Below are 115343 nucleotides of genomic sequence, written 5' to 3'. Positions count from 1 at the left end.
GATGGATCGGGTAGTGAAGGACTTCGCGTACTTCATGGGCGACGGCGTTCCGGCAGTCGTGGAGGAACTCGAGAGGATCAACTGTCACCACAACTTCACCCAGAAGGAATTCCACATGGGTCGCGGTGTGTGGTTGAGCAGGAAGGGTGCAATCAAGGCCGACGTTGGCGTGCCAGGACTCATCCCCGGGTCGATGGGAACGGCCAGCTACGTCGTGGTCGGCAAGGGCAATGTGCCATCGTTCAAGTCCAGCCCGCACGGCGCCGGTCGTGTCTACGCCAGGAACAAGGCAAGGCGGACGTTCACGATCGACGATCTCGACAAGGCCATGGTCGGCATCGAGTACAAGCGTTCGAAGGCGTTTCTCGACGAGATTCCGGGAGCGTACAAAGACATCGACGTCGTGATGGACGACGCCAAGGACTTGGTCGAAATCCGTCACACGCTGCGTCAGATCGTCAATGTGAAGGGCGACTGACCCGAATAAACAACAATGACGGCCGCGCCGAAATCGGCGAGGCCGTCATTGTTTGTAAAGGTCAGTCCGGCAGGCGCAGATCCGGCTTGTCCAGCTCTTCGATGTTGACATCCTTGAACGTCACGACGCGCACGTATTTCACGAATCGCGCCGGGCGGTACATATCCCACACCCACGCGTCGGACATCCGCAGTTCGAAGTAGATCTCGCCATCCGAATTATGGGGAAGCAACTCGACCGTGTTGGCGAGATAAAAACGTCGTTCGGTCTCCACGACGTAGGAGAACTGTCCGACGATGTCCCGGTATTCGCGGTAGAGCGACAGCTCCATCTCGGTTTCGTACTTCTCGAGATCCTCGGCACTCATCGGTTTAGCCAGTCCTCCCAGTTCGTCTGAACCTTCATCATCCCGTATGCCCCGCGCGCTGCTCCACCCGGAGTCCCGCAGCAACAACATTGGCGTAAGTCATCCGGTGCTCCGGGCACGGACCCAGCTCGTCGAGCGCGTCCATGTGCACGGGTGTGCTGTATCCCTTGTGGATCGCAAAGCCGTATCCGGGATGGGTGCCGTCCATCTCTTCCATCACGTGATCACGTGTCACTTTGGCGAGCACACTGGCGGCCGCGATGCACGCGGCTGCGGCATCACCACCGATGACTGGCAGCGACGGCGCAGGCAATCCGGGAACTCGAAACCCGTCGGTGAGCACATATCCGGGTGGAGTCTCGAGGCCGGCAACAGCGCGTCGCATCCCTTCGATGTTGGCGACATGGATGCCGATCCGATCAATTTCCTCGGCTTCGACAGAAATGACACTCCAGGACAATGCCAACCGCTTGATCTCCGGAAAAAGTTCTTCGCGGGCACGTTCGGTGAGCTTCTTCGAATCGTCGAGACGAGCAAGGGCCACATGCGGTTTCGGCGCCAGAACACACGCCGCGATGACCAGTGGGCCGGCGCACGCACCGCGTCCGGCTTCATCGACACCGGCGACCGGACCCATCCCCGTTCGATACAGCGCAGACTCCATCGTTCGCAAACCTGTTGATCTGCGAATGACCACTCGGGGTGGCCAAGTACTCGAACTACTCACGGTCGTCTGCGCTCAATTACTTTGGGGATCAGGTGAACTGATGCTACCCATCCGTGAGGGCGGGAGAACGATGAAGCGTGCCTGCCCGATGATGTTGTCGAGCGGGATCGTCCCCTGCAACTCGTCCTGCACATGGGCGCGCGAATCGGCGGAATTGCTCCGGTTGTCGCCCATCACCCACACGTGTCCCTCGGGAACGGTGACGGGAGCAAAGCATCTACCGGATTGAACAGCGGTTTGGCAATCCTGAACGCCGGGAGTGAACGGGTAGTCCATCTTGACGTACGGCTCGTCGAGCGGTTTGCCGTCCACGAGGACTCGGCCCTGTTCGTCGCAGCACTCGACGGTCTGTCCGCCGGTGGCGATGACGCGCTTGACCAAGTCGTTCTCGTCGGGCGGAACCAGGCCGACCCACGAGCCGACCTCTTGAACGCCGCGGACCAAGACATTGTCGGACCGAGTGGACGTGTAGTGGGTATTCCATGAATCAGGGCCCTTGAAGACGACTACGTCGCCGGGCTGCGGATCGCCGAAGCGGTATCCGATCTTTTCCACCACGATGCGGTCACCGGTGCATCCTGCACAGCCGTGCAGGGTCGGTTCCATCGACTCGGACGGAATGAGGAAAACGCGAAAGACGAATGCTTGTAAAACGATGCTGAGGACCAGCGCCACCCCGATCAGTATCGGGAGTTCCCGGAAGAACGATCGTTGTTTCTTGGGTGAGCGGTGTGATGTCTGTGGTCGAGGAGTGTTCTGTTCCTCGGGACTACCTGTTCCATCCTGATTCTCGGGTCCGGACGACAATGCCTGCTCCTTCGAAGAATCTGCCACAGAAACAGATTAGCCCGACACCGCGCGTACGCGGTGCCGGGCCAATAAGAAAGATCAGCGCTTTTCCTTGATCTTTGCCTTCTTGCCGCGCAGCTCGCGCAGGTAGTACAGCTTCGCGCGACGAACGTCACCGCGGGTCAGGATCTCGATGGAGGCCAGCGTGGGGCTGTGAACCGGGAACGTACGCTCGACACCGACGCCGAAGGAAACCTTGCGGACGGTGAAGGTTTCGCGAACGCCGCCACCCTGACGACGAATAACGACGCCCTTGAAGACCTGCACGCGCTCCTTCGAGCCTTCGATAACCTTGACGTTCACGTTGAGCGTGTCGCCGGGGCGGAAGTCAGGAATGTCGTCGCGCAGCGACTTCTTATCCAGGAAGTCCAAAGTGTTCATGTGTCATCCTTGCATTTCGCAGGAGCAGAGGAACCGAGCGGCGACGCTTCGGTAAGCCCGATACGACGCTCGACTGGTTCGTGCCCAGATCAAGTACTGCTGCCTGGTCCAGGCAACCCGTCCATTGTGCCAGACGCGGACAGCAAGGGCGAAACCGGAGGTGGCGGAGCCGGTTGAATCGTGTGGTCGAGTTCCTCCTCCGCCGCGGCCATCGCATGTTCGACGCTCGGCGACCCGGCGATCAGATCCTGGACGTAGATCTTGGCCCGGATGACTGGTCGTCGCCATTTTCGTTCACGTTCGAGCGCCCGTTTCATTCGTTTCGGTTTGCGGGTGTACCGCCACCGCGCCCACGGCGCACCGGGCCGACTGAGCCTGAGCGCTCCGACGATCAGCAGCGGGAGGATGAACAGCCCGACGAGGCCCGTCCAGATCTTGCCTTTGAGAATCACTATCGCGGCCAGGCCGAAGTTGATCAGCGCGACGAACACGAAAACCAATCTGATCCACGGGTTTTTCTCTTCGCGGAAGCCGGCCAAGTCCAGCAGCTCGAGCGGACGGAAGCCGAGTAGAACGAGGCCCGTCACCGCGATGGCGACAAAAACCGCGTCGACCGACGTCCTGCCCTGCTCCGACCAGTAGACGTCCTTCAAATAGAAGATGAGCGCAAATTCGTCGAGCACCAGTGCGGCGCCCATCCCGAAGATTGCAGCGAGGACCGCTCCCGTGGTTTGGGAACCGTCCACGTAAACCGCGATCAGTGCGCCACCCGACGCGATCATGGCGACGACGCCGAAGACCACGTGGTGAACGTGCTGACCACCCGGGGTGATGTTGCCCGGCCACCACTTCACCTGCGCGCGGATCATTCGCACGCTGATCCGGATGAACAGGAACGCAGCGAGAAATCCGAGAAGAAAGAACAACAGCGGCAATCGGCCGTGGGCGACTATCTCGCGGTCGAGCCACTCGCCCATTACTGCCCTCGCTCCACAAATTCCCCGACCCGGTCTGCTCAATTGTGGCAAACCGGGCGGGGTGAATCATTCGAACCCTCTTATTTGCCGAATCCCGCATTGCGCAAGGCATCGGCCATCGAACCGGATGCCGGTGCACGGTTGTCGGGGCGCTTGTCCCGACCGCCCTGCTGCTGGCCTCCGCCCCGGCGCTGCTGCTGCCCGCCTTGACCCTGACGTGGGTTCTGCCCACCGCGGGGACCGTCGGACTTTCGCGGCGGCGCACCCACTTCGTCGTCGAGTCGCAGTGTCAGCGCGATGCGTTGGCGGGCTTCGTCGACCTCGAGCACCTTGACCTTGACGACATCACCCGACTTCACCACTTCCCGCGGGTCCTTGACGAAGCTGTGCGACATCGCGGAGACGTGCACCAATCCGTCCTGGTGTACTCCCACGTCGACAAAGGCGCCGAAAGCCGCGACGTTGGTGACCACGCCTTCGAGCACCATTCCGGGCTTGAGGTGTGCGACCTTCTCGATGCCGGCGGCAAAGGTGGCTGTCTTGAACTCCGGACGCGGATCACGGCCCGGCTTCTCGAGTTCGGTGATGATGTCGGTGACGGTGGGGAGGCCGAAGCGGTCGTCGACGAAATCTGCGGCCCGCACCGAGCGCAATGCCGTCGCGTTGCCGATGACACTGCTGACATCACCACCGGTGCTCGCGACGATCTTGCGGACGACGGGATACGCCTCGGGGTGCACACTCGACGCGTCGAGCGGGTCGTCGCCGTCGGCGATGCGGAGGAAGCCCGCACACTGCTCGAACGCCTTGGGTCCCAACCGCGAGACATCCTTGAGTGCCTTGCGCGTTCGGAACGGCCCGTTCTGATCTCGATGCGAGACAATGCTTTCCGCCAGTGACCCGGCGATACCCGAGACACGGGCCAGCAGCGGCACCGACGCCGTGTTCACGTCGACGCCCACCGAGTTCACAGCATCCTCGACCACGGCGTTGAGTGAACGCGAGAGAAGCGATTCTGTGATGTCGTGCTGGTACTGGCCGACGCCGATGGACTTCGGGTCGATCTTCACCAGTTCGGCGAGGGGATCCTGGAGGCGACGCGCGATGGAGACGGCTCCGCGGATGGACACGTCGAGGTCCGGCAGTTCCGCAGATGCGTACGCCGACGCAGAGTACACGGACGCACCGGCTTCGGAGACAACGATCTTGGTGAGGTTGGTGGCGCCGGACTTGGTGATCAGATCGGCGGCCAACGTATCGGTCTCGCGTGACGCGGTGCCGTTGCCGATGGCGATCAATTCGACGCCGTGCTTGGCAACCAAGCTCGCCAGTGTGGCCAGGGCGGCGTCCCGCTTGTTGTGAGGCTGATGCGGATAGATGGTCTCGTACGCAACCACCTTGCCCGTACCGTCGACGACGGCAACCTTTGTGCCCGTTCGGAATCCGGGGTCGAGACCCATGGTCGGACGAGCGCCGGCGGGCGCCGCCAGGAGAAGGTCTTTGAGGTTGGTCGCGAACACGTCGACGGCATCCTTCTCCGCAGACTGGCGCAGGCGCATCCGGACGTCGACGCCGAGGGTGACGGCAAACTTGGTCCGCCACGCCCATCGAACGGTGTCGAGGAGCCAGCCGTCTGCCGCGCGTCCACGATCCGCGATGTCGAATCGGGTGGCGATGCGGCCTTCGTATACCGTCCGCTCCCCCGGTGCGAGTTCCGCAGTATCGGGGGCCATCGTCACCGACAGCACTTCTTCCTTCTCTCCGCGCAGTACCGCGAGGATTCGGTGGGACGGAAGTTTCGCGAAGGGTTCGGAGAACTCGAAGTAGTCAGCAAACTTCGAGCCATCGGTTTCCTTGCCCTTGCGAACCGCGGAGACAACCTGTCCGCGGGTCCACATCAGCTCACGCAATTCACCGACGAGGTCCGCGTCTTCGGCAAAACGCTCGACCAGGATCGATCGCGCACCGTCGAGTTGTTCCTCCGAATACTGCGCAGGATCGGTGGTGGGATCCCCGATGAGCGCATCCGCCACGGGCTCGTGGCCGGCCTCGCGAGCGATCTGCGCCTTGGTGCGGCGCTTCTTCTTGAACGGCAGGTAAATGTCTTCTAGCCGCGCTTTTGTGTCGGCAAGCATGATCTGACCACGCAAGGCGTCGTCGAGTTTTCCTTGAGATTCGATCTCGACGAGAACCGAGTCGCGCCGCTCGTCGAGTTCCCGAAGGTAGCGCAGCCGCTCCTCGAGAAGTCTCAATTGAGCGTCGTCGAGGGTGCCGGTGACTTCTTTTCGATACCGGGCGATAAAGGGCACGGTGGCCCCGCCGTCCAACAGGTCTACGGCCGCAGCCACCTGCCCTTCGCGGACGTCGAGTTCCTCGGCAATGCGCTGGTTCACGGTCTTGAGAATCACGAGAACCGAGCCTACCGCTATCCTGGAACAAGAAGACCGGCAGACAGCGCCGTGTCCGGAGTCCGGGGGAAATTGATGACTGCGCGGTTCGTCCGGGTTATCGCAATGATTGGCGCAGTTACTTGTGCGGCATCATGCAGCGCGGCCGCGAACCAGGCAGCGTCCACCGAGACCTCCCCTTTCCCCGATACCAACGTGCCGATCGCGCAGGCCCTGGACGTGCGACTCGAACAGGCCCGCACTGCAGCACTCGATCGCGGTGCAGAGGCGTCGATTGCCGTATTCGACCGGACCACGAACAACTATCTCGAGGTAGGCGGCGATCAACAGATCGAAACAGCCTCGGTAGCAAAGCTTTTCATCGCCGAAGATCTGCTCTACCAAGATTCGCGTGGCGAACGCCCACTCGGCGAGGACGACCGCACCCTCATGGTTGCCATGCTCGAATCTTCCGATGACACGGCCGCCAATCTCCTATGGGACACTGCCGGAGGATCCGACCTCGTGAACCGGGTCGCGCAGCGCTACTCGTTGACCTCCACCACCGCGCCATACGACGGTTTGTGGTGGAACACCGAAACTACGGCGCGCGACTTGATCACGTTCTACGACGGAGTTCTCGACGACGCCGCTGGGCTGGGGGCGGATCGGATCAATCTGATCGTCGACCACCTCCGCGAATCCACGGCGACTGCCGCCGACGGCTACGACCAACGCTTCGGCCTCCCGGACGCTCTCTTCAACGAACCGGTGCTTGCCGTCAAACAGGGATGGATGTGTTGCATCAGCGACCAGTGGGTCCATCTGACCACCGGCATCGTCGGCGAGGACAACCGATTCATCGTGACCGTCACCACGCGCGAGGATATTCAGTATCAGGACGACGACAACTACGGACTCATACCGGATACCTCGATGACAGACGCCACCAATGACGAGAGTGCGCTCCACGCCCGCGACACCATCACGGGCGTAGCGCAGATCATTTTCCCCGACGGCACGGTGGACGAATGGTCACCCTCCACACCCACAACGGAAAAGCCCGTTCAGGAAGCGTCCGGGCCCTAGACCTACACGCGATACGACACCGCAGCATCTACGACGCGGCCCTGCTGGTCGGCTGTGAGCATCGGCCACAGTGGAAGTCGAAGAATCGTGGTCGAGAACTGCAGACTACGAACGCACGGCGCAGGCGTTCGGCCGTAGCGCAGTCCGGCCGCACTCGTGTCGAGGGGCACGTAGTGGAACGGTGCCACAACGCCGCGCTCGGCCATGTGCCGGATCATGGCGTCGCGACTGCCCTCGTTCGGCAACCGGAGATAGAACAGGTGCGCAGTGTGCTCACGATCCTCCGGAACAGTCATCAATTGCACGTCGTGATTCTTCGCCCAATCGGACAGGTTCTCGCTGTAGTCGTTCCAGACGCGATGACGGCCCGCATGAATCGCGTCGAATTCGGCTAGTTGAGCGTCGAGCACTGCCGCGTTGAGTTCACTGGGCAGATAGCTCGAGCCGATGTCCTGCCACGAGTATTTGTCGACCTGACCACGCAGGAATCGAGCACGGTTCGTGCCCTTCTCGCGGATGATCTCGGCGCGCTCCATCAATGCATCGTCGGAGAGCAACAGTGCGCCGCCCTCCCCGCAATGAATGTTCTTGGTATCGTGGAAACTTTGGGTGCCGACGGTGCCGATGGTGCCGAGTGCTCGGCCCCGCCACGTGCCGCCCAGTCCGTGCGCGTTGTCCTCGATCAACGCTAAGCCGTGTTCCTTCGCAAGTGCCAGCAGCGGTTCCATGTCGGCAGCCACACCGCCGTAGTGCATGACCAGCACGGCTTTGGTGCGCGGTGTGATCGCGTCGGCGACGGCGGCCGGATCGATGTTCCCGGTTTCCAGATCGATGTCGACGAACACGACGGTTGCCCCGCGCAGCGCGACCGCAGTCGCTGCGGAACTGAAGGCAAAACTCGGAACGATTACTTCGTCGCCCGGCCCGATTTCCAACAGAAGTGCACCGAGTTCGAGCGCGTGAGTGCACGAGGTTGTCAGCAGTGCATGCTTGGCACCGGTGATCGCCTTGATCTTTGCGGTGGACGAGGCGGTGAATGTGCCGTCGCCGTGAATGTGATCCGATTCCAGAACCGTTGCCAGATTGGTCAATTCATTCGCGGCGCGGTAGGGCCGACTGAAGATGATGCGGTCAGCGTTCACGGGTGACACCGTCCATTTCGGGTACGCCCGGACGTGGTGCGTCCACCTTGAGATACAGAGGTTTGCCCACCAGAATATGCAGGGCAACCCCGAGATATTCGGCAATGAGGCCGAGCGAGAACAGAATTGCACCCGAGCAGAGCAGCATCGCCACGATCATCGACGCCCAGCCTTCAGGATCGTTGTTGTCGCCGGTCACCGCTTGGACGAAAATCACCGCAGCCACGACCACTCCGGCGAGCGCGAGAGTCACGCCGAGCAGGCTGACCAACCGGAGACCCCGGGTTCCGCTGCACAACACCATCTTCCAGAACAGAGAGAACAACCGGCGGTAGTTGTAGCCGGATTCCTCTCGGCCCTCCGCCCGCAAGGTGACCGGAACTGTGGCGGTGTTACCCACTACCCAGGTCAGAGCGACGTCGAGGTACGCACCGTTTGCGGCGACCTCCGCCAGTTGTCTCGCGATGTCGCCACGAACAAGTCGGAAGCTCTCGAATTGCGCCGATGCCGGGAACGAAAAGACCGTCGCCAGAACCATCTTTGCGCCGCGCGACGTCACGTTCCGCAGGAATCCGTGGGGGCGGGTGTTGACCGGCTTCGAATAGACGAGGTCGGCACGTTCGCGCAGTGCGGAGTCGAGAAACGCGCTGATCGACGCCGGGTCGTGCTGCCCGTCCTCGTCCATCGTGACAATCCAGTCGCCGCGGGCAGCGGCCATACCCGCAATCGTTGCGGCGTCCTGGCCGTAGTTGCGGCTCAGCCAGATCACCCGCACATGGCCGAAACGGCGTTCCAACTCGAGCAGAACGACGTCGGAGCGATCTGGCCCGTTGTCGTGGACGAGGACGATCTCGTCGACCGAGAATTCGGCACCACCTGCGGTGACACAGGTACCGGTGAGAGTGTTCAGCTCGTCGACCAGCGCGGAAATCGTGCGTTCGCCCTGGTACACGGGCACCACGACGGAGATCGAGTGCACTCGCTTACTGCTCCCTTCGGGAACTCGACGAAGGGTCGAGTGATCAGTGCGACCGGACTCACACCGCCGCGAACTTTAACACGCGCGCATGTACGACTCTTGTACTTTGCCAACGGTTTACCTGCGCGCGTCACCGCCCGATTCCCCCATCCTGTTAAGGTCTGGAACTCGTGGTGGAAACTCGCATTCGCGCCAGAGCTGATGTGTACAAATGGGGTGCCGGTACCGCGGTCGGTGTGATCGCGGGATACGTCGCTGTCGTCCTGGCAAATGCCCGCCATTTCTACACCGATGACACCGAGTCCCAGTACGCCCCGTTGTGGGTGATGTTGGGCCGAAATCTGCGCGAGGGCCACCTACCAGTCCTGGTGCCGGAGAATTGGATGGCCGGGAACTACGCCATCGAGGAAGCCGGCCTTCTCAACCCACCACAACTGCTGATCGACCTGATAGCGCCGTCCTTCGACAACCTCGCGTTGTACGCAACGCTGGTCAAGCTGATCTTCGCGATCATCCTCGGCCTCGGTGTATTTCGGATCTGCCTCGAATACGGCTCCAAGCCAGCGTGGGCGGCCGTAGCCGGCGTCTCGATTCCCTTCACCGGTTTCCTGCTGTTCTTCGACGAGGCCAGTTGGATGACGGCCTTTACCGGCACCGCCTGGATGGTGCAGGCCTGGGCGTCGGCGATCCGGTACGCCCGCGGCAAGAGCGGTCCGATACCGACGTTTGTATTCCTGTATCTCGCGATGTCGGTCCAATATGTATTTCCCGCAGTCGAATCCGGCCTGATGATCGTTGCCGTGGCTATCGGCGAAGTGGTCTACCAACGACGCTGGCTGCCGTCCGTGCGACTCCTCGCCGTCTCCGCGTGTGCCGCACTGGCCGGTCTCGCAACCTACCTGCCGAGTCTGCTCACCGCCGACGTCACCTGGCGCGGCGCATCCGAGGTCAAGAACGACGCCTTCCTCGCCGTACCGTGGTCGGAATCCCTCAACGCCAGCCTGCCGAGCACGATGCCCGCATTCGTCTCGTGGTGGGGCTACATCCAGACCATGCCGATGGTCTACATCGCCTGGTTCCTGATTCCTGCGCTTGCGTTCATCGACTGGGGCAAAGCTCGCGGCGCCGCACGCGAACTGACGGCCGTCGGAATCTTCACGGTGGCCGTCCTCATGTGGACTGCCGGACCGAGCACCATCGGCCCCCTCCGCTGGCCCGCTCGGGTGCTCCCGATGGTGGCGATCGGACTGCTACTTCTGGTGTGCATCCTCCTCGGGCGCTACGCCACTACCGACAACTTGCGTCGCCGCGGCGCGGCCGCCGGAATCCTTGTCGGCTTACTCCTGATCCGCTCGGCGTCGGCTGCACCCAGCCTCCTGGAATGGCACGTGATCTCAGCCGTCGCCGTCGCTGCTCTCGGCGCCGCGATGGTCTGGCTCGGCCGCACTCGGGGAACGGCCGCTGCCTGCATCCTCGCTATTGCCGCCGTCTCCCCCATCGCCTACGCCCAGGTTCGCGCCGCGCAACCGACACCGATGAGCTGGAACCTGCCGGAGTCCCGTTCGGATATGAAAGAGGCCTTCCCCGAGTTCGACGGAACAACACTGCAACTCGCCGATCGCGCGCTCATCACCCCCGACCAACGCACCCTCGACGGCGCGTACGGCTCACTCGCCTTCGGCAATTATCCGAAGGATCTCGAACTCACCTATACCAGCGGTTACACCCCCAACGGGCACTACTACTTCGGCAATCTCCTGTGTATGCGATGGGACATGAGCGTGTGCCCCGACGCGTTCGCACGGGTCTTCGCCGTCGAACCCGAAACCGGCCGCACATTGGTCGATCTCATGAACGTCGACCGCGTGGTTCTGCAGAACGCGTTGTATCCCGATGCGCGTAGACAACCGGCCCCCGACGGCTGGAAATGGGTCGACTACCCCGGCCACGAGGACTACATCTCGGTACTCGAACGCGTTGATGGTCCGGTCTCCACCCGCAACGGCCGAATCTCGCACACCCAAGGGGTGGAAGCGACGTCGGTCGCGGAGACGAACATGTCGAGCACTCTTCGGGTCAGCTCGAACGCCGGCGGAAAGGTCGTCTTCGCCCGTCTCGGCTGGCCTGGCTACCGCGCCACCTTGAACGGCGAATCTGTTCCCATCGACGTTGTTGCGAAGTCCTTTGTCACCGTGGATGTTCCAGCCGGAACCCAGGACGCGGAGCTTGTTCTCACCTGGCGTCCGCCGGGATGGAAGATCGGCGGCGCGTCGATGGTCGCCGGAATTCTCGGTCTCGGCGTACTCGAATGGATGTATCTGCGTGGGCGTCGACGCGACCGGATCGACAACGCAGCGAACAACGTATCGTGAGCGAGGACACCGCCCCGGTAGCCGACCCGGGCCCGCTGCTGCGGATAGTGAAACATCAGCCCATCGCGTTTGCCGTTGTGGGAGTGGCCAATACAGCCATCGGATACGGGCTGTTCGTCATCTGGATGCTCGCATTGGGCAATGACAACCTCTACCCGGTCGCCCTGATCGGTTCCTACAGCATCAGCGTCCTGATCGCGTTTGTACTGCACCGGACTTTGGTCTTCCGCGTCCGGGGACACGTCGCCCGCGACCTCGGGGCGTTCATCGTCGTCAATTCCGGTGGGCTCGTACTGAATCTGATCCTGGGAACTTTTGCGGTGTCCGTCCTCCATGCACCACCGCTACCGGCACAGGCCGTGGTGATGCTGATTGTGGCCGGCGTGAGTTTTCTGGGGCATCGATACTTCTCGTTCCGGCGGAGCACCGACAACCACTGACCGGCTACCGATGTGGCGGCAACGCTCGATCCACAGCCGCCTCGACGACCGCACGAACGTCCTCCTGTCCGAAAAGATTCGGCAGGGTGAGCCGATCGAGAACCAGCCAGTTCAACGACATGTAGAGCAGTCGAACGGTCATCGCATCACCTGGCACTCCCGAGGCCAGGTGGTTGGCGACGTTGAGTTCGAAGTCTTCTCGGATGCGGTCCGTCAGAACCGCTCGAAGGTCCGGTCGACGCGTCGCCTCGAGACGCAACTCCATGAGCGCGAGGAACCCCGTTCCGAATGAGGTGACCCGTTCGACCACTTCGAGCATGAGCGTCACCAGTCGTTCACGATCGGTGCCGTTGACGGGATCGATCATCGCCTCGAGGTTGTCCGGTATCAGTCGCTCGTAGATCCGGCCACCGGTTTGAGTGAGCAGGTCGTCTCGATTTGCGAAGTAGTTCGACGCAGTCCCGTTCGGCACGGCCGCCTGCGTATCGACGGCTCGAAATGTCAAGCCTCTAGCGCCCTCTCGTGCCAGTACCTCGATTGCCGCATCGATCAGCGCCAGTCGGCGTTCCGGGTTCTTTCGCACTTGACACCGCTCCTGTCACGACCCTAAATTTAAACCACTACAAACAGAGTACTACGAACGGAGTTGTACATGCGCAAGCTTGTGTACTACGTCGGAACGACGCTGGACGGATACATCGCGGGCCCCGGAGGAGAGTTCGATTTCTTTCCGCTCTCCGATCAGATGACCGCGTCGATGAACGAGCGTTACCCGGAAACGGTACCCACGCACATCCGGCCACACGTCGGAATGGGCAACCCGCCGAACAGGGTTTTCGACACCGTCCTCATGGGCCGCGGTTCCTACGAGCCTGCACGAAGCGTCGGCGTGAGCAGTCCATACGCGCACCTTCGGCAATACGTCGTATCGACAACGCTCCCGGATATCGACGATCCGGCAGTCAACCTTGTGCGGACCGACCCGTCAGCGAAGATCCAGGAGCTCAAAACTGAAGAAGGGCAAGATATCTGGCTGTGCGGCGGCGGAATACTTGCCGGGGAACTGCTGCCGGAGATCGACGAATTGATCGTCAAGAGGTACCCAGTCATTGCGGGTGCGGGAATACCGATGATCGCCGGAACATTCGAGCCGATACTTTTCACGCCTACGGCCAATGAAGTGTTCGACAACGGCGCAAGCGTCACCTGGCTGAAGCGAAACAGCTAGGGCAGTAGATCCGGCCGACGTTCGGTGGTGCGCTGCAGCGACTGCTCATGGCGCCATGCCTTGATCTTCGCGTGATCGCCGGACAGCAGGACGGGAGGAACTTCGAGGTCGCGCCAGACCGCCGGACGGGTGTAGCTGGGCCCTTCGAGGAGACCGTCGGAGAACGAATCCTCTTGGTGCGACAGCTGATTGCCGAGTACACCGGGCATCAAGCGAACTACGGCTTCCACCATAACGAGGACAGCTGCCTCGCCGCCGATCAGGACGTAATCGCCGATGCTGACCTCTTCGACGCGCACCCGCTTGGCCGCGTCGTCGAAGACACGTTGGTCGATGCCTTCGTACCGACCGCACGCAAACACAAGATGGTGCGCCTTCGACCAGCGATGTGCTGTTGCCTGAGTGAAGGGAACACCGGCGGGAGTTGGCACCACCAGAATGGTGTCGGCATCATCCGGGCCGGAAGAATCGGAGCGTCCGAGGACGTCGTCGAGGGCGGGACCCCACACGGTGGGTTTCATGACCATGCCCGGTCCCCCGCCATACGGGGAATCGTCGACGGCCTTGTGTACGTCATGGGTCCACGAACGCAGATCGTGGACGTCGACCGAGATCAAGCCACGTTCGATTGCCTTGCCCAGTAAGGCGGCACGAAGCGGTTCGAGGTACTCGGGGAAAATGGTGACGACGTCGAGACGCATGAATCGATCAGTCGCTATCGGAGTTAGACTTGTCGCTGTCGCTGTCGCTGTTCGACTTGTCACCGAAATCAGGGTCCAGCAGACCCTCGGGAGGCGTGATCTCGACCAGACCGTCGGCAATCGACACCTTGGTCACGATGGCGGCGACAAACGGGATCAGCAACTCACCGGATGTCTCACCGGTGCGGCGAATGGAAAGCAATTCGCCTGCAGCGGAGTGCAATACCTCGATCACAGAACCCACCTCGGTACCGTCGGCCAGAACGACCTTCAGTCCTTCGAGTTCGTGATCGTAGAACTCGTCCGGATCGTCGGACGGTTCGAGTTCACTGCTGTCGATGACAAACAACGTGCCACGCAAGGCATCTGCCTCACCGCGATCGTTGACGCCTTCGAGACGCAGCAGGAGCCGCCCGGAATGATCCCGGGCGGCTTCTACTGTGTAGGACTTGCTAGTGGACTCGCGTGGCTTATGCCCACGCAGCACAGTTCCAACGGCAAAGCGCTCTTCAGGTTCGTCAGTACGAACCTCTACGACCAGTTCACCTTTGATGCCATGCGACTTCGCGACACGACCGACGACGAGTTCCACTCGAGTTACTGCCGTCTACTGATCGGTGTCGACGACGTCGACGCGAATGCCACGGCCACCGATACCGGAGACCAGGGTACGCAGAGCGGTCGCGGTGCGGCCGCCCCTGCCGATGACCTTGCCGAGATCGTCGGGGTGCACGTGCACCTCGACGGTACGTCCACGGCGTCCGGTCATCAGTTCGACGCGTACGTCGTCAGGATTGGCGACAATGCCGCGAACCAAATGCTCTACCGCATCAGCGACGACGGCACTCACTTGTCAGCAGCCTCGGCGTCTGCAGCGGGAGCCTCGGCGTCAGCTGCGGCGTCGTCTGCCTTGGCCTCGTCTGCCTTGGCAGCCTTCTTCTTCTTGGGGGTGATTGCTTCTGCAACCGGCTCGTTCTCGGCCTGCGCGAGTGCAGCCTGGAACAGTTCGAGCTTGGAGGGCTTGGCTTCCTTGACACGCAGGGTGCCTTCGGTGCCCGGGAGGCCCTTGAACTTCTGCCAGTCACCGGTGATCTTGAGGAGAGCCTCGACGGGCTCGGTGGGCTGGGCGCCCACGGACAGCCAGTACTGAGCGCGCTCGGAATCGATGTCGATCAGCGACGGCTCTTCCTTGGGGTGGTACTTGCCGATGGTCTCGATCGCACGGCCGTCACGACGGGTGCGGGAGTCGGCGATGACAACGCGGTACTGAGCGTTGCGGATCTTGCCGAGGCGGGTGAGCTTGATCTTGACAGCCATGGCTGCGGTACTCCTTCAGCGCGCACAACAGTGCGGCGCGTGTCACGTGCAATTCAGCAACCCCCACGAATTTGGGGGCCCGGTTTTGCCTCTAACCTGTGACCGTCGCAGCGGTACGTAACCGTTTGCGACGAACAGTCGTCCATTGTGCCAGATACCGACTTGTGGATGAAATCCAGGCAAGCGTTATCGGGCGATTACATTGCCGCGAAGCACGACGTGGGCGGGCTTCGCCAGTACAGCGGTGTTTCCCCGAGGATCTTCGTCGAATACCACCAGGTCAGCGGGCGCTCCCTCGACCAATCCGGATCCGCCCAGCCAGGTGCGGGCGTCCCAGCAGGCCGCACCGAGCGCGTCGTGTGACGACATACCGGCGATCTGCAGTTCAGCCACCTCGTCGGCGATCCGGCCGTGCAGGATCGATCCCCCGGCATCCGTGCCGGCGTAGATCGGGATACCTGCTTCGTGCGCCGCACCGATCGTCCGATGGCGCCGAGAGTGCAGATCGCGCATGTGGGCCGCGTAGATCGGGTACCGCGTCGCGGAGTCGGCGATGCCGGGGAACGTCGCGATGTTGATCAGCGTCGGCACCAGTGCGGTGCCGTGAGCAACCATCAACTCGATGGTCTCGTCGGTCAATCCGGTGCCGTGCTCGATGCAGTCGATACCGGCGTTGATCAGTCCGGGAAGTGCGTCCTCGGCAAAAACGTGGGCCGTGACCTTGGCGCCTTCGGCGTGAGCCGCCGCAATAGCTTCCACCAGGATCTTGTCGCTCCACAGCGGCGCGAGGTCGCCGACAGAGCGGTCGATCCAGTCGCCGACGAGCTTGACCCAGCCGTCACCGGCCCTGGCCTGCCGCACGACCTCGTCGGGCAACTGCGATTCGTCTTCGAGATCGACGGGCAACCCCGGGATGTACCGCTTGGGCGCAGCGATGTGCTGACCCGCGCGGATGATCCGGGGAAGATCGTCCCGACCGTCAATGAATCGGGTATCGACGGGTGATCCCGCGTCACGCAACAGCAGGACACCGGCGTCGCGCTCGGTCTCGGCCTGGGTGATCAAACCGTCGACGGTCTCGCCGCCGCCCCCGCCGAAGCGGATACCGACATGGCAATGTGCGTCGACAAGACCGGGAGTGATCCACCCCGCATCGACGATCGTCTCGGCGCCGGAGACCGGTTCGTAAGTGATCCGGCCGTCGACAACCCACAGTTCGATGGGCGCAGCATCGGGCAGACCGCTGCCCCGCAGATGGAGGGCGTTCACGCGTCTACTTCTTGGGCAGCTTGAGCTGCGACAGGTCGATGCCTTCGAGTCCTGGCGGCAACTGGTCGAGTCCCTTGGGCATGTTCGACAGGTCAGGCATTCCGGCAGGCATGCCGCCTGGCATACCCGGGAATCCGCCCATACCGGGGAACCCTCCGCGCATCTTGGGCTGCGTCGGACCCTTGCCGCCCTTCTTGCCCTTCTTGCCCTTCTTGCTGCGCACCTGCTTACGGGCGCCGGGCATGCCCATGCGACCGGCCATGGCGGCCATCATCTTTCGGGCCTCGAAGAACCGGTCGACCAACTGGTTGACGTCGGAGACCTTGACACCCGAACCGTTGGCGATGCGCAGACGACGCGACGCGTTGATGATCTTGGGGTCTTCACGCTCGGCGGGCGTCATACCGCGGATGATCGCCTGGATACGGTCGAGTTGCTTCTCGTCGACGTTGGCCAGAGCGTCCTTCATTCCGCCGGCGCCGGGCAGCATGCCGAGAAGGTTGCCGATCGGGCCCATCTTGCGGACAGCCATCATCTGGTCGAGGAAATCCTCGAGCGTCAGCTGGCCGGAACCGATCTTCGCGGCGGTTGCTTCGGCCTGCTCGGCGTCGAAGACCTGCTCGGCCTGCTCGATGAGGCTCAGGACATCGCCCATGCCGAGGATGCGGCTGGCCATACGGTCCGGGTGGAAGACGTCGAAGTCTTCGAGCTTCTCGCCCGTCGACGCAAACAGAATCGGCTGACCCGTGATCTCACGAACGCTGAGCGCGGCGCCACCACGGGCGTCGCCGTCGAGCTTGGTGAGGACAACACCGGTGAAGCCGACACCCTCACGGAACGCCTCGGCCGTGCTGACCGCGTCCTGACCGATCATCGAGTCGAGAACAAAAATTGTCTCGTCCGGGTTGACGGCGTCACGAATACCGGCAGCCTGCTCCATCAGATCCGCGTCGATGCCGAGTCGGCCGGCGGTATCGACGATAACTACGTCGTACTGCTTGTTGCGCGCCTCTTCGACGCCGGCTCGGGCTACCTCGACGGGGTCGGCAGCGGAGACGCCGAGTGCGTTCTCGCCGCCGCCGATGGATGTACCCGGATGCGGTGCGAAGACGGCGGCACCGGCGCGTTCGCCGACAATCTGCAACTGCGTGACGGCGCCGGGACGCTGAAGGTCACACGCGACCAGCAGAGGCGTGTGCCCCTGATCCTTGAGCCACTTGGCCAGCTTGCCGGCGAGGGTGGTCTTACCGGAACCCTGCAGACCGGCCAGCATGATGACCGTCGGCGGGTTCTTCGCGAACTGCAACCGACGGGTTTCACCGCCGAGGATCTGAACAAGTTCCTCGTTGACGATCTTGACGACCTGCTGGGCCGGGTTCAGAGCGCCGGATACCTCGGCGCCCTTGGCGCGTTCCTTGATCTTGGCGATGAAGCTGCGCACGACGGGCAGCGCAACGTCGGCCTCGAGAAGTGCGAGGCGGATCTCACGGGCGGTCGCGTCGATATCGGCGCCGGACAGACGACCCTTACCACGCAGATCCTTGAGAGATCCGGTCAATCTGTCGGAAAGGGATTCGAACACCGAGTGCGCTCCTGAAGGTCGTGCGAGTTTGCCGTGGATATTCTCGGGCACCAGCCTAGCCGCTACGTCCGCATCGATCCCAGCCGATGCGGACGTAGGTGCTTTCAGGCGTGTCGCTACTGCGGCTTTTTCTCCGGCTGCGGCAGCGGCACAACACCCAGAACGGCGGCCTCGACACGCTCACGACTCGCCCGCGAATCGGCGCCGCCGAAGTCGAGGCAGAACGAGTCGATGACAGACGAACCCAGGGTCGCGACTTTTGCCCACCTGATGTCGGCGCCGCTGCGTTCGAGAGCTGCGGCGAGACGACACAGCAGTCCGACGCGATCCTCGGTGCGTACCTCGAGGATCGCTTGACCCTCACCAGGCGAATCGAACCAGATCACTCGCGGCGGTGCCTGTGCGTACAGAACCGGGATCGCCGAACTCTTGCTGAGCGCAATCGGATCTTCCCACTGTTGCGCCCGAGCTTCCTCTTCCTTGGCGTCGAGTAGCTCGAGCAGGTTCAGCTCACCCTCGGATGCGCGAATCAACTCCTGTCGTAGCAGCGCGGCTTGCGGCGGCGCCCCGAAACGCGGAGTCACGACAAACGAGTTGACCGCAGATCCCGCGTGGGCGCCGAGCGAAGCCGAATGCACCCGTAGCGACGACAACGCAAGAATCCCCGCGGCCCGTGACAACAGGCCCGGTGCGTCCGGAGCAATGACCGTGACCACGTACGTATGCGCGTTCTCAGCCGGAGACAACGACACGTGAACACCGCCGTCCTCCGCGATGGACAACTGCTCGGGATCGAGGGGATCCGGAGCGGGTAGCTCCTCCCCCGCCATCAGCAAGCGGCATCGACGAACAAGTTCACCGATCAACGACGATTTCCAATCGCCCCACACACCCGGACCCGTTGCCAGAGAATCCGCTTCGGCGAGCGCATGAAGAAGGTCGAGCAGCGTTCCGTCAGCGCCCAGCGAATCGACCACCCCCTGCACCGTCGCCGGATCGTCCAGATCGCGTCGCGTCGCCGTTTCGGGCAACAGCAGGTGATACCGGACCATCGCGGACAGCATTGCGACGTCGGAAGGCCACAGCCCCAACCTGTTTCCGATGGCCGTGGCCAATTCCGCACCGACCACACTGTGATCGCCGCCGCGCCCCTTGCCGATGTCGTGAATCAACGCACCGAGCATCAGCAGGTCCGGGCGAGCGACTCGCGTCGTGAATCCACTTGCGTATGCGGCTGTTTCGACGAGGTGCCGATCGACGGTCCAGGTATGGACAGCGTCACGCGGTGGTAGATCCCGAATCGTGCCCCACTCCGGCAGCAATCGCCCCCACAATCCGGTGCGATCAAGAGCTTCGATGACCGGCACCGCGCGAGAACCCGATCCCAACAACACCAGCAGATCGTTGACCGCATTCTTGGGCCATGGCTCACGCAGCTCAGGAGCGTTGTCCGCCAAGCGATTGAGCGTCGACGCCGAGATCGGCATCCCACCGGTTGCGGCAGCCGCCGCAACGCGCATGATCAACCCTGAATCCTTCTTGGGCCGAGCATCGCGCGCCAGCACCACTTCTCCGGCATGCTCGACAACACCCTCGTCCAGAGGATGACGCACCGGAGGCCGCCGTAGCCGCGACAACCCCCGCTTGGGCAAAGAGTTTCCGGCAGTACGGATTCCGACGTCCACCGAATAGCTGATGATGCGCGCCGATTCGCTGAGCAGGCGAGCCAGATCGAACCGATCACCGATCCGCAGGGCGGCACCGATCTCGTCGGCATCCTGAGCCCGCAACTGATCCCGGGGCCGACCGGCCACCCGGTGCAACTCGGTGCGTACGTCGAGCAGTCGCCGGTGCGCCAATGCCAGACCGCCGCCAGGCGAATTGGGACCGAGCCCCGGCATGCCGTCCGTCAACTGAGCGATGGACAGGGCATTGAGCAACTGCACGTCACGCAGTCCCCCGCGCCCGCTCTTGAGATCCGGTTCGGCTCGGTGAGCGATCTCGCCGCTGCTCGCCCACCGCGACTGTGTCTGCGCGATCAAATCGTCGAACCGCGAGCGAATGTCCATCCGCCATTGGCGTCGCACACCGCTGATCAGCAAATTGGTGAGTTCCATGTCGCCGGCAATGTGGCGAGCTTCCAGCATGCCCAGCGACGCGGTGATATCGGTTGCCGCAACCTGCAGGGCCTGCGGCAGCGTCCGCACGCTGTGGTCGAGCTTGATGTGCGCGTCCCACAACGGGTACCAGAGGCGTTCCGCCACCTGAGCCACCACGGCCGGGTCCATGTCGTCGTGCAGCAGAATCAGATCGAGATCGGAATAGGGCAGCAATTCGCGTCGACCCAGACCACCGACAGCAACAATCGCAAATCCGCAGTCGGGCTTGATTCCCAATTCGGCGCCCTTGGTGGTCAGCCAGAACTCGTGGAGATCAACCAGTGCGTGTCGCAGCGAAGGTGCATCGAGCCGACGATTCTTGGGTCCACCGTTGAGTAATGCCTTGCGTGCGCGGGCCAGGTCCGCGGCTTCATCGGATCCCCCTGACGAGACCGGCCCTGGCCCCGTCGCCTTAGCGACGGAACCAGGGCCGAAGTTCCCGGACCCATTCGGGTCAGAGTGCATCGCCACCACGTTCTCCGGTACGAACCCGGATGACCGACTCGACCGGCGAGACCCAGACCTTGCCGTCACCGATCTTGCCGGTGCGCGCAGCCTCGACGATCACCTCGACCACCTTGTCGACAGCCGCGTCGTCGATCACGACCTCCACCCGAACCTTCGGTACGAAGTCCACGGAGTACTCCGCGCCTCGGTACACCTCGGTGTGGCCCTTCTGACGACCGTAACCCTGAACTTCACTGACAGTCATACCCAGCACCCCGGCCTGCTCGAGCGCGGTTTTGACGTCCTCGAGCGTGAACGGCTTGACGATTGCTGTGATCAGCTTCATGTGCTCATCCCTTTCCCAACTCTGAAGTGCTGCGATTTCACTTTAATCACGTGCTGATCACGCGAGGTCGTATGCCGTCTCTGCGTGTTGGGTCTCGTCGATTCCACGGGCCTCGTCCTCAGCCGAGATGCGCCATCCGAGGGGCTTGAGTGCGTAGCCGATGATCGCAGTGAGAACACCGGTGAAGACAAGAGCGACAACTGCAATCACGATCTGAACCACCAACTGCTTGTAGTCACCGCCGTAGAAGAGACCGGTCGACGTACCGAAGAAGCCGATACCGATCGTGCCCCACAGGCCGGAAACGAGGTGAACACCGACAACGTCGAGCGAATCGTCGAAGCCGAAGCGGAACTTCAGGCCGACGGCCAGAGCGGAGAGAATACCGGCGATTGCGCCGAGGAAGATCGAGCCGACCGGGTTCAGTGCACCAGCTGCCGGGGTGATGGCAACCAGACCGGCAACGGCGCCGGAAGCAGCACCGAGGCTGGTGGCATGTCCGTCACGGATACGCTCCGTGAGCAACCAAGCGAGGATTGCCGCGGCGGTAGCGGTGGTGGTGTTGACCCAGGCGAGACCGGCAAAACCGTCGGCAGCAAATGCGGAACCGGCGTTGAAGCCGAACCAACCGAACCAGAGCAGAGCCGCACCGAGCATGACCAGCGGCAGGTTGTGCGGACGGAACGCGGTCTTGCCGAAGCCGGCGCGCTTGCCGACGATCAGAGCGAGAACCAGAGCGGCCATACCGGCGTTGATGTGAACAACTGTGCCGCCGGCGAAGTCAATCGGCGGGACCGCGGCAACGAGGCCACCGTCACCGTCGTCGGTGGTGCCGAAGATCTTTGCAGCGATGCCGTCCTCGGAACCCGAGAGCAGTCCGCCACCCCACACCATGTGAGCGAGCGGGAAGTAGACAACGGTGACCCAGATGCCCGAGAACAGCATCCACGTTCCGAACTTCACGCGCTCGGCCAACGCACCGCTGATAAGTGCGGTCGTGATGATGGCGAACGTCACCTGGAAGGCGATGTCGATGACATTGGGGTAGCCCCACGCACCGGCGATGAAGTTACCGTCCGCGTCGGTGATGCTGTCCTTGAGTCCGAAGAACTCGAAGGGATTCGCGAAAATGCCACCGATGTTCTCGGTGCCGTAGGACATGGACCATCCCCACAGCACGTAGATGACACCGATGACGGCCATCGAACCGAAGGACATCATCATCATGTTGAGCACGGACTTGGACCGAGACATGCCGCCGTAGAAGAACGCGACACCCGGTGTCATCAGCAGAACCAGTGATGCAGCCATCAGCATCCATGCGGCGTTACCGGAGTTCGCCAACAAATCGTCGGTACTCACTTACTACCTCCTAGTCGCACGTGCCGGGTGGCACGTCGTTGAGTAGAAGACTGCTGGGCTGGTGTTTCGTCCGTGGCGCGCTTACGTTTCGCGGACGTGAACCAATTACCCAACTTTGTTGCAAGTAAGTTTCGTCGTGGGGTTCTGCGAACCCGGTGCGCCTTTTTGGTAGCGCCCGCTACCGAAAAGGCGCACGGGGGCGCTAGCCCAACAATGCGTCGACAAACGCTCCCGGCTCGAACGGAGCCAGGTCGTCAGCGCCCTCACCGAGGCCGACAAGCTTCACCGGAACCCCGAGTTCATGCTGAACCTGGAAGACGATTCCGCCCTTCGCAGTACCGTCCAACTTGGTCAGAACAACACCGGTGATATCGACAACTTCGGCAAACACGCGGGCCTGCGCGAGACCGTTCTGCCCCACGGTGGCGTCGAGAACCAAAAGCACGTCGTCGACCGACGCCTTCTTCTCGATCACACGCTTGACCTTGCCGAGCTCGTCCATCAAACCGGTCTTGGTGTGCAAGCGGCCGGCGGTGTCGATCAGAACGACGTCAACGCCCTCCTCGATGCCACGAGTTACGGCATCGAAGGAAATTGCAGCGGGGTCGCCGCCTTCCTTTCCGCGAACAACCTCAGCACCGACGCGCTCGGCCCACGTCTGCAGCTGATCGGCCGCAGCAGCGCGGAACGTGTCAGCGGCACCAAGCAGTACCCGTCGTCCGTCTGCGACCAATACGCGGGCCAACTTGCCCGTCGTGGTGGTCTTGCCGGTTCCGTTCACACCGACAACAAGAAGAACCGCCGGATGGTTGTCGTGCGGAAGTGCCCGGATCGAGCGATCCAGCTCCGGACGAAGCTCTGCGACGAGAACCTCACGCAGCAACGCCCGAGCCTCCGCCTCGGTGCGAACACTGCGGGCCGCCATCTGCGCCCGCAACGTGGTGACAATCTTCTCCGTCGTCGCAGAGCCGAGGTCCGCGATCAGCAGGGTGTCCTCGACCTCTTCCCATGAATCCTCGTCCAGGTCGCCACCACCGAGCAGACCCAGCAAGCTCTTGCCGACTGCAGACTGTGAACGAGACAGGCGGCCGCGAAGGCGATCGAGCCGTCCTTCAGTCGGTTCGATCTCGTCGAGAACCCGCGGGGCGGGCTCGACTACAACAGGCTCGGCCGGGACGGGTTCGACGACAACAGGCTCGGCCGGGACGGGTTCGACGACAACAGGCTCGACCGGCGCGACAGGAGCTGTCTCGACGACCGGCTCTTCAACAACAGGTTCCTCGACAACCGGCTTTTCGACCACCGGCTCTTCGACAACGGGCTCTTCGACAACCGGTTTTTCAACCACCGGCTCTTCGACAACGGGCGGAACCGGTTCCGGTTCGACCGGCTTCTCCGGAACGACCGGCTTCTCCGGGACAGTCGGCTTTACCGGTGGAGCCGGCGCCGGCGGTGGCGCCGTTGCCGTTGATCCCTCACTGAAGTTGAACCCGCCGCCGGCTTTGTAGCCGCCCGACTTGTCCTTCTCCGGCGCACCGAGCTCCGGCTTCGTCTCGGGTGCCTTCAACGACACCTGGCGGCTGCGGTAGCGCAGGAAACCCGCCACAAGAGCAATAAGTATTACGGCCGCAACAGCCGCGATGATGATCCAAGCCTGGGTAGTCACCGGCTCATTGTTTCAGGCCTGGCAACAGAAAGTGACCAAGGCTTACCGAACGGCGAGGTCTTGCCCTCGCAATCGCTGGGAAATGACCGTCGTGATGCCGTCGCCACGCATGCTGACTCCGTACAGAGCATCCGCGATTTCCATGGTGGGTTTCTGGTGCGTGATCACGATCAACTGCGATTTTTCCCGCAACTGTTCGAAGAGTCCGATGAGGCGGCGCAGGTTGGTGTCGTCGAGTGCGGCTTCCACTTCGTCCATGACGTAGAACGGTGACGGCCGAGCCCGGAAGATCGCGACGAGCATGGCCACCGCTGTCAAGGATTTCTCTCCACCCGAGAGCAAGGAGAGCCGTTTGACTTTCTTTCCCGGCGGTCGCGCTTCCACCTCGATGCCGGTGGTGAGCATGTCCGACGGGTCGGTGAGGACAAGTCGGCCTTCGCCGCCCGGGAACAGTGTCTCGAAGACACCGACGAACTCACGGGCGACGTCGGTGTACGCCTCGGTGAACACTTGCAGGATCCGGGCGTCGACGTCGGCGACCACCGCGAGGAGATCCTTGCGTGCTGTTTTGACGTCTTCGAGTTGGGTGGAAAGAAAGGTGTACCGCTCTTCGAGTGCGGCAAACTCCTCGAGTGCCAGCGGATTGACCTTGCCGAGGGTCGCGAGGTCTTTCTCGGCCCGCTTGGCCCGACGCTCCTGCGTGGCGCGGTCGTATGGGGCGGGCGCCGGAGCCGTGACCTGCTCGCCGCGCGCCTTGGCCTCTTCGTACTCCGCCAATTCGAGAGAGGTCGGTGGCAATTCGACGTCGGGGCCGTATTCGGCGATCAGATCGTCGAGTCCGATTCCGTACTGCTCGAGAATGGACTCTTCCAATTGCTCGATGCGCATCGCCGCCTGAGCTTTGGCAACCTCGTCGCGGTGCACGGCGTCGGTCAACGACGCGAGTTGCCCGTTCAGCGCCTTGACGATCTCACGAACCTGCTCGAGCTTGGCGACGCATTCGGTGCGGGCGCGCGCCAGATCGTCACGATGAGCCAACGCCGACGCCACGACCGTCTCGAGTTCGCTCGCGACTCGCAGACCCGATTCTGCGACTGCCGCAGCCACGGCGGCCGCGTGTGCCCGTGCCCGCAACGCGTGTTCTGCCCGCACTCTCGCTTCGCGTTCGGCGGCCGCCGCGCGGCGCAGCGAATCAGCTTTTCCGCGAACGGATTCGGCGCGTTCCTCGGCAGTGCGCACGGTGAGTCGCGCATCCATTTCGACGATGCGCACTTCCGCGAGCGCTGCCGCCGCCATTTCCCGGTCGGTGACGGTTGATTCCGGTTCCCCGGCTTCGAGCCCGCCGTTGTTCTCCGCGTGGCGAAGGCGTTCCTCCAGTTCGGTGAGCGCAGTGAGAGATTCGACTCGACGGGCTTCGGCGCGACTGCGGTGCAGCGTCAGTCGCTCCGATTCTTCGTGTGCGACGCGCACCGCCTGGCCGAGTCGGCCCAACTGTTCGTAGATCGCGGAGATCGCCGCATCGGATTCGTTGAGTGCGGCAAGAGTCTGTTCTGCGGTTTCCTGCCGGGCTGCCTGTTCGGACAGAGCGCCGGCCAAGGCTGCGTCCAACTCTTCGGCCCGCAGTTGTGTCTGCGCCAACTCGGCCGCGGATGCGTCGATGGACGCTTGGGTTTCCAGCGTGCTCGGCCGTCGATCGGAACCGCCGACGAACCACCCCCGGCCGTGCAGGTTCCCGGAGCGGTCGACGGCCCGAATCATACTGTGCTCGGCCACAACTCGCATCGCCTCGTCGAGGGTGTCGACCAGAACCACGTCACCCAGGAGAGCATTGAGTCCGGCACGCAGTTCGGCTGCACACTCGACCACGTCGACGGCCCGGCGAATGCCAGGGCCCAGGTCCACCGGAGCGGCCACGTCGTTCGGCCCGTGAACAATCAACGCCGCGTGCCCACCGTCGTGTTCTGCCAACGCCGACACCGCAGATCGTGCGGCATCGATGGACTGTGCGACAACAGCATCCGCGGCCGGTCCCATCGCAGCGGCAATTGCACTCTCGTAGCCCGGCGTAACCCGAATCATGTCGGCCAGCGCGCCGGTGACGCCGTCGTGGCGCTCCAGAAGCCACCCCGCACCGTCCTTGCGGGCCAACCCGATCGAGAGTGCCTCGATGCGAGCGCTCAACGACGCGATGCGCTGCCCGCTCGACTTCTCCTCGGCGCGCAATTCGGCAACCCGCGCATCGATGATCGTGAGCGCTTCGACGGCACGCTCGTGATTCGTGTCGAGACCGACCTCGCCGGCGTCGAGGTCGCCGATGCTCTCCTGCACGGTCTCGAACTCGGCTTCCGCATCATTCCCTCGGCGGCGGGATTCGTCGATGGATTCCGTGAGCCGCGCAACTTCGGCGTCCGCGGATTCGACGCGCGTGCGCAGGGTATCCACCTGCCCGGACAGTCGAGCCAGCCCCTCGCGGCGATCGGCCACAGCGCGCACCTCGGCCATGTGTGCCCGTTCCGCTTCTGCTGCAGCGTCTTCCGTGGCGGCCAACTGTTCACGGGCGGCCTCGGCCGCAGCACGAGCAATCTCGACGCCTTCGATCAGCTCGGCTTCCTCGGCAGCCATTCGCTCGGCCCGCGCCTCCATCTCGTCCGGATCCTGGCCACGCGCGCCAACCGGTTCCGAGTCGAGGTGACGCGCACGCTCTCGAGCGATACGCACCGTGGCGTTGACTCGTTCCGCCAGCGCCGACAACTGGAACCAGGTCTGCGCTGCAGCTTCCGCGCCGGGTGTCAGGCGTGCCAGTGCTTGCTCCTGGCGACCGAGTTCGAGGTTTGCTTCGTCGAGCGCGGCGGCCACCTGATTGTGTTGCTCGCGCGCAGCCTTCTCGTCCTGCGCTTGATCCTGAAGGGCATTGCGCCGGGTCACGAGATCGTCTGCGGCCAAACGCATCTTGGCGTCACGTAGATCCGCCTGCACAGTCTGGGCGCGCCTGGCAACCTCGGCCTGACGCCCGAGTGGTTTGAGTTGGCGGCGCAATTCCGCGGTGAGATCGCTCAATCGGGCGAGGTTTGCCTGCATGGAATCGAGCTTGCGTACGGCTTTTTCCTTGCGGCGCCGGTGTTTCAGCACGCCGGCCGCTTCCTCGATGAATGCGCGGCGATCCTCCGGCCGCGATTCCAGGATCGCGGCGAGCCTGCCCTGGCCGACGATGACGTGCATTTCACGGCCGATTCCGGAGTCGCTGAGCAACTCCTGGACGTCCATCAATCGGCACGACGAGCCGTTGATCTCGTACTCTCCTGCGCCGTCACGGAACATCCGCCGCGTGATCGACACCTCGGTGTAGTCGATCGGAAGGGCGCCGTCGGAATTGTCGATGGTCAAGGTCACTTCGGCGCGGCCAAGCGGCGCCCGGCCGGAGGTTCCGGCAAAGATGACGTCTTCCATTTTTCCGCCGCGCAATGCCTTGGCGCCCTGCTCACCCATGACCCAGGACAGCGCGTCGACGACATTCGATTTTCCGGAACCGTTAGGACCGACCACGCAGGTGATGCCGGGTTCGAATCGCAGAGTCGTTGCCGACGCAAAAGACTTGAAGCCTTTGAGCGTCAGACTCTTGAGATGCATGCGGAGAACTTTACCGTCATCGCGGTCAGCGTTCGACGAACCCGGACAACTCTCCCCGCGCGGCGTCCCAACTGTCGACAACCAGATCGACAGTTCCCGGCGTGGTGCCCGAGCGCAACAGCTCCAGCAACCTTTCCAGCGACTCCCGATCGCCCTCCGCGACAACGAGTACCCGACCGTCGCGTTGATTCGACGCGTATCCCACCAACCCCAATTCCAACGCGCGAGCCCGGGTCCACCAGCGGAACCCGACGCCTTGCACGAAGCCGTGCACCCACGCCGTCAACCGCACCGGCTCACTCACGAAAACCGCCTACCTGCTCGAGCCTGTGCACGTCACCCAGGAAACTGGTGGTGTACAGCGCATTCGGATCCCACCCCGGTCCGGCGCCGAACTTCACCGCCGAGGTCAACGGCAAACCGGAAGCAATCTCACACGAAGTGCCCCACTCCGGATCCACACGCACAATCTTGCCACCGGCGTTGAACGCCACGTACAGCGCTCCGTCCGGTCCGACGGTCAGATCGTCGGCCATGTTCGCGGGGCCGAACCCCGGCAACGCAATGGTCCGCACAGCGCCGCCCAGATCGTCGGCATCGAGGATGTGAATTGCCGTGGTGAGGTCGAATGTTGTTGTCACAAAAATATTCTGCCCCGATCGAGCCAACCCGTCGACGGTCCCGAGATCCTCGCGCACCACCGTCGCCGAACCGTCACTGCCGATCACGGTCAGTCCAGGTTTTGTCAGAGTTCGCGTCGTCAGGAATCGATTGCCGTCCAGCGGCACAAGGCCATTGGGCATCACCAGGCCGTCGGCAATCGTCGTCACCGACCCGTCCGCGACGTCGACACTGCCGAGAGTGCCGTCTGCGATCCCGAACAGTCCTGAAACTGCAGAGTTTCCGGTGGTGAAGTACACGGCCCCGTCTTGGGTAACCAGCCCACCAGGCCCGTTCACGTTGCTCACCAAAGTCTTTCGGCTTCCGCCGGGCGCAACGGTCAGCAGCGATCCGGGCCCGACGGGAGCCGACTGCGACAGCACCATCGAACCCGCCCCGTCGAATTCCAGGTTTTCGAGCATTCCCGCGCCGGAGGTCACGAGCGTCGACGTCCACTCGCCACAACCGTCGCCGGCCAGGGCCGCCGCAGTGGACACTGCTGCCGCCGGAGTTGACACTGCTACAGCACAACCCAGTACCATCGCAGCGACAACACTGCCGGCGCGCAGCATCAGGCCTCCGTGTCGATGGTCAACGTGACCTTGGTGCCGGCCTTGAGAGTGCGTCCCACGGTGCAGACCTTGTCGACGGATCGCTCGATCAACGTGATCAATCGCTGCTGGGCATCGGCGTCGAGTTCGCTGAGGTCGAGTTCGAGTACCTCGTCCAGTTGCGGGTACACCTCGTTCTCACGATCCGCGGTTCCCGACACCCGAATGGTTGCGTCGTAGTTGTCACCGAGACGGCGCGAAATCGGGAAGTCCGAACTCATTCCCGAGCAGGCTGCCAAGGCGATCTTGAGAAGTTCACCCGGTGTGAAAACACCCGGTACCGATTCCGAGCCGATGAGGACTTCGGCGCCCCGCGAACTCTTGCCGGTGTAGAGGCGGGTGCCGGTACGTTCGACCCAGAGTTCGGTGTGCGCTGGTGCGTTGTCAGCGATCTGTTCAGCCATGCCGCAATCTTGCCACCCTTCTGCAGTGGCAAGTGCGACGACCTACGCTACGTTTCGCCTCGACCTGGGTGCCGGTTGGCAACGCGGGCAACTGAACGACGATCGGTTCATGAACTTCTCACGCCGAATGGGCGCACCGCAGCGCGGGCACGGCAGATTTTCCTGACCGTACGCGGAGAGTGAGCGATCGAAGTACCCGGATTCACCGTTCACGTTGACGTACAACGCGTCGAAGGACGTACCGCCCTGCTCGAGCGCCTCACCCATGACACTGCGGGCCGCCGTCACGAGTTCACGCAATTTCGGCTTTGTCAGGGTTTCGGCAATTCTGTTGCCGTGAACCTTTGCCCGCCACAATGATTCGTCGGCATAGATGTTGCCGATACCGGAGACGACCGTTTGATCGAGTAGTGCTCGTTTGATTTCGGTGTGTTTACCGCGCAAGACGCTCACCACCGATTCGAGATCGAACGCCTCGTCCATCGGGTCACGCGCGATGTGCGCCACCGACTCCGGCAGTAGGGTCCCGTCCACCTCCACCAACGGTGAGATCGACCAGCCACCGAAGGTGCGCTGATCGACAAACCGAAGATCGGCTCCGGAGTCCAGAGCCAGTCGGATACGGAGGTGCTTTTCCCAGTCCACAGTGGGCGGCTGAACGAGCATCTGACCGCTCATCCCGAGGTGAACCACTACACCGACACCGGCAGGTTCGAGAACCAGCCACAGGTATTTGCCGCGGCGCTCGGCGGAAGCGATGGTCTGTCCCGTCAACTGCCCGATCAGGTCGTCTGACCCGAGAACGTGGCGGCGAATAGCGCGGGGATGGAGAACTTCGACAGCTTCGATCGCCGCACCTACAGCGTGAGACTGTAGGCCGCGGCGAACGACTTCGACTTCGGGAAGTTCAGGCAAGAGAAGAACTCAACCGGCAAGATCAACAGAAGTATCGGCTACAGCAGCGCCCTCGGAAGCCTTCTCCGACATCGCTTTCCATGCCGTACTTGCTGCCTTCTGCTCAGCTTCCTTCTTGGACCGACCGACGCCGACGCCCAAGGGATTGCCGCCGATGAGCACAGTGGCCGTAAATTCCTTGTCGTGATCAGGGCCGGTAGCCGTGATCTCGTACACGGGAACACCGGCACTGTGTTCTGCGGTCAACTCCTGCAGACTGGTCTTCCAGTCCAAACCGGCACCCAGAAGCGGAGCACGCGTCAGAAGGTCGTCGAACAGATCGAGGACCACACGGCGCGCGGTGTCGATTCCGTGCTGCAAGTGGATGGCACCCAGAATGGATTCCATTCCGTCGGCGAGGATGGACGGCTTGTCACGGCCACCCGTCATTTCCTCGCCCTTGCCCAGAAGCAGATGCGCTCCGAGTCCGCCTTCACCCAGAGTCCGCGCAACCTCGGCCAGAGCGTGCATGTTCACAACGCTCGCACGAATCTTGGCGAGGTCACCTTCGGACTTGGCCGGGTGTGACAGGTAAAGATTTTCGGTAACGGTGAGACCGAGAACGGAATCCCCGAGAAACTCGAGGCGCTCGTTCGTCGGCAGTCCACCGTTCTCGTATGCGTACGAGCGGTGGGTGAGAGCCAGCGTCAAGAGGCCAGGCTCTATATCGACGCCGATAGCGGCGAGGAGCGTGTCGTGATTGCCCTCGCCGCCAGCGGCTGAAACTGTATTGTCGCTCGTCATAGTCTTTCTCCGTGGAGAACTAGACAGCAGCGGTTACCTGGCGGCCCTTGTACGTACCGCAGGACGGGCACGCGATGTGGGGCAAGGTCTGCTCGCCACAGCCACGGTTGGGGCAGGTAACGAGGGTGGGCACAGTGGTCTTCCACTGGCTACGACGCGACCGCGTGTTGGATCGCGACATTTTGCGCTTGGGGACAGCCACTTCTACTTCTCCTCGGCTTCGGTGATCACAAGATTTTCACTGGTGTTTGATTCCACGCCAAATTTGGCCGCGAGACCAGCCCAGCGAGGATCAAGTATGTCATGCCCATGCCCAGATTCCGCAATCGCCAGGCGAATGCCACATTCTGAGCACAATCCCAGGCAATCGTCACTGCACAAAGGCTGGAGCGGAAGCGCCAGTCCGACTGCATCGACGATGACCGGTTCCAGATCGATTTCTTCGTCTTCGACCTGGTAAACCTCGCCCTCCTCGGTTGTCTCCTCGGTGGCGCTGTCCGGGTAAGCGAACAACTCCGTGAGATAGACGTCCACAACGCTCGTGAACGGCTCGAGACACCGTGAGCACTCACCCGCGGTGGGTGCGTGCACGGTACCGGTGACGAGAACGCCCTCGGATACCGCTTCCATACGAAGATCGAGATCTATGTCCGAACCTGCTTCGATCGCGATGAGATCGAGACCAATGCGGTTCGGCGACTGGATCGTTCTCTCGACAGTGCGCATCGACCCTGGACGCCGACCTAACTTGACGGTGTCCAGCAAGAATCCCGCATCAGTTGACTGATGCGATGAATGACGACGATGCGTTGACAAAGAGAACTCACCTAACTGTTGAAACTGGATGGGCAACCACTCAACAATACCCGAGAGAGCGCAGCAGGCCGAATCCGGATTACAACCTAGCGCCGGCGATCCTGGCGCCGATCGTCGTCGAGGTAGTCCGGCACACCCGAACCCGTCCGCAATTGCTGACGACCGCGTCCGACGGATCGCACCGTCCCGTTGAGGAACTCCTCGAACTCCGCCAGTTTGGTGTCGACGTACAGATCGCACTCCGAACGCATCCGATCGGATTCCGCGTGCGCGGCGTCGATCACCCGAGCCGACTCGGCGCGCGCCGTCTGGACGACCTCGGTCTGGGAAACCAGGCGTGCCTGCTCCTCGGCGCCCTCGGACACCGAGCGGTCGTACGACGCCTTGCCTGCGTCGATCATGCGATCGGACTCGTCACGCGCGCGAGCAGTGACGGCGTCGTACTCGCGTCGTCCGTCGGTAACCGTGCGCTCGGCTTCCGCCTCGGCGTCGGCAACCAACTGGTCGGCGTGAGCGCTGGCCTCGGCAACCATGCGGTCCGCCTGGGCCTTTGCGTCGGACAGGATCCGATCGGCGTCGTCGCGGGCATTCTCGACCGTCGACGTCGCTTCCGCGTTGGCGCTGCTGACAGTTTTGTCCGCAGTGGAACGCGCGTCCGAGACCAACTTGTCACGATGGTCGAGGACGTCCTGGGCGTCGTCCAGCTCACTCGGAATGGCGTCACGGACATCGTCGAGCAGTTCGAGTACGTCGCCACGTGGGACGACGCACCCGGCAGTCATCGGAACGCCTCGTGCCTCTTCGACAATCGCGACCAGTTCGTCAAGCGCCTCGAATACCCGGTACACAAGCAACCCCAATCTTCACCGGCCAACTATCGGCCCACATCGTCACCGATCCACCTGGATCTGCGCCCGTTCCTTGTCGACAAGTTTGCCGGAAGATCGGCCCACCAGGTGCGTCTGGGGGCGGTGTGTCGGGTATCAGCTGTTTTCGGCTGCCCGTTCAGCGATGCGGTCGAGCAGTCGGGCGTGCACTTTTGCGGGCAACATGTCAGCGACATCACCACCGAAGGTGGCAACTTCCTTGACCAGCGAGCTGGACAGGTAACTGTAGGTGGGGTTGGTTGCGACGAACAACGTGTCGACACCGCTGAGCTTCTTGTTCATCTGCGCCATCTGCAGTTCGTAGTCGAAGTCGTTGGCGCCGCGCAGACCCTTGACGATCGCGGTGATGCCCTCTTGCTTCGCGTAGTCGACCAGAAGCCCGTGCCATGACGTCACTCGAACGTTGGGCAGGTGGCTCGTCGCGTCTTCGAGCATCTCGATGCGCTCGTCGACGGTGAACATTCCGCGCTTGTTCTTGTTGATCATCACGGTGACCACGACCTCGTCGAATTGCGCAGCAACTCTTCCGATTACGTCGAGGTGACCGTTGGTCACAGGGTCGAAGGATCCGGGGCAAACGGCGCCAGTCATGAGTCCAGACCGTAGCAGGTTGCGAGTTCGATCCGGGCCTCGCCGTACTTCTTCGCCTTGACGGGTTCGAACCCGTGCGGCCAGAGAGTCTCCGGCGATCGGGACGACCGTTCGAGAACGACGATCGTGCCCTCCCCCACCCACTTGTTGGTCTGAAGGTGCGCAAGGATGGACACCACCGCGTCGTCGGTCACCGCGTACGGCGGGTCTGCGATCACGATGTCGTATTCACGAGCACTCGGACCGGAGACGACGGCAGCGACCGGCGCTGCCCGTAGAACCGCGCCGGGCAGCCCCACCACACCGATGTTGTCCTTGATCACTGCCGCTGCCTTTGCATCGGACTCGACGAGCATCACGTGCTCGGCCCCGCGGGAGAGCGCTTCGAGGCCAAGGGCTCCGGAACCGGCGAACAAGTCGAGCACAGCACAACCGTCGAGGTCGATACGCGCTTCGAGCGCGCTGAAAAGAGCCTCGCGGACCCGGTCCGAAGTGGGCCGGGTTCCGCTCGGCGGGACTCGCAGGCGGCGACCGCCTGCGAGTCCCGAGATGATGCGTGTCACTCTGCGGCGCTCTCCCCGGTGGAGACGACAACGAGGAGGTCGCCGCCTTCGACTTGCTGGACTGCGCTGATCGCGATGCGGGAGACGATGCCGCCGCGCGGTGAGGTGATCGCCGCTTCCATCTTCATCGCTTCGATCGTGGCCACCGTGTCCCCGGCCTCGATCTTCTGGCCTTCCTTGACCGCAAGCGTCACGACGCCCGCGAACGGTGCCGCCACGTGGCCCGGGTTGTTCTTGTCGGCCTTCTCCGCCACCGGCACGTCACTGGCAATAGAGCGATCGCGGATCGAGACCGGCCGCAACTGTCCGTTGAGGATGCACATGACGGTGCGGAAGCCGCGCTCGTCGGGTTCGGAGATCGCTTCGAGTCCGATGATCAACTGCACACCCGGTGTGAGTTCGACGCGATGTTCTTCGCCGCGGCGCAGGCCGTAGAAGAACTGGTTCGCCGAGAGCCGCGAGGTGTCTCCGTACTTGTCGCGGTGCTCGAGGAATTCCTTGGTCGGGCCGGGGAACAGCAGACGGTTCAGCGCGCCCTGACGGTCCTTCGACGAGCCTTCGAGCAGCGCCTCGTCGGCAGCGGAGAGCGGCGTCTCCGGCTTCGCGGGGCCGCGGCCTTCGAGTGCCTTGCTGCGGAACGGTTCCGGCCAGCCGCCGGGCGGGGTGCCCAGTTCGCCGCGCAGGAAGCCGACAACCGAGTCGGGGATGTCGAACTTGGCCGGGTCGGCGGCAAATTCCTCCGACGGAACACCGGCACCCACGAGGTGCAGGGCGAGGTCGCCGACAACCTTCGACGACGGTGTCACCTTCACCAGGTGCCCGAGCATGCGGTCGGCGTCGGCGTACTTGGCTTCGACTTCTTCGAAGCGGTCACCGAGGCCCAGTGCCACAGCCTGAGTGCGGAGGTTGGAGAGCTGACCGCCGGGGATCTCGTGCGTGTAGACGCGTCCGGTCGGAGACGGAAGCCCGGACTCGAACGGCGCGTACACCTTTCGCAGCGCCTCCCAGTACGGCTCGAGGTCGCACACGTTCTGCAAATTCAGTCCGGTGTCGAACTCCGAGTGCGCGGCAGCAGCAACGATTGCCGACAGCGCAGGCTGGCTGGTGGTGCCGGCCAGAGCAGCCGAGGCGCCGTCGACAGCGTCGGCGCCCGCCTGCCAGGCGGCGAAGTACGTCGCCAACTGCCCACCGGGGGTGTCATGCGTATGCACGTGCACCGGCAGATCGAAGTTGGAGCGCAACGCGGTCACGAGCTTGGTCGCGGCCGGCGCGCGGAGCAGACCGGCCATGTCCTTGATCGCCAGGACGTGAGCGCCGGCATCGACGATTTCCTCGGCCAGTTTCAGGTAGTAGTCGAGGGTGTAGAGCGTTTCGTTCGGATCCGACAGATCGCCGGTGTAGCTCATCGCCACCTCGGCCAGAGCCGTACCGGTCTCGCGGACCGCGTCGATGGCCGGCCGCATCTGGTCGACATTGTTGAGCGCGTCGAAGATTCGGAAGATGTCGATACCGGTGTCGGTGGCTTCCTGCACGAAGGCGCGGGTGACCTTTTCGGGATACGGCGTGTAGCCCACCGTGTTTCGTCCACGCAGCAGCATCTGCAGGTTGATGTTCGGGATCGCTTCACGCAGTGCGGCGAGCCGGTACCACGGGTCCTCGTGCAGGAAGCGAAGTCCCACATCGTATGTCGCGCCGCCCCACGCTTCGATCGAGAGCAGTTCCGGCGTCAACCGGGCAACGTGACCGGCGACGTCAAGCAGGCCGCTGGTACGGACGCGGGTGGCCAACAGCGACTGGTGTGCGTCACGGAACGTGGTGTCGGTGACCGCAACAGCCTTCTGCTCACGCAGTGCCTTCGCGAATCCTTCCGGACCGAGTTCGAGCAACCGCTGGCGGCTACCGGCGGGCGGCGGAGTCGAGAGATCGATCTTGGGGAGCTTGTCCTGCGGGTACACCGCCGACGGGCGTTCACCGTGCGGCTTGTTGACCGTGACGTCGGCGAGGTACGTGAGGATCTTGGTACCGCGGTCTGCCGAGGAGCGCTGCGTCAACAGGTGGGGACGTTCCTCGATGAACGAGGTGGTGACCCGCCCCGCTTTGAAGTCCGGGTCGTCGAGAACAGCTTGCAGGAACGGGATATTCGTCGATACGCCGCGGATCCGGAACTCCGTGACCGCGCGACGCGCACGCGCCACGGCAGCCTCGAGGTCGCGTCCACGACAGGTGAGCTTGACCAGCATCGAGTCGAAGTATGCACCGACCTCGGCGCCGAGTGTTGCGCCGCCGTCGAGGCGGATACCGGCACCACCCGGGGTGCGGTACGCGGTGATCCGGCCCGTGTCGGGGCGGAACCCGTTGGCGGGATCCTCGGTGGTGATGCGGCACTGCAGCGCCGCGCCGCGCAGCTTGATCGAGTCCTGCGTCAGACCCAGGTCGTCGAGGGTGGAACCGGACGCGATCAGGAGCTGCGACTGGACGAGGTCGACATCGGTGACCTCTTCGGTGACCGTGTGCTCCACCTGGATTCGCGGATTCATCTCGATGAAGACGTGATTGCCACGGGTGTCGAGAAGGAACTCGACCGTGCCGGCGCACGTGTAACCGATCTGCTTCGCGAATGCCACGGCATCGGCGCAGATCTTGGCCCGCAACTCTTCCGACAGATTCGGGGCCGGGGCGAGTTCGATCACCTTCTGGTGGCGACGCTGCAACGAGCAGTCGCGCTCGAACAGGTGAATGACGTTGCCGTGCTCGTCGGCGAGGATCTGGACCTCGATGTGGCGGGGATCGATGACGGCCTGCTCGAGGAACACCGTCGGATCGCCGAAGGCGGATTCTGCTTCACGCGCCGCGGCTTCGATGGATTCCTTGAGCAGTGAGCGCTCGGCGACGCGGCGCATACCGCGGCCACCACCACCGGCGACGGCTTTCACGAAGATCGGGAACGTCATGTCCTCGGCCGCCGCGAGCAACTCGTCGATATCCGACGACGGCTCCGACGACGCCAGCACCGGCAGACCCGCAGCCTTCGCCGCCGCAATCGCCCGCGCCTTGTTTCCGGTCAGCTCGAGGATCTCCGCGGACGGGCCGACGAATTTGATGCCCGCCTCCGCACACGCCGCCGACAAATCCGGATTCTCGGACAGGAACCCGTAACCGGGATAGATCGCGTCAGCGCCGGCATTTTTTGCCGCGGCCACGATCTCCTCCACCGACAGGTACGCCCGAACCGGGTGACCCTTCTCCCCGATCTGATAACTCTCGTCAGACTTCAGGCGGTGGATCGAGTTCCGATCCTCGTACGGGAACACCGCAACAGTTCCAGCACCTAGTTCGTAGGCGGCGCGGAACGCGCGGATCGCAATTTCGCCGCGGTTGGCGACGAGCACTTTGGAGAACATGGGGAAAAACTACCGCGAATTCCGTATGTACAAGCACGCGGCGTCCCACATCGTAGACTGAATCGAGAAACAAACCCGATGGTCCTGCCGCTATTCGTATTCAGTTTGCCGTCATACTGCTCACGATTTCTCGAGGTATTCGATCCGATCGGAGTCCAGGGCGGCGGTCACCATCGACGCAAGCGCGGGATGCCGGGCGAGCGTCGGGTCGCGTTCGACAACACCGGTCGCGAAGTCTCGCGCGGATTCGAGAATGTCACCGTGCGCGATGAGCGAGAGCAGCCGCAGGTTGGACGTGGTGCCGGATTGGGCAGCTCCGAGAATGTCTCCTTCACGTCGGGTCGCGAGGTCGAGTTGCGCCAGTTCGAAGCCGTCATTGGTGGCGGCAACAGCAGACAGCCGCTCGTACGCCGGTCCACCTGGATTACTTCCCGTCACCAGAATGCACAGTCCCTGGTGTTTTCCACGCCCCACTCGGCCGCGCAGCTGGTGTAGCTGACTGACACCGAAACGCTCGGCGTCGACGATCACCATGACCGTCGCATTCGGTACGTCCACACCGACCTCCACGACGGTGGTGCAGACGAGCACGTCGATGTCGCCGACGTTGAACGCGCTCATGACGACGTCTTTCTCGTCAGAGGGCAGGCGACCGTGCAGGAGTCCGACGCGCAGTTCGGAAAGCGGGCCGCCCGACAACTCCTCGAAGACGTCGACAGCCGACTTCGTTTCGGGTTGCTTCTCCTCGGTGAACTGGTCCTCGCCCGCAGCGGGTTCGCCGTCACCGATCCGTGAGCACACGACGTAGGCCTGACGCCCGTCTGCGACGTCCTCACGAATTCGCGCCCACGCCCGATCCACCCATGCGGGCTTCTGCTTTGCCGGCACAACACTGCTCTTGATCGGGCTACGTCCACGAGGCAATTCGCGCAGTGTGGAAACCTCCAGATCGCCGAGCACCGTCATGGCAATGGTGCGCGGAATGGGAGTAGCCGTCATGACCAGCAGGTGGGGGCTCAGGCCGTCGCGAGCACGCGAGCGAAGGTGATCTCGTTGCTCCACCCCGAACCTGTGCTGCTCGTCCACTACAACCATGCCGAGATTGAAGAACTCGACACTGTCCTGGATCAGTGCGTGAGTACCGATGACAATTCCCGCGTCACCGGTCACCGCGTCGAGGAGCGCGGCACGTTTGGCGGCAACCGGGAGTGAACCGGTGAGCAAGGCGATGCGAGTGGAGTGCTCGGCCGAGCCCAGCTCTCCCCCGGTTGCGAGCGGGCCCATCATCGCGCGCAGGGACCGGGCATGCTGATTGGCCAGCACTTCGGTGGGCGCGAGCAGTGCACATTGATATCCCGCGTCAACCGCTTGCAGCATCGCCCGAAGCGCCACGATGGTCTTACCTGAGCCCACCTCACCTTGCAGGAGCCGGCTCATGGGGTGGGTCTGCGAGAGGTCGGCCGCGATCTCCGCGGCTACGGCTTGCTGCCCTTCCGTCAGGGTGAACGGCAGCATCTCCTCGAACTGCTCGGCGATACCGCCCGCAACAGGCACGCACGCCGGTGCCACCCGCTCGGAATTGTCGTGACGCCGCATCGCCAGAACCAACTGCAGAGACAGTGCCTCGTCGAACCGCAATCGCTCGCGGGAACGTTCGATGTCGTCCTTGGTGTCGGGCAGGTGCACCGTTCGCAGGGCCTCGTCCAACCCGACAAAATGATGTTCGGCGAGAGTCTCGGCCGGTAGCGGTTCGGGAACCGGATCAAGCTGGTCGAGAACTTGTCGGACGCACCGCATGATCGTCCAGCTCTCCACCTCGCGCGTCGCCGGATACAGCGGGATGAACTCACGCTCGAAAATCGAATAGTCGAGTTCGGCGCCCGGTCCCGAGCTGGCACGCGCCAGCCCCGCCAGATCGCCGGCCCCCTTGACAGCGTTCAAGGGAACAATCGAATCTTCTTCCCCGGCACCGGGTTCCGGAAGAATCAGATAACTGGGGTGCGTCAAACTCCACTTGTTCCGAAAGTACTTGACTGTGCCCGAGAACATCGCCCGCACGCCGGGCTTGATGGCATGCTTCACCTTGTACGGGTTGAAGAAGGTGACGTCGACAGTCTGCGTATCCGTCGTGAGCGAAACCTTGAGCATCTGCCCCGTCCGGGACTTCATGTTCACGATGTTCGCGGACGCCACCCGCGCAATGATCGTGATGTGCTCGCCTTCCGGCGGCTCCTTGTCGGCAAGTTCCTTACCCGCCGACGCGTACCGATGGGGGTAGTGGCGCAGTAGATCCTCGACCGTGCGGATCTCGAAGGCCTCGGCCAACGCGTCCGCGGTCTTCTTTCCCAGGAGCCGATCCAAGTTGTCGGCGAGCGTTGCCATGTCAGTTTCCTCGCAGATCGAAAAGCAGCAGATCGAAAAGCACAGGTATTCGTATATCAGTACCCACCGACACACATGCTCCGGATACGTTTACCCGACAGAGCGCTCATTCCACGCCCAGCTGAAACAGATCCCCCGGCTGACCGCCCTGATAAATCAACACGTCGACGCCTGGGTAGGTGTCGACGACATGAGCTTCCATCCGCTCGGCCAAGCCGTCGGCGGCGTCGGCGCCCATGAGAAGTGTGACCAATTCGCCACCAGATCCCATCGCAAGGTCGATCAATCGCGCTGCCGACGCCTCGACGTCAGGTCCGATGACCACCACCTCGTGACCCATCAACCCGATGGCGTCGCCCGGGTCGCAGGTCCCGACAAACGTCAGCGACCGTTCCACGGCGATCCGCAGAGACCCCCACCGAGTTGCCGCAGCCGATTCAGACATGGTGAACCCGTCGTCGGCGACGTTTCGACTTCCGTCGTGGACCGCGAGTGCCGCCAACCCCTGGACCATCGACGATGTCGAGAGCAGTAGCACCTGGTGCAGGGGATCTCGCGCCGCCGCGCTGACCGCAACCAGCTCCTGAGCGCTCAGCGCGCCGTTGGGCAGAACCAGCACCTCGGTGCGATCCATGGTGCGGATATGGCCGAGCAGCTGCGCACGGGTCACCGGCGCGTCGTCGCACCGCAGTACCGAGGCACCTTCACTCGCGAACAGTGCCGCCGCGCCGTCTCCCGCCACAACGGCGAGCACACCACGCGCATCGTGGCCCTGAAACTGCATCTCCTGACGGGCGACCAACTGATCACGTTCGTCGACAAGGAAACTGCTGATCCGAATCCCATGCACGCGACCGGCTTCGAGGCCTGCCTCGACTGCGGCGCCCGCATCACAGCAATGCACGTGAACCGACCAGCCACCGAATCCGTCACTGACGATCACTATCGAGTCGCCGAGCACCGCCAACCGGGTGCGAAGCGCCGCCATCAGATCCTCATCCGATTCGTCGACGAGGTACATCACCTCGAAGTCCTGCGCCGAATCGTCGCCACACTCGAGTGGACCCGATTTCCGGTCCCAGTCATGGTCGCGTCTGCTGACCTGCGCAACGAGACCGCGGCTTCGTCCGGCGCCCAGTTCCGCCCGATCCGGTGAGTGCCCGGACACGGACTCGACCAGAGCGTCCAAAATCACCAGCAACCCCAGGCCGCCCGCATCCACGACGCCAGCCGAGGCAAGCACGTCGAGTTGCTGCGGCGTCATGACCAGGGCGCTCGCGGCCGCATCTGCCGCAGCGAGGGCAACGGCCTGCAGATCCACGCCGACACACTGGGCCGCCGCTTCACCGGAGGCTCGGAGAACGGTCACGATGGTGCCCTCGACCAGGTCCGTCACCGCGCGTGACGCAAGATCGGTGCCCGTCTGCAGCGCCACCGCAAGATCGCGTCCGTTGATCCGCTCACCGCGTACCGTCTCCGCAATCCCACGAATCACCTGGGACAGGATGACGCCGGAATTGCCGCGTGCGCCCGCCACAGCACCTCGTGCCAGCGCGTTGGCGGTGCGGGCGGCGCTGGTGACGTCGCCGTCCAGTGCCTCGGCCGAATCGAGTGCGGCGCGCATCGTGAACAGCAGATTTGTGCCGGTGTCGGAATCAGGGATGGGAAAGACGTTGAGGCTGTTGATCTCTCCGCGACGCTCCTCGAGGCAATCGACCGAGCGTCTGGCCCACCTGCGCAGAAACAGGCCGTCCGCGGTGCCGTCCGCTCGCTGGTGTTGCACGTCCCCCACCGGCACGTCCCCCACCGGCACGTCCCCCACCGGCACGTCCCCCACTGGCAATTCCCCCACTGGCAATTCCCCTCTGCGGAAACGTCCCTTCAGCAGGGACCGAAACGAATGCTGTCGAGGGTAGTCGGGCGCACTCCATGATCGCCGGATTGAGGGCCGGTTTGGTCAATCAGGCGGTCAACAGTTACTGTTACACGGTTGCCTCGAACGGGCTACACCAAATATTGCTGCAACCAGTGCACTCCGGTGCGCCGTTTACAACAGTGTTCTGTGTTGTCACGCTCGACTGCACCGTAAGCGGTCGGAGACCGATTCGGTATCGCAAGATCTACAGCGTATATTCGAATTGTCATTCTGGCCGTCCTACTGTGTAGGGTAACCACTTCAATATTCATTTCTAACAAGGAGTTCGCGACTATGGCTGCCGTCTGCGACGTATGCGCCAAGGGGCCCGGCTTCGGTAAGTCGGTCTCGCACTCGCACCGGCGTACCAATCGTCGCTGGAACCCGAACATTCAGTCTGTTCGTACCGAGGTTGCCCCGGGTAACACCCGTAAGGTCAACGTGTGCACCTCCTGCCTCAAGGCAGGCAAGGTCGCTCGGGGCTGATTGCCCGAGCACAACGATTGCAAGCTCTGCCCCCGACACTTCGGTGTCGGGGGCAGAGCTGTTTTTGTCGTGTCGTTTGTTGTGTCTTTGTCGGGTCCCTCCTGTGACGACCCGGGCACCTGACACGTAATGTGCGTGAGGTGACTTCCATCGATGACCTCAGCAAAGTAACGCTCGACGAGGGCGTACTCCGCATCACCATTTCCACCGCCGCCAACGGCACCTCGCTCGACGACGAAGGAATGGTCCAGGGTGCAGCAGCCTTGGAATCGTTCGGCGACGACATCGGCAGCATCCTCCTTGTCGGCGAAGGCCCCAACTTCTGCGCGGGCGGTAATGTCCGGGCCTTCTCGTCAGCGCCGGATCGCGGAGAATACGTCGCCGGAGTTGCCCGGAACCTCCACAACTTCGTGCGTGCGCTGGATGCGGCACCGGTTCCCGTGGTCGCGGGAATTCACGGTTGGGCAGCGGGCGCCGGAATGAGCCTGGTCTGCCTTGCCGACATCGCCATCGGCGGCACCAGCACCAAGCTTCGCCCGGCATACCCCTCCATCGGATACACGCCGGACGGTGGGATGTCCTGGTCACTCCCCCGCATCGTCGGTGCCGGACGTGCGCGCGAAATCCTTCTGAGCGATTCGATTCTCGGCGGCGACGAAGCCGTTCGCCTCGGTATCCTCACCCGTCTCGTCGGTGACGACGAAGTTCAGGAAGAGGCCGCCCGGCTCGCCCGTACGTTCGCGCACGGACCGAGTTCGTCCTACGCCGGTATCAAGGCACTGTTGCGCTCGTCACGGACCAACACTCTCTCCGAGCACCTCGACGCCGAAGCAGCGTCGATCACGGCTGCTGCCAACAGCCCCATCGGCCGGGAGGGCGTCGACGCGTTTGTCGAGAAGCGTCGCCCCGATTTTGTAGCTGCCAAGCAGGCTTGATTCGGCTCGCGTGACCGAACTGCTCTCACCAGAGTGGTTCGGTCACGCTCGCGGTTGATCCCAGATTCCAGTCGACCGGCGCGGCCCCCATCTCCGTCAGAAGTTGGTTAGCCCGACTGAACGGACGTGAACCGAAGAACCCACGCGACGCCGAAAGTGGTGACGGGTGCGCAGATTCGATGATGGGGGTATTGCCCAGCAGCGGGGTCAACGTCGCGGCGTCGCGGCCCCACAGAATGGCAACCATCGGGGCAGATCGAGCCACCAGAGCTCGAATTGCCTGTTCGGTCACAGGTTCCCAACCCTTTTTCCGATGTGACGCTGCTGCCCCTGGCGCTACGGTCAGCACCCGGTTGAGCAGCAACACACCTTGATTCGACCACGGTGTCAGATCCCCGTCATCGGGAATCGGCAGCCCCAGGTCCTGGTGATATTCCTTGTAGATGTTGACCAGGCTGCGGGGAACGGGCCGAACATCAGGGGCAACCGAAAAGCTCAGGCCCACCGCATGACCGGGGGTCGGATACGGATCCTGTCCGACGATAAGCACTTTGACGTCCTCGAACGGATTCGTGAACGCGCGCAGCACATTCTCGCGTGCGGGCAGAAACTCGCGCCCTGCTGCGGTCTCGTTGTCGAGGAACTTCTGCATCAGAGCGATCTGCTCGGAAACCGGTTCCAGCGCTGTGGCCCAGCCGGATTCGATGTGAGTATCCATCAGTCGAGCCTGCGCAGCGCGCCGCGATAGTGCGCGGCATTGGCGGAGTAGTTCGCGACATTCGCTTCGAGATGACCGAGCGGAACTTCGTAGCCTTCGCGAATCTTGGCGGGTACCCCCAAAGCCATGCTGCGCGGTGGCACTACGAATCCGCGCGCGATCACAGCGCCGGCTCCGACTATCGACCCCGCCCCGATCACCGAACCGTTGAGCACGATCGACCCGGACGCGATCAGGCACCCTTCCTCGATCGTGGACCCCTCGATGTGCGCGTTGTGGCCCACAACACATCCGGCGCCGATAATCGTGGGCTCGGTAACCGTGCAATGAATCACGGTGCCGTCCTGAATGTTCGATCCGACACCCACCGAGATTGTGCCGTAGTCACCACGCAGTACGGCCTGTGGCCAGATCGACGTTCCTGCAGCGAGGCTCACGTTGCCGATCACCACCGCGTCCGGGTGTACGTACGCGTCCGGATGAATATCCGGAACCTTGTCTCCTAGTGCATAAACAGCCATGAGGAGAACCTATACCGAGGTAGTGTCCGTGGCCGAAAAGCTGTGCCAGCCGCCGCCGGATTCACGCAGTTCGCCGTCCACCACAACTCCGGTGCCGGCAACGACCTCGCCGATTACGGTCCACCCCGACGGCAGGTCTTCACCGGCGGCAAAGGTCGCGGCAAAACCGTGATCCTCGCCACCGGAGAGAATCCACTCCAGCGGATCGAGTGTCAGAGCGGCTGCAGCTTTCGACACGTCTGCCGACGTCGGTACAGCACCCGAATCGATCCGGACCTGGACTCCTGACGCCGACGCGAGGTGGCGAAGATCAGCGACAACCCCGTCCGAGATGTCGGTCATGGAGTGAGCAGTATCAGCCGCGGCCCACGCGGACTCGTACGGCGGGACCGGAACACGATGGAGCGCGAGAAGGTCCGGGAACGAACGATCGCCGGCGAGAAGCAGCGCCAAACCTGCTGCCGAACAACCGAACAACCCGGCGACGGCAACACGGTCGCCCACCTGGGCACCGGCCCGAGTGACTGCCCGCCGTCCACCCAAATCTCCGAGTACCGTCACCGAGACGACAATGTCCTGAGACTGCACCAAATCCCCACCGACGATGCCCGCACCCAGATCCGTTGCGGCATCCCAGATTCCGGCGGAGATTTCGTCCATGACGTCGATCGGAGTCGACGGTGGGCAGCCCAATGACACCGTGAAGGCGCTCGGCCGCGCACCCATCGACACGATGTCGGCGGCATTCTGTGCCACCGCTTTGCGTCCGACGTCGCGCGGTGGCGACCAGTCGAGCCGAAAATGCCTTCCCTCGACCAGCATGTCCGAGGAAATGACAACCCTGCCATCGGGTGCGGTGACAATCGCTGCATCGTCACCGGGACCCAACTCCGTCGTCAGCGGTTGAATTCGACCGACAAGAGAGCGCGCAATCACGTCGAACTCCCCCACCTGAGCAACAGTGCGGGGCGATGAAGATGCCGGTTCGTGCGAGGTCGATCCTGATGACGAGATGAGCACTCCCTTTTTTCTCAGCGCAGATCGGACCAAAAGCGTCCTGCGGTACCGTCAAAGCAGTGGCAATTCTACCGATGCGCACGCGAGCCCCCGCAACAACCGAACCCGGAATCGAACGAAGAACTGAGCATGTCTGAGAACACGTCCCCCGAGACGAACGACCAGGACGACAACGACCTCGACGAAGTCGAGCGTCGAAGCCCGGCATTGATTGCCACCGCCATCGCGCTGCCGGTGGCCCTGATCGTCGGGTTGGTGATCGCCGCCGTGGTCGCAGGAAAGAACCCGACGCTCGAACCGGTGGCACTTGGCCCGGTTCCGGCACCCAACGCGGAGTCGGAGACCTGCGTCTCGCTACTTGGTGCACTTCCTGAGGACATCGGCGACTTCACCAAGGCCGAACTTGCCGAACCCGCACCCGCCGGCGCCGCTGCGTGGCAGCGCAGCGAGGGTGAACCGATCGTCCTGCGCTGCGGACTCGACCGCCCCGCCGAATTCGATCAGGCCGCGGCACTTCAGGTAGTCAACGGCGTGCAGTGGTTCCAGATCTCGGGTACCGACATCGGCTTGGCGGCCAGCACCTGGTTTGCCGTCGACCGCGGCGAGTACATCGGGATCACCGTTCCCGACGGCACCGGCCCCACTCCGATTCAGGAAATCTCGGACACCATCTCTGCGACAATCCCGCAGCAGCCACTCGACCCGGCGCCGATCCCGGTTCCCTGATGTGACGCGACGGGGCCGGGCAATCCCGGCCCCTGTCCTGCGGGCAACACGCGCGTCAGCGCAATCCGGTCCCGCGGGCCAGCGCCGTGTCGACCAACGTCGAAAGCAAAGTGCCGTAATCGATTCCGGTTGCTTTCCACATCTTCGGATACATCGAGATGGATGTGAATCCTGGCATGGTGTTGATCTCGTTGATCACCGGACCGTCTTCGGTGACAAAAAAGTCCACGCGTGAGAGCCCCTGGCAATCGAGTGCAGTGAAAGCGCGCACGGCCAACTCACGAATCTGATCGCTGACGCCCGCATCCAGATGTGCGGGGACGTCGAATTCGCAGACGTCGTCGAGGTACTTGGTGTCGAAGTCGTAGAACGCGTCCGAATCACCGTCGTCGGCGGGCATCCGGATCTCTGCGACCACGCTCGCCTTGATGTCACCGCTGGGGAATTCGAGCACACCGCATTCGACTTCCCGCCCGATAATCGCGCCCTCGATGATCACCTTCGGATCGTGCAGGCGAGCATGAGCAATCGCGCCGTCCAGGCCGTCCCACCCGGTGACTCGCGTGATACCGATCGACGATCCACCGCGAGCCGGCTTCACGAAGACCGGAAGCCCCAACTGCTCTTTCTGCTCGTCGCTCAGTGTCGCCGTTCCCGGGCGCAGGACAACCTGCATACCGATAGGCAACCCCTCGGCAGCAAGCAGTTTCTTGGTGAATTCCTTGTCCATACCGGCGGCACTCGCCAGCACGCCGGGACCGACGTAAGGAATTCCGGCCATTTCCAGGAGACCCTGGATGGTGCCGTCTTCCCCGTAGGCACCGTGCAGGACCGGAAATACGACGTCGACAGTTGCCAGGACGGAACCCACGTCTGTTCCGTCGAGCGCCAGCAGCGCACCGGAACGCGTCGGATCAGCAGTCAGTGTCAGCGCCGTCCCGTCTTTGTCGACGGTGGGCAACTCCCGACCGTTGATGGCCAGCGATTCCGGATCGGTGGAACCGAGAACCCAGGCCCCGTCGGCGGTGATGCCGATCGGCACGACGTCGTAGCGTTCCGGATCGAGGTGCGCGAGCACGCTCCCGGCGGATACGCACGACACGGAATGTTCATTGCTCCGGCCACCGAAGATCACGGCTACACGGGTACGGCTGTTATTCACGCGTCAAACCGTACCGTCGAATCGACTTCGGCACGCGCTCGGGCAGTGGATAAACTACCGACTGGACGTCAGTCCACCCAGGGCGCGCTCGACATCCGTCAACAAATCCGCGGTGTCCTCGATACCGCATGAGATCCGGACAAACCCTTCACTGACCTGATCTCCCCACCGAGCCCGCCGATCAGCGGTGGTGTGGATGCCACCGAAACTGGTCGCGGATGTGACAAGTTCGCTTGCCGCGACAAAGGAATGGAAAGCCGCTGCAGACTCCAATTCGATGCTCACCAGACCGCCGAACCTGTGCATCTGCTCCGACGCAACGGCGTACGACGGGTCCGTTCGCATCCCCGGGTAACGGACGGCCATGACGGCGGGATGGCCGGACACCATGTCGGCGAGCGCCTGGGCATTGTCACAGTGGCGGCCGAATCGCAGCCCCGCCGTCCCGAGACTGCGATGCGCAAGCCACGTTTCGAACGGACCGAGAACCGTCCCGGACAGCAGGCGCTCACGCTCGACCTTCGCGGCGATATCCGCGTCGGACGTGGCGATGTAGCCCATCAGAAGATCACTGTGCCCGCTCAGCGCTTTTGTTCCGCTGGCGACCACGACGTCCGCTCCCAATTCGAGGGGACGTTGACCGAGCGGAGTCGGGGTCGTGTTGTCCACCACCAGGATTGCTCCGACGCGATGGCACACCTGTGACAACGCCCGCAGATCGACGACGTCGAGCATCGGATTGGACGGTGTCTCGGCGACCACGACAACGCGTCCCGGCAACCCCGACAGCAACTCCGCGAAACTCGCGTCACCCATGCCCGTCGTCGACACCTCGCGAACGCCGATGCCCAGCAGAGCCAGGGCTTCCTCCGCGTAACGCCGCACCTGGTAATACCCGTCCGACGGAACGACGACGGTATCGCCGGCCTGAAGCAGGCTGCGCAATGTCACCGTGACTGCAGACATTCCTGACCCTGTGACAACGGTGTGATCCGCGCCTTCAAGCGTCCCGAGCGCCGCCTCGAGGCCACGCCACCCTGGGTTCGATGCCCGGGCATACGTGTCACTCTCGCTCCCCTCGTCCTCCGAAAGCTGGTACGGCGCAGCAAATACCGGCCCCAACTGCATGGGCTGACCAGGATTGTGCGGACTCCCGACGCTACTCACGCACCTGGTGGAATCGCCGTAGCCGTCTACTGACGTCATTCCGGCTTGGTCCGTCGGCCGAGTAGTTGGCCGATTGCCTCGCTGACCGCTATCCCTTCGTGGCAGACGCGGTGGACGGCGTCGGTCAACGGCATTTCGACGTCGTATCCGGCGGCGAGTGCGCGCACGGACGTGCACGATTTCACACCCTCGGCTACCTGACCGTTGGTGGCCTGCTGCGCCGATTCCATGGAGTCGCCGCGGCCGAGGCGCTCACCGAACGTCCGGTTTCGTGACAACTCCGATGTGCACGTGGCGACGAGATCGCCGACGCCGGCCAGCCCCGAGAACGTCGACGCCTGCCCGCCGAGTGCAACGCCCAGTCGGATCGTCTCGGCCAGGCCGCGAGTGATGATGCTGGCAACAGTGTTGTCGCCGAAACCGCTGCCTGCCGCCATGCCGCATGCCAACGCGATCACGTTCTTGCAGGCGCCGCCGATTTCACAGCCGATCACGTCGGAGTTGGTATAGGGCCTGAAATATCCTGTGGCACAAGCATCTTGAAGAGCCAGTGCCCGCGAGGAATCGGTGCAGGCGATGACCGTCGCGGCCGGCTGACGGGTTGCGATCTCACGCGCCAGATTGGGGCCGGACAGCACGGCGACACGGCTGGGTTCGACGCCGGTGACCGAGACGATCACTTGGCTCATCCGCATCAAGGTACCGGTTTCGATGCCCTTGGCCAGACTCAACAGAGTCGCATTCGGGCCTATCGAATCCTTCCACTGCTCGAGGTTTCCCCGCAACGACTGCGACGGCACCGCCAGAACGATGAAGTCTGCTCCGTCCATCGCTTCCTCGTGACGATCAGTCGCACGAATCGACTCGGGCAGAGCGATACCGGGTAGATAGTCACTGTTCTCGTGCGTCGCGTTGATCCGGTCGGCGACTTCCTTCCGGCGTGCCCACATCGTCACCTCGGTGCCGGCCTCGGCCATGACCTTCGCCAACGCCGTTCCCCATGAGCCTGCACCCAATACTGCTGCCTTACTCACACAGTCACCTCGTCTACCCTCGTGACGTTCGCCAGGACGCCGGTTGTGTTGCGACCCGGCAATGAAATCGCCTGCACAGACTATCGCCCGGACCGAACTCGGGTCGGCAGACGCCCCGGTGAGGCAGGCAGAGACAGACATGTCGGCAACCGACTGGCAAGATCGAAGGATGACCAGTGCGAGGCCGAGCGCAACCAGAGCGGAACGTCCGCGCCCGATGCATGCCATCGTCGCCGTGAAAGACCTCCGATCCGCGAAGTCCCGACTGGCCGCCGAACTCGACGTCGACGCCCGTGCCGACCTTGTTCTCGCGATGCTTCACGACACCCTGGCCACTGTTACCGGTGTACCTGCCATCGACGGCGTCACCGTGGTGACTCCGGATCCGACCGTCGCCGCGCTCGCGTACGCCGCGGGAGTGAACGTGTACGCCGATCCTGATTCGAGTAGGTCCACCGAGAATTCACTCAACTCCGCCCTCGACGCAGCGGCCACCCACATCCGCACCGAACATGGCACGGTGGATCTTGTTGTCATCCAAGCAGATCTTCCGTCGCTGCAACCAGGCGAACTGCTCGAGGCCCTCAGTGCCGCCCGCACCGGTGGTCGTTCCATCGTCGTCGATCACCACGGAACCGGGACCGCGGCACTGTTCTCCTGTGATCCCGATCTACCTCTCGATCCACGATTCGGCCCCGAATCCGCGCGTGGCCACACGGATTCCGGCGCCAGGCGACTCACCGGAGCGTGGCCGGGCCTTCGGACCGACGTCGACACCGCAACGGATCTCGACACCGCCCGCGCGCTCGGCGTCGGCCCGGCAACTCTCGCGTCGTTGACACGCTTCCATCGCGCCGCGTCCAACACGCATTGACCTTTTTCGATCATCAATTGTCGAAGCGCGCAATTGTGGGGGATGATCGACAGGTGAGCAACGGCGAAGCACTCGAGCACCGCAAGTCCGCAAACAACGCAGAGACGACCTCGCCAGAAATTGGCGACACCAACGCTGCAAAATCCGGTGACGGGCAGCAGCCTTCGACACCGCAGCCTTCGGTGCGACCACCTGTCAGTGGATCGCCCACGCACATACCGAGTGCGCCGCCGGCAGCCACGAAGGCAATTCCCGCGGTCCTTCTCGGTGGCTTACCCGAAGACCGTTACCTCAACCGTGAACTCAGTTGGCTCGACTTCAACGCCCGCGTTCTCGCATTGGCAGCCGACGAGTCACTCCCCCTCCTCGAGCGCGCAAAGTTCCTCGCTATCTTCGCGTCCAACCTCGACGAGTTCTTCATGGTTCGTGTTGCCGGACTCAAGCGTCGCGACGAAACCGGTCTGTCCGTCCGTTCTGCCGACGGACTCTCGCCGCGCGAACAGTTGGCTCTCATCGCGCAGCGGACACAGGAACTCGCCGACAAGCACGCACACGTCTTTCTCGATTCCGTTCGCCCTGCCCTAGCGGCAGAAGGAATCTCGATCGTTCGGTGGTCCGACCTCAGCGACGACGATCACGAACGCCTCTCCGTGCATTTCACCGAACAGGTGTTCCCCGTTCTGACTCCACTCGCCGTCGACCACGCGCACCCCTTCCCGTACATCAGCGGGCTAAGTCTCAACCTCGCAGTGACGGTGAAGGATTCCGTGACGGGCGGCGAGCACTTCGCCCGAGTGAAGGTTCCCGATAACGTCGGCCGCTTCGTTCGCGTCAAGAGCACCACCTCGTCGATCGACTCGTTCATTCCGTTGGAAGAGCTGATCTCGGCGCACCTCGACGTTCTGTTCCCCGGAATGGAAATCGTGGAGCACCATGCCTTCCGGATCACACGCAACGCCGACTTCGAGGTCGAGGAGGATCGCGACGAGGACCTCCTGCAGGCGCTGGAGCGCGAACTTGCCCGTCGCCGTTTCGGATCACCGGTCCGTCTCGAAGTTGCCGACGACATGACCGAACACATGCTCGACTTGTTGCTTCGTGAACTCGACGTCGACCCCGCCGACGTGATCGAGGTTTCCGGTCTGCTCGACTTGTCCTGCCTCTGGCAGGTTTACGCCGTCGACCGCCCGGCACTCAAGGACGCGCCTTTCGTTCCGGCGACGCACCCGGCGTTCGGTGAACGTGAAACACCCAAGAGCGTGTTCTCCACTCTGCGCGACGGCGACGTTCTCGTCCATCATCCGTACGACTCGTTCTCCACCAGTGTTCAGCGATTCATCGAGCAGGCTGCTGCCGACCCGCAGGTGCTTGCCATCAAGCAGACCCTCTACCGGACTTCCGGTGATTCACCGATCGTCAACGCGCTCATCGACGCCGCTGAAGCGGGCAAGCAAGTTGTCGCTCTCGTCGAGATCAAGGCTCGCTTCGACGAGCAGGCCAACATCAAGTGGGCTCGCAAACTCGAACAGGCCGGCGTGCATGTCGTCTACGGCCTGGTCGGACTCAAGACTCATTGCAAGACGTGCCTCGTGGTCCGGCGTGAAGGCTCGACCATCCGGAGGTACTGCCACATCGGTACCGGCAACTACAACCCCAAGACGGCAAGGTTGTACGAGGACGTCGGATTGTTCACAGCCGCACCGGAGGTCGGCGCCGACCTCACGGACCTCTTCAACTCGCTGACCGGCTACTCGCGTAAGACCGACTACCGCAACCTGCTGGTCGCGCCGTACGGTGTGCGCCGCGGAATCGTCGAACGTATCGAAGCCGAGATCGAACACAAGTTGGCCGGACGTGACGCTGCCATTCGCATGAAGGCGAATGCACTTGTCGACGAACAGGTTATCGACGCGCTGTACCGGGCATCCAAGGCCGGCGTGCCCGTGGAGATCGTGGTTCGCGGAATCTGCGCGCTCAAGCCCGGTGTACCCGGACTGAGCGACAACATCGAAGTACGTTCCATTCTCGGACGATTCCTCGAGCACTCACGCATGTTCCATTTCCGGGCCGCCGACGAATTCTGGATCGGCAGCGCAGACATGATGCACCGCAACCTCGATCGCCGAGTGGAGGTGATGGTTCAGGTAACGGATCCCAAGTTGGCGAAGCAGTTGGGCGACATCTTCGATTCCGCGCTCGACCCACGCACCCGATGCTGGGTACTCCATCCCGACGGAAGTTGGGTTGCCTCCCCCGAACACGGCGAGGATGTACGCGAGCATCAACACGCGTTGATGCGCAGTCGCACATCCAGCGGATCCTGACGGTCGCTGCCATGGCTGACAAACCTGTCAAAGCGAATATCTTTGCCGCCGGCGCAGTGTTATGGCGAAAGGCTCCCGATAATCCGGGGGCCGTCGAAATCGCCGTTGTTCATCGCCCTAAATACGACGACTGGTCTTTTCCCAAAGGAAAACTCGATCCGGGTGAAACCTTCCTGACGGCCGCTGTTCGTGAAGTTCAGGAAGAAACGTCGATCACCGGCCGCTTCGGACGTCACCTCGGTGGTGTCACCTATCCGGTTCCAGGGCACCGCAAACTCAAGCGCGTCGAGTATTGGGCCGCAGAAGCCGTCGACGGAGATTTCGGTCCGAACAGTGAAGTCGACGTTCTGCTCTGGCTTCCGATCGACGAAGTCCCGGACCATCTCTCGTATCCGATGGATCGGATGATCCTGCGCCGCTTCGTCTCCGTACCACCCGATACCCGTACGGTGCTGCTGGTCCGTCACGCAAAAGCGGGAAGTCGTAAGCGGTACAAGGGCGACGACACACTCCGCCCCCTCGAAGCGAAAGGCAAGGAACAGGCCGCGGCCTTGGCCTCGCAGTTGCGCATCTTCGGCGCGGACACCGTCTATTCCGCCGACCGAACTCGCTGCATCGAAACGGTGATGCCGCTAGCCGAGGCACTCGGAGTCGAGATCGAGATCGAACCTCTTCTGAGCGAAGAAGGTTACGCGGAAGATCCAGCGGCAGCCCGTGCCCGGGTACTCGAGATTGCCTCTGCAGGCGGCACACCGGTCATCTGCAGCCAAGGAGGCGTAATTCCGGATCTGATGGCGTGGTGGAGCGAATCAGCCGGTGTAACACTGCCCTCAGCGCGCAACCGCAAGGCCAGCACCTGGGTTCTCTCGCTCGTGGGCGACCGACTGATCGCGGCTGATCATCTCGACAGCCCGCTGCCGAAAGTCGCCAATTCGTAAAGAGTTCTGAAAACAAAGCAAGAGGCGTAGCCCGCGATCGTCATCGCAGCTACGCCTCTTGCTTTTAATGCTTGCTTTCCAGCGTCAGGCTTTTCGCCCGAGCGCGACTACTTGGAAGCGCGCTTGGCCGGAGCCTTCTTGGCCGGAGCCTTCTTGGCCGGAGCCTTCTTGGCGGGAGCCTTGGCGGCAACCGTCTTCTTGGCTGCAGTCTTGGCCGGAGCCTTCTTGGCGGGAGCCTTGGCGGCAACCGTCTTCTTGGCTGCAGTCTTGGCCGGAGCCTTCTTTGCCGCCGTCTTCTTGGCTGCTGCCTTCTTAGCTGCTGCCTTCTTGGCTGCTGCCTTGGTGGCCGGTGCTGCTACGCCGCGCTTGACTGCCGGGCCGCTGGCCGGAAGCTTCTGGCCGCCAGCGATAACCGCCTTGAACTGTGCGCCCGGACGGAAAGCCGGAACCGACGTCGGCTTGACCTTGACGGTCTCGCCCGTACGCGGGTTACGTGCGACACGTGCCGCACGACGACGCTGCTCGAAGACACCGAAGCCGGTGATGGTCACGCTCTCGCCACGGTGGACGGCGCGGACGATGGTGTCCACGACGTGCTCCACTGCATCGGTTGCTGTGCGCCTGTCCGAACCCAGCTTCTCAGTCAGAACATCGATGAGCTCTGCCTTGTTCATTGAAATTCCTCCGCAAATAATGGTCCACCGTAGGACCGACTGAGAACTACGGTAAACCTGATAACGGCAAGAGTCTATGTGCCACGCCAATTCTCATTCAACGTAGCCCCGAAATCGTGACCTATTTCTCTTCTTGCCCGCTATCCCCGATTTCCGTTCAGCCCTGGGAAATTTGGGCCGGGAGGGTAGTCGGTTTCCATGACGGCCTTGACTTTTCGAACTCCGAAATCGCCTCTACCTGGCGCAATGTCAGTCCGATGTCGTCGAGACCCTCGAGCAGACGCCACCTCGTGTAGTCGTCAATACTGAAGGGCACCACCGTTGTTCCGGCACTCACTGTCCGGTTCTCGAGGTCGACGGTCAATTCCAGTCCGGGCTGTTCTTCGAGCAACTTCCACAGCAGTTCGACGTCGCTCTGCTCCACCTGCGCGGCCAGCAGACCCGCTTTTCCGGCGTTGCCGCGGAAGATATCTGCGAAGCGCGACGCGATCACAACGCGAAAACCGAAGTCGGATAGCGCCCAAACGGCATGCTCTCGCGACGAGCCTGTTCCGAAATCCGGACCGGCGACCAGGACGCTGCCCTTGTCGTACGGCGCGTGGTTGAGGATGAAGTTCGGATCGGTGCGCCAGCCGGCGAACAATCCGTCCTCGAACCCGGTGCGCGTCACGCGTTTCAGGTAAACAGCCGGAATGATCTGGTCGGTGTCGACGTTCGAGCGTCGCAGCGGTACGCCGATTCCCTTGTGCGTGCTAAAGGATTCCATCAAAATTCTCCTCGAGTGTTAGGTATGTCAGACCAGATCGGACGGTGCCGACAACGTTCCACGGACGGCGGTGGCGGCAGCGACGAGCGGAGAAACCAGATGTGTCCGCCCGCCTTTTCCTTGACGGCCTTCGAAATTCCGGTTCGACGTCGAAGCCGAACGCTCGCCAGGCGCCAACTGATCCGGGTTCATACCCAGGCACATCGAGCAGCCGGCCTGGCGCCACTCTGCTCCTGCGGCAACAAAGATGTCGCCAAGGCCTTCACTTTCGGCCTGCGCGCGCACCCGCATCGAACCGGGAACGATCAGCATCCGAACACCTTCTGCGACATGGCGACCCTCGAGAACGCCGGCGACCTCACGCAGATCTTCGATACGACCGTTGGTGCACGAACCGACGAAGACGGTGTCGACCGAGACATCACGCAGCGGCATTCCGGCATCGAGACCCATGTAGGTAAGCGCCTTCTCGGCTGCCTGACGTTCGTTCTCTTCGACGATGTCTTCCGGATTCGGAACACGGTCACCGAGCGGCGCGCCCTGCCCCGGGTTGGTTCCCCACGTGACAAAGGGCGTCAGAGCACTGGCGTCGATGTGGACTTCGTTGTCGAATTCCGCTCCGTCGTCGGTCTTCAGCAGTTCCCAAGCAGCCACTGCTGCATCCCAGTCCGCGCCGGTCGGAGCGTGCGGACGTCCCTTGATGAATTCGTACGTGATCTCGTCCGGGGCGATCATGCCGGCACGGGCACCGGCTTCGATCGACATGTTGCAGATGGTCATACGTGCTTCCATCGACAGTTTCCGGATCGCCTCGCCGCGGTACTCGAGGACATATCCTTGGCCACCGCCGGTGCCGATCTTGGCGATGACAGCAAGAATCAGATCCTTACTCGTGACGCCAGGCGGCAATTCACCGTCGACGGTGATCGCCATCGTTTTGAAGGGGCGCAACGACAATGTCTGCGTTGCCATCACATGCTCGACCTCGCTGGTGCCGATTCCCATTGCGAGAGCGCCGAAAGCGCCGTGCGTCGAGGTGTGCGAGTCGCCGCACACGACGGTGGTTCCCGGCTGAGTCAGTCCGAGCTGTGGGCCGACGACGTGCACGATGCCCTGATCCAGATCGCCCATGCGGTGCAAGCGAACTCCGAACTCTTCACAATTTCGGCGCAGGGTGTCGACCTGTGTCTTTGAGACGGGATCGGCGATCGGCTTGTCGATGTCGATGGTCGGGACGTTGTGATCCTCGGTGGCGATCGTCAGATCGGGACGGCGCAACTTCCGTCCGGCCAACCGCAATCCGTCGAATGCCTGCGGGCTTGTCACTTCGTGGACGAGGTGAAGATCGATGTAGATCAGGTCGGGATTCTGTCCCTCGCCTTTCACTACAACGTGGTCGTCCCACACCTTCTCGGCGAGAGTGCGTGCTTTCTGTGCCATGTCTTCCACCTCTGTACGTAGCCTCGCGTCGACGAACTACGGGCTGGCCCGCCGCGCGTGAAATGTAAGTCCGACAGCCCAACAGTTCTCATGTTGGAAATCAAACTCTCGGAAAGTGGATGCTGCTGACCTGTCGAAGATCATGCGCTACTATCCCACTATGCGAGAACCTGGTATCGACCTATGAGACAGCATAGCGGCATCGGCGTGCTGGACAAAGCAATGGGCGTGCTTCATGCAGTAGCCGAGGAACCGTGCAGCCTCTCCGAACTCTGTGCGCGCACAGGCCTGCCCAGGGCCACCGCACACCGTCTTGCCGTCGGCCTCGAGGTCCATCGACTTCTCGCCCGCGACTCCGACGGCCTGTGGTGCCCCGGCCCCGGCCTCGCCGAATTGGCTGCCACTGCCAATGATCCTCTGATCGCCGCGGCGGGGCTCATCCTCCCCCGCTTGCGTGAGATCACCGGCGAGAGCGTGCAGCTGTACCGACGCGAAGGCACGGCACGCGTCTGCGTCGCATCGATGGAACCACCAACCGGCCTGCGCGACACCGTCCTGGTCGGCGCGCGCCTGCCCATGAACGCCGGCTCGGGCGCCAAGGTCCTTCTCGCATGGGCAGATCCGCAGACTCAGCGCGCGGTTCTCGCCGATGCGACGTTCGGCGAACGCGTCCTTCTCGAAGTTCGCCGACGGGGCTGGGCCCAGAGTGCGGCCGAGCGCGAACCCGGAGTTGCCAGTGTGGCGGCGCCGGTACGGGACAGCGCCGGCACTGTTGTGGCGGCGATTTCGGTGTCCGGACCGATCGACCGGATGGGTAGGCGCCCAGGCGCACGGTGGGCAGCCGACCTTCTCGCGGCAGCAGAAGCGCTGCACAAGCGCCTGTAATCGGACACGTAATCATGTAATCCGTGCCACAGTAAGAACTTCAGGAGTACCCGCAGCCGAGGAGATCACTGCCGTCATGACCGGAAAACAACGCAGCCAGATCACGATGACCGAGTCCGAAATCTCGGACTTCGTCGAAAAGAGCCGTACTGCAACGATGGCCACGCTGAGCGGCGACGGCATGCCCCACCTCATCGCGATGTGGTTTGCGATCGTGGACGGCGAGATCTGGTTCGAGACCAAGGCCAAATCCCAGAAGGCTGTGAACCTACGACGCGACTCGCGGATGTCGGTCCTGATCGAGGACGGTCTCACCTACGACACTCTCCGTGGTGTCTCGATGGAGGGCGTCGGAGAGATAGTCGACGACCCCGACGCATTGTTCGCGGTCGGAATCAGCGTGTGGGAGCGGTACACCGGGCCGTACTCCGACGATCTCCGCCCTGCGGTCGACGCCATGCTCCACAAACGCGTCGCGGTACGCTTCATTCCCGAGCGCACACGGTCCTGGGACCACCGCAAACTCGGAATGCCGGCGATGCCGTTGTCTGGGTCTACAGCTCCCGCTCCTGAAGGCGTAGCTTGACCACAGGCCCAAAATCCAAGGAGCACACAGATGAGCGAGCAGGACAGCACCAATCCGGAATCCGAAACGACGTCTGAATCGGAAACACCGGCGGAGGCCAACAAGCGCAAGTTCCGCGAAGCACTCGAGCGCAAGAACCACAGCAACGCCACTGCCGCCGATCATCGCGACGGTCAGTCGAAGGTCCACAGCACTCATGGTTCCGCTGATCACAAACGCGAATTCCGTCGCAAGAGCGGATAGGCAAGCGGCCTTCCCGAAGGTGAGATGACAATCACCCCAGTCGATTTCGACTGGGGTGATTGTTTTGGTTCACCGCGCGTCACTGATCCAACGCATAAGAAAAAGACCCTCCGATCAGATGATCGGAGGGTCTTTCTTTTGTAGCCCCGACGGGATTCGAACCCGCGCTACCGCCTTGAGAGGGCGGCGTCCTAGGCCGCTAGACGACGGGGCCAGGACACGCTTTATGCATGTTCTATTCTTTGCACTTCAAGAACTTCCCTTTCAGGCTGTTCTCTGGAAGCTCAGCAAGCTTAGCTTGTCTGAGTCCGGCTGCAAAATCGACCGGATTTTCGCTGGGGTACCAGGACTCGAACCTAGAATGGCGGTACCAGAAACCGCTGTGTTGCCAATTACACCATACCCCAAAGGTCTTGCTTGGCCTTGCTCGCTCCGCTTCGCTGTAATGCTTGGCGGCTCGTCTCCGGCCGAAAAGAAGATTACCAGTACCCCCGCCCCAAATACCAAATCGTATGGTCACGGGACGTTTTTGCTTCATTTCCGGCCGGAGACAACCCTATTTAGGCGGTTACTGCCGCCCTACCGGCACGCAACCGGGCAAGAGAAACGTCGCGACCGAGCAATTCCATCGACTCGTACAGCGGAGGGCTGATGTGAGAGCCCGTGATCGCCACCCGCACCGGAGCGAAGGCCTTACGCGGCTTGAGCTCCAGATCCTCGATGAGGGCCTTCTTGAGGGCTTCCTCGATACCTGCCGACGTCCACTCCGAGACAGCGTCGAGCGCAGCAAGTGACGCGTCCAGAACCGGACCCGCATCTTCCTTCAGGTTCTTGGCCGCAGCAGCCGGATCGAGAGCAAACGACGCCTCGTCGACAAACAGGAACTTCAGCAGATCCCACGCGTCGGACAGAACGACGATGCGGGTCTGCACGAGGTCCGCCGCAACTGTGAACGTCGCTTCGTCGACGTCGGCACCGATGTGGCCGTGCTCGATCAGGAACGACTTCAGGCGGGCCGCGAAGTCAGCCGGCTCGAGCAAACGAATGTGCTCGGCGTTGATCGCGTCGGCCTTCTTCTGGTCGAACCGCGCCGGATTGGAATTGACCTTGGAGATGTCGAACGCCGCGACCATCTCGTCGAGCGAGAACACGTCGTGGTCGTCCGCGATGCTCCAGCCGAGTAGCGCCAAGTAGTTCAACAGTCCCTCGGGGATGAACCCGCGGTCACGGTGAATGAACAGGTTGGACTCGGGGTCACGCTTGGAAAGCTTCTTGTTGCCCTGGCCCATCACGAAGGGAAGGTGACCGAAGGACGGCGTGAAGTCCGCAACGCCGATCCGGATCATCGCCTCGTACAGAGCCAGCTGCCTCGGAGTGGACGAGAGGAGGTCTTCGCCACGCAGGACGTGTGTGATCTTCATCAACGCATCGTCGACAGGATTGACCAAGGTGTAGAGCGGAATGCCGTTGCCGCGCGTCAACGCGAAGTCCGGCACCGTCCCGGCCTTGAACGTGGTTTCGCCGCGAACGAGGTCGTTCCACGTCAGGTCGTGATCAGGCATCCGAAGGCGAACTACCGGCTTACGTCCGTCTGCGATGTACGCCGCACGCTGCTCGTCGGTGAGATCCCGATCGAAATTGTCGTAGCCGAGCTTGGGATCGCGTCCGGCTGCCTTGTGCCGGGCTTCCACCTCGTCGTTGGTCGAGTACGACTCGTAGGCCTCGCCCGCCGCAAGCAACTTTGCGACGACGTCGAGATGCAGATCACGACGCTCGGACTGGCGGTACGGCGCATGCGGCCCACCGACCTCCGGGCCCTCGTCCCACGTCAGACCCAGCCAGCGCAGGGCGTCGAGGATCGCCTGATAAGACTCTTCGCTGTCCCGTTGAGCATCGGTGTCTTCGATGCGGAACACGAAGGTTCCACCGTGATGTCGTGCGAATGCCCAGTTGAACAGGGCGGTGCGCACCAAACCCACGTGCGGGGTTCCGGTGGGTGACGGACAGAAACGGACGCGTACTTCGCTGTTGGTCATGGCTCACTTGGCTCGGCGATGATGGATGGTCGTATTACAGATTAGTCCCGCCGACTCTTCGTTTTCCCTGAAAGTGGTGAGCGCGCCAACCGTCAGCGCCCGGGGAGCACGTTTATGCGGCTCATATCGCCGTCGTAATACGCAAGAAGTCGCTTGTCCATGATCGAGCGCCACAACGGCGGGAACCACGCGCAGACGATCATGACCGCGTATCCCGCAGGCAACTGCGGTGCGTCGGCGGCGCTGCGAAGGCTCTGGTAGCGCAAACGGGGATTGGCGTGATGATCACTGTGACGCTGCAATTGATAAAGGAACAAATTGCTCACGACATGGTCGCTGTTCCAACTGTCCTCCGGCGAGCAGCGAACGTATGTACCGTCGGCACGCTTGGCGCGAAGCAAACCGTAATGCTCGAGGTAGTTCGCCGTTTCGAGGAAGGTGAATCCGGCAATTGCCTGCACAGCGAGCCACGGTGCGATCTCCCAGCCGAATACCGCGATGAGCGAGCCGAACAACACCACACTCATCGCCCATCCATTGAGGATGTTGTTCTTGTAACTCCAGGTGCTCACTCCCGCACGTTCGAGGCGAGCGCGCTCGATCTGCCACCCGGAGCGCAGCCCCCCGATAACGCTCCGCGGCAAGAAGAACCAGAAGTTCTCGCGGTACCGCGAACTTGCGGGATCTTCGGGTGTTGCCACTCGCACGTGATGACCGTGATTGTGTTCGACAAAAAAGTGGCCGTAGAAAGACTGCGCCAGTGCGATTTTGGCCAACCACTTTTCGAGCTTCTCACTCTTGTGGCCCATTTCGTGCGCCGCGTTGATACCAACGCCGGCAACTACTCCGACGGTCATCGCGAGCGCGAACTTCTCCCCCGACGCCATCGGCGAGTTCACCCAGCACCAGCACGCAAACACTAGGCCGATGTATTGCAACGGCAGAAACAGGTACGTGCACCAGCGGTAGTAACGATCAGCCTGCAACTCCGGAATCTTCTCGTCCGGCGGGCTGTTCCCGTCCTCACCGGCAAGCAGATCGACAAGCGGAATCACAATGACGATCAGCCAGGCCCCAACAGCCCAGAACAGACCCAGCGTCAGCTTCTCCACCAGGAACCACGCCGCAAACGGGCTGAGCGGCACCAGCAGGCCCAACGGCCACAGATATCGCTTCTTGTCGCGCCACTGCGGCGCTGCGGACTCACTCGCCCCGATCGACCGAGTGCGCCGGTACGCAGTAAAGGCGCCCATGTGCCACAGCCTCCAATTTCCGAAATCTCTTTAATACCTCACTGGCATCACACCAGTTATCGTCAAGAATACGGATGAACGTTACATTAGCAAACCTGGGGTTATCATCTGTCCGATTTGTCTATTTAGTTAGATTAGTACCATTTTTTGCGATAAATCTGCAGGTAAAAGTGCAGAGTCAAGCTTGCCTCATCGCGCGTAAACGACTCTGCATCGACGCAATTGTGACGATAACTACCTCATAACTATTTTGCTCGACTGCCACGAGGGACCATACAGTTATCAAACCGACAAGAGACAGAAAAAGGGCCTCACCCGTACGGATGAGGCCCCGGCCAAACATGGTGGTTAGCGTTTTGCGATCACCGGGTTGGTGAGCGTGCCGATTCCGGACACCGTCACCGAGACGGAATCCCCGGCAACGATCGGGCCGACGCCGGCCGGGGTGCCCGTGAGAATGACGTCACCCGGGAGCAGAGTCATGACAGCCGAAATCCACTCGATGATCTTCGGAATGTCGTGCAGAAGGAAAGCAGTGCTGCTGTCCTGCTTGACCGCACCGTTGACCTCGGTCTTGATGTCGACGTCCGACGGATCGAGAGCCGTTTCGATCCACGGGCCGAGCGGGCAGAACGTGTCATGGCCCTTTGCTCGGGTCCACTGACCGTCATGGCGCTGGTGATCGCGCGCAGACACGTCATTGGCAACGGTGTATCCGAGAACAACGCTCAGGGCCTTGGCGGCCGGAACGTCCTTGCACGGCTGCCCGATGACGATTGCAAGTTCACCCTCGAAATGCACTTCGGTTGAACTGGGCGGCAACACGATCGGCGCACCAGGTCCGACGATGGAGGTGTTGGGCTTGAGGAAGATCACCGGATCTGCCGGCGCCTCGCCGCCCATCTCGGCAATATGATCCGCGTAGTTCTTGCCGATGCAGATCACCTTGCTGGCAAGGATCGGCGCCAACAGACGCACATCGGCTAGTGGCCAACTACGGCCGGTAAAGGTGGGATTCCCGAAGGGGTGCTCGGCAATTTCCTTGGCGACGAGGGCATCCTCTTCACCTTCGATACTGACAAACGCAACACCATCGGGACTGGCAATTCGACCAAGACGCATGTTGGCAAGTCTATCGGGGTGCCGGAAACGACTGACGCGCGCAAGCCGTAAGGCCTACGCGCGTCAGAGTCCGTGCTGTCGTAATTACAGCGCAGCGGTAATCCGGTCGCCGATCTCGGTGGTGGAGATCGGGCCGTCGCCGCGTGTAGCCAGGTCAGCAGCGACCACGGCCTCGACGCAAGCGGCGTCGTCGTCGCGGCCGAGATGACGAAGAAGCAGTGCGGCCGAGAGGATCGCGGCGGTCGGGTCTGCGATTCCCTTGCCGGCGATGTCCGGGGCGCTGCCGTGAACGGGCTCGAACATCGACGGGTTGGTGCCGGACGCATCGATGTTTCCGCTTGCAGCCAAACCGATTCCGCCGGTCACCGCGCCGGCCAGGTCGGTGATGATGTCACCGAACAGGTTGTCCGTCACGATGACGTCGAAGCGCGAGGGGTCGGTCACCATGTAGATGGTGGCAGCGTCGATGTGGCAATACGCCGTCTCGACATCCGGGAACTCCGCTCCGACGGTCTCGATCGCACGCGTCCAGATCGCTCCCGCATTGGAAAGAACGTTGGTCTTGTGGATCAGCGTGAGGTGCTTGGAACGCGTCTGCGCCAACGCAAATGCGTAACGAACAACACGCTCTGCGCCGAACCAGGTGTTGATCGACACCTCGGTCGCGATCTCGTGATCGGTGCCGACGCGGATGGCTCCACCGTTACCGGTGTACGGGCCCTCGGTGCCTTCACGAACCACGACGAAGTCGATCTCGGGCTGCGCCGCGAGCGGCGACGTGGCACCCGGGTACAGCTGCGCCGGACGGAGATTGACGTGATGATCGAGCTGGAAACGCATGTTCAGCAGCAAACCGCGCTCGAGGATGCCCGGCGCAACGATCCGCGGATCGCCGATGGCGCCCAACAAGATTGCGTCGTGCTGACGGATCTGATCCAGCTCGTCTGCAGGCAGCAGTTCACCGGTGGCGTTGTAGCGACGGGCACCGAGATCGTATTCGGTGGTTTCCAGATCGGGGACCAACTTGCCGAGCACCTTGAGTGCTTCAGCTGTGACCTCGACACCGATTCCGTCACCGGGAATGACCGCAAGCTTCATTGAATCCTCATTCGGTAGAACTGTGCGCCTTTGTCAACCGCGGACGGTTGACAAAGGCGCACAGTGAAAACAATCAGGAAAGGTCGACCTGAGCAACGCGAGCGTCGAGCTGCGAGACGATTGCCTCGACATCGGCGTCGGAAACAACCTTGTCGACGCGCAGGATGGCCGTTGCGCCTTCGCCTTCGGCGTCCTGGCTCAGTGCTGCGGCGAGGATGTCGATGCCGGAGTTACCGAGGACGGTACCGAGCACACCGAGAACACCCGGGCGATCGCCGTAGTGGACAACGATGTTGTGGCCCTCGGCGCGCAGATCGAAGCTGCGGCCGTTGATGCTGACGATCTTCTCGACCTGCTGCAGGCCGGTCAGTGCGCCCGTGACGGAGGTGACGGTGCCGTCGGCGGCAACTGCACGAACCTCGACTGCGCTGCGGTGAGCGAGCGCCTCGGAGTGCTTCTCGACGGACACGGTGACGCCGCGCTGCTCGGCGAGTGCCGGAGCGTTGACGAACGTGACAGCCTCGTCGCTGCTTGCCGAGAACACACCGCGCAGGGCAGCGAGGCCGAGGATATCGACGGTTTCAGCGGACAGCTCGCCGGAGGCGACAACCTGAACCGTCTGAACAGCTTCGGGAGACAGCGTCGCAGCGAGGAGACCCAGCTTGCGGACGAGCTCGAGCCACGGAGCAACTTCTTCGCCGACCGGGCCACCGGAGACGTTGACTGCCTCGGGAACGAAGTCGCCGGCCAGAGCCAGGAGAACGCTCTTGGCAACGTCGATGCCCGCACGGTCCTGAGCTTCGGACGTCGACGCACCGAGGTGCGGGGTGACGACGACGTTCTCGAGGCCGAAGAGCTTGGAGTCGGTGCAGGGCTCGGTGTTGAACACGTCGAGACCGGCGCCGCGAACCTTGCCGGAGACCAGAGCGTCGTACAGCGCGTCTTCGTCGATCAGCCCACCGCGAGCGGCGTTGACGATGATGACGCCGTCCTTGGCGCGAGAGAGACGCTCGGCGTTGATCAGGCCGGCCGTTTCCTTGGTCTTGGGGAGGTGCACGGAGATGAAGTCCGCACGCTCGACGAGCTCGTCGATGGTGACCAGTTCGATGCCGAGCTGCGCTGCGCGAGCTGCGGGCAAGTAGGGATCGTACGCGATGATGGTGGTTTCGAACGCGGCGAGACGCTGCGCGAACAGCTGGCCGATGCGGCCGAGGCCGACAACGCCGACGGTCTTGCCGAGGATCTCGACGCCGTTGAACTTGCTGCGCTTCCAGGTGCTTTCGCGCAGGGTCTTGTCTGCGGCGGGGATCTGGCGCGCCGTCGACATGAGCAGAGCAACTGCGTGCTCGGCTGCCGAGTGGATGTTGGAGGTCGGTGCATTGACGACCATCACGCCGCGCTCGGTGGCTGCGGGGATCTCGACATTGTCCAGGCCGACACCGGCGCGGCCGATGATCTTCAGCTTGGTGCCTGCGGCCAGAACCTCGGCGTCGACGGTGGTGGCGGAGCGAACAAGAATCGCGTCGGCCTCGGGCACAGCTGCGAGCAGGGCAGCGCGGTCGGGTCCGTCGACCCACCGCACCTCCACACCGTCGCCGAGTGCCTCGACTGTGGACGGCGCGAGCTTGTCTGCGATCAGAACAACGGGGCGGCCAGGCTGGCTCACGTGCAAACTCCCTGATTAGGTGGGTGTGGGGGTGGTTTAACCCCCAGTAGTTTAGTGCGCGCCGTCTCGGCGTCCACAACTCGGTAGGCAATACCACATAGTGGACACTTTGCGGGCAAATTCTCAATGAGAATTTCGTCGGGCTTCAGTTGGCCCGACAAAGACCTCCGGCCCAATGCCGCTCCGGTCCAAGATAATTGGACCGGAACAGGCATCAGGCCGGAGTGAAGACAAGCTGAAACTACGAATTACGCAGTTTCGGTGATCGGACGATCGACCCAGCTCATCAGGTCGCGCAGCTTCTTGCCGGTGACCTCGATGGGGTGCTCGGCGTTAGCCTTGCGGAGGCCTTCGAGCTCGGTGTTGCCGTTCTCGACGTTGGCAACCAGACGACGGGTGAACTCGCCGGACTGGATGTCGGCCAGGATCGCCTTCATGCGCTCCTTGGTGCCGGCGTCGATGACGCGCGGGCCGGACAGGTAGCCACCGAACTCAGCGGTGTCGGACACCGAGTAGTTCATGCGGGCGATGCCGCCTTCGTACATGAGGTCGACGATGAGCTTGAGCTCGTGCAGAACCTCGAAGTACGCCATCTCGGGTGCGTAGCCGGCCTCGACCATGACCTCGAAACCGGTCTTGACCAGTTCCTCGGTGCCACCGCAGAGCACAGCCTGCTCGCCGAAGAGGTCCGTCTCGGTCTCTTCCTTGAACGTGGTCTTGATGACGCCTGCGCGCGTTCCACCGATGCCCTTGGCGTAGGACAGAGCGAGAGCCTGGCCTTCACCCTTGGGGTCCTGGTCGATGGCGATGAGCGCGGGAACACCCTTGCCGTCGACGAACTGACGACGCACCAGGTGGCCGGGGCCCTTGGGCGCAACCATGCCGACGGTGACGAACTCCGGAGCCTTGATCAGGTCGAAGTGAATGTTCAGGCCGTGACCGAAGAACAGCGCGTCGCCGTCCTTGAGGTTCGGCTCGATGTCATTGGTGAAAATGCTCGCCTGAGCGGTGTCCGGTGCGAGCACCATGATGACGTCGGCCCACTCGGAAACCTCTGCCGGCGTGCCGACCGTCAGGCCTGCTTCTTCAGCCTTGTCGCGGGACTTGGAGCCCTCTTTGAGGCCGATGCGGACCTCGACACCCGAGTCGCGCAGGCTCAGCGAATGGGCGTGGCCCTGGCTTCCGTAGCCGATCACAGCAACCTTGCGGCCCTGAATGATCGACAGATCGGCATCGTCGTCGTAGAACATCTCGACTGCCACAGTTCTCAACCTCTCCTTGGATTATTACGTGTCTAAAGTACTAGCGGGTGGCCGTGATCGACTTCGGCCCTCGACCGACTGCCACGACCCCGGACTGAACGATCTCCCGGATACCGTACGGATCAAGCATCCGCAGCAGTGCATCCAGCTTGGACCGGGTACCGGTCGCCTCGATGGTGACGGACTCCGGGGAGACGTCGATTACCTTGGCGCGGAACAGGTTCACCGTTTCGATGACCTGGGTGCGCACGCTTGCATCTGCGCGCACCTTGATGAGCACAAGCTCGCGAGCGACGGAAGCATCACCGTCTTGCTCGACGATCTTGATGACGTTGATCAGCTTGTTGAGCTGCTTCGTCACCTGCTCGAGGGGGAACTCGTCGACCGTGACGACGATGGTCATTCGAGAGATCTCGGGGATCTCGGTACCGCCCACCGCTAGGGATTCGATGTTGAATCCCCGGCGGGAGAACAGGGCGGAGACGCGAGCGAGCACGCCTGGCTTGTCCTCGACGAGAACGCTGAGGGTGTGGGTGGTGCTCACTGCTGGTCCTCCCCTGTGCCCGCGGCAGGTCCGGCTTGCTCGCGCGACATGGCTTCATGGATGACGGCGGGTTCGGCTACAGCCTCGTCGTCGTCGAACAGCGGCCGGATACCCCGGGCCGCCATGATCTCGTCATTGCTGGTTCCCGCGGCGACCATCGGCCACACCTGTGCGTCGGCGGTGACGATGAAGTCGATCACGACAGGCTTGTCGTTGATGGACTGCGCCTCACGGATCGCAGCTTCGACGTCCTCTTCACGCTCTACGCGAATTCCGTGGCAGCCCAAGGCTTCTGCGAGCTTCACGAAGTCCGGGATGCGGATGGCGCCGTGCGTTCCGAGATTGGTGTTCGAGTAACGCTCTTCGTAGAAAAGCGTCTGCCACTGACGAACCATGCCGAGGTTGCCGTTGTTGATGAGGGCAACCTTGATCGGGATACCTTCGAGAGCGCAGGTGGCCAGTTCCTGATTGGTCATCTGGAAGCAGCCGTCACCGTCGATGGCCCACACCTCGGTGTCGGGCATGCCCATCTTGGCGCCCATGGCAGCGGGAACCGCGTAGCCCATGGTGCCGAGTCCACCCGAGTTGAGCCACGTGCGCGGCTTCTCGTAACCGACGAACTGCGCGGCCCACATCTGATGCTGGCCGACGCCGGCGCAGTAGATGGCGTCCGGTCCGGCGAGCTTGCCGACGGTCTGGATGACGTACTCCGGGCTCAGCTGTCCGTCGGTGGGACGGTCGTAGCTCAACGGGTACGTACGACGGATGTCATTGAGGTACGCCCACCATTCGGTGAGTTCGAACGTGGTGCCCGTGGCCATGTCGGCACGGATGGCCTCGATGAGTTCGGTGATGACCTCTTTGCAGTCGCCCACGATCGGGACGTCGGCGTAACGGTTCTTGCCGATCTCGGCCGGGTCGATGTCGGCGTGAATGACCTTGGCATCGGGAGCAAAGGAATTCAGTTGGCCGGTGACGCGGTCGTCGAAGCGGGCGCCGAGTGTGATCAACAGGTCGCTGCGCTGCAGTGCTGCCACTGCAGCAACAGTGCCGTGCATGCCGGGCATGCCGCAGTTGAGATCGTGACTGTCCGGGAATGCACCGCGGGCCATCAGCGTGGTGACCACGGGAATGCCCGTCAGCTCGGCCAGTTCGAGCAGCTCGGCAGAGGATTCGGACTTGATGACGCCGCCGCCGACGTAGAGGACAGGAGACTTGGCGTCGGCGATCAGACGCGCAGCTTCGCGAACCTGCTTGCCGTGCGGCTTGGTGACCGGACGGTATCCGGGCAGACGCATCTCCGGCGGCCACGAGAACGTGGTCTGAGCCTGGAGGATGTCCTTGGGGATATCGACCAAAACTGCGCCCGGGCGACCACTCGACGCCAGGTAGAACGCCTCGGCCATGATGCGCGGGATGTCGATGCCGTCGGTGATCAGGAAGTTGTGCTTCGTGATCGGCATGGTGATACCGGAGATATCTGCTTCCTGGAAGCCGTCGGTACCGATCAGCGAACGCGCGACCTGGCCGGTGATGGCCACGATCGGAACGGAATCCATCTGAGCGTCGGCCAGCGGCGTGACCAGGTTGGTCGCACCGGGACCCGAGGTGGCCATGCAGACGCCGACCTTGCCGGTGGCCTGCGCATAGCCGGTGGCGGCGTGGCCGGCACCCTGCTCGTGGCGCACAAGTACGTGACGGACCTTGACCGAATCGAAGAGCGGATCGTACACAGGCAGCACGGCACCGCCGGGAATGCCGAATACCGTGTCGACCTCGAGCTCTTCGAGGGCGCGAACGACAGACTGCGCGCCCGTTACCCGCTCCGGGGGGAGCTGGCGACGGGTAGCCGTCTGCGATGCGGCAGCCGCGGTAGTCGGGCTCGGTGTCCCTGACTTGCGCGGCGTGGGTTGAGGCCGTGCTGTTGGTGCGCTCACTGGGAAATCCTCTGATTTGGCTCCGGGCAACAAAAAACCCCCGTCAGCATCTGCTGAGCGAGGGTGGCGCGTCGTTATCTGGTGAGTTGAAAATTATCGACTCAGGCGACGACGCGCCGGTCGATTACGAGCAACTCATTCTGTTTCACGCACTCGACAGTAGAGGCGCTAGTCGCGAACGGCAAACTTGGTGAGTCAACCGTCCCAGAATCTGAGATACATCGGCTGCAATGCGAAGATGTAGAGGTGTCAACTTCGCAGCAGCCCGTGCCACCGGTTCAATCATCCCACACGCCGAAACCACTTCGGCACGTCATCCGCATTTCGCAGCTCGCCTACATGGCGTGCGCCTTCCTGCTCTTCGCAGTCAGCTTCCCGATCTTCGGCTGGCCCGCGGCATTCAGCTGGTTGCTGATCCTCCCGATCATCGCCGTCTACTTCGTCGCCCGGGTCCGCACCACCGTCAGCCCCGACACCCTCGAGGTTCGTTCGATGTTCTCCAGCCGCACACTGAGCTGGGACGAGGTCAAGGGCTTCCGCTTCCCGAAGCGCAGCTGGGCCCGCGCCGAACTCACCGACGGAACGGAGGTGACACTGCCCGCCGTCAGCTTCGTCCGACTCCCGGAGATCGCGATCGCCAGTGGTGGCCGCATCACCGATCCCTACGCCTCCGCGGCAGCAGCCTATGACGCCGAAGAAGCGGAACGGGCCGAACAGTCCGCAAACGACAGTGCCTCTGATCCCGAATCCGAATCCGAGCCGTCCAAGGACCAGCCCGAATCAGAACAGAAGTAGCACGCGAGTAGCGTTGAATCGCCCTCGCTTCAATTCTTTTCGCCACGTGAGCACACAGCCCTGTTGTTCGCGCAGCAGAAGTAGATCAGCAACGATCACATAAGGAACACGCCCATGCCCCCGTTGAGGTCACGCACCACCACCGTCGGACGTAATGCTGCCGGAGCCCGATCCCTGTGGCGCGCCACAGGAATGACGGATTCCGACTTCGGTAAGCCGATCGTCGCCGTAGCGAACTCGTACACCCAGTTCGTACCCGGCCACGTGCACCTCAAGAACGTTGGCGAGATCGTTGCCGAGGCCATCCGTGAGGCCGGCGGCGTCGCTCGCGAGTTCCACACCATCGCCGTCGACGACGGTATCGCCATGGGCCACGGCGGAATGCTCTACTCGCTCCCGAGCCGCGAGATCATCGCCGACTCGGTCGAGTACATGGCAAACGCCCACACGGCCGATGCCTTGGTGTGTATCTCCAACTGCGACAAGATCACTCCCGGCATGCTCAACGCCGCGATGCGTCTGAACATCCCGACGGTCTTCGTGTCCGGCGGACCGATGGAGGCCGGTAAGGCAGTGGTTGTCGGCGGCGTGGCCCAGGCCCCCACCGACCTCATCACCGCGATTTCCGCCTCCGCCAACGACGCCGTGTCGGAAGAAGGCCTCGACGAGGTCGAGCGCAGCGCGTGCCCGACGTGTGGATCCTGCTCGGGCATGTTCACGGCCAACTCCATGAACTGCCTCACCGAGGCCCTCGGCCTCGCATTGCCGGGCAACGGCTCCACGCTGGCAACCCACAAGGCTCGTCACGCACTCTTCTCGCGCGCGGGCACAACCGTGGTCGAGGCTGCACTCAAGTACTACCGCGACGGCGACGAGTCGGTTCTGCCGCGCAACATCGCGACCCCGGCAGCGTTCCGCAACGCGATGGCACTCGACGTCGCCATGGGCGGTTCCACCAACACCGTCCTGCACACGCTGGCTGCGGCGCAGGAAGGCGAGGTCGACTTCGACCTCGACACCATCGACGCGATCAGCCGCAAGGTGCCGTGCCTGTCCAAGGTCTCCCCCAACTCGGATTACCACATGGAAGACGTCCACCGCGCCGGCGGAATCCCCGCGCTGCTCGGTGAGCTTCGCCGCGGCGGACTCCTCGAAACCGACGTGTCCACCGTGCACACCAAGAGCTTCGACCAGTGGCTCGACGACTGGGACATCCGCTCCGGCAAGGCAACCGACGAAGCGATCGAACTGTTCCACGCTGCTCCCGGCGGCGTGCGCACCATCGAACCGTTCTCCACGGACAACCGTTGGAGCTCACTCGACACCGACGCTGCCGGTGGCTGCATCCGCGACGTCGAGAACGCCTACACCGTGGAAGGCGGCCTGGTTGTCCTGCGCGGCAACATCGCCGTTGACGGCGCGATCCTCAAGACGGCAGGCATCGACGAAGACCTGTTCTCCTTCCAGGGTCCGGCACTGGTCGTCGAATCTCAGGAAGAAGCCGTCTCGGCGATCTTGCAGAAGAAGATCAAGGCCGGCGACGTCCTGGTCGTGCGTTACGAAGGACCAAAGGGCGGACCGGGCATGCAGGAAATGCTGCACCCCACCGCTTTCCTCAAGGGCGCAGGCCTCGGCAAGGAATGCGCGTTGATCACCGACGGCCGCTTCTCCGGTGGCACATCCGGTCTGTCCATCGGCCACATCTCCCCCGAGGCCGCTGCCGGCGGAGTTATCGGCCTGGTGCAGAACGGCGATCAGGTTCGCATCGACGTCGCGTCCCGCACCCTCGAGATCCTGGTCGACGACGACGTCCTCGCCGATCGTCGCGCCAAGATGGAAGCCTCCGAGCGTCCGTGGCATCCGGTTGACCGTCAGCGCACGGTCACCACTGCCCTGCGCGCTTACGCCGCGCTGGCAACGTCGGCTGACAAGGGCGCGGTTCGGTACGTTCCGTAAAGAGCACCAGCTAGCGAAGATCCTCGGCAGCGCCATCAGCGCGGCCGGGGATCTTCTGTTTCACCGCACTACGTGCAGGGGTAACTGTCTGCTCACCTGCGAATTCGTCAGCGTAGCCGGTATCCGCTCGAGCACTCCCCCGGCAAAAGCGTCGTAGAGCGGCAATGACTCGAGATGCACGTAGCCGATGTGACAGTCACACAGCATTTTTGGACATTCTCGTGCGATCAGTGTTTTCTCGAGATTGCCGTCGTACAGATTTCCGATCACCTCGGGGACAAAGTGGCACCGCCGAATGGTGCCGTCACCGTCGACAGAAACGACGGATTCTCCGGTTCTGCAAGCTTTTCCGACGCTCGGATGCGGGTTCCGGCTGTACGGAAAAAGCGGGTCCACTTGGGTCCACACCTGCGCTTCCTCGTCCGAATACTCACGCCCCTCGGCTGCATTCACCCACAGATAGACATTCTCGGGCAGTTTCTGCCGCAGCTCGCAGGCCAGATCGAGATGCTCCGGGAATCCGACGACCCCCACCGAATAGCGAACGCCACCTCGGTCGAGTTCGCGGCATTTCACAAGAAATTTCTCGAGCGAGATCTGCCCCGGATGAAATGTGCACCACAGCGCCAGCGTCGACGGGTCGGCATCGGCAAGCCACGTGGTGCGAGCGCTGAGGTTGGTTTGGATCGCAACCCGTTCGACATGGGGCAACCAGCTCAGTTCCGCGAGAGTGCGCCGATACCAGGACCGCACCAGTGCCTCACCCCACGGCGTGAACAGCACGGACAACCGTAGATCCGTCCGCTCGGTCACCCAGGCGGAAAACCGTTCCAATGACGCTCTGTCCGCGCGTAATTCGGCTGGCGGATCACGGCGCTTCGCAAATGGGCAGTACGGGCAGTCGTAATTACAACTCGCCAGCGGACCGCGGTAGAGAATCGACAGCGAGCGGTTCATTTGGCCTCGTACTCCGCCATGTCCCGGTGGACACTCGCCGAGAACAATGCCGGGCCGATCGCGTCGGAGTACGCAAGCCCTTCCGGCGAGAGTTTCAGTCGATCGGACTGTAAGTCACCCGCCAACCACCCGGCCGCCTCGAAAGCCTTCAACTCCTCCGGAAAGTCGTCGATAGGTAGTGTTCCGAACCGCGCGGAATAGTCGGCCACGTCCATCCCTTCGGCCTGAAGCACCGACTGGACGAGGTGCCTGCGTCGCGTCTCATCAGGAGTCATGAATCGACCGACCTCCGCGTAGGCGAACTCGTCCGCAGGCCGGGCGATGAAGGTGTCGATGATTCCGCGGATCTCCCGCATGTCCACCGCGTAGTCGAACGAATAGTGAAGGTCTGCGGTGTACGAGCGTGCGCCGCACCCCAATCCGATCATGCCGTCGGTCTGGCACGCGTAGTCGGCCGCCCCGTCGATGACCGCGCCCTCGCGCTGGAACATGCGCATCGAGACCTGCCGATATCCGGCCTGTTCGAGGTAGTCGCGGCCGAACCGGTACAGGCGCAGACGCCGCTCGTCCCACTCGGCATCGGATTCGGCGACCGTAGTTTTCTTGCCCAAACCCGTGAGCGCTCGAACGTAGAGCGGATACAGATACAACTCCTCCGGTTCCCACGCCAACGCCGCGTCGAGAGACTGCTGCCAGGTCTGCTCGGTCTGACCCTCGATGCCGTAGATGAGGTCGATGTTGAGCACGGGAATTCGAGCGTCCCGGATCCGCCCGAGCGCGGCGTCGATATCGGCCCGCTTCTGCGGGCGCGCCGCTGCCCTGGCCTCGGAGTCGATGAAGCTCTGCACTCCCAAACTCAGGCGTGTGGTTCCGCGGGACGCCAGCACTGACATCCTGTCAGCGGTCACCGTCGACGGCGACGCCTCCACCGAGAACGGGACGGATGAAAGATCAGCGCCCATACGAAGTTCCGCGATATCGCACAGTCTGTCGAGTTCGCAGGCATCGAGAAAGGTCGGGGTGCCGCCGCCGAAGGCCACGGCGTCGTAGTGACTTCCATCGCCGATAGCGTCCGAGACAACACGTGCTTGGCGCTCGAGTGCGTCGAGATACGCGGTGGTCATCTCACCGGGCGCGCCGATACGGGTGAACAAATTGCAGAATCCGCAGCGAACCTCGCAGAACGGAATATGCAGATACAGCGACAGTGCGTCTTTCGGCTCTGACGCCCACAATTGCTGCAACGACGGGCGGGGCTTTAGCGGCCGGTACGCAGTCTTGTGTGGATAGGCATAAACATAATTCTGGTACGGACGTACCGTAACTGCGAGACTCATCGCTGCGGACCTTCCACGAAGAAGTGTGCATAGGGAACCGTCCACACGCTGTCGTGACCCAACCGGTGCCCGGTCCAACCGTCGTCGCCGTACGCCGTGCCGTGATCGGAACAGACGATGGCAAAGCACCGCCGCCGTGAACTCATGGCCTGCAGCAGTCGTGCGATGTGGCGGTCGATGTATTCGAGTGCGGCAGCATGGGAGTGGAGTGTGTCTCCCGACTCGGCGCTCGCGTCGGCAAGGTGAAACCAATTAGGTTGATGCAGCGCAGCCGCATTGACGAACAGGAAAAGCTTTTGGTCGGGATCCAGACCGGCCACCACCGTCTCGGCACACTCGACTTGCGCTTCGAAGGATTCCGGAGATGTGACCCCGAATCGCGATTCCCAATAACTCTCGTCGAACATCGAAGGCATCACCGACCCCAGGGGCGCAGCTTTGTTGAAGAATCCGACCCCGCCGATACATACGGTGCGGTAGCCGACCTGCCGCAGGCCGTCCGCCACATTGGAGCCCTCGAACACAAACGTTCCGTCAGCGGTGGATTCACTGCCGGCAAATCGTGCCGCGAACAGTCGCGGGTGCGGACCCTGACTGGCGGGCGTCGGAAGAAAACCCGCAAAGATCGCCTGATGCGACGCGTACGTGAAACTTCCGGGCGCGTGCCGCTTCTCCCACGCTCCCCCTGGCAGATACGACGCCAGAGTCGGAATACGCCCATTCGCGGCCAGTTCGCGGGCAACGTCGTAGCGGAGCGTGTCCAACGTGAGCAACAGGATGTCGTCCTGGCCCACAACCTCATTCATGTCGGGGTAGCTCAGGTCGACGTCGTTCAGGTCACGGTTATTCACCGGGCATACTCCATATTTCCCGATTCCAGTAGCGAATCAACTTGTGCTTGATACGTAGTCATTTCCTCGGCGGGGCCACCGGGCAGACCGGTAAGCCCCGGCAGGAGATCTCCGAACGCATTGACCTCCCCGACGGTGAAGCGTCGCCACCCGACGCCGGGCAAGATGTCGACTCCGACGTGGGGTGCAGCTGGAAAACACGCTGCTGCCCGCTCACTCAATTCCAGGAGCTGTGACCAATTCTCGCCCGCAACCACCATCGCGTCGGCGAGTGCGCCGCGGGTACCACCAAGATGCAGATTGGTCAGCGGAGAAGCGCTGGTCCGCACGACCGCATGGGTGGCAACACCCCCGACAACCACGACACGAACGTCGGCGGTGCGTCCACTGAGCGACGCTTTGGGTATCCACGCTTCGATATGAAGTCCGTCGGGCGCGAGCCGATCGACAATTGACGCGATGGCTGCCGTCGTCCGATACGTGCGCACTCGCAGCGAGTTGTGCAGCTCACCATCAGCACTCACTTCCACCGACGTGACGGCCCGGACCTGTCCGCGCGGACCCCATTGCAGCGCAATCACTCCCGACGCCGACGAGCCGTGAGCGAGCTTGACGAACACTCGTGGCATGTGTGCGTCGGCTGCGAGTTGCTCGAGCTCGGCGTAGCTTCGAGGCGTAGTCGCCAACGCTGCGGGGACCCGCACCCCGGCAGTGTCGAGACGGCGATGGCAGCGACGTTTGTCGAACATCACCGCGATCTCGTTCGCGTCACCGAGCACCCGAGCACCAACACGCCCAGCTCGATCGGCGATCTCGCGAATCTCGGTAGTGAAGCGCCGATACCAATTGCCGGTGCCCTCAACCCGTGTCGCCTCGTCGGTCCCACGAAGATATCGGTCGACCACGGAATCTTCGCCGGGCGAATCGATTCGAACGATCTCACCAGCGTCGAATCCGTAATCTCGACCGATAATCTCATGCCAACCCAGAACACGCGGAGTCGGCAATCCCGCTGCCGTGATCGCGTCGACAAATCCGGAAACTCGCCGATTGCCTGGAACCCCGACGACCACGAAACGCGGAGGGGAAGAAAGCACCGAGAGATTACTCGGAGACTGCGACATAGCGAGAGATCTCGTCGTCGTACTCATCCGCGTCGGTCTGCTCGGACAGGTCGACCCGAACCCCCAATTCGGCGCAATGCCTGGTCAATTCCGTGATCGCGGCATCGCTGAGAAAATGGTAGTGCAGATCGAGAAACTCGAGACCCGCGAACGAACTGCTGTCGAGAAGCGCTTGGGCACCGTCATCCGAGAGCGTGCCCATCGAGAGATCCACCGTGGTGAGCTGCCTGAGAATTGGGGCGGCAACAATCGCCTTGGCGATATCGTCCTGAATCTCGCTGTTACGCAGGCCCAGATGCCGCAACGACGGCAACGACGCACCGCTGAGAATGACAGCCAGATCCTCGATGGTCGCGTCTCCGCCGTAATTGTCCGTCCCGAGCCACAGATCAAGAAACTCGAGCGCCGGGAAGTTACTCGACGACACCCCCCGGACAACTGCGGCGGGCAGTCCACCCGACTCGATGGTCAATCGCCGCAAAGCAGCGTGGCTTGTTTCCGGGAACTGCAACTCCGTACCACCACGAATGCCGAACTCGACCAACTCCGGAAATGCGCCGAGGACAGGCGTGACGTCGGATTGCTGAATCCAGGAAATCTCCTGCTGCTCCTGTGTGATGTCCGCGAGAAACAGCGCACGCAGCGACGTCAACCGGTGACGTTGCTCGACAACCAGTTCCACGATCGACGACGAGTTGACCTCGTACGACTCACCCCACTGGCCGATGATCAGAGCCTGCACCGCCGACAGGTCCACCTTCTCGACAAACCGCGCCCAGGCCTCGGAAAACTCTTCCGAGTCATCCGAATACGGTTCCACCGAAATGCGCCACGCCACAGCACCCGCAGCGGGCAACACTGTGTCCGTCGCCCCCGCAGCGGGGAAGTCGAAAGCCGGAAGCCCGTGCAGCGCGTCGAGATGGGCCTGGATCATCACGATCTCCTTCAAGTCGGGTACCGCGAGCGTCGCGGTTGATCTGCTTATTGATAGCAAGACCGACCGACAGGTACTGAAATGACGTGACGCGACGCGCTGGGAGACCGACCGGAATGCACTGGTGCTGCGGACAATTCGGACGCATTAGAGCGGAATGTGCGTGATCGAATTCACTTCCCGTAGTGTGCACGGAGCCAGCTGATCAAAACAGATACGTACGGGGGGTTGATGGCGAGTGAAGTGATCATTTTATTCAGTTCAGCGCCCGTGACTTGCGCACTGCGCTCACCAATGGTTCCCTCATCTAGTCGATGAGACCCACATCACATTCGACAACTGTCAGCCACCTCCCGTCCCCCACAAGGTCGCCGGGAATCAATCAAGGAGCAATACATGCCCGGAGTCGGCATATGGCGCACCAAATCCGTCGAGCAATCGATCGCGGACACCGACGAGCCTGAAACCAAGCTCAAAAAGGAACTCACCGCGAAGGACCTCACGGTCTTCGGCGTCGCCGTTGTCATCGGCGCAGGTATCTTCACCCTCACCGCCAGAACAGCCGGCAACGTAGCGGGACCCTCGATCTCACTGGCGTTTGTTCTTGCGGCACGTGCACACGCCGGCACCGATACCCAGAATCAGCACGACCAACGAACCGATGAAGGGCCGCTTCGCCCAACCTCGGCGGCCGTCCAGCGCAATTCGCCCTGGTCCCGTGAGGATGATGACGCCGGCGCAGATCCCCAAGAGCATCTCGTACTCGGTTCCGCTGGGCGCAAAGTACTCGAGGCCGGGCTCAGCCAACTGACGCAGCGCCCAGGCATTGATCATCACGGCCAGCACCGACGCTGCGGCAATCGGAGTCAACAAACCCACAATAAGCAGGGCACCACCGGCAACCTCGCCGACCGCACCCAAAATCGCCAGCAACTTGGCCTGTTCGAATCCCGCTTCGGCCAACATCGTTTCGAAGCCGCCCAACCCCGGGCCGTTCCAGATACCCGTCAACTTCTGCAATCCGTGCACCAACGCAGTGCCGCCCACCGCCAACCGGAGTGCAAGAAGTCCGAGATCCAGCGTTCCACGACTCTGACGGGGTTCTTCGGTCACCGGAATCGGGTCGGCAACCACGACCGGATCTGCCGGCATCTCGTACGCGGTATCGCGCGTGAGCACCTCAGTCGGTTTATCAAGTAACCCCGGACGGTATGCCGGGATTTGTTCGGTAACGGAATTCGCTTGCGCGGAACCGAAATCGAGATCGTCGTCGGTTCGCGGCACCGAGTTGCCGCCCTTCACCGGTGGAAACTGCTCCGTCGGCGAGTCGTAAGGACTGGACACTTTGCCCGTCGCCACGCCGGGTTCCGACAGTTCGCTGGGGTCTTTTCGCTCGTCAGTCACGTAGGAGAGCCTAAAGCGGTTGCACGACGACGTCGGGGAACCTACTCCGGCGTGGCGGCGCAGGGCATCGGTTACGTAACGTCTTCACCATGACTACGGGTGGACGCAACACGTCGCGCAGAACACGACGCGCCGCATCGGCAACCTTGGCACTCGCCTTCGCTGCGTCCGTCCTTTCCGGGTGCGCCGACTTCGACGAATCGACGGCCAGCCCGTTCACTCCCGAACCGACCATCCAATCGAACGCGGAAGTTGCTCCGCAGAACCCGCAACCCTCGACAACTACCGCTCCGCCGATGGCGCCCAGCGGCCCGCTCGGCCCGTGTCAGGATGCCGACCCAGCCGTTATCGCGACTTGCCTCGACACCACCGGTGGACTGCTCACCTTGCCCGACGGAAACTCTGGTCTGGTTGCCGAACGCCGGACCGGCCGGATCCTGCAGGTGGCCCCCGGCCAAATCCCCGTCGAGGTCGCCAAGATCGATGTCGACGGAAGTGGTGACGGCGGACTACTCGATATTGCCCTGTCCCCCACCTTCGTCGAAGACAACCTGATCTACGCGTACGTCACTAGTGGCTCAGACAATCGTGTTGTCCGCATTGCGCCGGGCGACACCGCAAAGGTAGTCCTCGGCGGAATTCCCCGGGGTGCCAACGGTAACCGAGGTTCTCTCGAGTTTGCCGCGCCCGATCAACTTATGGTCCTGACCGGAGATGCCGGAAATCCAGCTGCCGCAAACGATCCCGCATCACTGGCCGGCAAGCTGCTTCGCGTTCGATCCCTCGCTCCCAATCCCGCTCCCCCGCGCCCGGAAGTTGTGTTGTCGGGTATCGGCAACGGCGGCGGTGTGTGCGTGGAACCCGGCATCGCGACCTGGGTCACCGATCGCACCGCACTCGAGGATCGCCTCCAGCGGGTAGGTGCAGACGGTACCGTGACGACTCCGGCCTGGACGTGGCCCGAGCGCCCCGGAGTGGGCGGCTGCGTGGCCGTACAAGGTGTTGTCGCAGTGGCTTTGGGGGCGGGGAAAGCCGTGGCTTCACTGGCAACCGACCCCGGTACCGGCGCCATCACCACACCGCCGGGTGCTGTCGCCAAGGATACTTACGGTCAACTCGAAGGCCTGGCCTTGGGCGCGGACGGATTGCTGTGGGTCAGCACCGCCAACAAGACGGCGGGCGAACCCGGCCCGAATGACGACAAGGTAGTCAAGATTCCCATGCCCAGTGGTGGCGGCGGAGTCGACTGATCCTCGTCAAAAGGCAAGCTGCCCTGAAGTTTCCAGTCAATAATCAGACTTTTCCGGCTGATTTCGAATCCTATTCTATTCGAACAGGATTTCGATTACGGTGGGAGGATGTTCGATTCAGGGGTGGGAAGTTTCGGTATCTCAGCGCAGCTGAGTGGTACCGAAACCGATTGCGCCCTCATCGATCTCATGAGTGAATTGCATTCATGTGAGGCGATGCTGGTCGAGCGGAAACTGGCGGTGGTGGCGGAGTTCTTCACTCGCCGTAGTGCCGAGCATGTCGACGGCGGTACGTGGACGTCGTCGGCGCACGAGTTGGCCGAATCCGAGATCGGCGCGGTCCTGACGATGGGGCGCGCTGCGGCGGGGAAGCTCATCGGGTTGGGTTTTGCTTTGAAGACGCGGTTGCATCGCACGCGGGCGGCGATGGCCCGCGGTGAACTCGATTTCTACCGTGTCGGTTTGATCGAGTCGGCTACCGCGAATGTCAGTGACGAGTTGATCGACGAAGTCGAACGCTTGCTGCTCGAGCAGGTTCTCGCCCCAGCAGTGGACGGCGGTATCGGGTTGACGGGCCGCCGATTGACTGCGGCGATCGACCGGATCGTGGCCCGCGTTGATCCGGAGGGGATGCGGGAGCGCCGACGCCGGGCCTTGGCGGATCGGTTTGTCGGGGTCAGTGCCGCCGAAGACGGTATGGCCCGCATCCTCGGCAGCATTCCGGCCGAACAAGCGCGTGCGTTCGACGGCAGGTTGCGGGAGTTGGCGATGTCGGTGTGCCGACACGATTCGCGTACGTATGAGCAGCGCCGCGCTGATGCGTTGGGCGCTTTGGTGAGTGGTTCGACGGTGCTGGTGTGCGACTGCGACCGCGGTGATTGCCCGCAGGACCGTGGTGTTCTGGTGATCATGCGCCGACCGTTGGTGCATGTGGTGATGCACGGATCCACCTTCGCCGGCAGTGATACTCCCGGCAGCGACGAGCCCGCTCATCTCGACGGGTACGGCGTGATCAGCGCCGAGCATGCCCGCGACATCGCAAAAGACGCCACGATAAAAGAAGTCCGCGTACCCGCAGACCCCGAGCCAACGCCTGAGCCTGCCTCGGCGATGGTGTACCGTCCTGGCGCAGCGCTCGATACGTGGCTGCGGGTCATCGCGGGAAGCTGCCAGTGGCCGCACTGTGATGTCCCGGCCTGGAATTGCGATCTCGACCACAACGTTCCGTTCAACCACACCGACCCCACGCAGGGCGGCAAGACTGTCGCGTCGAATCTGAGTGCGTTCTGCCGCAGCCATCACCGCCTCAAGCATTCCGGCACGTGGCGGCTCGATCCGAATCCGGATCGCAGCATCACCCTGACCTCGCAGACCGGCCACTGCTACCGCACCAGAGCTGCCGGACTACTCACCGGCCAACAGGAACCACCGCCACCGGAAGGAGGAACCCGGCGACGAACACGTTTGGAAAACAAAGCTGCCCGCATCCGAAGTGAACGCAAACACCGGCGCGTCAAGATTCAGTACCGGGCGGCGAAACACGCGGAACGAAAACGCGTGCCCCAAAAAAACCGTCGACTACGGCAACGACCCGCCCCCATTCTGAGCAGACTCACCGATCCCGTGACCGAACATGCACTGACGCGTATCCTTTTGTTAGCGGGGCTAATCACCACGCTGCCAGGATCGGTCGGCCAACCACGACAACGAAGTCGGGACAAAGGAGTCGGAATGAAGGCAATCCAGTACACGAGAATCGGCGCTGAACCCGAACTCACGGAGATTCCCAAACCCGAACCTGGTCCAGGTGAAGTGCTCCTGGAAGTGACTGCCGCCGGTGTCTGCCATTCGGACGACTTCATCATGAGCCTGCCCGAAGAGCAGTACACCTACGGCCTTCCTCTCACCCTCGGTCACGAAGGCGCCGGCCGGGTCGCAGCGGTTGGCGACGGCGTCGAAGGACTCGACATCGGAAGCAACGTCGTTGTCTATGGCCCCTGGGGCTGCGGAAACTGCTGGCACTGCTCACAGGGACTCGAGAACTACTGTTCTCGCGCAGAGGAGCTCGGCATTCGCCCTCCCGGACTGGGCGCCCCCGGCGCACTGGCGGAGTTCATGATCGTCGACTCCCCTCGCCACCTTGTGCCGATCGGTGACCTCGACCCGGTCAAGACAGTGCCGCTGACCGACGCCGGCTTGACGCCGTATCACGCGATCAAGCGGTCTCTGCCAAAACTTCGCGGAGGCTCGTACGCCGTTGTGATCGGAACCGGCGGTCTCGGCCACGTCGCCATTCAACTCCTCCGCCACCTCTCGGCGGCTACGGTGATCGCATTGGACGTGAGCGCGGACAAGCTCGAACTGGCAACCAAGGTGGGCGCTCACGAAGTTGTCCTGTCCGACAAGAACGCAGCCGAGAACGTCCGTAAGATCACCGGAAGTCAGGGCGCCGCACTGGTTCTCGACTTTGTCGGCTATCAGCCCACCATCGACACCGCGATGGCGGTTGCCGGCGTCGGATCCGACGTCACGATCGTCGGGATCGGCGACGGCCAGGCGCACGCCAAAGTCGGATTCTTCCAAAGTCCTTACGAGGCTTCGGTGACGGTTCCCTACTGGGGGGCCCGCAACGAGTTGATCGAATTGATCGACCTCGCACATGCCGGCATTTTCGACATCGAGGTCGAGACCTTCAGCCTCGACAACGGAGCGGAAGCCTATCGACGCTTGGCTGCGGGAACGCTCAACGGCCGCGCGGTAGTCGTCCCCGGCCTGTAAATATCTCTGTAAAACACTGATGCCCAGCCGAATTCGATTCGACTGGGCATCAGTGCTCGGTACTGAGTGTGCAAAAGACTAGCTGCACGCCTCCAGGACAAGTTCCTTGACCCGAGCCGCGTCAGCCTGGCCACGGGTGGCCTTCATGACGTCGCCGACGATCTTTCCGGCGGCCTGAACCTTGCCGCTGCGGATCTTGTCTGCGATATCGGGGTTGGCAGCAAGTGCCTCGTCGACAGCAGCCTTGAGCTTGGTCTCGTCACGCTCGACAACCAGTTCGGGATGCGCCGCCAGAACCTGCTCGGGATCACCCTCACCGTCGAGAACGTGGTCCACAACTTGACGCGCGACCTTGTTGTTGAGCTTGCCACTGTCGATGAGAGCAACAACCTGCGCGACCTGGGACGGCGTGATCGGCAGCGCGCCGAGTTCAACGCCGCGGGTGTTGGCCTGCTGGGACAGGTACGACAACCACCAGGACCGAGCGGCCTCTGGCGAAGCGCCGGCTTCGGTGGTGGCGATGACCAGGTCGATGGCACCGGCATTGACGAGGTCGCGCATGACCTCGTCGGAGATTCCCCAGTCCTTCTGGATCCGCGCGCGGCGGATCCAGGGCAACTCGGGCAAGGTGGCGCGCAGTTCTTCGACCCACTCGGCGCTGGGGGCAACGGGCTCGAGGTCGGGTTCCGGGAAGTAGCGGTAATCTTCCGCGGTTTCCTTGCGTCGACCGGCCGAGGTGGTGCCGTCGGCTTCCTGGAAGTGACGGGTCTCCTGGATGACCTCGATACCGGCGTCGAGCACTGCCGCCTGACGACGCATCTCGTAACGGACTGCGACCTCGACACTCTTGAGGGAGTTGACGTTCTTGGTCTCGGTGCGAGTACCCAGTTCGGTGGAACCGATCGGCATCAGCGAGATGTTGGCGTCGCAGCGCATCGAACCCTGGTCCATGCGGACGTCGGAGACGTCGAGGGACTTGAGCAGATCACGAAGCGCTGTTACGTACGCGCGAGCGACCTCGGGGGCGCGCTCGCCGGCACCATGGATGGTCTTGGTGACGATCTCCACCAAGGGAACACCCGCACGGTTGTAGTCGAGCAGCGAGTGGCTGGCACCGTGGATACGACCGGTAGCGCCACCCACGTGGAGGGACTTGCCGGTGTCCTCTTCCATGTGGGCGCGCTCGATCTCGACGCGCCACGTGGTGCCGTCGTCGAGGATCACGTCGAGGTAGCCCTCGGTTGCGATCGGCTCGTCGTACTGGGAGATCTGGTAGTTCTTGGGCTGATCCGGGTAGAAGTAGTTCTTGCGCGCGAATCGACCCCACGGTGTGATGGAGCAGTTGAGTGCAAGACCGATCCGGATCGCGGACTCGACAGCAGCAGCGTTCACCACGGGCAACGAACCGGGCAGGCCGAGGCACACCGGGCAGACCTGGGTATTGGGTTCGGCACCGAACTCGGTGGGGCACGGGCAGAACATCTTGGTAGCGGTGCCGAGTTCTACGTGCACCTCCATACCCATCACAGGCTCGTACTTGGTCAGCACTTCGTCGTAATCGAGGATGTCGGGCGCATCGACAGCAGTCATGCCGACTAGTTTATGCGCCGGACGCTCAGCCGAAGAATGCGGCTGCCTCCTCGTAACGCTCCTTGGGTACGGTCTTGAGCTTGCGGGTTGCCTCGGCGAGGGGAACCAGGTCGATGGACGTGCCGTGCAGGGCCACCATCTGTCCGAAATCACCGCGATGAGCTGCGTCGGTGGCGTGGACGCCGAAGCGGGTGGCCAGGATCCGGTCGTGCGGTGTCGGGGTGCCACCGCGCTGGATGTGACCGAGAACGGTTGTTCGGACTTCCTTGCCGATGCGGCGCTCGATTTCGTTGCCCAGCTGCTGCGCGACGCCGGTGAAGATCTTGTGTCCGAACTCGTCGATGCCGCCTTCACGCAAGGTCATGGAAGCGGGATCGGGCATCGCGCCTTCCGCAACAACGCAGATGAAGTGAGAATCACCACGCTGGAAACGCTTCTTGACCATGGCACACACTTCGTCGACGTCGAACGGCTGCTCCGGAACCAACGTCAGATGAGCACCGGACGCCAATCCGGCCTGCAGTGCGATCCAGCCGGCATGTCGACCCATGACCTCGACCAGCATGACGCGCTGGTGCGATTCCGCGGTGGTGTGGAGGCGGTCGATCGCGTCGGTGGCAACGGCCAGCGCTGTGTCGAAACCGAATGTGACGTCGGTGCAGTCGATGTCGTTGTCGATGGTCTTGGGCACTCCGATCACCGGAACACCACTCTCCGCGAGCCAACTGGCCGCAGTGAGTGTGCCTTCGCCGCCGATCGGGATCAGGACGTCGATTCCGTTGTCGTCGAGAGTTTGTTTGATCTGATCGAGTCCGGCCCGCAGTTTGTCGGGGTTGACGCGTGCGGTACCCAGAATGGTTCCGCCGCGCGTGAGGATGCGATTGATGCGGTCGTCCGCCGCGAGGGGAACCTTGCGGTCTTCGAGCAGACCACGCCAGCCGTCACGGAAACCGACGACGGTGCTGCCGTACCGCCCGTCCGACGTGCGAACCACCGCACGGATAACCGCGTTCAACCCTGGGCAATCGCCGCCACCTGTGAGGACTCCGATTCGCATTGTAAAAAGCACCTCTCAACAGTTGGGTGATTGCAGGATCTGGTGTCCATCTTCCCCCAGCACGCGCGGTGGCGCAGGATTGTCACTTTTCAGATCGCGCTCGGCAATCATCCCGGTGTGACAAGTCCACTTTCGTATGCCACGACAACCGCCTGCGCCCGATCACGCAGGTCCAGTTTCGAGAGAACCTTGCCGACGTGTGTCTTCACCGTCTGTTCTGCGACAAACAGGTGCTCTGCAATCTCGATGTTCGACAGCCCGCGCGCGATCAGTTCGAGCACTTCACGCTCGCGTGGGGTCAACATGTCGAGAGCGCTGGAGCGAACCCGCGTGGGTGTTCTCCTGCTGGTCACTTCCTCGATCAACCGACGTGTCACGGTCGGAGCCAACAGAGCATGTCCTTCGGCGACGACGCGCACCGCCCGAATCAGTTCCTCGGCCGGGGCGTCCTTGAGCATGAAACCACTTGCGCCGATCCGCAGAGCCTCGTAGACGTAGTCGTCGATGTCGAAAGTCGTCAGCATGAGAACCCGAACCGGTGGCTCCCCGCCCGTTGCCAGAATCTGGCGCGCCGCATCGAGGCCGTTCATCTCCGGCATCCGGACGTCCATCAACACGACGTCGGGGCGCAGACGCGCTACCTCGGCAACTGCAACCTTGCCGTCGGGGGCATCTCCGATGACGCTGATATCGGGTTGCGCAGCGAGCAGGGCTCCGAATCCCTGTCTGACCATTGCCTGATCGTCGGCGATGAATACTGTGATGGGCACTCCGACAGCCTAGGCGCCGACCGTCGGCAATACGGCGCGGACCTCGAACCCGCCGCCCGCTAGCAGTTGCGTGTCAACCATTCCGCCGACGGCTGACGCACGCTCGACCATCCCGCGGATTCCATTGCCACCGGCGGTATCCGAAGAAGTCGCGACACCGCCATCCGCCGGCGATCCGTTCACCACCCGAACCTGCGTGGACGTGGTGCCGAACTCGACGGACACTTCGATGCGGCCACCCGGGGCATGCCGGACGGCATTGGTGATCGATTCCTGCACGATGCGATACACCACAAGACCGGTGGATGCGGACACGCGGGTTCGATCACCATCCACGTTCCACACCAACGGAATTCCCGCCCGGGCGCTGCCCGCCAGTAACTCGTCGAGCTGCAGCGCTCCCGGTTGCGGTGCGACCTGGGTGGCTTCGGCGTCGCTGCGCAGTACACCCAACAATCCGCGAATCTCGTTGAGCGCGGCACGCCCCGTCTCACCGATCGAATCGAACTCGGCGCGGATCTCGGGCGTCACGTCGCCGAGTCGGTACGGCGCACTCTGCGCCTGCACCACCACCATCGACATGTGGTGGGCGACAATGTCGTGCAGTTCGCGGGCTATCCGGGCCTTCTCCTCCAACACGGTTCGGCGGGCACGTTCGACTTCATTGACTTCTTCCTGCTTTGCCAACGCACGCCGCGAAAGAACAAGCCACCGAATCAGAAAGCAGAAAACCACCAGCGCGGTCAGACCCACCGCCCACCCGGCACCGTCCTGGCCCGGAGTCTCGGCAAAGAACAACAGGACCGTCGAAATCCAGGCCACGCCTACCACCGGTACGGCTGCTGTCAGGCTGACCGCGGCAAGCAAAGCCATGATCACCATGATGTGAACAACCTGCCAGGGATACTCGTACCCGGGCACAAGATCGAATACGTGTGGAATCACCAACGCCGAAATCGCGGAAACAGCCCATCCCAGAGCGGGATTGATTCGGATCAGGACAAAGGGAAACGCGGCCAACGCGGCCACGAACGGCTGAATCGGCGGTGACACCGCATGTGTCAGGTGCAACGTCGGCCAGGCGACCGTAAAGAGAATCAACGTCACGACAATCACAGCTACGTTCGCGAACTGGTCACCGGTCAACCGCCGCGACGCGCGGGTCACACTCGCCTGCGCCACTTTCATCTTTCCTGCCTTCATCACCTGTCCAGCCTAGAAAGCGAACCCTCGAAAGTCGTCATACTGCAGAGTGAGAAACCCCTAACTCCGCAGTATCAGTGGCGGGGGGTTCCTCTCACCCGTGAGCGCAGACAAACCACTCTGCGGAGCGATGCTCAGGTGTACCCGCCGTTCATAGCGTCGACAGCATGCGGATCACACGAGCAACGACGCTGCCCCGGCGCAGCGCAACCCGGGCGACACAGCGCAGCGCAACCTGGGCAGCACTGAGTGTTGTCGCAGCGGCGACGGTCACCATCAGTGCCGCGCCCCACGACGCGCAAGCGGCAGCGCCGGAGAATCGCCTTGCAGCACAGGCCGTTGCAGCGGTCACCAGCTCTGTTGCCGCACCAAACGTGCCGCGTGACTTTGCCGCGTTCTCAGGCTACGAACCCACCATGCTCGACGGCTACCTCGCCAATCCGAACGGCGCCTGCTCGTCCCCCGTGCCTCTTCCCGACGAGTTCGACTCCGCCTGCAAGGCCCACGATCTTGGCTACGACCTACTCCGCTACGCACAGTTCCACGGCGACGAGCTCGGCCCATGGGCAAGGCAAGCGCTCGACGGCCAACTCGATCAGCGAATGCACGACGCCTGCGACACGAGAGAATCTGCGGCGTCGCGGTCCTACTGCTTTGCCATGGCCGACATCGCAACCACTGCCGTGAACGGGAATTCGTGGCGTCAGAACTACCTGACGCCAGTTCGGGAATCCGGGTTCGGATACGCCACCGCCGGCGTGCTCGGCCTGTCCGCACTCGGACTCACCCTCCTTCGGCCACGGCGACCTGCTCCGGCCGGCACCTACTCGCAGAAAGCCGTTGCAGCATGAGCGTTCTCGATACCGTCCACCCGTCTGCGCTCTCCCGGATCGCAGCGGTTCCGCTCCCCCGCATCTCGACAACGGTGGCCGCGACTTCGATGGCCGCAGTGTCTCTGGCGCCCGGCCTGTTGCCGAGAATCGCAGTGCTGCAGGGACTTTTCAGTGGTGTACTCATTGCGGTGGGAATCTTCGTTGCCTGGGCGCTGGCAACTGTATTGCGCAGGACTCGGTTGGGGCGGGTCGACACTCGATCGTGGCGCGCCTGCACTGCCATCGTTGCCGCCGCCGTTGTTTCGCTGTTCGCTACGTCTGCCAATGGCTGGCAGAATTCACTGCGGGTTGCGATGGGGGCGCCGCCCGTCGGAATTCGCTACTGGATCGAAGTCATCTGCATCACCGCACTGACCGCACTGCTCCTGACCACTACGGCATCCGGCGTCCGGAAAGTCCTGCACCGACTGGGTTTTGCCCGCACCATCGGTATCGCAGCGATCTGCGCCTTCGGACTTCAGCTGGCTTTCGGCAGCATCGCCACTGCGTCGGCGCAGTCAGCCGAAGGGCAGAAGTTCCTTGCCGCCGGAACGGATTCGGTGCGTGTCTATGCCGATCTCGACTCCGGACCGGACGCAGGAGCGCGCGCCGACCATGCGGTGGCCGAACTCGACCGCGTCGGCGGATTTGCTCGCAGCGCCGTGGTTGTGGCCGTCCCCACCGGTTCGGGGTGGATCGACACTCGGGCCGTCGACGGCATCGAGCAGCGATTCGGCAGCGACGTCGCGATCGTCGGTCAGCAGTACTCCGCCGCACCGAGTTGGGCTGCATTTCTGTTTCAACGCACCGATGCCGAGGAATCAGCGCGAGCGGTGCTGACCGCCGTCGCCACCCGCATCGCAGAACTTCCCGCCACCGAACGCCCCGACCTGTATCTCTACGGTCAGAGTCTTGGCGCCGTTGGCGGCAGCGCTGCCCTGGCGCAGGCCCTTCCGACGCCGTTGTGCGCCGTCCTCTGGGCCGGACCGCCCGCCGGCGCCACCCGAGTGGAGGGGACTACCGTTCTGGCCAACACGTCCGATCCTGTGGTGTGGTGGTCGCCGGCCCTCGCGACGACGCCCCCAGATCTGAGCCGCGCCGTCCAGGACGCCCCGATGCCGCAGTGGATTCCGGTAGTCAGTTTCCTTCAAACCAGCGTCGACATGCTCGCCTCCCTCGATGTCCCCGCGGGTCACGGTCATCGATACGGCACCGAGCAGGGCACGCAACTCGGGACCTGCCACTAGAACGTCAGCGCCTAGAGTGGGTGCAGTGGCCAAAGGAACGCGCAAGACCAAGACTCGCAGCACCACTCCCGATCGCCGAGACGACGGACCTGCCCCCGGTGTCTTCCCCATCGACACCGGCACGTGTGAACTTGTTCGTGATCAGTACTCGGACACGGGGTGGATTCTGCAGATCAACGGTGTTCCCAGTTCACACATCGACTTGGCCGACCCGAAGACCTTGGACTTCGAGTACATGCGGTGGATCGCCCACCTGGTCGATTCGGAACGCGATACCACAGAGCGCCTGCGTGTCCTCCACCTCGGCGGCGGCGCCTGTTCGATGGCTCGGTACTTCTCTGCGACGTACCCAGACGCCCGTCAGGTTGTTGTCGAAATCGACGGCGCATTAGCCGAATTGGTTCGCGACTGGTTCGATCTGCCGCGCGCACCCCTACTCCGCATCCGCGTCGGCGAGGCGCGCGCGGTCACCGAGACCCTCACCGATTCGACGCGGGACATCATCATCCGAGATGTCTTTGCGGGCAGCACAACTCCGGTTCCACTGACCACGGCGCAATTCACCACGCACGTACGACGCGTCCTCGCGCCGGGAGGAATCTACCTCGTCAACTGTGGCGACACCCCGGACCTGCAGGGAGCGCGCGCCGAAGCTGCAACCATCGGTGCGCAGTTCGAGCACCTGGCGATCATCGCCGATCCCGCCATGCTCAAGGGCAGGCGCTACGGAAACATGATCATCGCGGGTAGCGACGTTCCGATCGCGCAGTCGCCGGCCCTTGCCCGCGAACTCCTGGGCGGCGGAGTTCCCGCGCACGTGTGGGGCGACGCCGAGGTTCGCAAGTTTGCCGCCACAGCTTCCGTCCGTGAGGACTGAACGCTACTCTCCCCCGAACACCCGTTCCACCACCGCTTTTGCCCGTCGCGTGATGCGGAGATAGTTGTCGAGGAACTCCCCCGAGTCATCTCCGTATCCCGCAACCTGCGCCACGGCAGACAGGACGCGTCCCGGACCTGGCAGTTGATCGGTCGGCTTTCCGCGAACCAGCACAAGGCAATTGCGGGCCTTGGTCGCCGTGATCCACGCATCACGCAGCAACTCGACGTCGGATTCACTGAGCAACTCGGCTGCGCCGATCGCGTCCAGTGTTTCCAGCGTCGATGTGTTGTGCAACGACGCAATCTTGTCGGCGTGACGCAGCTGGATCAGCTGCACAGTCCACTCGATATCGGCCAGTCCGCCGCGACCCAGCTTGGTGTGTGTCGCAGGATCGGCTCCACGAGGGAGACGTTCGGAATCGACGCGCGCTTTGATTCGGCGAATCTCGCGAACCGCCGTTTCACTGACGCCACCCTCGGGGTAACGGGTCTTGTCGATCATGTGCAGGAACCGCAGTCCCAGATCGGGATCACCGGCTACCGGGTGGGCGCGAAGCAGTGCCTGAATCTCCCACGCCTGCGCCCATTTGGCGTAGTAGGCGTCGTACGATTCGAGGGTGCGGACCATGGGGCCGTTGCGTCCCTCGGGGCGCAGTCCCGTATCCACCTCGAGCGGCGGATCGGTGCTGGGCGCACCGAGGAGCTTGCGCACCTTGTCCGCAATACTGTTGGCCCACTTGACCGCAACGGTCTCGTCGACACCCTCGACGGGCTCACACACGAACAGAACGTCGGCGTCGGAGCCGTATCCCAGTTCGCCGCCGCCGAGTCGGCCCATACCGATGACGGAGAACGCGGCAGGCGCCGGCGTTCCCAGTTCAGACACACTCGCCCGGATCACGGCGGAGAGCGACGCGTTGAGCACCGCAGCCCACACCGACGACAGTGCCTTGCACACTGCGGGAACGTCGAGCATCCCCAGAATGTCGGCCGACGCGATGCGCGCCAACTCGTGGCGACGCAACGAACGTGCCGCCGCAACAGCGCGATTGGGGTCACTGTGCCGAGCCGAGGCGGTGAGAATTCCGCGCGAGACGTCCTCGGGTACCGGTTCGACCAGACGCGGGCCACTCGGCGAATCCGCATACAGGCGAATGACGTCGGGTGCCTTGATCAGCAGATCCGGCAGGTATGCGGAAGAGCCCAGCACCGTCATCAGACGTTCGGCGACGGCGGCCTCGTCGCGAAGCAACCGGAGGAACCAGGTCTGATCGACCAGTGCGTCGGACAAGCGGCGGTACGCCAACAGTCCGGCGTCGGGATCCGGTGTGTCGGCAAGACATTCGAGCAAAGTCGGCAAGAGCAGCGCCTGGATCCGACCCTTGCGGGACGCTCCCGCAGTCAAGGCCGTGAGGTGGCCGAGCGCATTCTCGGGGGCGGTGTATCCCAACGCCGCCAACTGGCGAACGGCAGCTTCCGGCCCCAGAGCCAATGATTCCTTGTCCATCCGCGCCACGGACTCGAGCAGCGGACGGTAGAACAGCTTGGCGTGCAACCGGCGGATTCGGTGGGAGTTCCGTTTGATCTCGGCGCGCAACACCCCGAGCGCGTCGAGGCGGCCATCGGGACGCATGTGCGCGGCGCGGGCCAGCCAGCGCAACGCCTCGTCGTCGTCCGGCGGCGGCAACGTGTGAGTGCGCTTGAGCTTCTGCAACTGAAGACGATGCTCGAGGAGGCGAAGGAACTCGTAGGACGCCGTGAGGTTCGCGGCGTCGTCTCGGCCGACGTAGCCACCGGCGGCCAGCGCCGTCAGCGCGTCGACCGTACTCTGCACGTGCAGAGTGTCATCGGCGCGGCCGTGCACCAATTGCAGGAGCTGGACGGCAAATTCGACGTCGCGCAAACTTCCGCGACCGAGTTTGAGCTCGCGCTCACGCATCTCGGGCGGAACCATTTCCTCGACGCGTCGGCGCATTGCCTGTACTTCGGGAACGAAGTCCTCACGTTCGGACGCCGTCCAGACCATCGGGCTCATGGCCTCGGCGTACTGACGGCCGAGTTCCATGTCACCCGTCATCGGGCGGGCCTTCAGTAGCGCCTGGAACTCCCACGTCTTGGCCCACCGCTTGTAGTACGCGATGTGGGAATCGAGTGAGCGCACCAGTTCGCCGCGCTTACCCTCGGGGCGGAGCGCAGCGTCCACTTCGAAGAACGCGGACGTGCCGATCCTCATCAATTCGCCCGCTACGCGTGACGCAGTGGCGTCGGCCGGTTCGGCAACAAACACGACGTCGACGTCGGACACGTAGTTCAGTTCGCGCGCACCGCATTTGCCCATCGCGATCACGGCAAGCCGGATGGGACACGTACCTTCGGGGCACACGGTGGCAATCGCAACCGACAGCGCCGCAGTCAGTGCCGCATCGGCCAGATCCGAGAGCTGATGCCCGATGGTCTGATACGGAACCACGGGTTCGTTTTCGACGGTGGCCGCCAAATCGCACGCGGCCAGCAACATCAGCTGATCCTTGTACGACTTCCGCAGCGCAACTACCGCGTCCGGACCGGTCATGGCAGCGCGGTACGTCTGCGAGCCTGGGGTTGCGCCCTCGTCCAACGTTGCGCCGACGGCGCCCAGCAGCGCCGTGGTGGCGGCAGCCTTGGAGGGCAGCGACGTGCCGTCGAGAATGCGCCAAGCGGATGGATCGGCAACGATGTGATCACCGAATGCCGCCGACGCTCCGATCAGCCCGAGCAGCCGCCCACGCAGGCTCTTGTCCTTACGCAGCGCGTCGTCGAGGTCACTCCATCCGGCGCCCAACGAATCCTTGATGCGCACCAACGTGCGCAACGCAAGATCGGCGTTGGCGGAACGTGAGAGGGACCACAGGAGTTCGATGCTCTCCGAGTCCACCCAGCCGAGTTGCCGAAGCTCGTCGGCTGCGGTGTTCTCGACCAACCCGAGCCGGCCCGGCCCGGGTACTACGGATCGTGTGGACGGCGGCTTGACCATCACAGGCCGAGGTAGGTCTTGAGCTCGAACGGCGTCACGTGGCTGCGGTATTCCTCCCATTCACGCCGCTTGTTCCGCAGGAAGAAGTCGAAAACGTGCTCGCCGAGAGCCTCGGCCACCAACTCCGACTTCTCCATCTCGCGCAGAGCACCGTCGAGGTTGCTCGGCAATTCCTTGTACCCCATGGCGCGACGCTCGGCGGAGGTCAACGACCACACGTCGTCCTCGGCCTCGGGAGGCAAGGTGTAGCCCTTCTCGATGCCGCGCAGACCGGCCGCGAGCAGCACTGCAAACGTCAGGTAGGGGTTGCACGCCGAGTCTGGGCTGCGGATCTCGACACGACGCGAGGACGCCTTGTTCGGCGTGTACATCGGGACGCGGATCAGCGCCGAGCGGTTGGACGGTCCCCACGACGCTGCCGTCGGAGCCTCGCCGCCGTGGACCAGGCGCTTGTAGGAGTTGACCCACTGGTTCGTGACAGCACTGATCTCGTTGGCGTGCTCGAGAATGCCGGCGATGAATGCCTTACCGGTCTCCGAGAGCTGCATCGGATCGTCCGGGTTGTGGAACGCGTTCGTGTCGCCCTCGAACAGACTCATGTGCGTGTGCATCGCCGAACCGGCCTGATCGCTGAACGGCTTGGGCATGAAACTCGCGCGCACGCCTTCGCCGATCGCAACCTCTTTGACGACGTACCGGAACGTCATGACGTTGTCGGCCATGGACAACGCGTCGGCGTAGCGGAGATCGATCTCCTGCTGCCCGGGAGCGGCCTCGTGATGGCTGAACTCGACCGAGATACCCATGGACTCGAGAGCGTCGATCGCGTGACGACGAAAGTTGGGAGCCGAATCGTGCACGGCCTGATCGAAGTAACCACCGGAATCGGCCGGGATCGGCGGAGTGCCGTCCAGCGGACCGTTCTCGAGGAGGAAGAACTCGATCTCGGGATGCACGTAGCAACTGAAGCCCAGGTCGCTGGCCTTGCTCAGCTGACGACGCAGCACGTGCCTGGGGTCGGCCCACGAGGGCGAACCGTCCGGGTTGGTGATATCGCAGAACATGCGAGCCGAATGCTGCGCGCCGTCCTTGTGCGCCCACGGCAGGATCTGGAAAGTCGACGCATCAGGGCGGGCAACGGTGTCCGCTTCGGACACTCGGGCGAACCCCTCGATGGCGGAACCGTCGAATCCGATTCCCTCCTCGAAGGCACCTTCGAGTTCCGCGGGGGCGATCGCCACCGATTTGAGGTAACCGAGAACGTCGGTGAACCACAAGCGGACGAACCGAATGTCGCGCTCTTCCAGGGTACGAAGCACGAATTCTTTTTGGCGATCCATGCACGCGAGAGTAAGCAAGCCACGTTAAATCTGTGTTACATCAGCGGCACGAGTTACCCGAGTGATACGTCACTCTCACATAGCCCCTGCATGCGGGCCTACAGGCACTAACATGTCAGGCCGTCCTCCGGGACCTTCAGGTAGACGAGGTAGTCGACGACCGCGTCGTCAACGCACGATTCGCCGTCCAGAGCAACGGTGTGTTGTGTTCCCTCGAACGTGATGAGCGCGGCCCCGAGTTGCTTCGCGAGGTCCACGCCGGCCTGATACGGAGTGGCCGGATCCTGCGTCGTCGACACGACGACCAGCGTCGGGAGGCCCGCGTCGGCCAGGGCCTGCGGATCGAGCTCATGCGGACTGCCGGTCGCCGGAACCGGCCAGAACGCACACAGATCCAGCGGCGCCTGACCGGTGCCTCGGCCGTCGTCGAGGAACGGCGCGGCCTCGCGATACCTGGTGTCGGCCTCGCCCGCTTCTGCTCGGTCAGTTGTGGCGGGATCGTCGACGCACCGAATGGCATTGAACGCGTCGTTGATATTGGAATACGTGCCGTCGTCGTTTCGCCCCTCGTACTGGTCGGCCAAACTCAACAACGCATCACCCCGGCCATCCGCCAGTCCGGACAAACCCATGCGCAACGTCGTCCACAACTGCTGTGAATACAGCGCCTGCTGCACACCGGTGATCGCGTCCTCGTAACTGAGTCCGCGCGGATCCGTGGTGTCAGCAGGATTGTCGATCAGCGGTTCCAGCAACGCTTGGAAACGCTCCCGCGCCTGTGCCGGATCACTTCCGAGCGGGCAGTCCCGCTGGGACACACAGTCGGCGACAAAGGCGTCGAACGCGACCTGGAAGCCCTTTCCTTGCAGCACAACTTCGTCGACGACGTCCTGATTCGGATCCAATGCGCCGTCGAGCACCATTGCCCGAACGTTCTGCGGGAAGGTTTCGGCGTAGGTCGAACCGATTCGCGTCCCGTACGAGAACCCGAGGAAGTTCAACTCGGGATCACCGAGCACACCGCGAATCACGTCCATGTCGCGCACCACTTCATAGGTTCCGACGTGTGCGAGGAACTCGGTTCCGGTGTTCGCCACGCACGCGGCGGCGTAGTCCTTGCTGTCCTGCTCGGCGTCGGCAATCGCTTCGGGAGTCATGTCGATGTCGACATCTGCACGCTCGGCATCGAACTCCGCCGGCGTCAGACAGCGCACCTGAGGCGTCGACGCACCCACGCCGCGCGGATCGAACCCGATCCGGTCGAAGCGCTCCGCGAGCTGTGTCCTGGAGCCTTGGGTTGCCATCGCCAACCCTGATGCACCCGGTCCACCTGGGTTGATCAGGAGCGATCCGATTCGATCCCCCGTTGCCGCCGCTCGCGAGATGACAACCTGCGCGGTGTCTCCGGTCGGATCCGCGTAGTCGATGGGAACCGTCACCGCGGCGCAGTCGACCGAACTACTCAGCGGCGAATCACCCCGAGTGGCAAATCGTTCACACGAGCCCCAATCAAGGGTCTGCTCGTAGAACTTTTCCAACCCTGCCGGAACAGAAGCGGGTACCGCGGACGGTGCGGACCCCGAAGAATCGGCGGACTCCGGTGAGGGATTGCCACCGTCGGCAACAGTGCAACCGGCAACCAACAGGAGAGCAGCGACGCTTGCGGTACACACACCGGAGAGGCGAACGAACTTCGACATACCGTCGATGGTGCCAGGAAACAGCGGTTACCAGCCATTCGCTACTTCGGCTCGCCGCACGCCGATGTGACACATCGCACCAGGTTTTGCTATTCGCACCGACGGATTCCGGTGGCAGACTGATCGTGTCATCACCCACACCCGGGGACCCGACGGCAATCAATGCCCAAGGCCTCGAGGCACGAAAGGGACAACGATGTCCGAGACACCTCTGTACGGTTCCGCAGCTGCTACCCCGGCTGCTCCTATGCGCAAGACCCGCGTCCATCACCTCGCCGAGATGAAGCAGAACGGCGAACGTTGGTCGATGCTCACGGCTTACGACTACTCGACGGCCCGAATCTTCGAAGAAGCCGGCATTCCGGTTCTCCTCGTCGGCGATTCCGCCGCCAATGTCGTCTACGGCTACGACACGACGGTGCCGATCACCGTCGACGAACTTCTCCCGCTGGTTCGCGGTGTCGTTCGCGGCGCACCCCACGCACTGGTTGTTGCCGATCTCCCGTTCGGCACCTATGAAGCCTCCGCCGAACAGGCTCTGGCAACTGCCACCCGCTTCATGAAAGAGGGCCTCGCCCACGCCGTGAAGCTCGAGGGCGGCGAGCGGATGACCAAGCAGATTGCCGCTATCACCTCTGCCGGCATTCCCGTCATGGCACACGTCGGTTTCACCCCGCAGAGCGTCAACTCGCTCGGCGGATTCCGCGTCCAGGGTCGCGGCGACGCCGCCGAGCAACTTGTGGCAGACGCCATTGCGGTCCAGGAAGCCGGCGCTTTCTCGGTCGTCATGGAAATGGTCCCGGCAGAGATCGCGGGCCAGGTCAGCCGCAAACTCACCATCCCCACCGTCGGCATCGGGGCGGGCAACGAGTGCGACGCTCAGGTACTCGTCTGGCAGGACATGGCCGGTTACACGAGCGGTAAGACAGCCAAGTTCGTCAAGCGTTTCGGTAACGTCGGTGACGAACTGCGCTCCGCGGCCGCAGCCTATGCATCAGAAGTTCGCACAGGCGCCTTCCCGGCCGTCGAGCACAGTTTCTGATCCGAGACCGGCGAACGCCGCCTGTCTCTCGAATGGAAATTCAGGGGTGCGTTCATGATCGGTAACCGTCGTCATTTCACAGCTGCCGTTGTCGGTTCGGCCGCTCTAGTGACGGTTCTGAGCGGATGCGCGGGAGGGACCACAACCTCTCCCGCGCCCAGCTCGGCCACACCGACCACATCAGCAGCGGCGGCGACCACGACCGCCGCCGCAGCGGGCACGTTCACCGAAGCGCAGGTGCAGCAGCTGTGCTCGGATATGGAAGCCGAACTCCAGAATTGGCGAACAGTCACCCCGACGCTCGGCAAGGGCGCGCTCAACCTCCTAATCGGGTCTTGGGCGAGCCAGAACGGCATCAACCTGATCGACCTCGCATCTCACCGTGATCGCGTCGACACTGCGATGGCTGCCACGTGCCCGGAAATCCGGGACGGTGCGCTTTACGCGCTGGAGATCCCCGACCTCGCCTCGGGCATGGTCGGTTTCTGATGACCGAAACCGGTGAGCTCCGCGAACTCTATCCCCCGATCGAGCCGTACACGTCCGCCTTTCTCGACGTGGGCGACGGCCAGAACATGTACTGGGAGATCAGCGGAAACCCCGACGGCAAACCCGTCGTGTTCCTGCACGGCGGCCCCGGCGGTGGGACACACCCGTCGCTGCGGCAGTTCTTCGATCCGGCGGCGTACCGAATTATTCTTCTCGACCAGCGTGGATGCGGTCGGTCCACGCCGCACGTCGCCGACGGCGCCGATCTGTCGGTGAACACCACCGACAAGCTGCTGCACGACATCGAAGCCCTACGCGAACATCTCGGTATCGAGAAGTGGATGGTGTTCGGCGGGTCGTGGGGATCGACTCTCGCACTGGCCTACGCCGAAACCTTCCCGACTCGGGTCACCGAACTCGTGCTGCGCGGGATCTTCCTCCTGCGCCGAAGCGAAATCGACTGGTACTACAACGGCGGAGCGGGTCATATGTTCCCCGAACGCTGGGCCCAGTTCCTCGAACCGATACCCGAGGACGAGCGCGGCGATGACCTGGTTGCGGTCTATCACCGCCTCCTGCACTCCGACGACGCCGATGTGGCAGAGCGCGCCGCTATCGCCTGGTCCGCGTGGGAGGGTTCGACAAGCTTCCTGATCCCGAAACCGGAGAAGGTCGAGGAGAACTCCGAAGTACGCTTTGCGCTGGCCTTCGCGAGGATCGAGAACCACTACTTCGTCAACGCCGGCTTCTTCGACGAAGCTCAACTGCTGACGAAGAGTTCGGCCCTGCACGGCATTCCCGGAACCATCGTGCAAGGCCGCTACGACGTCGTCTGCCCCGCCACCAGCGCCTGGGACCTGCACAATGCCTGGCCGGAGTCGAAGCTCGTCATCGTCGACGACGCGGGTCATTCCGCGATGGAACCCGGCATCACCCATCACCTGCTCGAGGCAACAGACTCCTACCGGTAACTCGGCGCTACGCCGGGAAGCTGAACTCCACCGTTCGCTTAGCCGTGTCGACGGCGGTGAGCCGCACCTTCACCCGCTCACCGTCGTCGGGAGTGCCAACACACTTGGCGATCACGGTCACCGACGGAATGAACACCTCGGCCGCGCGCTTGCCGTCCTTGGATCGCATCACCACAGCGTCGAACACCTCGCCGACGCGGCCCTCGAGCAACGTCACCTCGGTCAGATCGATGCATGCCCGATCCACCTTGTTCGCGACGGAATCCGATCCGCTCATGATCGGCGGCAATTCCGGCAACGCAGTCCGTACCCAATCCGGTACGGGCGTACCAGCGCTGATCGCCAGACATATCTCGGTACTGAATCGATCGGACAGCCGGCGCAGCGGAGCAGTCACGTGAGCGTAGGGCGCGCCGATGCCCGCATGCACTGTCAGATCGGGCAATTGGCCGTCGAACGCCGCATAGTCGGCGCCACGCAGCAAAGACGGCGCTACCGACATCAAGGCCATCGTGGACGGCTCCTGCGCGTCGAGTCCGGCAAGAATCTGCCCCACCGACTTGCCCGGCGGCCATGTAATACCCAGTGCAACCGCAGTTCTCCGCAACGTGTCCACTGCCGATTGCTCGGCCGGTGGCAACGTCCGCAACAATCCGACACCTGCGTCGATCATCATCCGGCCGGCGCACATACCGGTCAGCAGCGACACTTCGGCATTCCAGTCGTCGGCCTCCGTGCGAGGTTCCAACACAATTCGCCACCGACCGGATTCGTCGGGTCCGGCCTCTTCCCGCACCACGGACTGCTCCGGCAGCTTCAACTCGATGGCGCCGCGGGCTACCGCCGAGTCACCGCGGAGACGGCCGAATTCCGGGAGCGCCGCGATCGAGGGGTGCAAGGTGCCGGCATCGGCGTCGGCCTGAACCGTCGAATAGTCCAGACGCGCCACGGATTTCACGAGAGCTCGGGTGACAGTCCACGACGTCGGCTCGGCGTTGACGTCGAGTTCGATTCGCCAGAGTGCAGCCGGACGGACCACATGCGGCAACAGGCTGGCCGAACCTTCCGACAGCGCACGTGGATGCAGGGGTACGGAACCGTCCGGGAGATAAAAGGTTTGGCCCCGCCCCCGGGTTTCGATGTCGAGCGCGGCGCCCGGAACCACCACCGCGGCAACGTCCGCGATGGCGTAGTGGACAACAAAGCCGTCCGCCGACTTCTCCAGATGCACTGCCTGATCGAGATCCATCGATCCGGGCGGATCGATGGTGACAAACTCGATGTGCGTGGCATCGAGTCGGCCGTCGGCATGCCGGTCTCTCGCGTTGTCCGCCTCGCTCTGCGCCGCACTGCCGAACGCGTCGGGCAGTGAAAACTCAGCCCGAATCGTCCCGAAGTCGATTCCCTGCACCGTTATTCGACCTACGGGCACGCGTCCTCCACCTTCGATTCGGCGCATAAACCGAACTCAGTTGTTCCAGTCGTCGTCGGCCCGATCAGCGGCTTTGTTGCGTTCCGCGGCGATCTGCAGTGCATGCTCTGCCGACTCCCGATCAGGGTACGGCCCCATTCGCGTCAAAGATGAGGGACCCTTGCCTTGAGAGACAGAACCATCGGACACATCGAAGTACCAGAGTCGATCTTCATCAGTCATGAATACAGTGTGGCATTTCAGTGGGAGTCAGGCTTGTAGATCGCTGTGAGACTGCTATTCTTTCGACTTGGCCTGGCAGGTGAAAACCGGACAATCGAACGGTGAGTTCTGCTTGATCGCCCTCGACAAGCTACGAACAGAAATTGGAGCGCGCAATGTCCGCAATTCTTTACGATTACCTCCTCCCGCTCATGGGCCATGACGCGGCAACCTACTGGGCGACCCTGTTGGTCATCAAGCCCATCTGATAACCGCCACACGAACTACGACATACAACCCCCGTCGGCCATGCCGACGGGGGTTGTATGCGCTTGCGAGGCCTTGAACAGTCAGGGCGAACGAGTTGGCGTATAAGCCGGATCCTGTCCTCGACACCGAAGTGACGAGTGGCGACCATCCATCTGGACACACCGTCGCCGGGTGCCTCACGCGGTTCACCCGCAAGCTCGGGCGAGCAGCCCTCGAACACTTGCGCAGCCGCACCGCACGCGATGCAACCTTCAACCTTGCTCCGGGCGGGGTTTACCTAGCCACCCCGGTCACCCGGGGCGCTGGTGCGCTCTTACCGCACCGTTTCACCCTTACCTGCCCCGAAAGGCAGGCGGTCTGTTTTCTGTGGCACTGTCCCGCGAGTTGCCTCGGGTTGCCGTTAACAACCGCCCTGCTCTGTGGAGTCCGGACTTTCCTCGACTCGGGGCCTGTGCGCACTACGCGCTGGTTCCCTGATCCGCGGCCGCCCGGCCAACTCGTCCGCCCCAGTAGGTTACCGGGTGGCTGTCGGTGACCCGAACTATGGTCGCTGTATGACTCGGTACGTGGCCCTGCTACGCGGCATCAATGTCGGCGGAATCAACATCAAGATGGTGGACCTTGCGCGCGTCTTCACAGATCTCGGATTCGAGCGTGTGAAAACTGTCCTGGCGTCAGGCAATGTCCTCTTCGACAGCACCAGTGCCGATGTGCCCGCGCTGAAGAAAACCATCGAAACCGCCCTCAACCGCGAATTCGGGTACGAAGCCTGGGTGTTCGTGCTCGACACCGCAGCACTGCAAGCCATCGTCGACGGATATCCCTTCGACCCCGAGCACGAAGGGTGGCATGCGTACGCGATGATCGCGTCGGAGCCGTCGGTGCTCGCGGAACTGGCCGAATCGGCCGCGGGGCTCGACCCGGCAGTCGAACAGGTCGCCCCGGGTGACGGCGTTCTGTACTGGGAGGTCGAGAAAGGCATGACCGTCAAGAGCGCCTTCGGCAAGAACACCGGCAAACCGAAGTTCAAGGCGTACACCACCACCCGCAATCTGAACACGCTCCACAAGCTTCTGAAGTGACGCTGCTTCCGATCATTCTGGTCGGTGTTGTGCTCGTGTTCGCGATCGTTCGCCCACGCGGCCTACCCGAGATTGTCGCGGCCGGCCCCGCCGCGGTGGCTGTCGTTCTTGCCGGCGCGGTCACTGTCGGCGAGGCACGGGGCGAAGTGACAGCGATGGCGCCAACCGTCGTGTTCCTGGTGGCGGTGCTGATCCTTGCTCATGCCGCCGACGCTCTCGGTGTCTTCCACTGGGTCAGTCAGGTTCTGCGGCAAGGCTCGCGCCGCGATCCGCGACGCCTACTCACGTACGTCTTCGGCGCCGCGGCAGTGACAACCTCGGTACTGAGCCTCGATGCAACGGTTGTGCTGCTCACCCCGGCCGTGATCGTTGCCGCCAGATCCATCAACGCCAGCCCGCAGCCGAACTCGTATGCCGCTGCGCACCTCTCGAATTCGGCGTCGACCCTGCTGCCCGTCTCCAATCTGACCAATCTCATTGCGTTTTCGGCAACCGGACTGACCTTCCTGCACTTCACCGCCCTGATGGCGCTGCCGTGGATCGTGACGATCGTGATCGAGTACGTGATCTTTCGATGGTTCTTCCGATCGGAGCTGCGCGTGGACACAACCGACGGACCGGTTCAGGAAGTCCGTCACTCCCCCGCGCCGGTGCTGCCGTTGACTGTCATCGGCGCAACGCTGTTCGGCTTTGCCGCTTCGGGATTCGTCGGCATCGAACCGGCGTGGGTGGCCGTCGCCGGCGCGGCAGTGCTGTCGGTGATCGCACTGCGTCGCCGCAGAACCGACCTGAAGCGCATCGTCTACGCGGCCGATCTGTGGTTCTGCGCGTTTGTGCTGGTGCTCGGCGTTGTGGTGGCAGGGGTCGCACACGGGCCCGTGGGAGACGCTGTTGCACGGTTGCTGCCGTCGGATACCGGCTACGTCTCACTACTCGTGGTGGCAGGGGTCGCAGCGATCGCGTCGAACCTCGTGAACAACCTGCCGGCCACCTTGCTGATGATCGCGGCCCTTGGCCCCTCGGCCCCGACCGGCCTGATACTGGCCATGCTCATCGGGGTGAACCTCGGCCCTAATCTGACCTACGTCGGTTCACTCGCAACAATGCTGTGGCGGCGAGTGGCCACCAGCGTGGACGCTGCGCCCACGCTGGCAACCTTCACACTGCTCGGTCTAGCAACGACGCCGCTGACCCTTCTCGGGGCAGTCAGCGCGCTCTGGCTTGTTCTGTAGTCAGCGCAGGTGCGACGTGTCGTTCACGAGTCGCACCGATGCTCCCCCGTCGGGGTAGAACTCGGCAATGCTCAGCGACGCCAAATCCAGGTGCAGGCGATACAGCAACGACGGACCGGCGTCGAGCGCCAATTGCACGAACGTCTTGATCGGTGTCACATGTGAGACGACCAGTAGGGTCGACCCACCGTAGGTTGCGATCAGATCGTCACGTGCGGCAATCACCCGCTCGCGAACCTCGTCGAAGCTCTCACCGCCGGGCGGCTTCACCGACGTGTCGGACAACCACGCCGTGTGCAGTTCCGGATCACGCTGCGCCGCTTCACGAAACGTAAGCCCGTCCCACTCGCCGAAATCGGTTTCGATCAGACCTTTGTGCTCGATCACCGGCAAGCCGAGAACCCGCGCCGACTCCTCGGCTGTTTCGCGCGTGCGCCCGAGCGGAGACGAGACAACGGCGTCGATGCCGCCGCGACTGCCGAATCGTGCTGCTGCACCGGCTGCCTGGGCGCGCCCCAGTGCCGTGAGGATGGGGTTCCCCCGACCCGAGTACCGGCGATCGACCGACATCGCTGTCTGACCGTGACGCAGCAACAACATCCGCGTCGGCTTGCCCACGCTGGCAGTCCACCCGGGCGAACCGGCGATCTGCGGTTCGGACGAGGTCTCGGCGGGCGCGGTTCTCGGTGTGGACACCGGGACGGGTTCACTTGCGGTCTCGATACCTGCCGAGTCCATACCCGCAGTGTCCATGCCTGCAGCCGCGTCCATCGCCTCGTTTGCCAGTCGATCCGCGTGTGAGTTCTCCGCGCGCGGAATCCAGGTGTACGTCACGCTCGCGAACTGCGCCGCCAACTCTGCGGCCTTGCGCTGGAGCGGAATCATGTCCGGGTGCTTGACCTTCCAGCGACCGGACATCTGCTCGACCACCAGTTTGGAATCCATCCGAACATCAACGTCGGAAGCGCCGAGTTCACCCGCAGCGGTCAATCCCGCGATGAGCCCGCGATACTCCGCAACATTGTTGGTGGCGGTGCCGATGCTCTCCTTGCGTTCGGCCAGCACCGCGCGGGAGCTGTCGAACACGGCAGCGCCGTACCCCGCCGGACCTGGGTTTCCCCGCGATCCACCGTCGGCCTCGACGATGACTCGTGACAAACTCACAGACCGGACTCCTTGGTACGCACCATGATTGCGCCGCACTCGGGGCAGCGGACAACAATGTCGGACGCCGTGCCGGCAATGCGCGAGATCTCGCCGCGGTCGATTTCGATCCGGCAGGCACCGCAGCGGCGAGCCTGCAGCAGGGCTGCGCCCGGTCCGCCGAGAGTGCGTTGCTTTTCGTAGACCGCCAGGAAATCGGCGGGGAACTCGCCGACCAGACGCTCGCGGTCCGCGGCGCAGCGCTCCTGCGCCTTGTTCAGATCGGCCACGGCGTCGTCGCGACGACGCTTGGCGTCAACCAATTCGTCTTCCGCCTGTGACAGCTGTGCGCCGGCGTGATCGTAATCTGCCTGCAGCGCCTCACGCTGTTCCATGACCTCGAGCAACTCGTCTTCGAGCAGCCCCTGCCGACGCACCAGGCTGCCGAGTTCGTGTTCGAGTTCGGTGAGCTGCTTGGCAGCTACGTTGCCACTCTGCAAGAGAGTGCGGTCTTTGTCTTCGCGCTGACGGACAGCGTCGATTTCACCTTCGAGCTTGCGGATATCGCGATCGATGTCGTCGATCTGGATTTCGACGCCGACGGACGCGTCCTTGCGGCTGATGCGCTCAGCCTCGAGACGGTCCACTTCCTGCTGCTCGGGAAGCGCACCGCGTCGATGTGCGATCCGGGTGAGCTCCGCATCCACGCCGGCGAGGTCGAGAAGCTTGGCTTGCACCTGTGGTTGGACGTTCACGCTGTGTAACTCCTGCTGTATGTCCGGTGACGGGTCTGCTGTTGAAATGTTCGTGCAACCGTACCTTGATCGGTGGCCGCCTACGACGCACTCAGGCACCACGGATCGGTGCGGATGGTGCTGACTCGACTGTGCCACTCGGGAACGGACCCGAATGCGGCGTCGACCACCGACTTCGCCTGGGCGCACCAGGGATATTCACTGGCCCAGTGTGCAACGTCGACGAGCGCCGGTCCACCGGCCCGTAGGTGCTCGTCCGCCGGGTGATGCCGCAGGTCGGACGTCACATACGCGTCGACGCCCAGAGCGGACACCACACCGAGATACGAATCACCGGAACCGCCGCAGACCGCGACGGTGCGCACCATCGCGTCGGGGTCGCCGGCCGCACGAACGCCCCATTCCGTCGACGGCAGAGCCCCCGCGACTCGCGCGGTGAACTCGCGCAGCGTTTCGGCGTGCGGAAGCTCACCGATGCGGCCAAGGCCCAGAGAACTCGGGAACGTGGCCAGCTCGAACACGTCGAAAGCCGGCTCTTCGTAGGGGTGTGCGGTGCGCAGAGCGTCGAGTATCGCCGCGCGCTTGGTACGCGGCGCGATGACCTCGATCCGATCTTCCGAGACCTGCTCGAGAGCGCCGACAGTACCGATGGCCGGAGTTGCCTTGTCGCCGGGCAGGAATTGCCCGGTGCCGGTGACCGTCCAGCTGCACTCGCTGTAGTCGCCGATGCGGCCGGCGCCTGCCGCGAACAGCGCGTCCTGCACTGCGACGGTGCCCTCGATCGGCACCATGACCACCCACTTGTCCAGGGGCTGCGAGGGCTTCGGCTCGATCGGACGCAGCACGGTCAGGCCCAAGGCGTCCGCCAGAGCGTCGGAGACTCCGGGGTCGGCCGAATCGGCGTTGGTGTGCGCCGAGAACAAGGCACAACCCGCTTTGATCAGCTTGTGCACGAGGGCGCCCTTGGGCGTGTGCGCGCCGACTGTGTCTACTCCGCGCAGCAACAGCGGATGGTGCACAACCAGCAGGTCAGCGCCCGAGGCAATTGCGTCGTCGACCACGGATTCGGTGGGATCCACGGCAAAGACGACGCGGCTCACCGAATCGGCCGGATCGCCGCACACCAATCCGACGGAGTCCCACGACTCGGCCAGTGCCGGCGGGTAGGCGGCTTCGAGTACAGCTATGACGTCGGCGAGGGTTGTGCTCACAAGATCTCCTTCATCGCTTCGATCAGGATCGACACCTGATGCGGTGGGCGGACTGCCAACCGCAGATGATTCGGGCCGAGTCCGGGGAACGTATCGCACCGTCGAACAGCGATGCCGCGCTCGCGCAGGTGCAGGCGCATCGCTTCGCCGTCTGGAAGTTCGAGCAGAACAAAGGGCGCCGACGCGGGTTCGTGGACCGAAATACCGTGGACCGAGATACCGATCACGCGAAGCTCGCGGCACAACGACTCCCGATCACGGGTGATCGCAGTTGCCTTCGCCTGCGACTGCGCCACCGCCGATGGTTCACAACAGGCCCTGATCGCTTCGATCTGCAAGCTTCCGAGCGGCCAATGTGCCCGGCCTTCGGTGAGCCGCGTCAGTACGTCGGGCGCTCCGAGCGCGTAGCCGCAGCGCAATCCCGCCAGCGCCCACGTCTTGGTCAGACTGCGCAGCACCAGCACGTCCGGCAAAGACTGATCGGCGACGCTCTCGGTTTCACCGGGCACCGCGTCGCCGAAGGCCTCGTCCACGACCAGAATTCGGCCCGGCCGACGCAACGCCAGCACATCGTCTTTCGGATGCAGCACCGACGTCGGGTTGGTGGGGTTGCCCAGAACCACCAGATCGGCCGATTCGGGAACGTCCGCGTCGCGCAACAAATAGGGCGGTTCCAGGATCACCTGCGTCACGGGTACACCGGCTTCCCGCAGAGCCAATTCCGGTTCCGTGAACGACGGATGGATCAGCGCGGCCGATACCGAGCCGAGCCTGGGCAGCATCGCAAATCCCTCGGCCCCACCGGAGAGCAACAACACCTCGTCGGGCCGTCGGCCATGGCGCGCTGCGACGGTTTCCCTTGCCCGCAGTTCCGCGGCCGCCGACGGATACGAACCGAGGCTCGACAACTCGCGCGCCAGACGCTCCCGCAGCCACTCCGGTGGCCCGTCACCTTGCACGTTGACGGCAAAATCGAGAAGCCCCGGCTGCGCGTCGACGTCCCCGTGGTGACGCAAACTGTCCAGGTTGTCCGCTGCGATACTCACGGTGACGAGACTACGGGCGCGGACAGGGCTCCCCACGTGCGGGATAATGAGCTTCTGTGAGCTCACTTCCCCTCGACAGATTTCCCGTTGTCCTCTTCGACCTCGACGGAACCATCACCGATTCGGCCCCCGGAATCCATCGCGGGTTCCGTCATGCACTGGCCACCGTCGGCCGGCCCGAACCCACCGAGGAGATGCTCGCCGCAGTCATCGGCCCGCCCATGATCGACACCTTTCGTTCCATGGACATGCCCGCCGACGAGGTCGACGTAGCGATCAGCGCATACATCGAGCGTTACGACGCCGTCGGCTGGAGTGAAAACTCGGTCTTCGACGGTATGGACGACGTCCTGGCCAGGGCCAGCGCACACGGCACCCGCTTGGCGGTCGCGACGTCGAAGTCGGAGCGGTTTGCGATCCGCATCCTCGAGCACTTCGGCCTCGCCCACTATTTCGAGTTCATCGGCGGCGCCAGCGACGACGGTTCCCGGCGGGCCAAGCCAGACGTCATCGCTCACTCGTTGACCTCACTCGGGCTGACCCCGGTGAGCGCAGCCGACGGCGGCACTGCAGATGTGATCATGGTGGGCGATCGCGATCACGACGTTCTGGGAGCAGCCAAGTTCGGAATCCCCGCGCTGTTCGTCGAATGGGGTTACGGTCACGCATCCGAAGCGGACGGCGCCCATCAGTCGGTTGCGTCGACCACCGAACTGGGAGGACTACTCGATGGCCGGCACTAAGTCAGCACTGCACGTGACGTTTGTCTGCACCGGCAATATCTGCCGGTCTCCGATGGCTGAGAAGATCCTGCTCGGCCATCTGCAACGCGAAGGTCTCAGCGATCAGGTTCGGGTGACCAGTGCTGGTATCGACGGCTGGCACAGCGGTGAGGAAGCGGACTCACGAACCAACAAGATTCTCCTCGCGGCGAACTACCCGACCGGCCACAGCGCAGCTCAGGTCAACGACGACCATCTGTCGGCAGACCTGGTTGTACCCCTCGACACCGGCCACGATCGTGAGCTCGCTCACCTCGGAGTTCCGACGGAGCGACGTCGGCTGCTGCGTTCATTCGACCCCGACGCAGACGGGGATTCCGTGCCGGACCCTTACTACGGTGACTTCTCCGGATTCGAACTGGTCCAGGATCAGATCGAAGCGGCAATTCCGGACATCCTGGTCTGGATCCGCGAACGGCTGTAGGACGCGGAGCTGAATTCACTCAGTTCGGAAGAACGGATACCGTAGTAGTCGTGCGGAGACTCAAATTCTTGTTGCGGCCCGGTTGGTTGGTACTGGCAGCTGTGGTCGGCGTCTTCGCCTACATGTGCTTCACCGTGCTGGCGCCATGGCAGCTCGGAAAGAACACGTCCACCGAGTACCGCAACGATCTGATCTCCAATTCCATCAACGCGGAGACAGTGCCCATCGGCAATGTCATCACCGACGGCACCATCGCGCCGGCCGACGAGTGGCGAAACATCACGGCGACCGGGTCCTATGTCCCGGATGCCGACATCCTCGTCCGGCTTCAGTCCGTCGAGGGTGCACCGGCCTACGAGGTCTTGACTCCGTTCGCCCTCGAAGACGGCCGAACCATCCTCGTCAATCGCGGCTTCGTGCGGCCGATTACGGGTGCGCAAGCACCTCCGATTGCCGCACCGCCTACCGATCCCGTCACCTTGAACGGCCGGGTTCGTTTGTCGGAGGGCACCGCCCCTGGCCGAGTTCCGATGTTCGAAGACGGCGCGAAGCAGGTCTACTCCATCGACGCGGGCCCGATCGGCGAGTTCATCGGCACCGATCTCGTCAACGCGTACATCCAGCTCGAGCCCGACCAGCCCGGTGGACTCGGCACCATTGCGCTCCCCCAACTCGACGCCGGCCCGTATCTCTCGTACGGATTCCAGTGGCTCGCATTCGGCATCATGGCACCACTCGGACTGGCGTACTTCATCCGCGCGGAATGGCGGGAGCGGCGCAAGGAGAAGGAAGAGTCTGCCGATGCGAGCGCCGATACATCGGGCGACGACACGACTCCAGCGCCGACTCCGACCCCGGCCCGCACCATGGGGCGTCGCAAAAAGCCGGAGCCCGAGTCAGTTCCGCGAACGGCCAAGGAAGTCAAACTTGCCGACCGCTACGGCAACAACCGCTGACGTTATCGCGGCTCCGATCTGAACTATCGAGGACAGCCTCGACGCCCGGCGCAAATCCGTCGGCGTCGGGGCTGGTCCGTTTCCGAGCACCGGACGCATTTCGACGCCGTACGAGTACTGCGTGCGTCCCCCGAGCGAAATACCCAAGGCTCCCGCAGCGGTGGCCTCGGCCACGCCGGCATTGGGACTCGGATGCGCCGACGCGTCACGACGCCACGCGGACAGAGACTCGCGCGGCGAACCGCCGACCAACGGTGCCGACGCGGCCGTGATGACACCCGTCAATCGGGCCGGCACAAGATTGACCAGATCGTCGAACTTGGCTGCAGCCCATCCGAAGTTCCGGTACTTCTCGGAGCGGTAACCGATCATCGCGTCCAACGTGTTTGCGGCGCGGTAGACGAACAAGCCCGGGATACCGAGAACGGCACCCCACAGCAGAGCCCCCACTGTCGCGTCTGACGTATTCTCGGCCACCGATTCCAGGGCCGCTCGGGTGAGGCCCTCCTCGTCCAGGACCGACGGATCGCGTCCGCACAGCGACGGGAGTAGGTCACGTGCGGTGGTGAGATCCCCACTTCGCCGCGATTCCTCGAGCCGCACCGCCATGTCGTTTCCGGTCCGCGCGAGCGACGTCCCGCCGAGCACCGCCCACGTTGCCGCAGCCATGACACCGGTGTGGGCGAGCCACCCGCCGCGTCGAGCAACGCCCTCGGAGACCAGTCCGAGCGCCCCCACTCCGGTCAGCAACACCGTTACGTGCACGGTGCCCGCAACCTTGCTGTCGGAGTAGGAAACCCGCTGCAGAGCAATCGCACTCGTACCGAAACCGGCGACGGGATGAAACCTCGCGGGGTCGGCAAAGTACCGGTCAGCGGCAAAGCCGAGGAGCAGGCCCGCGGCGCGAGCAGTGACAGGATGACGGTTCTTGGACGCGTTGAGCACAGAACAGTTCTACCCGCGCCCGCTGCCGTCAGGTTCAGACGGCCTGGAACCGCATGGTTTCCGCGGTCAGTCCCGGACCGAATGCCATCGCACAACCGGCCTTCCCGCTGTGCTCGCCGTTCTTGTTCTGCTCCATCATCTCCGCCAGCACGAAGAGCACGGTGGCCGAAGACATGTTTCCGTAGTCGTTGAGGATCTTTCGTGATGCGGCCAGATCAGTCGGCGCCAACTCCAGCGACATTTCGACGGCATCGAGTACGGACCGACCGCCGGGGTGCACAGCCCACAAACCGATGTCACTCTTGTCTGCACCGGCAAGGATCAGCTTCATGCTTTCATCGTCCAAAGCGCGCGAGAGGGTGCCGGGAACCTTGCCGGACAACACCATGTCGAAGCCGAGCTCACCGATTCTCCACGTGATCAGTTCTGCGGAATCGGGAACCATCACTGCCTGGAACGAATTCATCGCGAGGCCTTCGGACTCGGCGGAGATCAGGACGGCGGCACAGCCGTCGCCGAACACGAGGAACGAGAGCATCGTCTCGAGATCCTCGGACTTCTGCAGATGCAGCGAGCAGAGTTCGGTGCTGACAACCAGTACCCGCGCATTCGGCTCCGAACGGACGATGTGATGCGCCAGCTTGAGTCCGTTGATACCGGCGAAGCAGCCCATGAAACCGATCTGCGTTCGCTCGACGGACGGGCTGATCCCACACTGTTTGATGATCTCGAAGTCGATTCCCGGAGAATAGAATCCGGTACACGTGATGACGATCAAATGGGTGACCTCGGAGGCGCGGTCACCCAGATTCAGTCCGTTCACGGCGCGCACGGCCAGTGCCGGTGCGGTGCGCTCGAACTCGATCATGCGCGTTTCGGTGTTGATGCCGTTGGGGTCGCCGCTGTAAAAGTCGTCAACCGAACTGATCCCGGAGTAACGGTGCGAAATCTGCGCCCGATCGGCCATACGACGGAACAGCAACTGCTTCCGCCGAAGAGTGAACGAACTATCTGCGAACTCCACGAAGGCGTCGTGTATGTCATGCTCTGGCACGACCGTCGAGATCTTGTTGATGTAGGCGGTAGTCATGTCGAGCCTCCGAGGCACTTGGTTGAAGCTTCTACAGTGTGCAGAATTCAGATGAAATCACATCGGAGAACAAAACGGGGACCTACGTGGATCGGCGGACGCTCAAGTCTCACAATGCATCCGAGACAGATATTCAGAAACAAGGAGACCGGTGAGTTCGATATTGCTCTGCAGCGCACCACTGACAGGCCACGTCGTTCCGATGCTCGCAGTCGGAAAAGCTCTGATCGAAACGGGCCACTCCGTATCGATACTGACGGGCCGGAAGTTCTCGCAGCGGGCAGCCGCAGCGGGCATCACACATATCGCCCTGCCTCCTGAATGCGATTTCGACGAGCACAACATGGAAGCCGCGTTCCCCGGACGCGCACGTCGACCCGGACCACTTCGCTCCCGTTTCGACCTCGAGAGAATCTTTGTCGCAGCCATGTCCGCGCAGTTCAAGGCCGTTGAACGCATCATCGAATCAGCACCTGTCGACGCAATCGCCGCCGAGAATTTGTTCATGGGACTGATCCCGCTCCTGAGCAGATCACCCGCTTCGCGGCCGCGCGTATTTGCAGTCTGCACATCGCCTCTCATGTGCACAAGCATCGACACCGCACCGTTCGGGCCAGGGTTTCCGCCGTCGTCGACCCGCGCCGGGCGCATCCGCAACCAGGCGCTCAACACCGCTTTCGAGCATGGAATTCTGCGCGCCGCACAGTCGTCCGCCGACAGCCAACACCAACACCTGACCGGCGCACCGATCCCGGATTTTGTTCTGAACTGGCCACTGCTCGCCGATGAAACATTTGTGCTGACCACCGAATCCTTCGAGTATCAGCGCAGCGATCGTGACCACCGATTGACGTTCAGCGGACCGATTCTCTCGACATCGAGCAGCGATTTCACGCCACCTACCTGGTGGAACGACCTCGACGGAGACCGCCCGGTGGTACTCGTCACACAAGGAACCCTCGACAACGGTGATCTGAATCGATTGATGGAACCCACAATTCGCGGCCTGGCCGATCAGGACGTACTTGTGGTCGCCACAACGGGTGGCCGCCCGATCGCCGACGTGTCGGCCACCGCCGAGAACCTCCGCGTCGCGGAGTTCCTCCCCTACGATCAACTTCTTCCCAAGGTCGACGTCATGGTCACCAACGGAGGCTGGGGCGGTGTGCACTACGCCCTCGCCCACGGCGTCCCCTTGGTAGTTGCCGGAACCACCGAGGACAAAGCCGAAATCTGCCGCCGTGTGGAGATATCCGGGACAGGCATCAACCTGCGACGCGGCACCCCACGAGCGCAAGCCATCGCCACAGCCGTTCGGCGCGTCCTGGATAACAACGCGTTCCGCACGCGCGCGCAGGAATTGCAACGAGATCTCTCCGAGCTATCGGCCAGCACGACCATCGCGGCGACCATTGCGGGGGCGTCCGAAAACGTAACTCCCCCATCTGGTTCACAATTGCACTAATCTTCGCCCTCATGAACAAACGATGGTGGTGGGTGATCGGCTCCGCGGTGGCCGTAGTGGTGGCAGTCGTACTGGCCGGCCCCTGGGTATACGCAAAATTCATTCACGGTGATCAGCCGGACGCGCTCGGACTCAGCGACGACGCAGCACCCGCCGACGCGTCGGCGGAGATCGACGGCACCTGGACTGTCGGACCCGGATCGAAAGCCGGCTACGAAGTGTGGGAAACGCTCCAGGGGCAACGGGTCTTCGTCCGCGGACAGACCGAGAAAGTCAGCGGCAGCGCAACCGTCGAATCCGAAAAGCTGACCGAGGGAACCGTCGAGGTCGCCGTTGCCACCATCGCAACCGACGACGGCCGACGCGACTTCCAGTTCAGCAACTCCGTGATGAACGCGAGCAAATTCCCCAAGGCGACGTTCACCATCACCGAACCCGTTGATCTGAGCACAGTCCCCGCCGACGGCACCATCACCACCATCCCGATCACCGGCGAGCTCACTCTCAAGGGCGAAACTCGACCGGTGACAACCGATTTCGATATCCGCAGGTCAGCTGCAGGAATCGAAGCCGCCGGCGCCATCGATGTCACGTGGACCGATTACAAGATCGACAAGCCCACCATGTTCGCCACCATCATCGTCGAGGATGCCGGCCAGATTCAGTTCTCGATCATCCTGTCCAAGTAGTTCGCCGCGGCTCGGGAGCCGATCAGCGCACGCGCCCATGTGGATTCGTGTGCAGATCGGTTCCCGATTTCCGCATAGTCTGCCACCACTCCATCCGGGCGCACGAGAACTGCGCGGGCGCGGTGTCGATCCATCCACGACGACACCGCGCGGCCGGACTCGTCACTACCGACCAACACTTCGATCGCTCCGAGCGTCGACGCGAGAGCCCTCAGACGAGAGTCCTTCTCGCCGCGATACACCAGAGCAAAACCGGCGCCCAGGCGATCGTCGTCGCCGGGAAATGGTTGCGGAAAAATCAATCCGACAGGGTTTCTCGCCAACACGGGACGCCTGGCCAGCAGACCTGCGCGCAGCCTCGGAGAAATCGACTTCATTGCCGGGCCACTGAACCCCGGCACTCGGCACACCGCCGTCAGGATTGTTTGACGCGCCTGCGAGACGAAACCCTTACCGCCGGCCATCACCCAACCGATCGCCACAGCAGCTCGAACAATCTGCGTCACATGCGGTTTCCGTTCCTCCTGATAGCTGTCGAGGATCGACCGCTCAGCAGTACCCTCCACCACCGCCGCCAGCTTCCACGCCAGATTGGCCGCGTCACGCAACCCTGCACCCATGCCTTGCCCGATGAAGGGCGGCGTCAAATGTGCGGCGTCGCCGAGTAGGAAGACGCCGTCGCGCCCCCACACGTCGGCCACAGCGGCACGGAACGTGTATCCGGCATGACGCAGCACTTGCGCTGCCTCCCAGGGCACCTCGCGGAACCAGGGCGCCAGCAATGCGCGTAAAGAATCCTCCGACGCGAGTTCGTCGACATTCTCCCCGGGATTGATCCGGAACTCCCACCGGTAGCGGTCGGGGCCGATCTGCATGAACGTCGACGGGCGCGACGGGTCGCACACTTGGTAGACGCCATCCCATACGTCGAGGGAGACGCCGCACCGGACATCGACCACCAACCAGGGCTCGTCGAAATGGAGATCACGCATTGTCGTGGCAAGGAAATCGCGGGTCCGGCTGTTCGCGCCGTCGCATCCGAGCACAAAGTCAGCAGTGACTGTGCGACTCTCTCCGGAATCCTGTTCCACCAGTTCAACTTCGACAACGGAATCCACGCTTCGAGTCACAGTCGCCACTGCCCCGGTGACTACGGTGGCCGCAGGAAAGCCCGCAAGATTGCGCCTGAGCAGGCTTTCGAAGTCAGGCTGGTCGAACATATTCGCCTGGGGCCAGCCGTGTTCTCCGACGCCCTCACGGCGTAACTCCAGCAAGGTTTCCAAACGCCCGTCCACCAACCGCATTCCCCTGGCGGTTTTGCTGATTGCCGCGAATTCTTCAGCTACACCTAGTTTTTGGAGTATCCGGTGAACCTCGTCGTCGAGGTGCACCGCGCGGGGAAGCGGGTAGATGCCGCGGTGCCGTTCCACGACCATGGTCTCGACATCACGTTGGGCGAGCAACGTCGCGGCGGCAATGCCTGTCGGCCCGGCTCCGATGATCAGTACAGCTACATGTTGGGCGTGCGTTGGCACCGATGCTCCAGAGTTTCGACGTGCAAGAGTTCGATCATCTGTGGGCGGGCACGCCACGTCAAGGGGTTCGTCAGCCAGATCAACCCGGAGACCCGGATACATCGGAGACTAGAGATAAACAAAACCCTGACCTCGCCGAAGCGCAGATCAGGGTTTTTGTTATTCGGTGGGCGCGGAGGGTTTCGAACCCCCGACCGCTGGTGTGTAAAACCAGAGCTCTACCACTGAGCTACACGCCCGAACTCCCGGCGAGAACCTCACCGGGAGTGCTCTAAGACTCTAGCGCGGCAAT

General features: G+C 62.9%; 104 protein-coding genes, 3 tRNA genes, 1 other RNA gene and 2 pseudogenes (2 of these 110 running past the window's edge). 33 read left to right on the top strand and 77 right to left on the bottom strand.

Features of this window, described 5'->3' with window-relative positions:
- Positions 1–478, top strand: the 3' portion of a protein-coding gene (locus tag V2B23_RS23980; protein ID WP_287163118.1) for an RtcB family protein. The gene continues 704 nt to the left of window position 1, outside the view; 478 of the gene's 1182 nt are visible here — the last part of the coding sequence; its start codon lies beyond the left edge, outside the window; it ends in the stop codon at positions 476–478.
- Between the two features lie 61 nt (positions 479–539).
- Here the strand turns inward: V2B23_RS23980 and V2B23_RS23975 are convergent, their stop codons facing one another.
- The 6 genes from V2B23_RS23975 to V2B23_RS23950 all read right to left on the bottom strand — a co-directional run bounded on the left by V2B23_RS23975 (position 540) and on the right by V2B23_RS23950 (position 6187).
- Positions 540–845 (bottom strand): DUF2469 domain-containing protein, encoded by a 306-nt coding sequence (locus tag V2B23_RS23975; RefSeq protein WP_003942715.1) that lies wholly within the window; start codon positions 843–845, stop codon positions 540–542.
- A 37-nt stretch (positions 846–882) separates the two neighbouring features.
- Complete coding sequence (locus tag V2B23_RS23970; protein WP_072782561.1) at positions 883–1572, bottom strand: ribonuclease HII; 690 nt, start codon at positions 1570–1572, stop codon at positions 883–885.
- Between the two features lie 12 nt (positions 1573–1584).
- Positions 1585–2406 carry a signal peptidase I gene (lepB, locus tag V2B23_RS23965; protein ID WP_430952574.1) on the bottom strand — a complete coding sequence of 274 codons (822 nt, stop codon included), beginning with the start codon at positions 2404–2406 and terminating at the stop codon, positions 1585–1587.
- Between the two features lie 54 nt (positions 2407–2460).
- Positions 2461–2802 (bottom strand): 50S ribosomal protein L19, encoded by a 342-nt coding sequence (gene rplS / locus V2B23_RS23960; RefSeq protein ID WP_092808524.1) that lies wholly within the window; start codon positions 2800–2802, stop codon positions 2461–2463.
- Between the two features lie 89 nt (positions 2803–2891).
- The gene (locus V2B23_RS23955; RefSeq protein WP_430952573.1) at positions 2892–3779 is read right to left on the bottom strand and encodes a hypothetical protein; all 888 of its coding nucleotides are present in this window, start codon (positions 3777–3779) and stop codon (positions 2892–2894) included.
- A gap of 80 nt (positions 3780–3859) precedes the next feature.
- Positions 3860–6187, bottom strand: a complete 2328-nt coding sequence (locus V2B23_RS23950; RefSeq protein ID WP_430952572.1) for a Tex family protein — start codon at positions 6185–6187, stop codon at positions 3860–3862.
- A gap of 75 nt (positions 6188–6262) precedes the next feature.
- Between V2B23_RS23950 and V2B23_RS23945 the strand changes: the two genes are divergently transcribed.
- Positions 6263–7255 (top strand): serine hydrolase, encoded by a 993-nt coding sequence (locus V2B23_RS23945; protein ID WP_430952571.1) that lies wholly within the window; start codon positions 6263–6265, stop codon positions 7253–7255.
- A 2-nt stretch (positions 7256–7257) separates the two neighbouring features.
- Here the strand turns inward: V2B23_RS23945 and rffA are convergent, their stop codons facing one another.
- Entirely contained in the window at positions 7258–8397 is a 1140-nt protein-coding gene (gene rffA, locus V2B23_RS23940) for a dTDP-4-amino-4,6-dideoxygalactose transaminase (protein WP_430952570.1), read from the bottom strand.
- Positions 8387–9376: a glycosyltransferase gene (locus V2B23_RS23935; protein WP_430952569.1), complete on the bottom strand. Its 990-nt coding sequence runs from the start codon at positions 9374–9376 to the stop codon at positions 8387–8389. Before V2B23_RS23935 ends, rffA begins: the two co-directional genes overlap by 11 nt.
- 173 nt (positions 9377–9549) lie before the next feature.
- Between V2B23_RS23935 and V2B23_RS23930 the strand changes: the two genes are divergently transcribed.
- Positions 9550–11748, top strand: a complete 2199-nt coding sequence (locus tag V2B23_RS23930) for a hypothetical protein (RefSeq protein ID WP_430952568.1) — start codon at positions 9550–9552, stop codon at positions 11746–11748.
- Positions 11745–12188, top strand: coding sequence for a GtrA family protein (locus tag V2B23_RS23925; protein ID WP_430952567.1), 444 nt, complete (start codon positions 11745–11747; stop codon positions 12186–12188). The genes V2B23_RS23930 and V2B23_RS23925 overlap by 4 nt, the downstream gene beginning before the upstream one ends.
- A gap of 4 nt (positions 12189–12192) precedes the next feature.
- On the opposite strand, the gene V2B23_RS23920 is transcribed toward V2B23_RS23925, so the two are convergent.
- Positions 12193–12771: a TetR/AcrR family transcriptional regulator gene (locus V2B23_RS23920; RefSeq protein ID WP_430952566.1), complete on the bottom strand. Its 579-nt coding sequence runs from the start codon at positions 12769–12771 to the stop codon at positions 12193–12195.
- Between the two features lie 69 nt (positions 12772–12840).
- On the opposite strand from V2B23_RS23920, the gene V2B23_RS23915 reads away from it, so the two are divergent.
- Complete coding sequence (locus V2B23_RS23915; RefSeq protein WP_430952565.1) at positions 12841–13416, top strand: dihydrofolate reductase family protein; 576 nt, start codon at positions 12841–12843, stop codon at positions 13414–13416.
- On the opposite strand, the gene trmD is transcribed toward V2B23_RS23915, so the two are convergent.
- From trmD to V2B23_RS23795, 24 genes are all read right to left on the bottom strand, one after another.
- Positions 13413–14117: a tRNA (guanosine(37)-N1)-methyltransferase TrmD gene (gene trmD / locus V2B23_RS23910; protein WP_430952564.1), complete on the bottom strand. Its 705-nt coding sequence runs from the start codon at positions 14115–14117 to the stop codon at positions 13413–13415. The two genes, V2B23_RS23915 and trmD, sit on opposite strands and share 4 nt — an antisense overlap.
- A gap of 7 nt (positions 14118–14124) precedes the next feature.
- Entirely contained in the window at positions 14125–14709 is a 585-nt protein-coding gene (gene rimM, locus V2B23_RS23905) for a ribosome maturation factor RimM (RefSeq protein ID WP_430952563.1), read from the bottom strand.
- Between the two features lie 15 nt (positions 14710–14724).
- A complete protein-coding gene (locus tag V2B23_RS23900; protein WP_033236551.1) occupies positions 14725–14967 on the bottom strand; it encodes an RNA-binding protein in 243 nt (80 codons plus the stop codon).
- Positions 14964–15434, bottom strand: a complete 471-nt coding sequence (gene rpsP, locus V2B23_RS23895; RefSeq protein ID WP_033236552.1) for a 30S ribosomal protein S16 — start codon at positions 15432–15434, stop codon at positions 14964–14966. Before rpsP ends, V2B23_RS23900 begins: the two co-directional genes overlap by 4 nt.
- Positions 15435–15620: 186 nt before the next feature.
- Positions 15621–16703 (bottom strand): amidohydrolase family protein, encoded by a 1083-nt coding sequence (locus V2B23_RS23890; RefSeq protein ID WP_430952562.1) that lies wholly within the window; start codon positions 16701–16703, stop codon positions 15621–15623.
- A gap of 4 nt (positions 16704–16707) precedes the next feature.
- Positions 16708–18285: a signal recognition particle protein gene (gene ffh, locus V2B23_RS23885; RefSeq protein ID WP_033236554.1), complete on the bottom strand. Its 1578-nt coding sequence runs from the start codon at positions 18283–18285 to the stop codon at positions 16708–16710.
- 116 nt (positions 18286–18401) lie between these two features.
- On the bottom strand, positions 18402–20909 hold the full coding sequence (locus V2B23_RS23880; protein ID WP_430952561.1) for a [protein-PII] uridylyltransferase: 2508 nt from the start codon (positions 20907–20909) through the stop codon (positions 18402–18404).
- Complete coding sequence (locus V2B23_RS23875; protein ID WP_033236555.1) at positions 20899–21237, bottom strand: P-II family nitrogen regulator; 339 nt, start codon at positions 21235–21237, stop codon at positions 20899–20901. Before V2B23_RS23875 ends, V2B23_RS23880 begins: the two co-directional genes overlap by 11 nt.
- A gap of 57 nt (positions 21238–21294) precedes the next feature.
- A complete protein-coding gene (locus V2B23_RS23870) occupies positions 21295–22554 on the bottom strand; it encodes an ammonium transporter (protein ID WP_045067926.1) in 1260 nt (419 codons plus the stop codon).
- A 247-nt stretch (positions 22555–22801) separates the two neighbouring features.
- A complete protein-coding gene (gene ftsY / locus V2B23_RS23865) occupies positions 22802–24265 on the bottom strand; it encodes a signal recognition particle-docking protein FtsY (protein WP_430952560.1) in 1464 nt (487 codons plus the stop codon).
- A gap of 42 nt (positions 24266–24307) precedes the next feature.
- Positions 24308–27892: a chromosome segregation protein SMC gene (smc, locus tag V2B23_RS23860; RefSeq protein ID WP_430952559.1), complete on the bottom strand. Its 3585-nt coding sequence runs from the start codon at positions 27890–27892 to the stop codon at positions 24308–24310.
- Positions 27893–27917: 25 nt separating this feature from the next.
- Positions 27918–28178: an acylphosphatase gene (locus tag V2B23_RS23855; RefSeq protein ID WP_430952616.1), complete on the bottom strand. Its 261-nt coding sequence runs from the start codon at positions 28176–28178 to the stop codon at positions 27918–27920.
- A 10-nt stretch (positions 28179–28188) separates the two neighbouring features.
- Positions 28189–29124: an SMP-30/gluconolactonase/LRE family protein gene (locus V2B23_RS23850; RefSeq protein ID WP_430952558.1), complete on the bottom strand. Its 936-nt coding sequence runs from the start codon at positions 29122–29124 to the stop codon at positions 28189–28191.
- On the bottom strand, positions 29124–29567 hold the full coding sequence (locus tag V2B23_RS23845; protein ID WP_430952557.1) for an OsmC family protein: 444 nt from the start codon (positions 29565–29567) through the stop codon (positions 29124–29126). The genes V2B23_RS23850 and V2B23_RS23845 overlap by 1 nt, the downstream gene beginning before the upstream one ends.
- Before the next feature lie 42 nt (positions 29568–29609).
- On the bottom strand, positions 29610–30482 hold the full coding sequence (mutM, locus tag V2B23_RS23840) for a bifunctional DNA-formamidopyrimidine glycosylase/DNA-(apurinic or apyrimidinic site) lyase (RefSeq protein ID WP_033236562.1): 873 nt from the start codon (positions 30480–30482) through the stop codon (positions 29610–29612).
- A 9-nt stretch (positions 30483–30491) separates the two neighbouring features.
- Positions 30492–31265 carry a ribonuclease III gene (rnc, locus tag V2B23_RS23835; protein WP_430952556.1) on the bottom strand — a complete coding sequence of 258 codons (774 nt, stop codon included), beginning with the start codon at positions 31263–31265 and terminating at the stop codon, positions 30492–30494.
- A 19-nt stretch (positions 31266–31284) separates the two neighbouring features.
- Positions 31285–31467, bottom strand: coding sequence for a 50S ribosomal protein L32 (gene rpmF / locus V2B23_RS23830; protein ID WP_007729318.1), 183 nt, complete (start codon positions 31465–31467; stop codon positions 31285–31287).
- A 2-nt stretch (positions 31468–31469) separates the two neighbouring features.
- A complete protein-coding gene (locus V2B23_RS23825) occupies positions 31470–32030 on the bottom strand; it encodes a YceD family protein (RefSeq protein WP_430952555.1) in 561 nt (186 codons plus the stop codon).
- A 137-nt stretch (positions 32031–32167) separates the two neighbouring features.
- Entirely contained in the window at positions 32168–32929 is a 762-nt protein-coding gene (locus V2B23_RS23820; protein ID WP_430952615.1) for a DivIVA domain-containing protein, read from the bottom strand.
- 135 nt (positions 32930–33064) lie between these two features.
- Positions 33065–33559, bottom strand: a complete 495-nt coding sequence (gene coaD, locus V2B23_RS23815) for a pantetheine-phosphate adenylyltransferase (protein WP_033236566.1) — start codon at positions 33557–33559, stop codon at positions 33065–33067.
- Complete coding sequence (gene rsmD / locus V2B23_RS23810; protein WP_430952554.1) at positions 33556–34122, bottom strand: 16S rRNA (guanine(966)-N(2))-methyltransferase RsmD; 567 nt, start codon at positions 34120–34122, stop codon at positions 33556–33558. Before rsmD ends, coaD begins: the two co-directional genes overlap by 4 nt.
- The gene (locus V2B23_RS23805) at positions 34119–37523 is read right to left on the bottom strand and encodes a pyruvate carboxylase (RefSeq protein WP_430952553.1); all 3405 of its coding nucleotides are present in this window, start codon (positions 37521–37523) and stop codon (positions 34119–34121) included. Before V2B23_RS23805 ends, rsmD begins: the two co-directional genes overlap by 4 nt.
- A 120-nt stretch (positions 37524–37643) precedes the next feature.
- Positions 37644–39905, bottom strand: coding sequence for an ATP-dependent DNA helicase RecG (recG, locus tag V2B23_RS23800; RefSeq protein ID WP_430952552.1), 2262 nt, complete (start codon positions 39903–39905; stop codon positions 37644–37646).
- 106 nt (positions 39906–40011) lie between these two features.
- Positions 40012–41703 (bottom strand): DAK2 domain-containing protein, encoded by a 1692-nt coding sequence (locus V2B23_RS23795; RefSeq protein ID WP_430952614.1) that lies wholly within the window; start codon positions 41701–41703, stop codon positions 40012–40014.
- A gap of 411 nt (positions 41704–42114) precedes the next feature.
- On the opposite strand from V2B23_RS23795, the gene rpmB reads away from it, so the two are divergent.
- Together rpmB and V2B23_RS23785 are read left to right on the top strand one after the other, a co-directional pair.
- Complete coding sequence (gene rpmB / locus V2B23_RS23790; protein ID WP_003942669.1) at positions 42115–42306, top strand: 50S ribosomal protein L28; 192 nt, start codon at positions 42115–42117, stop codon at positions 42304–42306.
- A 140-nt stretch (positions 42307–42446) separates the two neighbouring features.
- A complete protein-coding gene (locus tag V2B23_RS23785) occupies positions 42447–43241 on the top strand; it encodes an enoyl-CoA hydratase-related protein (protein ID WP_430952551.1) in 795 nt (264 codons plus the stop codon).
- A gap of 25 nt (positions 43242–43266) precedes the next feature.
- Here V2B23_RS23785 and V2B23_RS23780 read toward each other — a convergent pair whose 3' ends face one another.
- Genes V2B23_RS23780 through V2B23_RS23770 form a run of 3 tightly spaced genes read right to left on the bottom strand, consistent with a single transcriptional unit; the run spans position 43267 to position 45500 of the window.
- Complete coding sequence (locus V2B23_RS23780; protein ID WP_430952550.1) at positions 43267–43959, bottom strand: uracil-DNA glycosylase; 693 nt, start codon at positions 43957–43959, stop codon at positions 43267–43269.
- Positions 43959–44480 carry a gamma carbonic anhydrase family protein gene (locus tag V2B23_RS23775; protein ID WP_045067171.1) on the bottom strand — a complete coding sequence of 174 codons (522 nt, stop codon included), beginning with the start codon at positions 44478–44480 and terminating at the stop codon, positions 43959–43961. The genes V2B23_RS23780 and V2B23_RS23775 overlap by 1 nt, the downstream gene beginning before the upstream one ends.
- Positions 44481–44489: 9 nt before the next feature.
- Complete coding sequence (locus tag V2B23_RS23770; protein ID WP_430952549.1) at positions 44490–45500, bottom strand: thiamine-phosphate kinase; 1011 nt, start codon at positions 45498–45500, stop codon at positions 44490–44492.
- 126 nt (positions 45501–45626) lie between these two features.
- Between V2B23_RS23770 and V2B23_RS23765 the strand changes: the two genes are divergently transcribed.
- Positions 45627–46223, top strand: coding sequence for a DUF3515 domain-containing protein (locus V2B23_RS23765; protein WP_430952548.1), 597 nt, complete (start codon positions 45627–45629; stop codon positions 46221–46223).
- A 55-nt stretch (positions 46224–46278) separates the two neighbouring features.
- Here V2B23_RS23765 and V2B23_RS23760 read toward each other — a convergent pair whose 3' ends face one another.
- From V2B23_RS23760 to V2B23_RS23750, 3 genes are read right to left on the bottom strand one after another with little or no spacing between them, the layout of a single operon-like run.
- Positions 46279–47385, bottom strand: a complete 1107-nt coding sequence (locus tag V2B23_RS23760) for a D-alanine--D-alanine ligase family protein (protein WP_430952547.1) — start codon at positions 47383–47385, stop codon at positions 46279–46281.
- Positions 47386–47439: 54 nt separating this feature from the next.
- Positions 47440–48591, bottom strand: a complete 1152-nt coding sequence (locus V2B23_RS23755) for a cystathionine gamma-lyase (protein WP_430952546.1) — start codon at positions 48589–48591, stop codon at positions 47440–47442.
- Positions 48588–49586, bottom strand: coding sequence for an NAD(P)H-dependent glycerol-3-phosphate dehydrogenase (locus V2B23_RS23750; protein ID WP_430952545.1), 999 nt, complete (start codon positions 49584–49586; stop codon positions 48588–48590). The genes V2B23_RS23755 and V2B23_RS23750 overlap by 4 nt, the downstream gene beginning before the upstream one ends.
- Positions 49587–49755: 169 nt before the next feature.
- On the opposite strand from V2B23_RS23750, the gene cofC reads away from it, so the two are divergent.
- From cofC to V2B23_RS23735, 3 genes are all read left to right on the top strand, one after another.
- On the top strand, positions 49756–50460 hold the full coding sequence (gene cofC / locus V2B23_RS23745) for a 2-phospho-L-lactate guanylyltransferase (RefSeq protein ID WP_430952544.1): 705 nt from the start codon (positions 49756–49758) through the stop codon (positions 50458–50460).
- Positions 50461–50642: 182 nt separating this feature from the next.
- Positions 50643–52784: an RNA degradosome polyphosphate kinase gene (locus V2B23_RS23740; RefSeq protein ID WP_430952613.1), complete on the top strand. Its 2142-nt coding sequence runs from the start codon at positions 50643–50645 to the stop codon at positions 52782–52784.
- Between the two features lie 11 nt (positions 52785–52795).
- Positions 52796–53722: an NUDIX hydrolase gene (locus V2B23_RS23735; protein ID WP_430952543.1), complete on the top strand. Its 927-nt coding sequence runs from the start codon at positions 52796–52798 to the stop codon at positions 53720–53722.
- 107 nt (positions 53723–53829) lie between these two features.
- On the opposite strand, the gene V2B23_RS23730 is transcribed toward V2B23_RS23735, so the two are convergent.
- The 3 genes from V2B23_RS23730 to leuC all read right to left on the bottom strand — a co-directional run bounded on the left by V2B23_RS23730 (position 53830) and on the right by leuC (position 56602).
- Complete coding sequence (locus tag V2B23_RS23730; RefSeq protein ID WP_430952542.1) at positions 53830–54396, bottom strand: HU family DNA-binding protein; 567 nt, start codon at positions 54394–54396, stop codon at positions 53830–53832.
- 157 nt (positions 54397–54553) lie between these two features.
- Positions 54554–55162 carry a 3-isopropylmalate dehydratase small subunit gene (leuD, locus tag V2B23_RS23725; RefSeq protein ID WP_033236578.1) on the bottom strand — a complete coding sequence of 203 codons (609 nt, stop codon included), beginning with the start codon at positions 55160–55162 and terminating at the stop codon, positions 54554–54556.
- A gap of 27 nt (positions 55163–55189) precedes the next feature.
- Complete coding sequence (gene leuC, locus V2B23_RS23720; protein ID WP_430952541.1) at positions 55190–56602, bottom strand: 3-isopropylmalate dehydratase large subunit; 1413 nt, start codon at positions 56600–56602, stop codon at positions 55190–55192.
- 183 nt (positions 56603–56785) lie between these two features.
- Between leuC and V2B23_RS23715 the strand changes: the two genes are divergently transcribed.
- From V2B23_RS23715 to V2B23_RS23705, 3 genes are all read left to right on the top strand, one after another.
- On the top strand, positions 56786–57487 hold the full coding sequence (locus V2B23_RS23715) for an IclR family transcriptional regulator (RefSeq protein WP_430952540.1): 702 nt from the start codon (positions 56786–56788) through the stop codon (positions 57485–57487).
- Between the two features lie 76 nt (positions 57488–57563).
- Complete coding sequence (locus tag V2B23_RS23710) at positions 57564–58073, top strand: pyridoxamine 5'-phosphate oxidase family protein (protein ID WP_033236581.1); 510 nt, start codon at positions 57564–57566, stop codon at positions 58071–58073.
- Positions 58074–58103: 30 nt separating this feature from the next.
- Complete coding sequence (locus V2B23_RS23705; protein WP_033236582.1) at positions 58104–58316, top strand: DUF5302 domain-containing protein; 213 nt, start codon at positions 58104–58106, stop codon at positions 58314–58316.
- A 141-nt stretch (positions 58317–58457) separates the two neighbouring features.
- Here the strand turns inward: V2B23_RS23705 and V2B23_RS23700 are convergent.
- The 10 genes from V2B23_RS23700 to V2B23_RS23655 all read right to left on the bottom strand — a co-directional run bounded on the left by V2B23_RS23700 (position 58458) and on the right by V2B23_RS23655 (position 69234).
- Positions 58458–58530, bottom strand: a tRNA-Glu gene (locus V2B23_RS23700).
- 121 nt (positions 58531–58651) lie between these two features.
- A tRNA-Gln gene (locus V2B23_RS23695) sits at positions 58652–58723 on the bottom strand.
- Positions 58724–58876: 153 nt separating this feature from the next.
- Positions 58877–60352, bottom strand: a complete 1476-nt coding sequence (gene gltX, locus V2B23_RS23690) for a glutamate--tRNA ligase (RefSeq protein WP_430952539.1) — start codon at positions 60350–60352, stop codon at positions 58877–58879.
- 92 nt (positions 60353–60444) lie between these two features.
- Positions 60445–61605 carry an alkane 1-monooxygenase gene (locus V2B23_RS23685; RefSeq protein ID WP_430952538.1) on the bottom strand — a complete coding sequence of 387 codons (1161 nt, stop codon included), beginning with the start codon at positions 61603–61605 and terminating at the stop codon, positions 60445–60447.
- Between the two features lie 348 nt (positions 61606–61953).
- Positions 61954–62727 (bottom strand): fumarylacetoacetate hydrolase family protein, encoded by a 774-nt coding sequence (locus V2B23_RS23680; RefSeq protein ID WP_430952537.1) that lies wholly within the window; start codon positions 62725–62727, stop codon positions 61954–61956.
- 84 nt (positions 62728–62811) lie between these two features.
- Positions 62812–63825: a 3-isopropylmalate dehydrogenase gene (locus tag V2B23_RS23675; RefSeq protein WP_430952536.1), complete on the bottom strand. Its 1014-nt coding sequence runs from the start codon at positions 63823–63825 to the stop codon at positions 62812–62814.
- Positions 63826–63898: 73 nt separating this feature from the next.
- Positions 63899–65491, bottom strand: a complete 1593-nt coding sequence (gene serA / locus V2B23_RS23670) for a phosphoglycerate dehydrogenase (RefSeq protein WP_092808551.1) — start codon at positions 65489–65491, stop codon at positions 63899–63901.
- Positions 65492–65739: 248 nt separating this feature from the next.
- Positions 65740–66741: a ketol-acid reductoisomerase gene (gene ilvC, locus V2B23_RS23665; RefSeq protein WP_172937779.1), complete on the bottom strand. Its 1002-nt coding sequence runs from the start codon at positions 66739–66741 to the stop codon at positions 65740–65742.
- Between the two features lie 52 nt (positions 66742–66793).
- A complete protein-coding gene (ilvN, locus tag V2B23_RS23660; protein ID WP_033236588.1) occupies positions 66794–67297 on the bottom strand; it encodes an acetolactate synthase small subunit in 504 nt (167 codons plus the stop codon).
- Positions 67294–69234 (bottom strand): acetolactate synthase large subunit, encoded by a 1941-nt coding sequence (locus tag V2B23_RS23655; protein WP_430952535.1) that lies wholly within the window; start codon positions 69232–69234, stop codon positions 67294–67296. The genes ilvN and V2B23_RS23655 overlap by 4 nt, the downstream gene beginning before the upstream one ends.
- Before the next feature lie 267 nt (positions 69235–69501).
- On the opposite strand from V2B23_RS23655, the gene V2B23_RS23650 reads away from it, so the two are divergent.
- On the top strand, positions 69502–70029 hold the full coding sequence (locus tag V2B23_RS23650; protein ID WP_430952612.1) for a PH domain-containing protein: 528 nt from the start codon (positions 69502–69504) through the stop codon (positions 70027–70029).
- Positions 70030–70143: 114 nt separating this feature from the next.
- On the top strand, positions 70144–71985 hold the full coding sequence (gene ilvD / locus V2B23_RS23645; RefSeq protein ID WP_430952534.1) for a dihydroxy-acid dehydratase: 1842 nt from the start codon (positions 70144–70146) through the stop codon (positions 71983–71985).
- A gap of 60 nt (positions 71986–72045) precedes the next feature.
- Here ilvD and V2B23_RS23640 read toward each other — a convergent pair whose 3' ends face one another.
- The 5 genes from V2B23_RS23640 to V2B23_RS23620 are packed head-to-tail and all read right to left on the bottom strand — an operon-like array spanning position 72046 to position 77188.
- On the bottom strand, positions 72046–72942 hold the full coding sequence (locus tag V2B23_RS23640; protein ID WP_430952533.1) for an STM4011 family radical SAM protein: 897 nt from the start codon (positions 72940–72942) through the stop codon (positions 72046–72048).
- Positions 72939–74279, bottom strand: coding sequence for an STM4012 family radical SAM protein (locus V2B23_RS23635; RefSeq protein WP_430952532.1), 1341 nt, complete (start codon positions 74277–74279; stop codon positions 72939–72941). Before V2B23_RS23635 ends, V2B23_RS23640 begins: the two co-directional genes overlap by 4 nt.
- Entirely contained in the window at positions 74276–75130 is an 855-nt protein-coding gene (locus V2B23_RS23630; protein WP_430952531.1) for an STM4013/SEN3800 family hydrolase, read from the bottom strand. Before V2B23_RS23630 ends, V2B23_RS23635 begins: the two co-directional genes overlap by 4 nt.
- Complete coding sequence (locus V2B23_RS23625; protein ID WP_430952530.1) at positions 75127–76227, bottom strand: STM4014 family protein; 1101 nt, start codon at positions 76225–76227, stop codon at positions 75127–75129. The genes V2B23_RS23630 and V2B23_RS23625 overlap by 4 nt, the downstream gene beginning before the upstream one ends.
- Positions 76228–76234: 7 nt before the next feature.
- On the bottom strand, positions 76235–77188 hold the full coding sequence (locus V2B23_RS23620) for an STM4015 family protein (RefSeq protein WP_430952529.1): 954 nt from the start codon (positions 77186–77188) through the stop codon (positions 76235–76237).
- 396 nt (positions 77189–77584) lie between these two features.
- Here V2B23_RS23620 and V2B23_RS23615 point away from each other — a divergent pair.
- Positions 77585–77806 (top strand): annotated as a pseudogene (locus V2B23_RS23615) (amino acid permease); the annotation flags it as partial.
- Here V2B23_RS23615 and V2B23_RS23610 read toward each other — a convergent pair.
- Positions 77777–78592 (bottom strand): DoxX family protein, encoded by an 816-nt coding sequence (locus V2B23_RS23610; protein ID WP_430952528.1) that lies wholly within the window; start codon positions 78590–78592, stop codon positions 77777–77779. The pseudogene V2B23_RS23615 and the gene V2B23_RS23610 overlap by 30 nt on opposite strands.
- A gap of 89 nt (positions 78593–78681) precedes the next feature.
- On the opposite strand from V2B23_RS23610, the gene V2B23_RS23605 reads away from it, so the two are divergent.
- The 3 genes and pseudogenes from V2B23_RS23605 (at position 78682) to V2B23_RS23595 (ending at position 82620) form a co-directional block, all read left to right on the top strand.
- Entirely contained in the window at positions 78682–79842 is a 1161-nt protein-coding gene (locus V2B23_RS23605) for a PQQ-dependent sugar dehydrogenase (RefSeq protein WP_430952527.1), read from the top strand.
- Positions 79843–79950: 108 nt separating this feature from the next.
- Positions 79951–80934, top strand: a pseudogene (locus V2B23_RS23600) (DUF222 domain-containing protein); the annotation flags it as partial.
- 639 nt (positions 80935–81573) lie between these two features.
- Positions 81574–82620 carry an NAD(P)-dependent alcohol dehydrogenase gene (locus V2B23_RS23595; protein ID WP_430952611.1) on the top strand — a complete coding sequence of 349 codons (1047 nt, stop codon included), beginning with the start codon at positions 81574–81576 and terminating at the stop codon, positions 82618–82620.
- A gap of 78 nt (positions 82621–82698) precedes the next feature.
- On the opposite strand, the gene gatB is transcribed toward V2B23_RS23595, so the two are convergent.
- The 4 genes from gatB to V2B23_RS23575 all read right to left on the bottom strand — a co-directional run bounded on the left by gatB (position 82699) and on the right by V2B23_RS23575 (position 87240).
- Positions 82699–84210 carry an Asp-tRNA(Asn)/Glu-tRNA(Gln) amidotransferase subunit GatB gene (gene gatB, locus V2B23_RS23590; protein ID WP_317821327.1) on the bottom strand — a complete coding sequence of 504 codons (1512 nt, stop codon included), beginning with the start codon at positions 84208–84210 and terminating at the stop codon, positions 82699–82701.
- Positions 84211–84235: 25 nt separating this feature from the next.
- Positions 84236–85267 (bottom strand): ATP-dependent 6-phosphofructokinase, encoded by a 1032-nt coding sequence (locus V2B23_RS23585; protein ID WP_033233152.1) that lies wholly within the window; start codon positions 85265–85267, stop codon positions 84236–84238.
- Positions 85268–85374: 107 nt separating this feature from the next.
- Positions 85375–86037 carry a response regulator gene (locus V2B23_RS23580; protein ID WP_430952526.1) on the bottom strand — a complete coding sequence of 221 codons (663 nt, stop codon included), beginning with the start codon at positions 86035–86037 and terminating at the stop codon, positions 85375–85377.
- A 9-nt stretch (positions 86038–86046) separates the two neighbouring features.
- Positions 86047–87240, bottom strand: coding sequence for a sensor histidine kinase (locus tag V2B23_RS23575; protein WP_430952610.1), 1194 nt, complete (start codon positions 87238–87240; stop codon positions 86047–86049).
- A gap of 167 nt (positions 87241–87407) precedes the next feature.
- Here V2B23_RS23575 and V2B23_RS23570 point away from each other — a divergent pair, with 167 nt between their 5' ends.
- Genes V2B23_RS23570 through V2B23_RS23560 form a run of 3 tightly spaced genes read left to right on the top strand, consistent with a single transcriptional unit; the run spans position 87408 to position 90236 of the window.
- Positions 87408–88091: a hypothetical protein gene (locus V2B23_RS23570; protein ID WP_430952525.1), complete on the top strand. Its 684-nt coding sequence runs from the start codon at positions 87408–87410 to the stop codon at positions 88089–88091.
- A complete protein-coding gene (locus V2B23_RS23565; RefSeq protein ID WP_430952524.1) occupies positions 88088–89359 on the top strand; it encodes an alpha/beta-hydrolase family protein in 1272 nt (423 codons plus the stop codon). Before V2B23_RS23570 ends, V2B23_RS23565 begins: the two co-directional genes overlap by 4 nt.
- 25 nt (positions 89360–89384) lie before the next feature.
- Positions 89385–90236, top strand: a complete 852-nt coding sequence (locus tag V2B23_RS23560; RefSeq protein WP_430952523.1) for a spermidine synthase — start codon at positions 89385–89387, stop codon at positions 90234–90236.
- Between the two features lie 3 nt (positions 90237–90239).
- On the opposite strand, the gene V2B23_RS23555 is transcribed toward V2B23_RS23560, so the two are convergent.
- From V2B23_RS23555 to V2B23_RS23545, 3 genes are all read right to left on the bottom strand, one after another.
- Positions 90240–93251, bottom strand: coding sequence for a bifunctional [glutamine synthetase] adenylyltransferase/[glutamine synthetase]-adenylyl-L-tyrosine phosphorylase (locus V2B23_RS23555; protein ID WP_430952609.1), 3012 nt, complete (start codon positions 93249–93251; stop codon positions 90240–90242).
- A complete protein-coding gene (locus V2B23_RS23550; RefSeq protein WP_033233146.1) occupies positions 93251–94591 on the bottom strand; it encodes a glutamine synthetase family protein in 1341 nt (446 codons plus the stop codon). Before V2B23_RS23550 ends, V2B23_RS23555 begins: the two co-directional genes overlap by 1 nt.
- Before the next feature lie 107 nt (positions 94592–94698).
- Positions 94699–96291, bottom strand: coding sequence for an alpha/beta hydrolase (locus tag V2B23_RS23545; protein WP_430952522.1), 1593 nt, complete (start codon positions 96289–96291; stop codon positions 94699–94701).
- Positions 96292–96487: 196 nt separating this feature from the next.
- Between V2B23_RS23545 and panB the strand changes: the two genes are divergently transcribed.
- Genes panB through pip form a run of 3 tightly spaced genes read left to right on the top strand, consistent with a single transcriptional unit; the run spans position 96488 to position 98793 of the window.
- Positions 96488–97333: a 3-methyl-2-oxobutanoate hydroxymethyltransferase gene (gene panB, locus V2B23_RS23540; RefSeq protein ID WP_430952521.1), complete on the top strand. Its 846-nt coding sequence runs from the start codon at positions 96488–96490 to the stop codon at positions 97331–97333.
- 54 nt (positions 97334–97387) lie between these two features.
- Entirely contained in the window at positions 97388–97822 is a 435-nt protein-coding gene (locus V2B23_RS23535) for a hypothetical protein (protein ID WP_430952520.1), read from the top strand.
- Entirely contained in the window at positions 97822–98793 is a 972-nt protein-coding gene (pip, locus tag V2B23_RS23530; protein WP_430952519.1) for a prolyl aminopeptidase, read from the top strand. The genes V2B23_RS23535 and pip overlap by 1 nt, the downstream gene beginning before the upstream one ends.
- 7 nt (positions 98794–98800) lie before the next feature.
- Here pip and V2B23_RS23525 read toward each other — a convergent pair whose 3' ends face one another.
- The 3 genes from V2B23_RS23525 to rnpB form a co-directional block, all read right to left on the bottom strand.
- Positions 98801–100252 carry an RNB domain-containing ribonuclease gene (locus tag V2B23_RS23525; RefSeq protein WP_430952518.1) on the bottom strand — a complete coding sequence of 484 codons (1452 nt, stop codon included), beginning with the start codon at positions 100250–100252 and terminating at the stop codon, positions 98801–98803.
- Positions 100253–100261: 9 nt separating this feature from the next.
- A complete protein-coding gene (locus V2B23_RS23520) occupies positions 100262–100447 on the bottom strand; it encodes a hypothetical protein (protein WP_033233133.1) in 186 nt (61 codons plus the stop codon).
- 335 nt (positions 100448–100782) lie between these two features.
- An RNA gene (gene rnpB / locus V2B23_RS23515) (RNase P RNA component class A) lies at positions 100783–101196 on the bottom strand.
- Positions 101197–101250: 54 nt separating this feature from the next.
- On the opposite strand from rnpB, the gene V2B23_RS23510 reads away from it, so the two are divergent.
- Complete coding sequence (locus V2B23_RS23510; RefSeq protein ID WP_430952517.1) at positions 101251–101778, top strand: DUF1697 domain-containing protein; 528 nt, start codon at positions 101251–101253, stop codon at positions 101776–101778.
- Entirely contained in the window at positions 101775–103010 is a 1236-nt protein-coding gene (locus V2B23_RS23505) for an SLC13 family permease (RefSeq protein ID WP_430952516.1), read from the top strand. Before V2B23_RS23510 ends, V2B23_RS23505 begins: the two co-directional genes overlap by 4 nt.
- On the opposite strand, the gene V2B23_RS23500 is transcribed toward V2B23_RS23505, so the two are convergent.
- The 4 genes from V2B23_RS23500 to cobC all read right to left on the bottom strand — a co-directional run bounded on the left by V2B23_RS23500 (position 103011) and on the right by cobC (position 107165).
- Positions 103011–104174, bottom strand: coding sequence for a bifunctional RNase H/acid phosphatase (locus tag V2B23_RS23500; protein ID WP_430952515.1), 1164 nt, complete (start codon positions 104172–104174; stop codon positions 103011–103013). It lies immediately after the preceding gene.
- The gene (locus tag V2B23_RS23495; RefSeq protein ID WP_430952514.1) at positions 104171–104908 is read right to left on the bottom strand and encodes a zinc ribbon domain-containing protein; all 738 of its coding nucleotides are present in this window, start codon (positions 104906–104908) and stop codon (positions 104171–104173) included. The genes V2B23_RS23500 and V2B23_RS23495 overlap by 4 nt, the downstream gene beginning before the upstream one ends.
- A gap of 80 nt (positions 104909–104988) precedes the next feature.
- The gene (locus V2B23_RS23490; protein WP_430952513.1) at positions 104989–106119 is read right to left on the bottom strand and encodes a Nif3-like dinuclear metal center hexameric protein; all 1131 of its coding nucleotides are present in this window, start codon (positions 106117–106119) and stop codon (positions 104989–104991) included.
- Entirely contained in the window at positions 106116–107165 is a 1050-nt protein-coding gene (gene cobC, locus V2B23_RS23485; protein WP_430952512.1) for an Rv2231c family pyridoxal phosphate-dependent protein CobC, read from the bottom strand. Before cobC ends, V2B23_RS23490 begins: the two co-directional genes overlap by 4 nt.
- Before the next feature lie 56 nt (positions 107166–107221).
- Here cobC and V2B23_RS23480 point away from each other — a divergent pair, with 56 nt between their 5' ends.
- Genes V2B23_RS23480 through V2B23_RS23470 form a run of 3 tightly spaced genes read left to right on the top strand, consistent with a single transcriptional unit; the run spans position 107222 to position 109327 of the window.
- Positions 107222–107908, top strand: a complete 687-nt coding sequence (locus V2B23_RS23480; protein ID WP_430952511.1) for an HAD-IA family hydrolase — start codon at positions 107222–107224, stop codon at positions 107906–107908.
- Positions 107895–108371 carry a low molecular weight protein-tyrosine-phosphatase gene (locus tag V2B23_RS23475; protein WP_430952510.1) on the top strand — a complete coding sequence of 159 codons (477 nt, stop codon included), beginning with the start codon at positions 107895–107897 and terminating at the stop codon, positions 108369–108371. The genes V2B23_RS23480 and V2B23_RS23475 overlap by 14 nt, the downstream gene beginning before the upstream one ends.
- A 50-nt stretch (positions 108372–108421) precedes the next feature.
- Positions 108422–109327, top strand: a complete 906-nt coding sequence (locus tag V2B23_RS23470; protein ID WP_430952509.1) for an SURF1 family cytochrome oxidase biogenesis protein — start codon at positions 108422–108424, stop codon at positions 109325–109327.
- Here the strand turns inward: V2B23_RS23470 and V2B23_RS23465 are convergent.
- Positions 109268–110272, bottom strand: coding sequence for a cobalamin biosynthesis protein (locus tag V2B23_RS23465; RefSeq protein ID WP_430952508.1), 1005 nt, complete (start codon positions 110270–110272; stop codon positions 109268–109270). The genes V2B23_RS23470 and V2B23_RS23465 overlap by 60 nt on opposite strands.
- Before the next feature lie 34 nt (positions 110273–110306).
- Positions 110307–111362: a type III polyketide synthase gene (locus V2B23_RS23460; protein ID WP_430952507.1), complete on the bottom strand. Its 1056-nt coding sequence runs from the start codon at positions 111360–111362 to the stop codon at positions 110307–110309.
- A 151-nt stretch (positions 111363–111513) separates the two neighbouring features.
- On the opposite strand from V2B23_RS23460, the gene V2B23_RS23455 reads away from it, so the two are divergent.
- Both V2B23_RS23455 and V2B23_RS23450 read left to right on the top strand, forming a co-directional pair.
- The gene (locus V2B23_RS23455; RefSeq protein WP_430952506.1) at positions 111514–112827 is read left to right on the top strand and encodes a glycosyltransferase; all 1314 of its coding nucleotides are present in this window, start codon (positions 111514–111516) and stop codon (positions 112825–112827) included.
- Between the two features lie 11 nt (positions 112828–112838).
- Positions 112839–113516, top strand: a complete 678-nt coding sequence (locus tag V2B23_RS23450) for a YceI family protein (RefSeq protein WP_430952505.1) — start codon at positions 112839–112841, stop codon at positions 113514–113516.
- On the opposite strand, the gene V2B23_RS23445 is transcribed toward V2B23_RS23450, so the two are convergent.
- From V2B23_RS23445 to V2B23_RS23435, 3 genes are all read right to left on the bottom strand, one after another.
- Positions 113489–115051, bottom strand: a complete 1563-nt coding sequence (locus tag V2B23_RS23445; protein WP_430952504.1) for a bifunctional 3-(3-hydroxy-phenyl)propionate/3-hydroxycinnamic acid hydroxylase — start codon at positions 115049–115051, stop codon at positions 113489–113491. The two genes, V2B23_RS23450 and V2B23_RS23445, sit on opposite strands and share 28 nt — an antisense overlap.
- A gap of 167 nt (positions 115052–115218) precedes the next feature.
- Positions 115219–115290, bottom strand: a tRNA-Val gene (locus V2B23_RS23440).
- A gap of 32 nt (positions 115291–115322) precedes the next feature.
- Positions 115323–115343, bottom strand: the 3' portion of a protein-coding gene (locus V2B23_RS23435) for a peroxiredoxin (protein ID WP_033233192.1). The gene runs 444 nt beyond the window's last position; 21 of the gene's 465 nt are visible here — the last part of the coding sequence; its start codon lies off the right edge, out of view; the stop codon is at positions 115323–115325.

The sequence above is a fragment of the Rhodococcus sp. 24CO genome, from assembly GCF_050586165.1.
Lineage (GTDB): Bacteria > Actinomycetota > Actinomycetes > Mycobacteriales > Mycobacteriaceae > Rhodococcus_F.
The sequence above is the reverse complement of the archived record's forward strand: the minus strand, read 5'-3'. Positions and strand labels throughout refer to the sequence as shown.

Coding starts and splice junctions, on each gene's coding strand:
- V2B23_RS23975 (WP_003942715.1), bottom strand. CDS start 845: ATGAGTGCCGAGGATCTCGAGAAGTACGAAACCGAGATGGAGCTGTCG.
- rplS (WP_092808524.1), bottom strand. CDS start 2,802: ATGAACACTTTGGACTTCCTGGATAAGAAGTCGCTGCGCGACGACATT.
- V2B23_RS23955 (WP_430952573.1), bottom strand. CDS start 3,779: ATGGGCGAGTGGCTCGACCGCGAGATAGTCGCCCACGGCCGATTGCCG.
- V2B23_RS23945 (WP_430952571.1), top strand. CDS start 6,263: ATGACTGCGCGGTTCGTCCGGGTTATCGCAATGATTGGCGCAGTTACT.
- V2B23_RS23915 (WP_430952565.1), top strand. CDS start 12,841: ATGCGCAAGCTTGTGTACTACGTCGGAACGACGCTGGACGGATACATC.
- trmD (WP_430952564.1), bottom strand. CDS start 14,117: ATGCGTCTCGACGTCGTCACCATTTTCCCCGAGTACCTCGAACCGCTT.
- rpsP (WP_033236552.1), bottom strand. CDS start 15,434: ATGGCTGTCAAGATCAAGCTCACCCGCCTCGGCAAGATCCGCAACGCT.
- V2B23_RS23880 (WP_430952561.1), bottom strand. CDS start 20,909: ATGCACTCTGACCCGAATGGGTCCGGGAACTTCGGCCCTGGTTCCGTC.
- V2B23_RS23875 (WP_033236555.1), bottom strand. CDS start 21,237: ATGAAGCTGATCACAGCAATCGTCAAGCCGTTCACGCTCGAGGACGTC.
- V2B23_RS23870 (WP_045067926.1), bottom strand. CDS start 22,554: ATGCTGATGGCTGCATCACTGGTTCTGCTGATGACACCGGGTGTCGCG.
- smc (WP_430952559.1), bottom strand. CDS start 27,892: ATGCATCTCAAGAGTCTGACGCTCAAAGGCTTCAAGTCTTTTGCGTCG.
- V2B23_RS23850 (WP_430952558.1), bottom strand. CDS start 29,124: ATGCTGCGCGCCGGCAGTGTTGTCGCTGCGATGGTACTGGGTTGTGCT.
- V2B23_RS23845 (WP_430952557.1), bottom strand. CDS start 29,567: ATGGCTGAACAGATCGCTGACAACGCACCAGCGCACACCGAACTCTGG.
- rnc (WP_430952556.1), bottom strand. CDS start 31,265: ATGACGAGCGACAATACAGTTTCAGCCGCTGGCGGCGAGGGCAATCAC.
- coaD (WP_033236566.1), bottom strand. CDS start 33,559: ATGACTGGCGCCGTTTGCCCCGGATCCTTCGACCCTGTGACCAACGGT.
- V2B23_RS23805 (WP_430952553.1), bottom strand. CDS start 37,523: ATGTTCTCCAAAGTGCTCGTCGCCAACCGCGGCGAAATTGCGATCCGC.
- recG (WP_430952552.1), bottom strand. CDS start 39,905: ATGGCAACGCTCGCCGACAACTTGGATCGGCTCCTGGGAAAGAAGACC.
- rpmB (WP_003942669.1), top strand. CDS start 42,115: ATGGCTGCCGTCTGCGACGTATGCGCCAAGGGGCCCGGCTTCGGTAAG.
- V2B23_RS23780 (WP_430952550.1), bottom strand. CDS start 43,959: ATGGATACTCACATCGAATCCGGCTGGGCCACAGCGCTGGAACCGGTT.
- V2B23_RS23775 (WP_045067171.1), bottom strand. CDS start 44,480: ATGGCTGTTTATGCACTAGGAGACAAGGTTCCGGATATTCATCCGGAC.
- V2B23_RS23765 (WP_430952548.1), top strand. CDS start 45,627: ATGTCTGAGAACACGTCCCCCGAGACGAACGACCAGGACGACAACGAC.
- V2B23_RS23755 (WP_430952546.1), bottom strand. CDS start 48,591: ATGACGTCAGTAGACGGCTACGGCGATTCCACCAGGTGCGTGAGTAGC.
- cofC (WP_430952544.1), top strand. CDS start 49,756: ATGACCAGTGCGAGGCCGAGCGCAACCAGAGCGGAACGTCCGCGCCCG.
- V2B23_RS23735 (WP_430952543.1), top strand. CDS start 52,796: ATGGCTGACAAACCTGTCAAAGCGAATATCTTTGCCGCCGGCGCAGTG.
- V2B23_RS23730 (WP_430952542.1), bottom strand. CDS start 54,396: ATGAACAAGGCAGAGCTCATCGATGTTCTGACTGAGAAGCTGGGTTCG.
- leuD (WP_033236578.1), bottom strand. CDS start 55,162: ATGGAATCCTTTAGCACGCACAAGGGAATCGGCGTACCGCTGCGACGC.
- leuC (WP_430952541.1), bottom strand. CDS start 56,602: ATGGCACAGAAAGCACGCACTCTCGCCGAGAAGGTGTGGGACGACCAC.
- V2B23_RS23715 (WP_430952540.1), top strand. CDS start 56,786: ATGAGACAGCATAGCGGCATCGGCGTGCTGGACAAAGCAATGGGCGTG.
- V2B23_RS23710 (WP_033236581.1), top strand. CDS start 57,564: ATGACCGGAAAACAACGCAGCCAGATCACGATGACCGAGTCCGAAATC.
- V2B23_RS23705 (WP_033236582.1), top strand. CDS start 58,104: ATGAGCGAGCAGGACAGCACCAATCCGGAATCCGAAACGACGTCTGAA.
- gltX (WP_430952539.1), bottom strand. CDS start 60,352: ATGACCAACAGCGAAGTACGCGTCCGTTTCTGTCCGTCACCCACCGGA.
- V2B23_RS23685 (WP_430952538.1), bottom strand. CDS start 61,605: ATGGGCGCCTTTACTGCGTACCGGCGCACTCGGTCGATCGGGGCGAGT.
- V2B23_RS23680 (WP_430952537.1), bottom strand. CDS start 62,727: ATGCGTCTTGGTCGAATTGCCAGTCCCGATGGTGTTGCGTTTGTCAGT.
- V2B23_RS23675 (WP_430952536.1), bottom strand. CDS start 63,825: ATGAAGCTTGCGGTCATTCCCGGTGACGGAATCGGTGTCGAGGTCACA.
- ilvC (WP_172937779.1), bottom strand. CDS start 66,741: ATGTTCTACGACGACGATGCCGATCTGTCGATCATTCAGGGCCGCAAG.
- ilvD (WP_430952534.1), top strand. CDS start 70,144: ATGCCCCCGTTGAGGTCACGCACCACCACCGTCGGACGTAATGCTGCC.
- V2B23_RS23640 (WP_430952533.1), bottom strand. CDS start 72,942: ATGAACCGCTCGCTGTCGATTCTCTACCGCGGTCCGCTGGCGAGTTGT.
- V2B23_RS23635 (WP_430952532.1), bottom strand. CDS start 74,279: ATGAGTCTCGCAGTTACGGTACGTCCGTACCAGAATTATGTTTATGCC.
- V2B23_RS23620 (WP_430952529.1), bottom strand. CDS start 77,188: ATGATCCAGGCCCATCTCGACGCGCTGCACGGGCTTCCGGCTTTCGAC.
- V2B23_RS23605 (WP_430952527.1), top strand. CDS start 78,682: ATGACTACGGGTGGACGCAACACGTCGCGCAGAACACGACGCGCCGCA.
- V2B23_RS23595 (WP_430952611.1), top strand. CDS start 81,574: ATGAAGGCAATCCAGTACACGAGAATCGGCGCTGAACCCGAACTCACG.
- gatB (WP_317821327.1), bottom strand. CDS start 84,210: ATGACTGCTGTCGATGCGCCCGACATCCTCGATTACGACGAAGTGCTG.
- V2B23_RS23585 (WP_033233152.1), bottom strand. CDS start 85,267: ATGCGAATCGGAGTCCTCACAGGTGGCGGCGATTGCCCAGGGTTGAAC.
- V2B23_RS23575 (WP_430952610.1), bottom strand. CDS start 87,240: ATGAAGGCAGGAAAGATGAAAGTGGCGCAGGCGAGTGTGACCCGCGCG.
- V2B23_RS23570 (WP_430952525.1), top strand. CDS start 87,408: ATGCGGATCACACGAGCAACGACGCTGCCCCGGCGCAGCGCAACCCGG.
- V2B23_RS23565 (WP_430952524.1), top strand. CDS start 88,088: ATGAGCGTTCTCGATACCGTCCACCCGTCTGCGCTCTCCCGGATCGCA.
- V2B23_RS23555 (WP_430952609.1), bottom strand. CDS start 93,251: ATGGTCAAGCCGCCGTCCACACGATCCGTAGTACCCGGGCCGGGCCGG.
- V2B23_RS23550 (WP_033233146.1), bottom strand. CDS start 94,591: ATGGATCGCCAAAAAGAATTCGTGCTTCGTACCCTGGAAGAGCGCGAC.
- V2B23_RS23545 (WP_430952522.1), bottom strand. CDS start 96,291: ATGTCGAAGTTCGTTCGCCTCTCCGGTGTGTGTACCGCAAGCGTCGCT.
- panB (WP_430952521.1), top strand. CDS start 96,488: ATGTCCGAGACACCTCTGTACGGTTCCGCAGCTGCTACCCCGGCTGCT.
- V2B23_RS23535 (WP_430952520.1), top strand. CDS start 97,388: ATGATCGGTAACCGTCGTCATTTCACAGCTGCCGTTGTCGGTTCGGCC.
- pip (WP_430952519.1), top strand. CDS start 97,822: ATGACCGAAACCGGTGAGCTCCGCGAACTCTATCCCCCGATCGAGCCG.
- V2B23_RS23525 (WP_430952518.1), bottom strand. CDS start 100,252: ATGCGCCGAATCGAAGGTGGAGGACGCGTGCCCGTAGGTCGAATAACG.
- V2B23_RS23520 (WP_033233133.1), bottom strand. CDS start 100,447: ATGACTGATGAAGATCGACTCTGGTACTTCGATGTGTCCGATGGTTCT.
- V2B23_RS23510 (WP_430952517.1), top strand. CDS start 101,251: ATGACTCGGTACGTGGCCCTGCTACGCGGCATCAATGTCGGCGGAATC.
- V2B23_RS23475 (WP_430952510.1), top strand. CDS start 107,895: ATGGCCGGCACTAAGTCAGCACTGCACGTGACGTTTGTCTGCACCGGC.
- V2B23_RS23460 (WP_430952507.1), bottom strand. CDS start 111,362: ATGACTACCGCCTACATCAACAAGATCTCGACGGTCGTGCCAGAGCAT.
- V2B23_RS23450 (WP_430952505.1), top strand. CDS start 112,839: ATGAACAAACGATGGTGGTGGGTGATCGGCTCCGCGGTGGCCGTAGTG.